The sequence below is a fragment of the Vibrio sp. D417a genome (genome assembly GCF_030248595.1).
Classification (GTDB): domain Bacteria; phylum Pseudomonadota; class Gammaproteobacteria; order Enterobacterales; family Vibrionaceae; genus Vibrio; species Vibrio alginolyticus.
Map to the genome: position 1 here is coordinate 57,672 of NZ_JAHGAM010000011.1, position 115,343 is coordinate 173,014.

General features: G+C 44.9%; 106 protein-coding genes and 1 riboswitch (2 of these 107 cut by a window edge). Of the genes, 49 read left to right on the forward strand and 57 right to left on the reverse strand.

Translation table 11 applies throughout. The annotated features are described in order from the left end of the window. Together tsf and rpsB are read right to left on the reverse strand one after the other, a co-directional pair. Positions 1 to 202 carry the beginning of a translation elongation factor Ts gene (tsf, locus tag KI742_RS12075; RefSeq protein WP_005380328.1) on the reverse strand. The gene continues 644 nt to the left of window position 1, outside the view, so only the first 202 of its 846 coding nucleotides appear in the window; it begins with the start codon at positions 200 to 202; its stop codon lies beyond the left edge, outside the window. Between the two features lie 132 nt (positions 203 to 334). Beyond that, a complete protein-coding gene (gene rpsB / locus KI742_RS12080) occupies positions 335 to 1,063 on the reverse strand; it encodes a 30S ribosomal protein S2 (protein WP_005380327.1) in 729 nt (242 codons plus the stop codon). A 384-nt stretch (positions 1,064 to 1,447) separates the two neighbouring features. Between rpsB and map the strand changes: the two genes are divergently transcribed. From map to KI742_RS12095, 3 genes are all read left to right on the forward strand, one after another. Beyond that, the gene (gene map / locus KI742_RS12085) at positions 1,448 to 2,326 is read left to right on the forward strand and encodes a type I methionyl aminopeptidase (protein ID WP_005380326.1); all 879 of its coding nucleotides are present in this window, start codon (positions 1,448 to 1,450) and stop codon (positions 2,324 to 2,326) included. Between the two features lie 108 nt (positions 2,327 to 2,434). Then, entirely contained in the window at positions 2,435 to 5,059 is a 2,625-nt protein-coding gene (gene glnD / locus KI742_RS12090) for a bifunctional uridylyltransferase/uridylyl-removing protein GlnD (RefSeq protein WP_213911180.1), read from the forward strand. A 142-nt stretch (positions 5,060 to 5,201) separates the two neighbouring features. Next, positions 5,202 to 5,585, forward strand: coding sequence for a DUF3461 family protein (locus tag KI742_RS12095; protein WP_005380322.1), 384 nt, complete (start codon positions 5,202 to 5,204; stop codon positions 5,583 to 5,585). Between the two features lie 67 nt (positions 5,586 to 5,652). On the opposite strand, the gene truC is transcribed toward KI742_RS12095, so the two are convergent. Both truC and KI742_RS12105 read right to left on the reverse strand, forming a co-directional pair. Next, positions 5,653 to 6,435 carry a tRNA pseudouridine(65) synthase TruC gene (truC, locus tag KI742_RS12100; RefSeq protein ID WP_033905516.1) on the reverse strand — a complete coding sequence of 261 codons (783 nt, stop codon included), beginning with the start codon at positions 6,433 to 6,435 and terminating at the stop codon, positions 5,653 to 5,655. Positions 6,436 to 6,439: 4 nt separating this feature from the next. Then, complete coding sequence (locus KI742_RS12105; RefSeq protein ID WP_137282312.1) at positions 6,440 to 6,754, reverse strand: YqcC family protein; 315 nt, start codon at positions 6,752 to 6,754, stop codon at positions 6,440 to 6,442. 76 nt (positions 6,755 to 6,830) lie between these two features. On the opposite strand from KI742_RS12105, the gene KI742_RS12110 reads away from it, so the two are divergent. Together KI742_RS12110 and KI742_RS12115 are read left to right on the forward strand one after the other, a co-directional pair. Further along, on the forward strand, positions 6,831 to 7,868 hold the full coding sequence (locus KI742_RS12110; protein WP_137282313.1) for a DUF3549 family protein: 1,038 nt from the start codon (positions 6,831 to 6,833) through the stop codon (positions 7,866 to 7,868). A 13-nt stretch (positions 7,869 to 7,881) separates the two neighbouring features. Beyond that, the gene (locus tag KI742_RS12115; protein ID WP_005380315.1) at positions 7,882 to 8,181 is read left to right on the forward strand and encodes a DUF3301 domain-containing protein; all 300 of its coding nucleotides are present in this window, start codon (positions 7,882 to 7,884) and stop codon (positions 8,179 to 8,181) included. Here the strand turns inward: KI742_RS12115 and KI742_RS12120 are convergent. Continuing rightward, on the reverse strand, positions 8,141 to 8,626 hold the full coding sequence (locus KI742_RS12120; protein ID WP_005380314.1) for a GNAT family N-acetyltransferase: 486 nt from the start codon (positions 8,624 to 8,626) through the stop codon (positions 8,141 to 8,143). The two genes, KI742_RS12115 and KI742_RS12120, sit on opposite strands and share 41 nt — an antisense overlap. 931 nt (positions 8,627 to 9,557) lie before the next feature. Between KI742_RS12120 and KI742_RS12125 the strand changes: the two genes are divergently transcribed. The 8 genes from KI742_RS12125 to KI742_RS12160 all read left to right on the forward strand — a co-directional run bounded on the left by KI742_RS12125 (position 9,558) and on the right by KI742_RS12160 (position 16,722). After that, complete coding sequence (locus KI742_RS12125; protein WP_151515056.1) at positions 9,558 to 9,851, forward strand: hypothetical protein; 294 nt, start codon at positions 9,558 to 9,560, stop codon at positions 9,849 to 9,851. Then, complete coding sequence (locus KI742_RS12130; protein ID WP_005380310.1) at positions 9,848 to 10,297, forward strand: YaiI/YqxD family protein; 450 nt, start codon at positions 9,848 to 9,850, stop codon at positions 10,295 to 10,297. The genes KI742_RS12125 and KI742_RS12130 overlap by 4 nt, the downstream gene beginning before the upstream one ends. A 194-nt stretch (positions 10,298 to 10,491) precedes the next feature. Then, a complete protein-coding gene (locus KI742_RS12135; protein ID WP_017636033.1) occupies positions 10,492 to 11,481 on the forward strand; it encodes a ketoacyl-ACP synthase III in 990 nt (329 codons plus the stop codon). Next, on the forward strand, positions 11,478 to 12,464 hold the full coding sequence (locus KI742_RS12140; RefSeq protein ID WP_137282314.1) for an NAD(P)-dependent oxidoreductase: 987 nt from the start codon (positions 11,478 to 11,480) through the stop codon (positions 12,462 to 12,464). Before KI742_RS12135 ends, KI742_RS12140 begins: the two co-directional genes overlap by 4 nt. Next, on the forward strand, positions 12,433 to 13,296 hold the full coding sequence (locus tag KI742_RS12145) for an MBL fold metallo-hydrolase (RefSeq protein WP_137282315.1): 864 nt from the start codon (positions 12,433 to 12,435) through the stop codon (positions 13,294 to 13,296). Before KI742_RS12140 ends, KI742_RS12145 begins: the two co-directional genes overlap by 32 nt. Beyond that, entirely contained in the window at positions 13,284 to 14,552 is a 1,269-nt protein-coding gene (locus KI742_RS12150) for a F390 synthetase-related protein (protein ID WP_285385508.1), read from the forward strand. The genes KI742_RS12145 and KI742_RS12150 overlap by 13 nt, the downstream gene beginning before the upstream one ends. Then, positions 14,540 to 15,649 carry an ATP-grasp domain-containing protein gene (locus KI742_RS12155; protein ID WP_213912252.1) on the forward strand — a complete coding sequence of 370 codons (1,110 nt, stop codon included), beginning with the start codon at positions 14,540 to 14,542 and terminating at the stop codon, positions 15,647 to 15,649. The genes KI742_RS12150 and KI742_RS12155 overlap by 13 nt, the downstream gene beginning before the upstream one ends. Next, the gene (locus KI742_RS12160) at positions 15,649 to 16,722 is read left to right on the forward strand and encodes a hypothetical protein (RefSeq protein ID WP_285385507.1); all 1,074 of its coding nucleotides are present in this window, start codon (positions 15,649 to 15,651) and stop codon (positions 16,720 to 16,722) included. The genes KI742_RS12155 and KI742_RS12160 overlap by 1 nt, the downstream gene beginning before the upstream one ends. 106 nt (positions 16,723 to 16,828) lie before the next feature. Here the strand turns inward: KI742_RS12160 and KI742_RS12165 are convergent, their stop codons facing one another. The 3 genes from KI742_RS12165 to KI742_RS12175 all read right to left on the reverse strand — a co-directional run bounded on the left by KI742_RS12165 (position 16,829) and on the right by KI742_RS12175 (position 19,034). After that, the gene (locus KI742_RS12165) at positions 16,829 to 18,415 is read right to left on the reverse strand and encodes an AbgT family transporter (protein ID WP_005380301.1); all 1,587 of its coding nucleotides are present in this window, start codon (positions 18,413 to 18,415) and stop codon (positions 16,829 to 16,831) included. A 229-nt stretch (positions 18,416 to 18,644) separates the two neighbouring features. Continuing rightward, positions 18,645 to 18,770, reverse strand: coding sequence for a type B 50S ribosomal protein L36 (gene ykgO / locus KI742_RS12170; protein ID WP_005380299.1), 126 nt, complete (start codon positions 18,768 to 18,770; stop codon positions 18,645 to 18,647). 3 nt (positions 18,771 to 18,773) lie between these two features. After that, the gene (locus tag KI742_RS12175) at positions 18,774 to 19,034 is read right to left on the reverse strand and encodes a type B 50S ribosomal protein L31 (protein ID WP_005380295.1); all 261 of its coding nucleotides are present in this window, start codon (positions 19,032 to 19,034) and stop codon (positions 18,774 to 18,776) included. A gap of 123 nt (positions 19,035 to 19,157) precedes the next feature. Between KI742_RS12175 and tsaA the strand changes: the two genes are divergently transcribed. The 5 genes from tsaA to KI742_RS12200 all read left to right on the forward strand — a co-directional run bounded on the left by tsaA (position 19,158) and on the right by KI742_RS12200 (position 23,036). After that, a complete protein-coding gene (gene tsaA / locus KI742_RS12180; protein WP_005380294.1) occupies positions 19,158 to 19,853 on the forward strand; it encodes a tRNA (N6-threonylcarbamoyladenosine(37)-N6)-methyltransferase TrmO in 696 nt (231 codons plus the stop codon). 111 nt (positions 19,854 to 19,964) lie between these two features. Beyond that, positions 19,965 to 21,680: a proline--tRNA ligase gene (locus tag KI742_RS12185; RefSeq protein WP_017820763.1), complete on the forward strand. Its 1,716-nt coding sequence runs from the start codon at positions 19,965 to 19,967 to the stop codon at positions 21,678 to 21,680. A 178-nt stretch (positions 21,681 to 21,858) separates the two neighbouring features. Beyond that, positions 21,859 to 22,527, forward strand: coding sequence for a tellurite resistance TerB family protein (locus KI742_RS12190; protein WP_053306724.1), 669 nt, complete (start codon positions 21,859 to 21,861; stop codon positions 22,525 to 22,527). Between the two features lie 111 nt (positions 22,528 to 22,638). Then, positions 22,639 to 22,845, forward strand: a complete 207-nt coding sequence (locus KI742_RS12195; protein WP_005391765.1) for a YaeP family protein — start codon at positions 22,639 to 22,641, stop codon at positions 22,843 to 22,845. Further along, complete coding sequence (locus KI742_RS12200; RefSeq protein ID WP_005380289.1) at positions 22,845 to 23,036, forward strand: DUF4250 domain-containing protein; 192 nt, start codon at positions 22,845 to 22,847, stop codon at positions 23,034 to 23,036. Before KI742_RS12195 ends, KI742_RS12200 begins: the two co-directional genes overlap by 1 nt. A 104-nt stretch (positions 23,037 to 23,140) precedes the next feature. Here the strand turns inward: KI742_RS12200 and KI742_RS12205 are convergent, their stop codons facing one another. Beyond that, positions 23,141 to 24,505: a sodium-dependent transporter gene (locus KI742_RS12205; RefSeq protein WP_005391763.1), complete on the reverse strand. Its 1,365-nt coding sequence runs from the start codon at positions 24,503 to 24,505 to the stop codon at positions 23,141 to 23,143. Between the two features lie 378 nt (positions 24,506 to 24,883). On the opposite strand from KI742_RS12205, the gene KI742_RS12210 reads away from it, so the two are divergent. Continuing rightward, positions 24,884 to 27,430, forward strand: a complete 2,547-nt coding sequence (locus KI742_RS12210) for an Ig-like domain-containing protein (protein WP_285385506.1) — start codon at positions 24,884 to 24,886, stop codon at positions 27,428 to 27,430. Positions 27,431 to 27,520: 90 nt separating this feature from the next. Here the strand turns inward: KI742_RS12210 and KI742_RS12215 are convergent, their stop codons facing one another. Beyond that, entirely contained in the window at positions 27,521 to 28,264 is a 744-nt protein-coding gene (locus KI742_RS12215; protein ID WP_172563512.1) for a YggN family protein, read from the reverse strand. Between the two features lie 61 nt (positions 28,265 to 28,325). Further along, on the reverse strand, positions 28,326 to 28,805 hold the full coding sequence (locus KI742_RS12220; protein WP_005391761.1) for a GreA/GreB family elongation factor: 480 nt from the start codon (positions 28,803 to 28,805) through the stop codon (positions 28,326 to 28,328). Between the two features lie 76 nt (positions 28,806 to 28,881). Here KI742_RS12220 and KI742_RS12225 point away from each other — a divergent pair, with 76 nt between their 5' ends. After that, positions 28,882 to 30,807, forward strand: a complete 1,926-nt coding sequence (locus KI742_RS12225) for an ATP-dependent DNA helicase RecQ (protein ID WP_213868628.1) — start codon at positions 28,882 to 28,884, stop codon at positions 30,805 to 30,807. On the opposite strand, the gene dinB is transcribed toward KI742_RS12225, so the two are convergent. Further along, positions 30,804 to 31,868 (reverse strand): DNA polymerase IV, encoded by a 1,065-nt coding sequence (gene dinB / locus KI742_RS12230; protein ID WP_025768236.1) that lies wholly within the window; start codon positions 31,866 to 31,868, stop codon positions 30,804 to 30,806. The two genes, KI742_RS12225 and dinB, sit on opposite strands and share 4 nt — an antisense overlap. A gap of 76 nt (positions 31,869 to 31,944) precedes the next feature. Next, positions 31,945 to 32,178: a DUF2789 domain-containing protein gene (locus KI742_RS12235; RefSeq protein WP_005380277.1), complete on the reverse strand. Its 234-nt coding sequence runs from the start codon at positions 32,176 to 32,178 to the stop codon at positions 31,945 to 31,947. A 187-nt stretch (positions 32,179 to 32,365) separates the two neighbouring features. Here KI742_RS12235 and KI742_RS12240 point away from each other — a divergent pair, with 187 nt between their 5' ends. Beyond that, entirely contained in the window at positions 32,366 to 33,583 is a 1,218-nt protein-coding gene (locus tag KI742_RS12240; RefSeq protein ID WP_005380276.1) for a response regulator, read from the forward strand. 158 nt (positions 33,584 to 33,741) lie between these two features. Here KI742_RS12240 and nqrM read toward each other — a convergent pair whose 3' ends face one another. The 9 genes from nqrM to bolA all read right to left on the reverse strand — a co-directional run bounded on the left by nqrM (position 33,742) and on the right by bolA (position 41,785). Beyond that, the gene (gene nqrM / locus KI742_RS12245; protein ID WP_005380273.1) at positions 33,742 to 33,975 is read right to left on the reverse strand and encodes a (Na+)-NQR maturation NqrM; all 234 of its coding nucleotides are present in this window, start codon (positions 33,973 to 33,975) and stop codon (positions 33,742 to 33,744) included. A gap of 22 nt (positions 33,976 to 33,997) precedes the next feature. Beyond that, positions 33,998 to 35,002, reverse strand: a complete 1,005-nt coding sequence (locus tag KI742_RS12250) for an FAD:protein FMN transferase (protein WP_005391755.1) — start codon at positions 35,000 to 35,002, stop codon at positions 33,998 to 34,000. Positions 35,003 to 35,159: 157 nt separating this feature from the next. Next, on the reverse strand, positions 35,160 to 36,383 hold the full coding sequence (gene nqrF, locus KI742_RS12255) for an NADH:ubiquinone reductase (Na(+)-transporting) subunit F (protein ID WP_005380271.1): 1,224 nt from the start codon (positions 36,381 to 36,383) through the stop codon (positions 35,160 to 35,162). A gap of 33 nt (positions 36,384 to 36,416) precedes the next feature. Next, complete coding sequence (nqrE, locus tag KI742_RS12260) at positions 36,417 to 37,013, reverse strand: NADH:ubiquinone reductase (Na(+)-transporting) subunit E (RefSeq protein WP_005380270.1); 597 nt, start codon at positions 37,011 to 37,013, stop codon at positions 36,417 to 36,419. Between the two features lie 7 nt (positions 37,014 to 37,020). Further along, positions 37,021 to 37,653 (reverse strand): NADH:ubiquinone reductase (Na(+)-transporting) subunit D, encoded by a 633-nt coding sequence (locus KI742_RS12265; protein WP_005380269.1) that lies wholly within the window; start codon positions 37,651 to 37,653, stop codon positions 37,021 to 37,023. Beyond that, positions 37,653 to 38,423 (reverse strand): Na(+)-translocating NADH-quinone reductase subunit C, encoded by a 771-nt coding sequence (locus KI742_RS12270; RefSeq protein WP_005380267.1) that lies wholly within the window; start codon positions 38,421 to 38,423, stop codon positions 37,653 to 37,655. Before KI742_RS12270 ends, KI742_RS12265 begins: the two co-directional genes overlap by 1 nt. Continuing rightward, complete coding sequence (locus tag KI742_RS12275) at positions 38,413 to 39,657, reverse strand: NADH:ubiquinone reductase (Na(+)-transporting) subunit B (protein WP_005380265.1); 1,245 nt, start codon at positions 39,655 to 39,657, stop codon at positions 38,413 to 38,415. The genes KI742_RS12270 and KI742_RS12275 overlap by 11 nt, the downstream gene beginning before the upstream one ends. Positions 39,658 to 39,662: 5 nt before the next feature. Next, positions 39,663 to 41,003, reverse strand: a complete 1,341-nt coding sequence (locus tag KI742_RS12280) for a Na(+)-translocating NADH-quinone reductase subunit A (protein ID WP_005380264.1) — start codon at positions 41,001 to 41,003, stop codon at positions 39,663 to 39,665. Positions 41,004 to 41,476: 473 nt separating this feature from the next. Then, positions 41,477 to 41,785 carry a transcriptional regulator BolA gene (gene bolA / locus KI742_RS12285; protein WP_025768234.1) on the reverse strand — a complete coding sequence of 103 codons (309 nt, stop codon included), beginning with the start codon at positions 41,783 to 41,785 and terminating at the stop codon, positions 41,477 to 41,479. A 243-nt stretch (positions 41,786 to 42,028) separates the two neighbouring features. Here bolA and KI742_RS12290 point away from each other — a divergent pair, with 243 nt between their 5' ends. From KI742_RS12290 to KI742_RS12305, 4 genes are all read left to right on the forward strand, one after another. After that, complete coding sequence (locus tag KI742_RS12290) at positions 42,029 to 43,183, forward strand: class I SAM-dependent methyltransferase (RefSeq protein ID WP_213969794.1); 1,155 nt, start codon at positions 42,029 to 42,031, stop codon at positions 43,181 to 43,183. A 32-nt stretch (positions 43,184 to 43,215) separates the two neighbouring features. After that, positions 43,216 to 43,785 carry a YajG family lipoprotein gene (locus tag KI742_RS12295; RefSeq protein WP_005380259.1) on the forward strand — a complete coding sequence of 190 codons (570 nt, stop codon included), beginning with the start codon at positions 43,216 to 43,218 and terminating at the stop codon, positions 43,783 to 43,785. Further along, entirely contained in the window at positions 43,785 to 44,330 is a 546-nt protein-coding gene (locus tag KI742_RS12300; RefSeq protein WP_238970073.1) for a peptidylprolyl isomerase, read from the forward strand. Before KI742_RS12295 ends, KI742_RS12300 begins: the two co-directional genes overlap by 1 nt. A 71-nt stretch (positions 44,331 to 44,401) precedes the next feature. Next, the gene (locus KI742_RS12305; protein WP_238970074.1) at positions 44,402 to 45,754 is read left to right on the forward strand and encodes an MFS transporter; all 1,353 of its coding nucleotides are present in this window, start codon (positions 44,402 to 44,404) and stop codon (positions 45,752 to 45,754) included. Between the two features lie 63 nt (positions 45,755 to 45,817). Here KI742_RS12305 and KI742_RS12310 read toward each other — a convergent pair whose 3' ends face one another. Genes KI742_RS12310 through KI742_RS12325 form a run of 4 tightly spaced genes read right to left on the reverse strand, consistent with a single transcriptional unit; the run spans position 45,818 to position 49,054 of the window. Continuing rightward, the gene (locus tag KI742_RS12310) at positions 45,818 to 46,477 is read right to left on the reverse strand and encodes a ChrR family anti-sigma-E factor (protein ID WP_005380256.1); all 660 of its coding nucleotides are present in this window, start codon (positions 46,475 to 46,477) and stop codon (positions 45,818 to 45,820) included. Further along, positions 46,474 to 47,058 (reverse strand): RNA polymerase sigma factor, encoded by a 585-nt coding sequence (locus tag KI742_RS12315; RefSeq protein WP_017636022.1) that lies wholly within the window; start codon positions 47,056 to 47,058, stop codon positions 46,474 to 46,476. Before KI742_RS12315 ends, KI742_RS12310 begins: the two co-directional genes overlap by 4 nt. A 44-nt stretch (positions 47,059 to 47,102) precedes the next feature. After that, the gene (locus KI742_RS12320) at positions 47,103 to 48,461 is read right to left on the reverse strand and encodes a DUF4397 domain-containing protein (protein WP_285385504.1); all 1,359 of its coding nucleotides are present in this window, start codon (positions 48,459 to 48,461) and stop codon (positions 47,103 to 47,105) included. Beyond that, complete coding sequence (locus KI742_RS12325) at positions 48,458 to 49,054, reverse strand: LON peptidase substrate-binding domain-containing protein (protein ID WP_025768231.1); 597 nt, start codon at positions 49,052 to 49,054, stop codon at positions 48,458 to 48,460. Before KI742_RS12325 ends, KI742_RS12320 begins: the two co-directional genes overlap by 4 nt. A gap of 323 nt (positions 49,055 to 49,377) precedes the next feature. Here KI742_RS12325 and KI742_RS12330 point away from each other — a divergent pair, with 323 nt between their 5' ends. The 4 genes from KI742_RS12330 (at position 49,378) to csdA (ending at position 53,030) form a co-directional block, all read left to right on the forward strand. Beyond that, complete coding sequence (locus KI742_RS12330) at positions 49,378 to 50,223, forward strand: outer membrane protein OmpK (protein WP_005391741.1); 846 nt, start codon at positions 49,378 to 49,380, stop codon at positions 50,221 to 50,223. Between the two features lie 109 nt (positions 50,224 to 50,332). Then, positions 50,333 to 51,223 (forward strand): 2-dehydropantoate 2-reductase, encoded by an 891-nt coding sequence (gene panE, locus KI742_RS12335; protein WP_285385502.1) that lies wholly within the window; start codon positions 50,333 to 50,335, stop codon positions 51,221 to 51,223. Further along, positions 51,220 to 51,819 carry a DJ-1 family glyoxalase III gene (locus KI742_RS12340; RefSeq protein ID WP_213962822.1) on the forward strand — a complete coding sequence of 200 codons (600 nt, stop codon included), beginning with the start codon at positions 51,220 to 51,222 and terminating at the stop codon, positions 51,817 to 51,819. Before panE ends, KI742_RS12340 begins: the two co-directional genes overlap by 4 nt. Continuing rightward, the gene (csdA, locus tag KI742_RS12345) at positions 51,819 to 53,030 is read left to right on the forward strand and encodes a cysteine desulfurase CsdA (protein ID WP_213962823.1); all 1,212 of its coding nucleotides are present in this window, start codon (positions 51,819 to 51,821) and stop codon (positions 53,028 to 53,030) included. Before KI742_RS12340 ends, csdA begins: the two co-directional genes overlap by 1 nt. Positions 53,031 to 53,063: 33 nt before the next feature. On the opposite strand, the gene KI742_RS12350 is transcribed toward csdA, so the two are convergent. The 5 genes from KI742_RS12350 to KI742_RS12370 all read right to left on the reverse strand — a co-directional run bounded on the left by KI742_RS12350 (position 53,064) and on the right by KI742_RS12370 (position 57,483). Continuing rightward, positions 53,064 to 53,984 carry a GGDEF domain-containing protein gene (locus tag KI742_RS12350; RefSeq protein ID WP_285385500.1) on the reverse strand — a complete coding sequence of 307 codons (921 nt, stop codon included), beginning with the start codon at positions 53,982 to 53,984 and terminating at the stop codon, positions 53,064 to 53,066. A 309-nt stretch (positions 53,985 to 54,293) separates the two neighbouring features. Then, complete coding sequence (gene csdE / locus KI742_RS12355) at positions 54,294 to 54,722, reverse strand: cysteine desulfurase sulfur acceptor subunit CsdE (RefSeq protein ID WP_005391725.1); 429 nt, start codon at positions 54,720 to 54,722, stop codon at positions 54,294 to 54,296. A 19-nt stretch (positions 54,723 to 54,741) separates the two neighbouring features. Beyond that, positions 54,742 to 55,551: a tRNA cyclic N6-threonylcarbamoyladenosine(37) synthase TcdA gene (gene tcdA, locus KI742_RS12360; protein ID WP_005391724.1), complete on the reverse strand. Its 810-nt coding sequence runs from the start codon at positions 55,549 to 55,551 to the stop codon at positions 54,742 to 54,744. A gap of 99 nt (positions 55,552 to 55,650) precedes the next feature. Continuing rightward, positions 55,651 to 56,754 carry a murein transglycosylase A gene (mltA, locus tag KI742_RS12365; RefSeq protein ID WP_238966867.1) on the reverse strand — a complete coding sequence of 368 codons (1,104 nt, stop codon included), beginning with the start codon at positions 56,752 to 56,754 and terminating at the stop codon, positions 55,651 to 55,653. A gap of 273 nt (positions 56,755 to 57,027) precedes the next feature. Further along, the gene (locus KI742_RS12370; protein WP_005380234.1) at positions 57,028 to 57,483 is read right to left on the reverse strand and encodes a DUF2850 domain-containing protein; all 456 of its coding nucleotides are present in this window, start codon (positions 57,481 to 57,483) and stop codon (positions 57,028 to 57,030) included. Positions 57,484 to 57,645: 162 nt separating this feature from the next. Here KI742_RS12370 and argA point away from each other — a divergent pair, with 162 nt between their 5' ends. Together argA and KI742_RS12380 are read left to right on the forward strand one after the other, a co-directional pair. Then, positions 57,646 to 58,983 (forward strand): amino-acid N-acetyltransferase, encoded by a 1,338-nt coding sequence (gene argA / locus KI742_RS12375; RefSeq protein WP_012841478.1) that lies wholly within the window; start codon positions 57,646 to 57,648, stop codon positions 58,981 to 58,983. Between the two features lie 400 nt (positions 58,984 to 59,383). Continuing rightward, positions 59,384 to 59,572, forward strand: a complete 189-nt coding sequence (locus KI742_RS12380) for a hypothetical protein (RefSeq protein ID WP_005380230.1) — start codon at positions 59,384 to 59,386, stop codon at positions 59,570 to 59,572. A gap of 34 nt (positions 59,573 to 59,606) precedes the next feature. Here the strand turns inward: KI742_RS12380 and recD are convergent, their stop codons facing one another. The 3 genes from recD to recC all read right to left on the reverse strand — a co-directional run bounded on the left by recD (position 59,607) and on the right by recC (position 69,246). Then, positions 59,607 to 61,754 carry an exodeoxyribonuclease V subunit alpha gene (recD, locus tag KI742_RS12385; protein ID WP_285385498.1) on the reverse strand — a complete coding sequence of 716 codons (2,148 nt, stop codon included), beginning with the start codon at positions 61,752 to 61,754 and terminating at the stop codon, positions 59,607 to 59,609. Continuing rightward, positions 61,754 to 65,428, reverse strand: a complete 3,675-nt coding sequence (gene recB / locus KI742_RS12390) for an exodeoxyribonuclease V subunit beta (protein ID WP_285385517.1) — start codon at positions 65,426 to 65,428, stop codon at positions 61,754 to 61,756. The genes recD and recB overlap by 1 nt, the downstream gene beginning before the upstream one ends. Positions 65,429 to 65,754: 326 nt before the next feature. Beyond that, positions 65,755 to 69,246: an exodeoxyribonuclease V subunit gamma gene (recC, locus tag KI742_RS12395; RefSeq protein WP_285385497.1), complete on the reverse strand. Its 3,492-nt coding sequence runs from the start codon at positions 69,244 to 69,246 to the stop codon at positions 65,755 to 65,757. Positions 69,247 to 69,498: 252 nt separating this feature from the next. Here recC and KI742_RS12400 point away from each other — a divergent pair, with 252 nt between their 5' ends. Next, positions 69,499 to 71,322 carry a DUF3413 domain-containing protein gene (locus tag KI742_RS12400; protein ID WP_285385496.1) on the forward strand — a complete coding sequence of 608 codons (1,824 nt, stop codon included), beginning with the start codon at positions 69,499 to 69,501 and terminating at the stop codon, positions 71,320 to 71,322. A 75-nt stretch (positions 71,323 to 71,397) separates the two neighbouring features. Here KI742_RS12400 and KI742_RS12405 read toward each other — a convergent pair whose 3' ends face one another. Then, positions 71,398 to 72,372, reverse strand: a complete 975-nt coding sequence (locus tag KI742_RS12405) for a TDT family transporter (RefSeq protein ID WP_285385495.1) — start codon at positions 72,370 to 72,372, stop codon at positions 71,398 to 71,400. A 109-nt stretch (positions 72,373 to 72,481) separates the two neighbouring features. On the opposite strand from KI742_RS12405, the gene KI742_RS12410 reads away from it, so the two are divergent. From KI742_RS12410 to dapD, 5 genes are all read left to right on the forward strand, one after another. Next, positions 72,482 to 73,408, forward strand: a complete 927-nt coding sequence (locus tag KI742_RS12410) for a LysR substrate-binding domain-containing protein (RefSeq protein WP_285385494.1) — start codon at positions 72,482 to 72,484, stop codon at positions 73,406 to 73,408. Between the two features lie 128 nt (positions 73,409 to 73,536). Continuing rightward, positions 73,537 to 73,836, forward strand: coding sequence for a YebG family protein (locus tag KI742_RS12415; protein WP_005380208.1), 300 nt, complete (start codon positions 73,537 to 73,539; stop codon positions 73,834 to 73,836). A gap of 156 nt (positions 73,837 to 73,992) precedes the next feature. After that, a riboswitch (Fluoride riboswitch) is annotated at positions 73,993 to 74,068 on the forward strand. A 259-nt stretch (positions 74,069 to 74,327) separates the two neighbouring features. Next, a complete protein-coding gene (locus KI742_RS12420; protein ID WP_005386501.1) occupies positions 74,328 to 75,020 on the forward strand; it encodes an iron-sulfur cluster assembly scaffold protein in 693 nt (230 codons plus the stop codon). A gap of 23 nt (positions 75,021 to 75,043) precedes the next feature. Continuing rightward, a complete protein-coding gene (locus KI742_RS12425) occupies positions 75,044 to 76,027 on the forward strand; it encodes a GGGtGRT protein (RefSeq protein WP_009707468.1) in 984 nt (327 codons plus the stop codon). A 324-nt stretch (positions 76,028 to 76,351) separates the two neighbouring features. After that, on the forward strand, positions 76,352 to 77,383 hold the full coding sequence (gene dapD / locus KI742_RS12430) for a 2,3,4,5-tetrahydropyridine-2,6-dicarboxylate N-succinyltransferase (protein WP_042521367.1): 1,032 nt from the start codon (positions 76,352 to 76,354) through the stop codon (positions 77,381 to 77,383). Positions 77,384 to 77,464: 81 nt separating this feature from the next. On the opposite strand, the gene glpQ is transcribed toward dapD, so the two are convergent. After that, positions 77,465 to 78,520 carry a glycerophosphodiester phosphodiesterase gene (gene glpQ / locus KI742_RS12435; RefSeq protein WP_025768218.1) on the reverse strand — a complete coding sequence of 352 codons (1,056 nt, stop codon included), beginning with the start codon at positions 78,518 to 78,520 and terminating at the stop codon, positions 77,465 to 77,467. A 56-nt stretch (positions 78,521 to 78,576) separates the two neighbouring features. After that, positions 78,577 to 79,941, reverse strand: coding sequence for a glycerol-3-phosphate transporter (glpT, locus tag KI742_RS12440; protein WP_262606827.1), 1,365 nt, complete (start codon positions 79,939 to 79,941; stop codon positions 78,577 to 78,579). A gap of 896 nt (positions 79,942 to 80,837) precedes the next feature. Here glpT and KI742_RS12445 point away from each other — a divergent pair. The 5 genes from KI742_RS12445 (at position 80,838) to KI742_RS12465 (ending at position 87,184) form a co-directional block, all read left to right on the forward strand. Further along, on the forward strand, positions 80,838 to 81,692 hold the full coding sequence (locus KI742_RS12445) for an MIP/aquaporin family protein (RefSeq protein ID WP_005380195.1): 855 nt from the start codon (positions 80,838 to 80,840) through the stop codon (positions 81,690 to 81,692). Positions 81,693 to 81,751: 59 nt separating this feature from the next. Continuing rightward, on the forward strand, positions 81,752 to 83,269 hold the full coding sequence (gene glpK / locus KI742_RS12450) for a glycerol kinase GlpK (protein ID WP_005380193.1): 1,518 nt from the start codon (positions 81,752 to 81,754) through the stop codon (positions 83,267 to 83,269). Between the two features lie 158 nt (positions 83,270 to 83,427). Beyond that, the gene (locus KI742_RS12455) at positions 83,428 to 84,219 is read left to right on the forward strand and encodes a DeoR/GlpR family transcriptional regulator (protein WP_005380192.1); all 792 of its coding nucleotides are present in this window, start codon (positions 83,428 to 83,430) and stop codon (positions 84,217 to 84,219) included. 176 nt (positions 84,220 to 84,395) lie between these two features. Next, complete coding sequence (glpD, locus tag KI742_RS12460) at positions 84,396 to 85,955, forward strand: glycerol-3-phosphate dehydrogenase (protein ID WP_005391703.1); 1,560 nt, start codon at positions 84,396 to 84,398, stop codon at positions 85,953 to 85,955. A gap of 275 nt (positions 85,956 to 86,230) precedes the next feature. Continuing rightward, positions 86,231 to 87,184, forward strand: coding sequence for a CorA family divalent cation transporter (locus KI742_RS12465; RefSeq protein ID WP_005391702.1), 954 nt, complete (start codon positions 86,231 to 86,233; stop codon positions 87,182 to 87,184). Between the two features lie 73 nt (positions 87,185 to 87,257). Here the strand turns inward: KI742_RS12465 and KI742_RS12470 are convergent, their stop codons facing one another. Then, positions 87,258 to 88,442, reverse strand: coding sequence for an NnrS family protein (locus tag KI742_RS12470; protein ID WP_285385493.1), 1,185 nt, complete (start codon positions 88,440 to 88,442; stop codon positions 87,258 to 87,260). Between the two features lie 182 nt (positions 88,443 to 88,624). Between KI742_RS12470 and KI742_RS12475 the strand changes: the two genes are divergently transcribed. Further along, positions 88,625 to 89,176: a gamma-glutamylcyclotransferase family protein gene (locus tag KI742_RS12475; protein ID WP_042521366.1), complete on the forward strand. Its 552-nt coding sequence runs from the start codon at positions 88,625 to 88,627 to the stop codon at positions 89,174 to 89,176. Positions 89,177 to 89,214: 38 nt separating this feature from the next. On the opposite strand, the gene KI742_RS12480 is transcribed toward KI742_RS12475, so the two are convergent. Next, complete coding sequence (locus KI742_RS12480; RefSeq protein ID WP_285385491.1) at positions 89,215 to 89,811, reverse strand: outer membrane beta-barrel protein; 597 nt, start codon at positions 89,809 to 89,811, stop codon at positions 89,215 to 89,217. A 427-nt stretch (positions 89,812 to 90,238) separates the two neighbouring features. Between KI742_RS12480 and ebgR the strand changes: the two genes are divergently transcribed. Next, positions 90,239 to 91,225, forward strand: coding sequence for a transcriptional regulator EbgR (ebgR, locus tag KI742_RS12485; RefSeq protein ID WP_213901501.1), 987 nt, complete (start codon positions 90,239 to 90,241; stop codon positions 91,223 to 91,225). A 169-nt stretch (positions 91,226 to 91,394) separates the two neighbouring features. Here the strand turns inward: ebgR and KI742_RS12490 are convergent, their stop codons facing one another. Beyond that, positions 91,395 to 92,336, reverse strand: coding sequence for a LysR family transcriptional regulator (locus KI742_RS12490; protein WP_213894060.1), 942 nt, complete (start codon positions 92,334 to 92,336; stop codon positions 91,395 to 91,397). 93 nt (positions 92,337 to 92,429) lie between these two features. Here KI742_RS12490 and chrA point away from each other — a divergent pair, with 93 nt between their 5' ends. Next, positions 92,430 to 93,569: a chromate efflux transporter gene (gene chrA, locus KI742_RS12495; protein WP_203346969.1), complete on the forward strand. Its 1,140-nt coding sequence runs from the start codon at positions 92,430 to 92,432 to the stop codon at positions 93,567 to 93,569. Between the two features lie 113 nt (positions 93,570 to 93,682). After that, entirely contained in the window at positions 93,683 to 94,798 is a 1,116-nt protein-coding gene (locus KI742_RS12500) for a phosphatase PAP2 family protein (protein WP_137282333.1), read from the forward strand. Between the two features lie 100 nt (positions 94,799 to 94,898). Here the strand turns inward: KI742_RS12500 and KI742_RS12505 are convergent, their stop codons facing one another. The 14 genes from KI742_RS12505 to KI742_RS12570 all read right to left on the reverse strand — a co-directional run bounded on the left by KI742_RS12505 (position 94,899) and on the right by KI742_RS12570 (position 107,388). Then, on the reverse strand, positions 94,899 to 95,912 hold the full coding sequence (locus KI742_RS12505; protein WP_005386465.1) for a lipopolysaccharide assembly protein LapB: 1,014 nt from the start codon (positions 95,910 to 95,912) through the stop codon (positions 94,899 to 94,901). Positions 95,913 to 95,932: 20 nt separating this feature from the next. Next, positions 95,933 to 96,874 carry a type II secretion system F family protein gene (locus KI742_RS12510; RefSeq protein WP_213876220.1) on the reverse strand — a complete coding sequence of 314 codons (942 nt, stop codon included), beginning with the start codon at positions 96,872 to 96,874 and terminating at the stop codon, positions 95,933 to 95,935. 2 nt (positions 96,875 to 96,876) lie between these two features. After that, the gene (locus KI742_RS12515) at positions 96,877 to 97,845 is read right to left on the reverse strand and encodes a type II secretion system F family protein (protein WP_213876218.1); all 969 of its coding nucleotides are present in this window, start codon (positions 97,843 to 97,845) and stop codon (positions 96,877 to 96,879) included. A gap of 9 nt (positions 97,846 to 97,854) precedes the next feature. Beyond that, positions 97,855 to 99,300 (reverse strand): CpaF family protein, encoded by a 1,446-nt coding sequence (locus KI742_RS12520; RefSeq protein WP_046875025.1) that lies wholly within the window; start codon positions 99,298 to 99,300, stop codon positions 97,855 to 97,857. 12 nt (positions 99,301 to 99,312) lie between these two features. Continuing rightward, positions 99,313 to 100,521: an AAA family ATPase gene (locus tag KI742_RS12525; RefSeq protein WP_237306637.1), complete on the reverse strand. Its 1,209-nt coding sequence runs from the start codon at positions 100,519 to 100,521 to the stop codon at positions 99,313 to 99,315. Between the two features lie 4 nt (positions 100,522 to 100,525). Further along, on the reverse strand, positions 100,526 to 101,059 hold the full coding sequence (locus KI742_RS12530) for a TadE/TadG family type IV pilus assembly protein (protein ID WP_005386454.1): 534 nt from the start codon (positions 101,057 to 101,059) through the stop codon (positions 100,526 to 100,528). Next, positions 101,056 to 101,484 (reverse strand): TadE/TadG family type IV pilus assembly protein, encoded by a 429-nt coding sequence (locus KI742_RS12535; protein ID WP_239931999.1) that lies wholly within the window; start codon positions 101,482 to 101,484, stop codon positions 101,056 to 101,058. Before KI742_RS12535 ends, KI742_RS12530 begins: the two co-directional genes overlap by 4 nt. 37 nt (positions 101,485 to 101,521) lie before the next feature. Further along, positions 101,522 to 102,847 (reverse strand): pilus assembly protein TadG-related protein, encoded by a 1,326-nt coding sequence (locus KI742_RS12540; protein WP_285385488.1) that lies wholly within the window; start codon positions 102,845 to 102,847, stop codon positions 101,522 to 101,524. A gap of 25 nt (positions 102,848 to 102,872) precedes the next feature. After that, positions 102,873 to 103,097 (reverse strand): hypothetical protein, encoded by a 225-nt coding sequence (locus tag KI742_RS12545; RefSeq protein ID WP_031781045.1) that lies wholly within the window; start codon positions 103,095 to 103,097, stop codon positions 102,873 to 102,875. A 13-nt stretch (positions 103,098 to 103,110) separates the two neighbouring features. Then, positions 103,111 to 104,574, reverse strand: coding sequence for a type II and III secretion system protein family protein (locus KI742_RS12550; protein ID WP_285385487.1), 1,464 nt, complete (start codon positions 104,572 to 104,574; stop codon positions 103,111 to 103,113). A 7-nt stretch (positions 104,575 to 104,581) separates the two neighbouring features. Continuing rightward, positions 104,582 to 105,337: a Flp pilus assembly protein CpaB gene (cpaB, locus tag KI742_RS12555; protein WP_213876206.1), complete on the reverse strand. Its 756-nt coding sequence runs from the start codon at positions 105,335 to 105,337 to the stop codon at positions 104,582 to 104,584. Between the two features lie 13 nt (positions 105,338 to 105,350). Continuing rightward, the gene (locus KI742_RS12560) at positions 105,351 to 106,664 is read right to left on the reverse strand and encodes an AAA family ATPase (RefSeq protein WP_285385514.1); all 1,314 of its coding nucleotides are present in this window, start codon (positions 106,662 to 106,664) and stop codon (positions 105,351 to 105,353) included. A 62-nt stretch (positions 106,665 to 106,726) separates the two neighbouring features. Then, positions 106,727 to 107,215: a prepilin peptidase gene (locus KI742_RS12565; protein WP_262591508.1), complete on the reverse strand. Its 489-nt coding sequence runs from the start codon at positions 107,213 to 107,215 to the stop codon at positions 106,727 to 106,729. Beyond that, positions 107,215 to 107,388 (reverse strand): Flp family type IVb pilin, encoded by a 174-nt coding sequence (locus KI742_RS12570; RefSeq protein ID WP_213876202.1) that lies wholly within the window; start codon positions 107,386 to 107,388, stop codon positions 107,215 to 107,217. The genes KI742_RS12565 and KI742_RS12570 overlap by 1 nt, the downstream gene beginning before the upstream one ends. A gap of 336 nt (positions 107,389 to 107,724) precedes the next feature. Between KI742_RS12570 and KI742_RS12575 the strand changes: the two genes are divergently transcribed. Continuing rightward, on the forward strand, positions 107,725 to 108,450 hold the full coding sequence (locus tag KI742_RS12575; protein WP_285385485.1) for an AraC family transcriptional regulator: 726 nt from the start codon (positions 107,725 to 107,727) through the stop codon (positions 108,448 to 108,450). Positions 108,451 to 108,598: 148 nt separating this feature from the next. Further along, positions 108,599 to 110,290: an AMP-binding protein gene (locus KI742_RS12580; protein ID WP_031779037.1), complete on the forward strand. Its 1,692-nt coding sequence runs from the start codon at positions 108,599 to 108,601 to the stop codon at positions 110,288 to 110,290. A 68-nt stretch (positions 110,291 to 110,358) separates the two neighbouring features. Here KI742_RS12580 and KI742_RS12585 read toward each other — a convergent pair whose 3' ends face one another. Continuing rightward, positions 110,359 to 110,568: a DUF1127 domain-containing protein gene (locus KI742_RS12585; protein ID WP_005380156.1), complete on the reverse strand. Its 210-nt coding sequence runs from the start codon at positions 110,566 to 110,568 to the stop codon at positions 110,359 to 110,361. 97 nt (positions 110,569 to 110,665) lie between these two features. On the opposite strand from KI742_RS12585, the gene KI742_RS12590 reads away from it, so the two are divergent. Beyond that, positions 110,666 to 111,613: a LysR substrate-binding domain-containing protein gene (locus KI742_RS12590; protein ID WP_017820432.1), complete on the forward strand. Its 948-nt coding sequence runs from the start codon at positions 110,666 to 110,668 to the stop codon at positions 111,611 to 111,613. Between the two features lie 118 nt (positions 111,614 to 111,731). On the opposite strand, the gene fusA is transcribed toward KI742_RS12590, so the two are convergent. Both fusA and radA read right to left on the reverse strand, forming a co-directional pair. Next, positions 111,732 to 113,822, reverse strand: coding sequence for an elongation factor G (fusA, locus tag KI742_RS12595; RefSeq protein WP_005386444.1), 2,091 nt, complete (start codon positions 113,820 to 113,822; stop codon positions 111,732 to 111,734). A 215-nt stretch (positions 113,823 to 114,037) separates the two neighbouring features. Then, positions 114,038 to 115,343, reverse strand: partial view of a DNA repair protein RadA gene (gene radA, locus KI742_RS12600; RefSeq protein WP_005386443.1) — the 3' portion only. Its footprint extends 74 nt past the window's final position; the window shows 1,306 of its 1,380 coding nt (coding positions 75–1,380); its start codon lies beyond the right edge, outside the window — the gene reads right to left on this strand; the stop codon is at positions 114,038 to 114,040.

Genomic DNA, 115,343 nt, shown 5'->3' on the forward strand with positions numbered 1-115,343 from the left:
TTTCTTCTTTGATGATGATTGCGCCTTCAGCTGCAACGTTACCAGCTTTCTTAGCTGCTTTCGCTGCGCCAGATTTACGCATGTTTTCAATTGCTAGTTCGATGTCAGCGTTTGCTTCTACAAGCGCTTTCTTACATTCCATCATGCCAGCGCCAGTACGCTCGCGAAGTTCTTTAACTAGAGCAGCAGTTACAGTTGCCATTCTGTCTTCCTCGTTTGATTCGAAATAAGGTAAAAAACAGGGGCCTAACATTGTCGGCCCCCATTGCTAACTATAACTTAGTTTATGCTACACAAAGGTTTCACATAGACCAAGTGTGACACAGAGCCGCTATTATTCAGCTTCTACGAAACCGTCTTTTTCAGCAACTGCAGCTACGTCTTTGTTACGACCTTCAGATACTGCTGAAGCAGCAGCGTTCAGGTATAGCTGTACAGCGCGGATCGCGTCGTCGTTACCTGGGATTACGTAGTCAACGCCGTCTGGGTTAGAGTTAGTATCTACCACAGCGTATACTGGAATACCTAGGTTGTTAGCTTCTTTAATTGCAATGTGTTCGTGATCAGCGTCGATTACGAATAGAGCGTCTGGTAGGCCGCCCATGTCTTTGATACCACCAAGAGATTTCTCTAGCTTCTCCATTTCGCGAGTACGCATTAGAGCTTCTTTCTTAGTTAGTTTGTCAAAAGTACCGTCTTGAGATTGAGTCTCTAGTTCTTTTAGACGCTTGATAGACTGACGAACTGTTTTGTAGTTTGTAAGCATACCGCCTAACCAGCGGTTGTTTACGTAAAACTGGTTGCTTGCGATTGCAGCTTCTTTAACAGCTTCAGATGCAGCGCGCTTAGTACCTACGAATAGAACCTTACCTTTCTTCTCGCCAACTTTAGCTAGTTCAGCTAGAGCGTCGTTGAACATTGGTACAGTTTTTTCTAGGTTGATGATATGAACTTTGTTACGAGCGCCAAAGATGAATGGCTTCATTTTTGGGTTCCAGTAACGAGTCTGGTGACCGAAGTGAACACCAGCTTTTAGCATATCGCGCATTGATACAGTTGCCATTTTAAAATCCTCTATGGGGTTAGGCCTCCACATTCCCCATAACTCCGACCAAGCTTCTGCTCAGCACCCCGGAATATGTGACGGAATGTGTGTGATTTAAAGATAAAAGGTTATTCGGATGAAGCTTGCTTCGCCGCTTAACTTTGCTAAACGAAGAGAACAGTCCTCTATTCCGGCGCGCTTTATACCATATTTTAGCTCACTGTGGCTAGTAAAAATTATTTCTTCACCGAGCCACTTTCTCCTATTTATAAGCAAAACTTTAAACATATGATCGAATTAAGAATGATGCATATTCCTATCTAACTTGGGTTAACGCCCCGATGTCTGATAGAATGCGGCCATTCGCACGTTTACGTGCTTAGGAATAAGTAGAGAAAGCCAATGTCAATCAAGATTAAAACTGCTGAAGAAATAGAACGCATGCGCATTGCGGGCAAGCTAGCCGCAGAGATTCTAGAAATGATCGAACCACACATCAAAGTTGGTGTGACGACAGAAGAGTTAAACAAAATCTGTCATGAGTACGCTCTAGAAAAAGGCGCATACTCTGCTCCGCTTGATTACCATGGTTTCCCTAAGTCGATCTGTACTTCAATCAACCATATCGTATGCCACGGTATTCCAGCGGAAAAAGACGAAATCGGTAGCAACGGCCAAATGAAGCCGGCGGTACTAAAAGATGGTGACATCTTAAACGTTGATATTACCGTAATCGTTCCAAATGATGAGAATGCCGATCTGAGCGTGCGTCCTCAGGGTTACCATGGTGACACTTCTAAGATGTTCCTAGTCGGTGATGTTTCGCCTGCAAACAAACGTCTGTGCATGGTAGCTCAAGAAGCACTGTACGTTGGTATGCGTACCGTTAAGCCAGGTTCAACGGTTGGTGACATCGGTACAGCTATCGAGAAGTACATCAAAGAGAATAACAAGAACAATCCTCGCAACAAGTTTTCTATTGTGAAAGACTTCTGTGGCCACGGTATCGGCGATGAGTTCCATGAAGAACCACAAGTGGTTCATTACAAGAACAAAGACCGCCGCGTATTAAAAGAAGGCATGTGCTTTACTATTGAGCCGATGATTAACGCAGGTAAATTTGGTTGCTCTGTTGATGCACAAGATGACTGGACTGTTTACACGGGCGACGGCAAGAACTCTGCGCAATGGGAACATACCATTGTTGTAACAAAAGAAGGTTGTGAAGTACTGACGCTTCGTAGCGACGATACGATTCCTCGCCTAATGAAAAACGCGTAAAGCTGACGACCACTCGTTGTTTACTATATCCCTGCTTCGGCGGGGATATTTTTTATCTGCCGCAAATTTGTTAGATTGTTATTAGATTAGCTTGCACGGATGGCAAATATGACACTTCAGTCCCCTCTTACCTTTTCCGATGAACAAATCAATATCGGTGAACTCAAACAAGAATTAGAGAAGTTTAGCTCTAATCAAAACCAAGAGTTTCTCAATCATCATCCGGTAACAAGCTTGGTTTTAGCCAGAGCTGAATATATGGATCTGCTTCTCAATCGTTTGTGGCAACATTTTGGTTTCAAGGATATTTACAACATTTCCCTAGTTGCCGTTGGTGGCTACGGACGAGGCGAGCTGCATCCGCTCTCCGATATCGATATTTTGATTCTGTCGAACAATAAACTGCCAACCGCGTTAGAAGCAAAAATCAGCGAATTCATTACGCTGTTGTGGGATTTAAAACTCGAGGTCGGACACGCTGTTCGCACCGTTACTGAATGTGCTGAAATTGGTAAAGCCGATCTAACGGTCGCGACAAACCTGCAAGAAGCGCGACTGCTGTGTGGAAGCGAGGACACCTTTCAGGCACTGAAGAAAGTCGTGTTATCAGACTCCTTCTGGCCAAGTGAGACGTTTTACCGCGCTAAAATTCAAGAGCAGCGCGAACGCCATGCACGTTACCACGACACGACCTACAACTTAGAACCGGACATTAAATCAACCCCTGGCGGGCTGCGCGATATTCATACATTAAGCTGGGTCGCTCGACGTCACTTTGGTGCGACTTCATTGTTGGAAATGAGCCGATACGGATTTTTAACTGACGCAGAATACCGAGAATTGGTTGAATGTCAGGACTTCCTTTGGCGAGTACGTTTCGCTCTGCACATGGAGCTTCGCCGCTATGACAACCGCTTGACCTTTGCTCATCAAGCACAAGTTGCGGAAAATCTAGGCTACGTCGGAGAAGGCAACCGAGGCGTAGAAATGATGATGAAAGAGTTCTACCGCACGCTTCGTCGTGTGGCAGAGCTCAATAAAATGCTACTCAAACTCTTTGACCAAGCGATCATTAATGGTGGGGCGACAGAAAGTGCCGAGATTCTCGATACGGACTTTCAACGTCGCGGTTCTTTAATTGAAGCGCGGAAACCCGCATTGTTCCAAGCTCGCCCAGAAACTATTCTGGATATGTTCTTACATATTGCTAACGACTCAACTATTGAAGGGGTGAGCCCACCAACGCTGCGTCAACTGCGCACCGCTCGGCGTCGGCTCAACAAGTTTTTGCACACCATTCCTGCTGCGCGTGAAAAGTTCATGGCGTTATGTCGTCACCCTAATGCTCTTCACAAAGCATTCAGCCTCATGCACCGATTAGGGGTTATGGCGGCCTATTTACCGCAATGGAGTCAGATTGTTGGTCAAATGCAGTTTGACTTATTCCATGCCTACACCGTTGATGAACACAGTATTCGCTTACTTAAACACATCAACACTTTTAGTGACCCAGAAAATCATGCGAAGCACCCTATTTGCTGTGACGTCTACCCTCGGATGCAAAAGAAAGAGCTGCTGATTATTGCCGCTATTTTCCACGATATCGGGAAAGGTCGTGGCGGCGATCACTCGATTATCGGTGAAGGAGAAGCGTACGACTTCTGCATTGATCATGGTTTATCGAAGCCCGAAGCGAAACTTGTCGCTTGGTTGGTAAGACATCATCTATTAATGTCTGTCACCGCACAGCGCCGAGATATTTATGATCCTGATGTCATTACCGAGTTTGCCAAAAAAGTCAGAGACGAAGAATCTCTCGATTATCTTGTATGCCTGACAGTTGCAGATATTTGTGCAACCAACCCAGAACTTTGGAATGCTTGGAAACGAACTTTACTTGCGGAGCTGTATTACTCCACACAACGTGCTTTACGTAGAGGCCTAGAGAACCCTGTCGATGTGCGTGAGCGAATTCGCCACAATCAACAAATGGCCTCCGCAATGCTGCGCAAAGAGGGGTTTGCCGCGCGCGAAATTGAAGTATTGTGGCAACGCTTCAAAGCTGACTACTTCCTTCGTCATACCCATACGCAAATCGCGTGGCACTGCGAACACTTACTTCGCATGGAAGATCCGACTAAGCCTTTGGTGTTGATCAGTAAAAAAGCCACTCGTGGCGGCACTGAGGTGTTTGTATATACGAAAGACCAGCCTGCTTTATTTGCGACGGTCGTGGCGGAGTTAGATAGGCGTAATTTTAATGTACACGACGCGCAAATCATGACCAGCAAAGATGGGCACGTGATTGATACCTTTATGGTACTCGATCAACATGGCGAAGCGATCGATGAGTCTCGTCACGCGGCAGTGATTAAACACCTCACTCATGTACTGGAGGCAGGCCGACCAACCAAGATTAAAACGCGCCGTACTCCGAACAAACTTCAGCACTTTAACGTGAAAACCAAAGTCGACTTCTTACCAACCAAAGGTAAAAAACACACTTTAATGGAGTTTGTCGCGCTAGACACACCAGGGCTGTTGGCCAAAGTAGGCCGTACGTTTGCTGATTTAAATATCAACCTTCACGGTGCAAAAATCACCACCATTGGTGAGCGAGCAGAAGACTTGTTTATTTTAACCAGTGATGCTGGGGGAAGGTTAAGTGAAGAACAGCAAGATGAGCTAAGAGAGAGATTGATCGAAAAGTTATCTGATGAGGTCGCAGCTTAGATCAAACCTGCCAACCTTTTCGGTTCAGGGCGAGAGCGATCTTGCCCACAAGTTAAGCATTTTGGCTAAATATCAGCTATCTAGCTCATACATAGGCTGCTACAGTTATATCAATATCAATTCGATGTAATAGAGGTAGCCTATGTATCCCCACCTCACTGGTTTGGGCATTCACGACCCTAAGCAGATTGAACGTTATTCCCTACGCCAAGAAGCACACAAAGACGTACTCAAGATCTATTTCCACAAGCAAAAAGGCGAACTATTCGCTAAAAGCGTTAAATTCAAATACCCACGCCAAATCAAAAATGTTCTTGTTGATAGTGGCAGTCACAAATATAAAGAAGTAACGGAAATCAACCGTAACCTCACATTAGTCATTGATGAGCTGAATAAAATCACTAAGCCAACGAAACAACCTGAGGTTGATGTAAAAGAGAAAATTCTTTCAGACCTTCGTCATTTAGAAAAAGTCGTTTCGAGCAAGATCGCAGAGATCGAAGCGGATCTTGAAAAACTAAAGTAAAACGTTAAGTCTTAAATATTAAAAAGGGTTAGCATTGATGCTAACCCTTTTTATTTGTACTCAATCATTATCTAGATCTAACTGCGCCGATTATCGGTTCATCCCACTCAAATCGAGTAAACAATTGCTGCCAAGTTTCATCAAGATTGGCCGTCATGACAATCTCTTGATCGGTAAATGGATGGACAAACCGTAACTCTGAAGCATGCAGTAGCAAACGATGAGAATCAAACTCTGTGCGATACAGCTTGTTGTGCTTTCCATCCCCGTGCGTTGTATCACCCACGATCGGATGGCGTAGATGTGCCATATGACGACGAAGTTGGTGCTTACGCCCCGTTTTAGGTTTCATCTCAACTAAGCAATAACGCGTTGTAGGAAATTTACCCGTCGAATAGGGAACCTCCACTTTAGCCAACGGCTTATATTCCGTCACCGCTTCTTGCGCTTCTTTTTCTTGTGAAGCGAACTTATCAGCAATCTTGTCTAACTCCACTTTGAGTGCGTAATCCAAGACGCCCTCTTCCTCAATCCAACCGCGTACTATCGCGTGGTATGTCTTTTCCATTTTATGTTCAGCAAACATCGGCATGACTTGTGATGCGACTTCACTCGACAACGCAAACACGAGCACACCAGATGTTGGACGATCCAGACGATGCAATGGGAACACATGCTGACCAATTTGGTCGCGCAAAGTTTGCATGACAAACTGAGTTTCGTGTTTATCTAACCAACTGCGATGCACTAACATGCCTGCAGGCTTGTTGACCGCTACAAAATATTCATCCTGATAAACGATCTCCAGCTCAACTGGTTCTGAAGATCGCGTTAGTTCTTGTTCTAGCATTCGTTTACTTACACAGTTCGTCAATGGTTCGGATTGTAACGAGCAGCTCGGCGAACTGCGGTTCCTGCTTCCACGCTTCTGAAAAATAGGGCTCGAGAGAAAACCCTCTTGGCAGTGGTTGGTTATTTTTCACTAGTGCGTGCATTCTGGCTATAAAAATCCACTGCAACCACTCATGAGGGTGCAACGTATCAATCGCAAATGGCTCCGCACTTTGTAAGGCTTGCTCTGAAGGCATAGTGTGTTGCCACAACTTATGTTCTTTAAGCTGCGTTTCAAGTTGGTGAAGTAAGTCGACCAATTGAGTATTTGTTACCATTAATTCTATCTCGAACCTTGAATTAGCCGAGAATGATACCATTTCTTGTGAAAAGAACGTTAGGACGTCGTATTTAATGGAAAACATTCAAACCCTCACTCAACTGTTGAACAACAGCCACTGTGATTATCAAATCTTCGATCTTGGTCGTCGTATCAAAACCATCGCTAAGAAAGAGTTTGCCGATGTAGAAAAAGGTCAAGCACCGTACCCATTCCCAATGCAGCGTAGAGCACACCTTGCCATCGCTTATTGGAATGAACAAAAGCAACCTTGGATTTGGTTTCTTAAGTTTGAATTGGACGAGCGCGGTTTGTTAAAGCAAGCGGATATCGGCAATTTCATTAAATACGTCGTGGAGGCTATGGGAACACGCCTCAATGATGATATCACTGAAGAGCAACAGCAAAAGCTGTCTAACAACCCATACACTTTCAAACCTTCCGAAGATAAAATGGCCGTGTTTCATAGCCAGGTCCGCGCAAACCTCAATCTTCCTACCAGCCAATATTACGAGCATACCCAGCATTACTTTTCTGGAGGTTTAGGCTGGGATAATTGGCAAACTGTAGGTCTGCAAGGTATCACAGACATAGCCGCTCGCCTGGACAAAGAACAAAACGGAGTAATGATACGCAAAGCGTTGAACCACCTACCAAATGAGCCACTTTATGCCCTATTAGGTGCGCTTGAGCATGTAGAGCTACAAGAGCGTTTAGCAGAACGTATCGCAGAAAAGGCACAGCAAGAAATCGCAAGTAGCGAACCTGATCTCTTCCTACTTTCAGCACTTATCCGAGCCCTTGCTGGTGCACCAACAGAAGTCGCCTCTCCAGTATTAGATGCGATATTGCATAGCCCTCGTTTAAGCCATCAGGAGGTATTGATTGGTGTGGCGGGTCGCGCTTGGCACTTACTCGCCAATGAAAAGGTAGCAGAACAGTTTTTGCTGCGTTTAGCTCAAACCGGTAATCAAGCCCTATTTAATCAGTTATTTGCCGATTTAGTGATGCTGCCAGAGTTAAGGATGGTGTTATTGCCTTTACTGCATTCAAATCCATCAGAGGAACTAGCAAATGCGCTAGTAAGCTTACAACAAACAACAAAAAGCTAAGAAAGGTTCAGGAATGATTGGTGATCTTTTAGCAATTTTAGGGCTCTGCTTTTTCTGTTACCTGTTTTGGCAACAGCGTCGCCAAGCCGAACTCGCAAAAGCGGCCATCACGCGTAAATGTGAGCAATTGGATCTCCAATTAATCAGCATCGCCTTTGGTGCCCATAAACTAAAAACGCCAGACGGAGTCTGGCGTTGGCATACGGTGTATCAATTTGAGTTTTCATCTCTTGGTGACGATTGCTACCAAGGAGAGTTAACCATGGTCGGTTTCAGGCCGCAGAACTTTCACCTACCACCGCATCGCTTGTAAATTCCATTTCAAAGTAAGGACCATATATATCCTTACTTTCTTTTGTTTCAACAAATCCCAGCTTTTTCAGTACTGCCATAGAAGCTTGATGATTGCTATTCACGTTAGCTTTCACCTTATTCAAGCCCAATTCACGGCACGCTTTGGGGAAAAATGCTTTTAGTGCTTCTGTTGCCAACCCTTTACCCCAATATGATTTATCAAAAATAAACCCTAATTCAGGTTCGGAATCGAGATTAGCAATGAACACGTGCCCCATATAGTCACGACTGGTGCTCTCTAGCACTGCCATACTATAAATGTTCTCATCATCCAGTATTTTCTCAAACATCTGTTTGGCAGACGCAACTGTATACGGACCATTCAATTCAGCACGGTTTTTCGCACAGCAATTCAGCATGACGAATTCTAGTTGCAACGACTCATTGTAGGGTAGAAGAAGCATTCTTCTGGTTACTATGGCCACATCTGTTCCTTGATTACAACAAACTTAATCTATCCGCAGATCACAAACTCGATGAGCTGAACATGCTCAATGATTGCGGGCATAACACCTTGTAGAGAAGCCGAAAGTTAAACCAACTGGTTGGAAAGGATATTGATCTGAGTTGTTTTTTATTAAGTGTTATTAGGAATTTATATATTTTGTGACATTGATATCCCCGAGTCACTCGGGGTGCTTAACTCAAGGAGAACACTGGATGTCGTTTTTATATAAGAAAGACCCCGACACATAAGTATCGGGGTCATGGTCTTACTCGCAGCAGTCCGGCTACTAAAAGTGCTCCATGCATCATCCATAATAGTGGCTGATTCCGTCAGCTTATTCCTTACGTCGCCGTCCTAGCGGTGTCCTTATCATCCTGACTGCTAACATTCCTCGTTAGCACACGTCACTTGTTCCTTGAGCGGTGTCCCTTGCATCTTCCTGATGCTGTCCATAGCCTCAATCCTAGAGGGGTCCATTGTCTATCCTTAGTCATCAACATCCTATTGATGATCGTATCCTTACAATGTCCTACGCTCCATGCTTGATTAATCATCCTGACCAACCAAATCGTCTTCCTGACGATAACCAAATCCTTGGTGCTTTCCTGTTCCATGTCTGCTTCCTGCTGACAACTCTCAATTTACGCCTTTTCCAAAAATAGACAATCTATCCAAGATAAATATTTGGCTCTCACATTGGTTAACAAGTTGTTAAATCATTATTTATCAGAAACTTAAGCTCTTCAGCTTCTCTTTTTCCGCTTACGAAATCGTTTTCTCTCACAACCTATGTAAGAGATCTCTCACACTACACTCTCCAAAATGCCATTCGCCAAATTAGCGCACTCAACGTATGATGATAGATATATCGTTGTTAAGGATTAAAAATGTTAACTCAAGACGTTACTAAAGAATTAGAAGCGGCAATGGAACAGTTGCAACAACAAGGAAAAGAGCCAACCGTAGCGTTAGTGAAAGCACGCTTGAAAACGCCAGTTCCAATGCCAGCATTAATCACCGCAATAAAAAGTTGGAAGAGTGCTCAACGCGTACCCAAGGTTGAAATCGCAGCACAACACCACACCGATAATGATCGTCTTGAAGCCCTAGAACGCACCGTAACAATGCTAGCCATTCGTATTGAAGAGTTAGAAGCGAAACTCAGTGAGAAGTCATCATGAAGTTATGGGTAGATGCAGACGCGTGTCCGAAAGTTATTCGCGAAACCATTGTGCGTGCCGCCGAGCGTACGGGGATTGAATGTACGTTTGTCGCTAACCACGTTGTCCCTGTGCCGAAAAGAGACAACATCCACTCGCTACAAGTCCCTGCGGGATTTGACATCGCAGACAACGAAATCGTCAAGCGTGTGGAAGCCAACGATTTGGTGATCACGTCAGATATTCCGCTTGCAGATGAGGTTATCTCTAAAGGCGCTCAAGCCCTCAGTTCTCGTGGCGAGCTCTATACAAAAGACACCATCAAAGCTCGCCTAAATATCCGCGACTTTATGGAAACCATGCGTTCAAGCGGAATTCAGACAGGTGGGCCCGCCGCGCTTTCTCAAACCGATCGACGCGAATTTGCAAACCATTTGGATCGTATTTTGGCGAAATTTAAGAAGTAACCCTCACTCTATTCAAATTGAGCCAGCAAATAAAAGCCTGGCTCATTCCTGAAAATTCATTCTCAGCATTGCACCCAAAGCGTGCTCTTACTCCCATTTGTTTTGTTCTGTTTATTTTTCATCTTGCTCGCCATAGCTTCAATATGCAACGTGGTTTATTTTGAACGACGTTTTTAATAAGTGTATAGAGAATAATGGGCTTTAACATCGTTTCCAGTGGAAGCTACCTGCCAACGAATCAATGGTCTGATCGAGAGATGGATCGCTTCCTAAAATTAGCGCCAGGGACCTGCCGAAATAAATTCGACGTTGAATATCGTCATGTAGCCAATACAAAAGAGACCGCTATTTACATGGCAATGCAGGCAATAGAGCAGTGTTTAGGAAACACACATACCTTAAGCTCCGTTGATCTTCTTATCTACGCTAGCGGCACACACCACCAGTCTCTACCCTACGACGCCTCAGCGGTTCTCGCCGCGTTAGACGCTCCAACATGGCTAGAAAGCTTTGATTTGAACAGCACCTGTTTATCCTTTCTCTCTGCGCTTGATCTTGCTCAGAGTCTATTCTTAGCAAAACGGTACCGTCGGATTCTTATTGTCACCAGCGAACTCGCCACTGGCATCACACTGAATCGAAATTTTACGCTCAAACCAGAAGTTGCAACCTTATTCGCGGACGGTGCCGCCGCATTTTTGCTCGAAGAACACGACGATGATGGATTGCTCACCAGTCACTTTGAAACGCATCATACCGGGTATTCATTTTGTCAAATTAAGGGCGGAGGTAGTCATATCAATCCGCATACCTCCGAGCATCAAGCCTATTTAAAAAGTTGCCAGTTTGAGATGGAGGGCAAAGCACTCTTTAAACATGTGCGTAAAGCCTTACCAGCGTTTCTAAAAAAAGGGTTTGACGCCTCTCCGGTAACACTCGGCGATATTGATTATTTTCTTCCTCATCAAGCCAGCGCGCATGGATTAAAAAAACTGCCTTCACTCACCGGGCTACCAACAGAGAAAACCGTTAATCACTTTTCGACTTTGGGAAACCAAGTCGCCGCCTCACTCCCAATTAACTTACACTGGCTGCGTAATCAGCCAGAAACCGCAGGAAAACATGTGTTATTAGCTGGCACCGCCGCAGGGTTGTCGCTAGGGATGGGAGTGCTAAAACTATGAAGATATTGGTCACTGGTGGCAGCGGGATGTTGGGTAGCGCAATTCTGAGAATGTTTCACCAGCAGCATGAACTGCATTTTATAGCACGAAATACAGTCATCGCTAAACAACTCGCCGAGCAATTCGATGTTATCCCACATATAGTCGATTTAAGAGACCACTCAGCAGTTCATGCGGTATGCCAAGGTATGGATGCAATCATCCATTGTGCCGCTCTCTCAAGCCCATGGGGAAAGTGGCAGGCGTTTTATCAAGCCAATGTAGATGCCACCAAAAACCTCGTCAATGCGGCTAATACCTATCAAATCTCGCGTTTTATCCATATTTCCTCCACCAGCGTCTACTTTGACCATCAAGACCGTTGGAATATTCGAGAAACCGACGCCATAGCTTCATACTGGTGTAATGATTACGCACACACAAAATACCTATCGGAAATTGAAGCCGTAAAAGGCCAAAGCAAAGCGATCATTTTAAGACCACGTGGCATTTTTGGACCCAATGATCGCGCGATTATCCCAAGAGTGCTTAAGGCGATAAAAAACAACACTCTGCTTCTGCCATCGGGTAGAAATCCTGTGGTTGATCTGACCTATGTCGACAACGTTGCCCATGCAGCGATGCTCGCTTGCACTCAGGCAGACCAACTTCAGCATGGTGATGTGTTCAACATTTCCAACAACGAACCAATGCCAATTGAGACTGTTCTGCAAGCTTTATGTGAGGGGTTAAACCTAAAAGTAACGTTACAATCATTACCATACGGCGTTGTATCACCATTATTAAAGCTCAGTGAGCAAATACGAAGGCACTTACCACATCAGCCAGAACCAAGGCTCACCTCATACAGCGCAGGATTGTTTAACTACCATCAAACTCTGGATATCAGCAAGGCGAAACAAACACTGAATTACCAACCGCTTTTTTCAATTCAAGAAGGAATACAGCAGTATGCAAACTGGTCTAAAAATAAAAATCTTTGAGGCTGGACACTGCGTACACCCAGGCTTTGTTGTCAAACCAGGTTCTGGTATCAAGCCTAGAGCATTTCCGGCAGCCGTTGCGTTAATTCAGCACCCAACACAAGGCAACATCCTGTTTGACACGGGATATCACGAGCATTTTTTTAGCGCGACTCGCCCCTTCCCTGAACGTTTTTATGCTTGGACAACACCTTGTCGCTATAAAAAAGAACACGGAATTGTTGCGCAGTTAGCAAAAGAAAGTCTCAAACCTCATGATATTGAACACTTAGTACTCTCCCACTTCCATGCTGATCACATTGCTGCCGTGTCTGAGTTTTCCCACTCTCAATTGCATTGCCAACAAAAAGGGGTAGATGCAATTACTAAAAGTGGTCGAATTGTAGGCGTAAGAAAAGGATACCTAAAAGCTCTACTTCCTCCACAGCTTGAACCTAACTTATTCATTCATAGTGATTTTTCTGTACCAATCAGCCAAATTCTTCCTCAGTGCCAAGGTGTTAATTTGCTCTGTAAAGACATGTTCGACGATGGATTTATTTATATGGTTAGCTTGCCAGGCCATGCAGCTGGCCAAGTGGGCTTGCTAGTTAAAAGAGACCAAAGTTGGCTGTTCTTACTCGCCGATGCATGCTGGTTAATCGAGAGCTTGAGTGAAAATATCGATCAACATTGGCTGGCGAACATGCTTTGCGATGATACAAAAGCCTATAAAAACACCCTCTCCGAGTTGAGAAGTTGCTACCAACAAACCCACCACTTTGTTCGCTTCGTGCCTTCACATTGTCAGGAAACTATCCAGCAGCTAATCAAAGAAGGATGGATGAAGTGAGAACGCTTATCTCAGAATTCTGGCGAACCCGCTACCGCCCCTTCGGCTCAAGGGAACAAGTCGAAACATGGCAGCAACAACACTTAACGCAACACTTGGATTGGGTATGCCGTCATTCACCGTATTACCGCTCACTTCAAGGCGCACCACTCAGTGATTTCCCTATCATGAATAAGCAAACCATGATGGAGAACCTCTCGGAGTTGAATACGAAAGGCTTAGATGCTGAACAGCTAATGCAACAAGCACTCGACGCAGAACAGTCACGCAACTTCGCCGCTTCGAAAGTTGGCGATGTTACTGTTGGGCTTTCTTCGGGCACATCAGGCATGCGCGGGTTGTTTCTTGCTGACAAACAGGAAACACAACTATGGGCTGGCAATATATTGGCTCGCCTGTTGCCCAACCTATGGCAAAAACACCGAATTGCTCTAGCCTTGCGCGCCAACAGCCCACTGTATAAATCCGTCGCGAAAGGGCCTGTAACATTTTTTTATGCCGATTTAACCAAACCTTACCAAGAATGGATAAAAGAGCTGGATGAGTTCCAACCCACGCTTTTGGTTGGTAGTGCGCAAGCTCTTCAGCTCTGCGCCCAGTTCAGCGGTCAATTTGGTCAACCCGCAATTCAACCACAGCGGATCATTTCTGGTGCAGAAGTCCTAACCGAGAGTGACCGTCACTTTATTTCTCAACGGTTCGACAGCGAACTCCATGAAGTCTATCAATGTACTGAAGGTTTTCTTGCATGTACGGATCAGCATGGACAAATGCGCTGGAATCAAGATGTTGTTTACATCGAAAAACATTGGCTGAATACCGAACGTACTCATTACAGCCCAATCATTACCGATTTTCGTCGTAAAACTCAGCCAATTATTCGTTATCAGCTCGACGATATTATTGAGAATAAACAGGATAATGGCGTATTTGAACCTCTTGGCGCAATTGCCGGACGATGTGGTGATCGCCTCACGCTAAACGCAAACCACGTCCCAGTGACGGTGTTACCAGATCTCGTCTACCGCGCTATAACGCTATTTGCCAAAGGTCGCGTGGATTACCGAATCACCCAAACAGGGTCACAAGCCATTCAAATTGAAGCGGATTTTCACCACCATCGGGTTATACATCAAGCCTTGATAAAGTTGTTTGACCAATTGCGGCTTGATCCTGTCAGATTTAGTTACCGCCCTGCGCCTATTTGGACGCCAATGAATAAACAACGACGTGTGGTGAACATATGCGGGTCTTAATCACCGGAGCCCGAGCACCAGTTGCACTAGAGTGGGCAACCATGTGTATGCATCATGGACATGACGTAATTCTCACCGATTCGCTAAAAAAACCTCTAGGATCGTTTTTGCGAGGCATCAAGTCTTATATCCCCACCGCTTCGCCTCGATTTGCGTTTCCCAACTATCAACAGCAGATCCTAAAAATCATTACTCAGATGCGTATTGATATGGTGATACCCACTTGTGAAGAAGTGTATTACTTGGCTCATGTTGCCAAACAATGCCCAGAAGTAGATTTTTTTCTGCCCAATGTAGGACTACTCAATGCCCTGCACAACAAGTTGACCGTCTTTGAACAGCTTCAAGATTTGCCAGAAATTACACTTCCCAAAACTCGTTTGGTCGCTGATAAAAGTGAGATTGAAATTAATAAGAGAACCGTTCTAAAGCCCGTTTACTCTCGGTTTGGCGGGCAAGTCATAAGAGATGTGACGACTCAGTCTATTTCTGCCGCCACGATATCGCCCCTTTTCCCTTGGGTTCAGCAACAAAAAATCCATGGGACTCCGGTGTGTAACTATGCCATTTTTGAACATGGTGACCTTAAAGCACACCAAGCTTATGTGCCGAAATACTGTGTAAACGGCTCGGCCGCCAGTGCTTTTCAGCCGATCTCGTGCGAACGACTAGATAGATTTATCGCAGCTTTTGGTAAACGTCATACTTATCATGGGCAAGTGTCGTTTGACTTCATCAAATCACAAGATGAACTCTACGTGATTGAATGTAACCCAAGAGCCACCAGTGGTTTGCACCTACTCTCGTCTCGATGCAACCAACTGCTTCCTAATATGGAGTTTACCAGTCCTTCCAAGCAGCGATTGCATCATTTAGGTCCAATAACACTCATCGCGGAAGGTGGATTATCCCTGTTCAAGGCTCGAACTTGGCAAGATTGGTGGTCTGGAGTGAATGTGATGCAACAGCATAACTTACCGGCCGGGAGCCAAATCCGGAGTATGTTTGAATTACTCCGGTTAGCTAGGCAGAACAAGACGAAGTGGAGCGACGCTTCTACCGTTGATATTGAGTGGAATGGAGAGGCATTGAACTAATGACGCTTTCCTCTCAAGAATGGCATAAAACTTTTTTCACTCTTATGCAGTCGAATCCCATTGATGAATGCACAGCAAGCTTTGGTTGCTACTATATCGATGATGTTGCCATTCCCTACTCCGTAACACCAAAAATACCAAACAACTGTTATGCCGTGTCCCCTATGACACTGCTTAGTGGCTACGCCGAAGAAGAGCTTCACAAAGTCAAAAATGTGGCTGTTAGATGGGTATGTAAGTTACTTATTAATATGACTAAACCAATCTTATCACTGGCTGGATTGGATCAAGTCCAAACGCTCAACAATCAGTGCTTGTCCACCAATATGTATAGCGAACAATGGGCAGCCTTAAATCTCGATGAACTGCGTCGCGTCGCACTCGATCAATACCCCACCTTTCCCTTGGTGCTTCGCTCCCTCAACCAGCGTCAGCATTTACACTTAATTCAGCGATTGAAGCAGCCAAAATGGCAAAGCTTGGTAACACGACAAGTGTATTTACTTGATGATTGGCAAGCGTTCAGCTTCAACCGAGATTTAACGAAAGACTTCAAACTGCTTAATGATAAAGATTGGCAGTTTAGGCCACTGACCACTGATGAAGAATTTCAGCGTGCCAAAGAGTTATATGACATGCTTTACCTTGATAAATACAGCATCAATAACATCCAGTTTTCAAGCCAATATTTAAAACAGGCGAGCCAGAACAAATTAGTACATTTAGTGGGACTGTTTTATCAAGAAGAGATGCTGGCTACGTTAGGCATTGTAGAAATTGATAATGATATGACTTGCCCAATTTTTGGCTACGATACCAATAAGCCACAACGCCTCGCATTGTATCGTCGAATATCGGCCTATACCATCCGCCATGCCATGATATACCAGCGTCGCTTTAATATGAGCTCAGGTGCTCCGGCTTTTAAACGCAACAGAAAAGCCCAGCCAAAAATTGAATTTAGCTATGTGTATATTGCGCACTTACCCTGGTACAAACGCATAATTTGGAAAAGCTTGTGCTGGCTCACTCAGCACTTTTATCGCCCTTTGTTGATACGTTTTCAGCTATAAACCGACATCTATAATCAGGTAAGCCTGCGTACACAGTCTCAATCGATAAAAAAGCCTGCGACGTTCGCAGGCTTTTTATAATGGAGCTGTGTGAGGTAACCGTTTTCTACGGTGTGTAGTATGTTGCTGCGCCAGGGCCTACTGGTAAACCAAATACGAATACCCATAGGTAGAACAGCACACTCCAACCTACAATGAAGCAGATTGAGTAAGGTAGCATGGTCGCGATCAGCGTACCGATACCTAAGTTCTTCATGTAACGAGTCGCTACGGCAAGAATCAAACCAAAGTAGCTCATCATTGGAGTAATGATGTTTGTCGTCGAGTCACCAATTCGGTAAGCAGCCTGAATCGTTTCCGGTGCATAACCAACAAGCATCAACATAGGAACAAAAATCGGAGCCGTTACTGCCCACTGTGCCGATGCCGAACCAATCATTAGGTTGATAAAGCCACACATCAGGATGAAGGCAAAGAACAACATTGGGCCAGTTAAGCCAATTTCTTGCAGGAAGCTAGCGCCAGCAACCGCGAATACCTGACCGAAGTTAGTCCATTTAAAGAAAGCAACGAACTGAGCCGCAAAGAAAACTAATACAATGTACATGCCCATAGAAGACATAGATTTCGCCATTGCATCAATTACATCGCGATCCGTCTTCATCGTGCCAACAACTTTACCAAACACAAAGCCTGGAATAGCAAAGAACACAAAGATGAATGCCACGATACTTTTCAGGAATGGTGAACCTGCAATTGTACCTGCATCAGAACGTAGAATGCCGTCTTCTGGAACAACCGTCCAAGCAAGCAGCGCTGAAACAACCAGTACAGCAACACCTGCTAGTTTTAGGCCTTTCTTCTCAATGTCTGTTAAGCCACCCATTTTGTCGTTCGACAAATCTTCTGAGGCTTCTTCTTCACTGTATTTGCCAAGCTTTGGCTCAACAATTTTTTCAGTAACAAACGCACCTGTGATTGCAATGAAGAATGTCGACACAAACATGAAGTACCAGTTAACTTCTGGACCAACAGTGTAAGTTGGGTCAATCATTTGCGCCGCCGTTTCAGTAATGCCTGACAACAGCGGGTCAACCGTACCAATAAGTAGGTTTGCTGAGTAACCACCAGATACACCAGCGAACGCCGCAGCAAGACCGGCAAGTGGGTGACGACCTAAAGAATGGAACAGCATTGCAGCCAGTGGAATAAGTACCACATAGCCAAGCTCTGATGCCGTATTTGAAATGATACCCGCGAAAACGACCGTCACTGTTACCATGCGTTGTGATGCACCCATGACTAAGCCACGCATTGCTGCAGATAGCAAGCCTGAGTATTCAGCAATAGCAACACCCAACATCGCAACCAATACCGTACCCAAAGGTGCAAAGCCGACAAAGTTTTTCACTAGATTGGTAACGATTAGTTCAAGGCCATCAGCGTTAAGCAAGCTAACGACATGAATCATGCCATCCGCGGCACGACCTTTTGCACCCTCAGGACGAGGATCAACTACGGAAACTTCGAAGTATCCTGCAATACCCGACATCACCAGAATGGCTAAACAGAAAATGGCAAATAGTGTGATCGGGTGGGGTAATAAGTTCCCCAAATATTCGACAGTATCCAAAAAGCGCGTAAACAGCGGCTTCTTAGGCGAGTTTTGTTTAATTGAATCAGATGAACTCATCTGTTCCCTCCTTGTTTTTATTCCTATGCAAATGTGACAAAAATGTCAAAAAGCGTGCGAAGGGTACTTGAGTAGAAGGTCAAATAAAAGCCCTAAATGTTACAAACTGTGACGAACAGAGGCATTTATAACCAACATTGAATAAAAATGTAGATATTTCATCCATGTAAGATAATTAACTCAACATTATCAATTAAACAAAACCATAAGTTAGATATATGCAGGTTGATTACTTTTGCACAGCTTTGAATCTCGGGTTCGTTTTACAAATGACATAAAGACGCCCTCTCCGTTTTACAATCTGGCAATCCGGATGACGACTTTTTGCACTTTTTAATGATTTTACTACCTTCATGATTTATTCCTTTTCGCTCTTAAATTGACCAAAACGACGGTTGAAGTTCGCAATGCGACCTTCGGTTTGTACAACGCGCTGTTTACCGGTGTAGTACGGGTGAGAAGCTGACGACACATCTAACGTAAAGTAAGGGTAAGTTTTGCCATCTTTCCATTCGATGGTTCTCTCCGTTTTCAACGTAGAACCAACGACAAAGTACTTATCTACACTGGTGTCGTGGAACACCACAGGACGATATTCAGGGTGGATTCCTGGTTTCATAATACTTTTCCTTTCAATTAAATTGTTATGTTATAACATTTTAATTAATAATCATTATCAACAAGAAAAGCAAGAGAAATTTGTGATACTTTTCATCTCAATGAATTCTTAAAGATGTCCACCATGTATTCCATCGAACCCATCGGCGTCATTGAGACACCGTACAAAGAAAAGTTTGCAGTTCCGCGCCAACCACGCTTAGTACCAGAGGCTAAAGCACGCGTAAAACTGTTAGGTGCAGCAAATAGCCCTGAAGCAGTGCGTGGGCTAGAACAGTTCTCTCACGTTTGGTTGTTGTTTCTATTTGATCAGAACCTGGAAGCTGGTTGGAAACCAACTGTACGTCCGCCACGATTAGGCGGCAATGAACGAATTGGTGTCTTTGCCTCGCGCTCGACTTTCCGCCCAAACGGAATCGGAATGTCAGCCGTTGAAGTGAAAGGAGTCACTAAGCAAGGCGATCAAATCTATCTTGATTTAGGCAGTGTAGATCTCGTGGATGGGACACCGATTGTGGATATTAAGCCTTATATCCCCTATTCGGATTCTATTTCGGAAGCACAAGGCGGATACGCAGACCAAGAGCCAGAAAAGTCACAAGTCACCTTTTCTGCTCAAGCATTAGCAACGATAGAAAATCGATCCGATACTGACTATGTAAGATCAGTCATTGAACAAGTTCTGGCACAAGATCCTCGCCCTGCATATAAGAAAAACAAGCCGGACGACAAAGAATATGCGGTAAATTTGTTCGACTTGAACGTAAAGTTCACAGCAACAAGCAACTTAATAACGGTTACCGCTATTGAAAGCTTTTGACAAACGCAATTGGCTGATATTATAGACGGCTAACAAATTTCCCTTTCGGGAACTCCCATACTCCTGCTTATTCAAGCTTGAGTATCTAACTTAAATAAACGGATAAATTTAATGCGTACCAGTAATTATCTTCTTTCTACTCTGAAGGAGACTCCAAACGACGCAGAAGTAGTGAGCCACCAGCTCATGCTACGTGCAGGTATGATCCGTAAGCTGGCTTCAGGTTTATACACCTGGCTACCTACTGGTCTACGTGTACTGCGTAAAGTCGAAAACATCGTTCGTCAAGAAATCGACAATGCAGGCGCAGTCGAAACTTTGATGCCCGTTGTTCAGCCGTTTGAACTATGGGAAGAGACAGGCCGCAGCGAAAAGATGGGCCCTGAGCTACTTCGCTTTACTGACCGTCATGTTCGTCCGTTTGTACTTAGCCCAACCGCTGAAGAAGTGATCACTAGCCTTGTTCGCAATGAAGTGAGCTCTTACAAACAGCTTCCGCTAAACCTGTACCAAATCCAAACTAAATTTCGTGACGAACGACGCCCACGTTTTGGCGTAATGCGTTCACGTGAATTCTCAATGATGGATGCATACAGCTTTGACATTGATAAAGACGGACTACAAAAGTCATACGACGCAATGCACGATGCTTACTGTAAAGCATTCGATCGCATGGGTCTGGATTACCGTCCTGTACTTGCAGATAGCGGTGCTATCGGTGGTAGCGGCTCTCAAGAGTTCCACGTACTGGCTGAAAGCGGCGAAGATATCATCGCATTTTCTAGCGAGTCAGATTACGCGGCAAACATTGAAAAAGCAGAAGCACTAGCTCCAGCCTCTGAGGCTGCGGCACCAACACAAGAAATGACGTTGGTTGATACGCCAAACGCGAAAACAATCGCTGAATTGGTTGAGCAGTTCGAACTACCAATTGAAAAAACAGTGAAAACACTGTTTGTGAAAGCATCTGACGAAGTTGATACGCCAATCATCGCGCTTATTATTCGTGGTGATCATGAACTGAACGAAGTGAAAGCAGAAAACCTTCCTCAGGTTGCAGCTCCATTGGAAATGGCATCTGAAGAAGAAATTCGTGAGCTTATCGGTGCAGGCCCTGGTTCACTAGGCCCTGTTGGCCTTAAACTGCCGTTCATTGTTGACCGCAGCGTTGCGGTAATGAGCGACTTCGGTGCGGGCGCGAACATCGATGGCAAACACTACTTCGGTATTAACTGGGGTCGTGATGTAGAGCTTGGTCAAGTTGAAGACCTACGTAACGTTGTGGAAGGTGACCCAAGCCCATGTGGCAAGGGCATTATCCAGCTTAAGCGTGGTATCGAAGTTGGCCATATCTTCCAACTAGGTAACGCTTACTCCGCAGCGATGAACTGTGGTGTACTGGGTCCTGATGGTAAGAACGTCATCCTAGAAATGGGTTGTTACGGTATCGGTATCACTCGCGTAGTAGCGGCTGCTATTGAACAAAACCACGACAAATACGGCATCATCTGGCCAGATGCAATCGCACCATTCCAGGTAGCGATCGTTCCAATGAACATGCACAAGTCAGAAGAAGTGAAAGAAGCCGCTGAGAAATTGTACGCTGAGCTAACGGCAATGGGCATCGAAGTGCTATTTGACGACCGTAAAGAACGCCCAGGCGTAATGTTCTCTGACATGGAGCTTATTGGTGTACCGCATACCATTATTATCGGTGACCGCTCAATGAAAGAAGGCAACTTCGAATACAAGAACCGTGCTACTGGTGAGAAAACAGCAGTCGCAATGACTGACATTGTTGAGCACGTAAAAGCTCAACTAAAGTAAGCACTAGACGAGTTCGCATTTGAAGTAGTTTCAAATAGTTAAAAAGGGTTGGCTTCGGTCAGCCCTTTTTATTACAGCTCAACATCCTCCCTCCACCTTTTTCGAACTATTCACTTTGTTAATCTTTGGTTCAGCTTCTTGCTATTAAACTGATTTCATCATCTAAAGGAGGTCAGTTATGGATTTAAAAAGTCTTTTAAACCAAGCACTCAAATCAGACTTACTTAAGCAAGGTGCAGATGCATTGGGCAAACAAACCAACAACATCAAATCCTCATCAAATTCAAGTAGTCTAAAAACGCTAGGAGCAGGTGCGGTAGGCGGAGGCCTCATCGGTATGCTGATGGGCTCAAAGAAAAGTAAAAAAATGACTAAAAAAATAGGGTCAAACGCATTAAAAGTCGGTGGCGCAGCTGCGCTTGGAGCCTTGGCCTACAAAGTGTATAACGACTGGCAAGCCAAGCAATCCGGTCAAGGTGTTCAAGAAACCTTTGACCCCGATGACAGTAAACACAGTGTCTTAATTTTAAAAGCAATGATTGGAGCTGCAAAAGCTGATGGTCACGTTGATGAAGAGGAAATGGCGCGCATTGAACAAGCTCTCGCGGATATGGGCGCAGATGAGCACGTTCGTCACCTCGTTCAGCAAGAGTTAAACAAACCGCTTGATCCTGCTGAAATTGCTAATCAGGCGACCTCTCCTCAACAAGCGTCAGAAATTTACCTGGCGTCTTTGATCGTCGCTGATGAACAAAACTTTATGGAAAAAGCGTATCTGCAAGAACTAGCAAAACAACTTCAACTTTCACCAGAAGTCACCCAGCAGTTAGAAGCACAAATGCAGTGATTAAATCTCGCTCAAGCAAACCTTCAACTTGAGCCAAAACAACTCTGTACTTTGAGTTTCAAATCCGCTGTGTGTATATTGAGATAAGTTATCATTTAGTGGAAAGAAAACATGCAAGTATACGGCTGTTGTGAACTGGTTCGTGAGCTTTATGCTCAGATTGGTAGTGGCGATCAAGCTTATATTCCCCAAGCAATTTCATGTGCAGTTAAAGCACTGAACGATGTTGCAGCGGATGAGTCCCTGCCTAAAGAAGTGCGTGAAAAAGCGGCATTTGCTGCGGCAAACCTACTGATTTCAGATTTTGAGGATAAGTAATGAATCTAGCGAACTTTGAATCCATGGATCCTGTCATGCTGATGAGCATTGTGAATATGAAGCTACGCGACGACTTCGGTGGTGACTTAGATAAACTGGTGGCTTTCTTCGATATCGAACGCACAGCACTGGAGACAAAACTGGCTTCTGCTGGTTTTGACTTTCTTCCAGAAGCAGGACAATTCCGTTAATCAACACCATTCTTGGCGGATAACCGAAACGAGAATAACCAATATGAAAAAGGGCTTGATGAGTTACCATCAAGCCCTTTTCTTTTATTCGATAGGCGTCTCGGTTAGCCAAATGAAGCCCAGATGACTGTCGCCACAAGAATTGGACATACAAACTTCACATACGCTGGCCATAACTTACCAAACCAACCTTGCGTAAACTCGGGGCAACCTTGCTCAAGCTCTTTGATTTTTGAGTTGCGATTCCATACCCAACCACCAAATAAGCAGAATAAGAGCGCAGCGGTTGGTTGTAGATACTGAGTAGCAACCGTCGCGACCATACCAAATAGAGCACCAAAATTATAAACAATCACCACACTGAACAAGGCAATGAGACCACCTAAAACCCAGCTCGTTGCGCTACGCTTGGTGTTGAAACGCTCACTCACTAAAGCCACTGGACACTCTAACATTGAAATGGAGGACGTTAGCGCCGCAATCGTCAGCAATAAGAAGAACACAATAGAGAATAATTGACCAAGCAAACCTAAACTATCAAACATTAGTGGCAATACCGTAAACACTAACGTATCTGAGCTTAATAGAGAGCCATCTTCTGCATAGATTTGAACGCCCTTTTGCATTGCCACAAACATCGCTGGCATCACCACTAATCCTGCAATGAAAGCAACGGCAGTATCTACCATGGTCACGTTCATCGCCATCTTTGGTAGGTTTTCTTTCTTACTCAAGTAAGATCCATAAATCAACATTGAGCAGCCACCGATCGTAAGCGAGAAGAAGCCCTGTCCCATTGCAGCAAGAATCAACTTGCGGTCCCATACCTTTTCAAAATCCGGCACTAGGTAATGTTTCAGACCTTCCATCGCACCGTTTTGCGTCATGATGTAAGCAAATAGCAGAGCAAACAGAACAAACAATGCTGGCATCAAACGTGTGGACCACTTCTCAATACCTTGTTTTACGCCACCTTGTACGATGAGAATCGTCAGTACATAAAAAGTAATGGTTCCGAACAAGTTACGTTCAACACTAAAGCCCTTTAGCCATTGAGTTGCAGCTTCTAACCCCATTAGATCTGTGATTGCACCCAGTAAAAAGCAGATCAACCAACCACCAACAATTGAATAAAACGCTAAGACAGCGCTTGGTACGCTTAAACCAATCCAACCCACAATGCCGCCGAGCTTTTTACCGGCAGGGTTATCTGTGATTGCACGCATACTGTCTACAGGGTTGGCTTGACCATGGCGACCAATCGCCATTTCAACCACCAGCATCGGAAATGCGACGATAAGAATCATCACCAAATAAACTAACAGGAAAGCACCGCCACCATTACTGGCTGCTTGAGTTGGGAAGCCCCAAATATTGCCAAGGCCAACTGCGGCACCTGCGGCAGCTAAGATGAACCCGAGACGAGAGCCAAAATGCTCGCGAGGCTGAGAAGAGGTTTGCTGTGTCATACTACTCACACAAAAATATCATTGAACTAGCTAACTAGTACACTATAGCAATATTCACTATTCAACAAGAGCACCTCGGTTAAATCCTCGACAGTTGAAACAATTTGTAGTCATTCAGCTTGTAAATTTTAACGTACATCTCATATTCATCGCTCAAAAGCCTCGCGACTGTTGTTCGTTTTACGTGGCTGAATTTTGCCAATCCTTCTGCCGTGAAGTGAGCCGAAAAATAATGAGCTCTGGTGTAAGGGACGAACTGTTCCTCGTGATACTGTGTCGAAAAGCAGAATATTGTGCTTCGCTTTTTCCCCCTAATGTCTATTTATCAGCTAGTTATTACTCTGTTCTCATTTATACCCATGATTCAAGGAGAGGAAAATGAAGGTCACCCTACTTCACGGAGCGATGGTTGTAGCACTCAGCGCCAGCTACCAAGCTCAAGCCTATAACTGTCAAAGTCTACCCGACTGGGACAGCACTGCGACTTATACATCGGGCGCTTTAGTAAAAACGCAAGGAGCCGCTTATGAGGCTGCATATTGGACGCAAGGCAATGATCCCGTGACCAACTCAGGATCTTGGGAAGCATGGAAAGCGTTAGGGCAATGTGATGGTGGAAGCAACAATTTATCACCAACGGTGTCGTTCTCCTCTCCAATAAACAACGCACAAATTCCCGAAGGCAGTGCGATCACTTTGTTAGCCAACGCAGCTGACGAAGATGGCCAAATCACACAAATTGAGTTTGTTGCAGGCAACCAAACCGTTGCTGTGGTAACTCAAGCACCATTCGAAGCTTCTTGGACAGCTATTGAAGGGATCTCGCAAGTGACCGCAATTGCGACAGATAATGAGGGAGCTGTTAGCACCACGACGATTTCTATCCAAGTTCAACCACAAGTCGAATTACCGCCACCAAGCATTTCATTGACAAGCCCAGTAGGCACAGAAGTGCTTAATGTAGGCGATAACCTAACCGTAGCCGCTCAAGCTGACGATATTGATGGTGTGGTCACACAAGTTGAGTTCTTCGTAAACAATCAATCTGTCGCCATTGATACTAGCGCACCTTACGAATATCAATGGACCGCTAGTCCAGGTACATACTCGTTCAAAGCACAAGCGACTGATGATACAAACCTCGCAACGATGAGCCAAGAAGTAGCGCTGGTTATTAGTAATTCAGAAACCGGAACGGGCGGATGTGCAGATGCAGTACCTTATGTGGCAGGCACAAGTTATCAAGCTGGCGACCTGGTTTCTCACTTCAACCAAAAATATCGTTGTGATGTTGCTGGTTGGTGCTCCTCGGATGCGACATGGGCTTACGAGCCTGGTGAAGGGCTATACTGGCAAGATGCTTGGAGTGGCCTAGGTGCTTGTTCGACACCACCGCAAGTTACCATTACGGCACCAACGGATGGACAAGTCGTGCTCGCTGGCAGCAATAACGAAATCACGGCAAACGCAAGCGATGCTGATGGCACAGTCACGCAAGTTGAGTTTTTTGCGAACAACACCAGCTTAGGGGTCACCACTCAAGCGCCATATTCCGTTACTTGGAACGCCACACTTATTGGCGCTAACCAGCTTAAAGCCGTCGCAACCGATAATGATAACAACACGTCAGAGTCCCTGGTTGGTGTGGAAGTCAGCGATAAAGATTTGGTCGTCTCTCTGACTTCACCAAGCAGCGGTCAGACCACCGGATTAGGCAAAAGCCTCTCATTAAGCGCCGATGCAACGTCTTTAACTTCAGGCATTAAACACGTTGATTTCATGATCAACGGCTCTATTGTTGCAACCGATACCACCGCACCTTACACAGCCAACTGGACACCAACTGCAATTGGTAACTTTACAGTTAGCGCCCAAGCTGTGGATTTGTCAGGAAGCAATGCATTGTCTGACGCCGCAGCAATAACGGTGGTTGAGCAAGTAGATAAACGCCATAAACTCATCGGTTACTGGCACAATTTTGTAAATGGAGCGGGCTGTCCAATTCGTCTAGCAGATATGGCAGATGCTTGGGATGTGATTGATATTGCCTTTGCTGAAAATGATCGCAACAGTGATGGCACCGTGCACTTTAATCTATATTCAGGCGATATTTACAGCGATTGTCCAGCACTCGATCCAACACAATTCAAGCAGGACATGGCAGCGCTTCAAGCTAAAGGTAAGAAGTTTGTTCTCTCTCTTGGCGGCGCAGAAGGCACGATTACGCTGAATACCGACCAAGATGAAGCCAACTTTGTCTCTAGCCTAACAGGTCTTATCGCTGAGTGGGGCTTTGATGGTCTAGATGTGGATTTAGAGAGTGGTTCTAACTTAGTTCATGGCTCGCAAATTCAAGCTCGCCTTGGTCGTGCTTTGCTTCAAATAGAGCAAAACATGGGTGGCGATATGTACCTAACCATGGCGCCTGAGCACCCTTATGTTCAAGGTGGTTATGTGGCTTACAGCGGTATTTGGGGGGCGTACATCCCTGTGATTAACGAGACACGCAGCACGCTCGACTTGCTTCACGTCCAGTTATATAACAACGGTGGTTTGCCAAACCCATACTTGCCAAGCAGTGCACCAGAAGGCTCTGTGGATATGATGGTAGCGCAATCTAAAATGCTTATCGAAGGCTTTGAATTGGCCGACGGCACTCAGTTTGCACCACTACGTGATGATCAAGTCGCAATCGGCTTACCTTCAGGTCCTAGCTCGGCAAATTCAGGGCAGGCTCCGACACAGAATATTATCAGCGCACTAGATTGTTTAACCAAAGGCACTTCATGTGGCACCGTCAAGCCAGCGTTCAATTACCCGAATTATGCAGGAGTAATGACATGGTCTATCAACTGGGATCAGCATGATGGTTTTAACTTCTCAAAACCTGTCGGCGATAAGCTCACCGAGATGAACGCGCAATAAGCAACCAAAGAACAAGCGAGTAAAACGCAAAGAGAGCACAATAGTGCTCTCTTTCTTTATCTCATCGAGTTTTTACTTTTTAATGAGTAATTAAATCGTAAATACTCGGTAATCTTTTAGCTCAGGGATTTTCTTCAACAAATCGTCTTCTTGCCCTGCCATGTCATCCAACGAGTCACACAAGTCTTCTGCTTGTTGCTCTACCTCTTTCGAATGCTCAGCTAAACGCTCTTCTACTTTCGCGCTGAGTTCAGCCATACTCTCCGATAATGCAGTGAGGTTTATTCCCCCCTCTTCCTTCATTTTTTTCGATAAAGCATCCAACGAACTCGCTAAAAACTCTTTATTGAAGATCTCTTGTGCTTTTGCAAAGTCTTCAGTCCACCCTTGTGTCATGGACTCAAAACTTTCCGCTGGTAGAATGAAATCGCCATCTTTGTAGTAACGTGATTCAACATCAGCGAAAAAGTCCTGTACTGCGACTTTGACGTTATCAAACGCGCCAGGTGCGTCTAGGCTTTCCGCAACATCATCAATAATATCATTCGCAAGCGCTAAACCATCACTCGCCAATTGCTTTGCTTGTGGAATATACGCGTTCATTTTTTCGCGATAGTCTTCAATTGCCGCTTTCTGGTCAGAATTGAGTTCAATTAGCTCACCTTTGATGAAGAGGTTGTTATCCTCATCCACGACGGCTTTATCACCTGTCGTTTGGCGAATTTCCAAGCTTTGCCCATCCATACGGACTTCATTATTGATGTCCACACGACACTGCGCTGCATAACCAGTAGCACTGACCATCAGCAATGAGAGTGTAAAAAGCTTTTTCATGTCATTCTCTTTTATTTAACATTACTCGTGTTAAACATAACACTGAGTGATACATGAGATGTCAGCAAATCGTCACGACTTCGTAACAAGTTGTTTTATCTCCTATTTTCACGTCAACCTCATCACCTTCTTCTTTTCCGAACAACGCTCGACCCAGAGGAGATTTAGCTGTTAAGACAAAGACTTCCTGAGCCTGATATTGAACAGTCAAACCACCAGAGCAAGGGCCTACAAAGAAGTGCTTTTCAAGCAAATTCTCATCTGCGAGAACAACGTAAGCGCCAACACCAACAGGCGCATTCTTAAAGTCGCGAGTCACTAAAGAACGATATTGACGCAATTCCTCTTCACTATCTTGGATTCGCATGGCTTGTCCATGAGCAAGATACGCGGCTTCAAGTGCCAATGTATCGTACTTGTGCTCGGGAACAGTTTCTTCATCTGTCGCGGCATCGATCGCTCGCTGAGCCGATGCATGGGCAACTTGAAGTTTTTCTTCCAGATGTTGGATGATAATTTGGACTAAGTCAGCTTTGTTCATACTTTTAGGACGCGCGTTTAGTATTCGGGGTGTGTTAATGTAGCCAAGTTTACCATCAAAGAAAGGTTTCCCTATTATGCAAAGTGACTCGCTGCATCAAACACTTCAATCTGTATTTGGCTTTGACTCATTACGCCAAGGTCAGCAACCCGTTATTGAAGCCGTTATGAATGGTTACTCTGCTGCGGCAATCTTTCCTACAGGCTCGGGGAAGTCACTCTGTTATCAACTACCTGCAACCATATTACCCAACCTTACGCTGGTGATCTCTCCGTTGTTGGCGTTAATGAAGGATCAACTGAGCTTTTTACAAAGTAAAGGAATCGCGGCCGCTTCTATCGATAGCAGTCAAAGTAGAGAAGAAGCACAACAGATCATGGCTGGCGTGAAGAATGGACAAATCAAAATCTTGATGATTTCTGTTGAGCGACTAAAAAATGAGCGTTTTCGTGAATTCATTCGCCAAGTACCGATTTCTTTGATGGTCATTGATGAAGCGCACTGTATTTCCGAATGGGGGCATAACTTTCGTCCAGATTATCTCAAACTACCGCAATATCAACGTGAACTGAACATCCCACAGTCTTTACTTCTCACCGCAACGGCAACGCCTGCAGTTATTGAAGACATGCAAAAAAAGTTCGATATTGCCAGTGAACATATTACCGTTACAGGCTTCTACCGCTCTAATCTGGATATCTCGGTGATCCCGTGTGAGGAAACAAAGAAACAAGAACAGCTCAGTGAGATCATCGCCTCTTCACCTAAGCTTCCGACCATCGTATACGTGACGCAGCAGCAAACAGCAGAACGAGTAGCAAAGTCATTAATCCATATTGGCATTAACGCTCACGCATACCACGCTGGCATGAAAAGCGACGTTCGTGAACAAATCCAACAGCAGTTCATGGATGGCCAAATTGACTGTATTGTTGCAACGATTGCATTTGGTATGGGGGTCGATAAATCTGATATTCGACGCGTCATTCACTTCGACTTACCCAAATCAATCGAGAACTACGCACAAGAGATTGGACGTGCAGGCAGGGACGGGCAACGCTCTGAGTGCATTCTGCTAGGCAATACGTCCGGCTTAACGGTGTTGGAGAATTTTGTCTATGGTGACACACCAGAATTTACGTCAATTAACTATGTAGTCGAGCAAGCGAAAGAACATGCTCCACAATGGGAGGTAGTGCCACTGCGTTTGTCGCGTGAAAGTAATATCCGCCAATTGCCACTCAAAACCTTGTTGGTTTATTTGGAGCTACATAACGTCATTGAAGCAAAGTACAGTTACTTTGCGGAATATCGGTTTAAGTTATTGCACGATCAGCAGTTTATTGTGAATCAATTTCAAGGCGAGCGACGTCAATTTGTGGAGGCTATTTTTTCCTGCTCACAAAAAGCCAAAGTGTGGTGCCAAGTTGATCTAGAAGCGCTATGGATGAACTATCAATCGGAACGCAGCCGAGTTGTCGCAGCGCTCGACTATTTTCACCAGAACGGCTGGATAGAACTAGAGAGCAAACAACTGACGGACGTGTACTCAGTTATGCCAACCAAACAGAGCTCGGATGTTTTAATCCAACAACTGTCTGAACTGTTCCAATCCAAAGAAAGCAAAGATATCGAAAGAATCCACACCATGCTGCACTTGTTCCAGTCCGAGCACTGTTTGAGCTCACAATTGGCGAACTACTTTGCGGATCACGATGCACCAAAGCAATGTGGTCACTGCTCCGTGTGTCGTGGTCACGTCGCCACATTCACAGCACCAGAATCTGAAGATATTGAACAATCTCAAGTATCGATATGGGCGCAGGAGTTTATTCAGCTTTCCCCATCGGCCATCAGTAATGATGCCGTTGCTCGCTTCTTGTGCGGAATCAGCACTCCTTTGATTAGCCAGCTAAAAGCCTCAAAGCTAGCAGGTTATGGTGCAATGGCAAACGTAAGTTTTGAGCAGGTATTAACGCAGGTAGAAACGGGAAGGGCCTAAAAAAAGCTCAATTGACGCGCTTGGTCTTCGGGCTTGAGCATCACGTTCAAGCCTAAAAGGCGAATTTCCCGTCCATTTTGGCGTTTAAGAATATCTCTTAGCAAGATCTTGAAGTCCTCAAGCTCTAATTGCGGATGGATGTGCTCAATTGTTGTCAGTTGAAAATCGGCAAATTTGACTTTAATACCTTGTTTAATAATCGACTTATCTGGGCTTGCACGCTCTAAACGTTTCTCGAGTTCAGGATAAAGTTTCTCCTCAATCACTTGCCAACATTCATCATAGGTTGCGATGTTCTGGCTGAATGTCCTTTCCACACCGACGGACTTTCTCTCGCGCTCAACAACGACTTCTCGATTATCAATTCCATGGCTTCGCTGCCATAAGGAGGCACCCTGGCGACCAAACTGCCTCAACAACTCTCGATAGTCACTGTTTTTAATGTCCTCACATCGATAAAAACCGGCTTGGTGGAGCTTCTCAAGACTCACTTTTCCCACACCAGGAATGTTCTCTAGCGGAAGACTATCGATAACCTCTTGGACTTTCTCTGGAGGAATCACAAACTGACCGTTGGGCTTGTTCATGTCTGACGCGACCTTGGCAAGAAACTTAATCGGAGCAATGCCCGCCGATGCCGTCAACCCAAGTTCACTCCAGATATCACGGCGAATTGACTCTGCGATCAACGTTGCGGAGCCACGGCAAGCTGTCGAGTCCGTGACATCGAGGTATGCTTCATCCAATGAGAGAGGTTCAATGATAGGCGTATAACGCTCAAAAATAGCACGAATTTGCTGAGAGACTTGTTTGTATACATGCATTCTACCGGGCACAACCAACAAATGAGGACAGAGTTGCAGCGCGCGCGCCGTTGACATTGCACTGCGAACACCATATTTACGCGCATCATAATTACAGGTGCTAATCACTCCACGCTGCTTTTCATGTCCGCCAACAGCGAGTGCAATGCCACGGTAACTGGGGTTATCTCTCATCTCTACGGCAGCATAAAAACAATCCATATCGACATGAATAATTTTTCTAATTCGATCTGACATAGCCACCAAAGCACTGTTCAAAAAAACAGTATAAATCAAATCTACCTGAAGATAAATGGGCGTGTTTAAGCGAACGTCAATCTCGAAGCATTACGTCCAATTGATCGACCAATTCGGCCCAATCTGCATCTTCTTCGATGGCTTGTTTTAGAAAGTTCGCCTGTGACATAGTCCAAAAGCTAGCTTCATGTAAAGGCGCAGAATCTCTTTTGTGTCGATGTTGATTAATAAAATCTTTCATTTCTTGAGGAGAGCTACCGAGGCCCAGTTGTTGAAATAGCTCAGCCATACCATGTTGATGCATTTCCATACTACTTTCTCCCTACGTTAGCTAAACATAATTATATAACTAAGACAGGAATAATGATGTGATGTTAACGGATGCGTGTCAAACATTTGAGTAGTTGTTCTACTTTTGGTTGACATGTGTTTTTTGATGGCGATAAGTTTAATTTTAGTTATCATTGATTTTAAACAATTAATTTTGGGGACTGCGCTTGAGTAATAAGATTCTGGTTGTTGAAGATAGTCGTGCATTTAAAAACTTTCTTTGCCAAACAATAAGCCAAGCTGGTTATGAGGTCATCGCAGCGGAAAGCTACGCGGAGGCAAAGAACTTGTTATCTTCAGCACAGGACCTCTTCTGTGCGGTTTTAGACTATTGTTTACCGGATGCTCAAGATGGCGAGATTATTGACCTCGTTTTGGAACATGGTCATCGTGTCATTGTTTTAACGGCTCGATTTCAAGAAGACACTCGCGAAAAGATGCTTGCAAAAGGTGTCCTCGACTATATTTTGAAAGACAGCATGGCGTCCGTTTCCTATCTATTACCACTCCTCAAGCGACTAACCAACAATCAACAACACAAATGTTTAGTCGTTGATGATTCACACACCGTAAGAAGACACATTGCCCAACTTTTGGAGCATCAATATATTCAGACGTTGGAAGCTGACAATGGGCAAAAAGCCCTAGAGCTTGTCGAGCAAAATCCAGATATCACTCTCGTTTTAACCGACCATGATATGCCCGTTAAAGATGGCATTACTATGGTGCGTGAATTACGTCGGAAGTGGGATAAAAATCAATTAGCCATTCTCGGCTTGTCGGGTAGTAACTCTAAGACCATGACGGCTAGGTTTCTAAAAGCAGGGGCCAATGACTTTTTATACAAGCCATTTAATCAAGAAGAATTTTTTTGCCGTATTCACCAACTGTTAGATATCAAAGACGCAACATCTGAACTGTTTAAAATGGCAAATCAAGATGCGCTAACGGGCTTATGGAACCGCCGCTTTCTGTTTGAGCAACCCCATGTAGAAAACGCTCAAAGAAACATCGCGATGCTTGATATCGATTTCTTTAAGCAAGTAAATGATACACACGGACATGAGGGCGGCGATGCAGTGCTAGTCATGATAGCGAATATTCTAAAAATCTATTTTCCAAATGATATTGTCGCTAGGCTTGGTGGCGAGGAGTTTTGTATTCAAGCCAGTGGCGACTATGACGGCTTTCTAACACGCTTAGAACAAATGAGACAGCGCATAGAAAAAACGCCAATAACTTATTTGGACAAAAACATTCTTGTGACCGCGAGTATTGGTGTAAGCAACATCGAGGGGGAGCTGGAACAACAAATAAAAGTGGCGGATGAGCGACTTTACATGGCCAAAGAGAACGGACGTAACCAAATCATTTCTTCGTCCTAATGACTATCAGTGTGGTCTTGCTCTGTAACATGAGAGAAAGAAACAACAAAACACGGTATTGGGCTCTTTCTCGGACATTTGAGTTTTGGTTAGCTGCCTAAAAATAAAGCTCAGCAGAACGCTGAGCTTTATCACTTTCTTAGTACGATTAACCAATACTAAGCAATTCTATCTTTTTCCCACGCCGCCAATTTCTCAGCACGCGCAGCCTCGCGCGCTTCACGTTTTTTACGCGCATCGCAGGGTTCTGGACAATTACACACTTTTTCGATGCCAACTGCCCCTAAGCCACCACAGCTACCTTTCACGACTTTCTTTTGGAAAATGTATCCGACAGCCATTGCAGTGATTACCGCGACAAACACAGCAAAGGTAATTAGAAATGTATTCATAAAAACATGCTCACTTCTGTTGTTATTTCTTCATGAATGGCTTGTATGCTTCCGAAGCCAACTCTTTAAAACCATCTTCCGTTTTCACAATCATGAAAACAGGAATATTATTTTCGTTCGCAATTGCCATGCCTTTGTCTTCACCTAGCACCATAAGACCAGTTGCAAGACCATCAGCAGTCATCGACGATTTATCTAATACCGTTACAGACACCACTTTATGATGAATTGGTTTGCCTGTTCGTGGATTAATAATATGAGAGTATCTCACACCATTACTCTCAAAGTAATTACGATAGTCACCACTTGTTGCAATTGCCATGTCGCCTGGTTCAATAATTTCTTGAATTGAACGTTCATCAACGGTCGGTTTTTCAATTGCGATACGCCAAGGCACACCTTCACGATTGACACCTTTGAGACGCATTTCACCGCCAACTTCGACCATAAAGTTCTGTACCCCTTCAGATTGAAGGTAGTCAGCAACCACGTCAACCCCCCAACCTTTCGCAATCGTCGATAGGTCGACGTACAAATTAGGAAGATCTTTGGACAGTTTATTACCATCAACAGATAGGTGGTGAATACCGGTATTTGCTTTGCGAGCAGCGAGTTCTTCATCGGTTGGAACTACATCTGGACGAGCTTCTGGACCAAACCCCCACAGATTAACTAGAGGGCCGACCGTCACATCCAACGCACCTAAAGTAAGACCGTTAAGGCGAATTGCTTCTTTCACTACCGTTGCTGTTTGTGTCGAAACTATAAATGGCTCGCTCGTTTGATGCTGGTTAAAACGACTTAACTCTGAGTCGTCACGATAGGTCGACATTTGGTCATTAACCTCTTCCAATAAGCGATCAATTTCTGTCTGCATCGCTTTTGGCGTTGGAATACCATCTTGCTCGATATACTTGATGTTGTAAGAAGTCCCCATGGTAGGGCCACTTAAATGAATTTGATCTGCAGGCTGCTCACAGCCAGCCAAAATCAATAGAGAAGCGAATGCAACAAGCCACTTTTTCACTTGTTAACTCCCAATGTTGTTGAATTGATATGGGAAATAGGACCAATCCTTTCAATCCGATTACCTATATCAACTGTTGAGTATCAGTTTTATGTCTATAAAAAACAATGGCTAGCTCTCTTGGAGAGCTAGCCATAGATTCAATCACTTGGAGGAATTAACCACCGAAGTCATCTAGTAGGATGTTTTCATCCTCTACACCTAGATCTTTTAGCATGCCGATTACAGCTGCGTTCATCATAGGTGGACCACACATGTAGTATTCACAGTCTTCTGGCGCTTCGTGATCACGTAGGTAGTTCTCGTAAAGAACGTTGTGAATAAAGCCAGTGTAACCATCCCAGTTATCTTCTGGAAGTGGATCAGACAGTGCACAGTGCCATACGAAGTTGTCATTCTCAGCTTGTAGCATATCGAAGTCTTCTACGTAGAACATTTCACGCTTAGAACGTGCGCCGTACCAGAAAGACATCTTACGCTTAGAGTGCAGACGCTTAAGTTGGTCGAAGATGTGTGAGCGCATTGGAGCCATACCAGCACCACCACCAACGAATACCATTTCTGCATCTGTATCTTTCGCAAAGAACTCACCAAATGGACCAGAAATAGTACACTTGTCGCCTTCTTTTAGAGACCAGATGTACGAAGACATGATGCCTGGTGGTACGTCTGGGTTGTTCGGCGGCGGAGTTGCGATACGAACGTTAAGCATGATGATACCGTGCTCTTCTGGGTAGTTAGCCATAGAGTATGCACGAATGGTCTCTTCATTAACTTTAGACTCGTAACGGAAAAGGTTGAACTTCTCCCAGTCTTCACGGTATTCCTCAGGAATATCGTAGTCTGCGTATTTCACGTGGTGAGCAGGAGCTTCAATCTGGATGTAACCACCAGCACGGAAAGGTACTGATTCGCCATCTGGAATTTGCAGCTTAAGCTCTTTGATGAATGTCGCTTTGTTATCGTTAGAGATAACAGTACATTCCCACTTCTTAACGCCGAAGATTTCTTCAGGAAGCTCGATATCCATGTCAGTTTTCATTGCAACCTGACACGCTAGACGCTCACCTTCACGCGCTTCACCTTTAGTAATATGGTCAAGCTCGGTTGGTAGGATGTCGCCACCACCTGATTTAACTTTTACGCGACACTGACCACATGAGCCACCGCCACCACAAGCAGAAGATACGAATACGCCAGCACCTGCTAGAGCACTCAGTAGCTTACCACCTGGTTGTGTAACGATCGCCAGAGAAGGGTCATCGTTCACAGAAATTGTAATGTCACCTGTTGGTACAAGCTTAGACTTAGCGAAAAGAATCACTAGTACTAGTGCAAGTACGATCAGAGTAAACATCACTACACCAAGAATAATGTCCATTGACTATTCCTTAATTGTTGCGGTTTACCCGACTTACAGTTGAACACCAGAGAAAGACATAAAGCCTAACGCCATAAGACCTACAGTGATAAATGTGATACCAAGACCACGTAGACCTGGAGGTACGTCAGAGTACTTCATCTTCTCACGGATACCTGCAAGAGCAACGATTGCTAGCATCCAGCCCACACCAGAGCCGAAACCGTAAACGATCGATTCAGCAAAGTTGTAGTCACGTTGTACCATGAAAGATACACCACCGAAGATTGCACAGTTTACTGTGATCAGCGGTAGGAAGATGCCTAGCGCGTTGTACAAAGGTGGGAAGAAACGGTCTAGGACCATCTCTAGAATCTGTACAAGTGCTGCAATTACACCGATAAAGGTGATGAAGTTTAGGAAGCTAAGGTCCACGCCCTCAACTAACGCGTTCTCTCTCAGAACTAGGTTGTATACCAGGTTGTTCACAGGAACAGCGATAGTCAGAACTACCACAACTGCAACACCTAGGCCGAAAGAGGTCTTAACCTTCTTAGATACGGCAAGGAAAGTACACATACCTAGGAAGAAAGACAGAGCCATGTTTTCGATGAAAATCGATTTAACTAACAGACTAATGTAATGTTCCATGACGTCCTTACTCCTTCGCTTCTACTTGTTCTGGTTTCAGAATACGGATTACCCAGATAAGGAAGCCGATTAGGAAGAATGCTGATGGTGCTAGTAGCATTAGGCCGTTAGGCTGGTACCAACCACCGTTGCTCACTAGAGGTAGAACTTCTAGACCAAATAGTTTGCCTGAGCCAAATAGCTCACGGAAGAAACCTACAGTGATAAGAACGAAGCCGTAACCTAGACCGTTACCAATACCGTCAATAAGAGATGGTACCGGCGCAGACTTCATTGCGAATGCTTCAGCACGACCCATTACGATACAGTTAGTGATAATCAGACCAACGAATACAGATAGCTGTTTAGAGATATCGTATAGGTAAGCTTTTAGCACTTGGTCTACCACGATTACTAACGATGCGATGATTGCCATCTGAACGATGATACGCACACTGTTAGGAATGTGGTTACGGATCAATGAAACAGAGAAGTTAGACAACGCAGTTACAAATGTTACCGCTAGTGTCATTACAAAAGCTGTTTCTAGTTTAGTTGTTACTGCAAGAGCAGAACATACACCAAGAACTTGTAGCGCGATTGGGTTGTTATCCAATACTGGCGCTAGAATGCTCTTTTTAACGTTTTGTGCACTAGACATTAGTTAAGTTCTCCGTCACGAACTTTTGCTAGGAAAGGACCAAAGCCCATATCACCTAACCAGAAGTCAAATGTGTGTTGAACACCATTACTAGTGAGCGTAGCTCCTGATAGGCCATCAACACCGTGCTCAGAACCTTGCGGTGCGCCGCCTTTCACGACCTTAATCGCTGGCTGGTGATCTTCATTGTACAATTTCTTGCCAATGAATTGATCGCGCCATGAAGGGTTCTCTACTTCACCACCAAGTCCAGGAGTTTCACCTTGCTCGTAGTAAGTAATAGCAGACACAGTGTTACCATCAGTTTCAACGGCTACAAAGGCATACATCATCGACCATAGTCCTTTACCGTGCATAGGCAGGATAACTTTTTGGACTTCATCTTGATCTTTTACAAGGTACACCACTGCTGTATTCGCGCGACGACGGATATCAGCGACGTCTTCTTCTGGTGTCAATGCGATTGAACGTTCTGCATCTTTTGATGCTTCACGTTGATCGTACGTAGATGCATTACCCTCAGTAAAGTTACCTGTTTCAAGGTCTACTAGACGAGGTTCGATGTACTCAGCAAATAGCTCTGGTACTTTCTTACCGTTTGCGTCAATGCCTGCAACTTCAACGATCTTTGATTGCTTATCTAGGACAGCGTTAGCTTTTTGCTTATCACGCAGACCTACTGCTGCTGTTGATACGATGATTGAACAAACAAGGCTCAACCCGATAACAACACCCAGCGTCTTTTTAATGCTGTCGTTATTACTTGCCATAGCGTGCTAGTCTCCGCTTGATGTTCTTCTCAATCACTACATGGTCGAACAGAGGTGCGAATAGGTTCGCGAATAGAATCGCCAGCATCATACCTTCTGGGTACGCTGGGTTAACTACACGGATCATCACACACATTGCACCAATCAGGATGCCGTACCACCATTTACCTTTGCTAGTAAATGACGCTGATACTGGGTCCGTTGCCATGAAGAACATACCGAATGCAAAACCACCTAGAACTAGGTGCCAGTGCCATGGCATATTAAACATTGGATTAGTGTCAGAACCGATCACGTTAAACAGAGTCGATACTGCGATCATACCGATCATCACACCCGCAATGATGCGCCATGAAGCGATTCGCATGTAAACGATCATCGCTGCACCGATCATTAGAGCTAGAGTCGATACTTCACCAATAGAGCCAGGGATGTTACCGATGAACGCGTCCATCCAAGTGATAGGAGCGCCAGTTACTGTGTTAACTAGAGCACCGTTACCACCTTGAGCCCATTGGCTAAGAGCAGTTGCACCAGAGAAGCCGTCAGCTGCAGTCCATACTACGTCACCCGAAATTTGTGCTGGGTAAGCGAAGAATAGAAATGCACGACCTGCAAGTGCAGGGTTAAGGAAGTTACGACCTGTACCACCGAAGATCTCTTTTGCTACAACAACACCAAATGTGATACCTAGTGCCGCTTGCCATAGAGGTAGCGTTGGTGGAACGATAAGTGCGAATAAGATAGAAGTTACAAAGAAACCTTCGTTAACTTCGTGTTTACGCACCATACAGAACAACACTTCCCAGAAGCCACCAACAATAAATACTGTTGCGTAGATTGGCAGGAAGTAAGTCGCACCTAGTAGCATCTTACTGCCAACACCCGCTTCCGCACCGATAGTGCCGCCAAGCATTTCTGTTAGCCAGTAGTGCCAGTTACCTGCGATAACTGTCGCTAGTTGGTCACCAGCGTACATGTGGTTAAGTGCTGCAATAGCTTGGCCACCTGCGTTGTACATACCCCAGAACATTGCTGGGAATACCGCAAACCAAACCATGATCATGATACGTTTTAGGTCAACGCTATCACGAACGTGCGAGCTTTTATTTGTTACGATACCTGGGGTGTAAAAAACTGTTGCTACAGCTTCGTACAGGGCAAACCATTTTTCGTGTTTGCCACCAGGCTCAAAATGATGCTCGATGTCTTCAAGAAACTTTTTAAGAGCCATGAAAATTACCCTTCCTTCTCGATAGTATCTAGGCATTCACGAAGTAACGTACCGTACTCGTACTTACCTGGACATACAAAGGTACACAATGCTAGATCTTCTTCATCCAGTTCAAGCGCACCCAGTGCTTGAGCACTGTCTGTGTCGCCGGCACATAGATCACGAAGCAGCAAAGTAGGCTCCATATCTAGAGGCATTACGCGTTCGTAGTTGCCAATTGGAACCATTGAACGATCACTACCATTGGTCGTCGTTGTCATATTGAACAACTGACCTTTGAATACGTGACCAAGGAAAGAGCGAGTTACCGAGAACTTATTCTTACCAGGCATTGCCCAGCCAAATAGTTCTTTTTCACGGCCTTCACGTAATACAGAAACCTGTTGATGGTAACGGCCAAGGTATGCGTGTGGACCAGTTGCATGTGTACCTGTTAGTACTGAACCAGAGATCACACGAACTTCGCCAGGCATCAGCTCGTTATCTGTTAGGTCATCTAAGCTTGCACCCATTACGGTACGAACTAGACGAGGGTTATTCACAACTGGGCCAGCTAGAGACACAACACGATCTGTGCATAGCTCACCAGTTAGGAACAGCTTACCGAACGCGATAACGTCTTGGTAGTTGATGCTCCATGCCACATTCTCTGCATTTACTGGGTATAGGAAATGCATGTGGGTGCCAGCAAGACCTGCTGGGTGAGGGCCATCGAAGACGTGTTCTTCTACGTTAGACTGTGAAGAGCGTGGCAAGCTAGTGCCAGATTTACATACGTAAACCTTGCCTTCTGTCAGGGCTGAAAGAATGTCTAGACCAGCAATGAATGCTTCTTGTTGCTCATTAATGATCAACTCAGGCTTAGCTGCTAGTGGATTAGTATCCATTGCAGTTACGAAAATAGCCTTAGTAGAAGACTCGATTGCAGGAACCTTGCTAAACGGACGAGTACGTAAAGCGGTCCATAAGCCAGAGTCAACCAACTGAGTCTTGATCACTTCACGATCTAGACCTGAAAGTTGAGCGGCTTCGAACTTATCAAATGTCACCTGCTCTTCACCTGCCACTTCAATCACTACAGATTGAAGGACACGTTTAGCGCCACGGTTAACTTCGATCACTTTACCGGCTGCTGGTGCAGTAAATTTCACGCCTGGGTTCTTTTTATCTTCAAAAAGAACTTGCGCTTTTTTCACTTCATCACCAACGCGGACATGCATGGTAGGTCGCATGCCAACGTACTCTTCGCCAAGCAAGGCGACTTTTTTGATGGTCTTACCATCATTAATCACCTGGGATGGAGTTCCTGCGATAGGAAGATCCAAGCCCTTCTTTATTGTAATCATACGCACTTGCACTACTTTTATCGGGAAAAAGATTCTTTTGATTGCGTAACTTTTAGACACGACATCAGTGTCCGGTTTTGATGTTGTTTTAAACATCAAAATCGCAACATCCTATTAAAAATCTCGTCACAAGGAATACGCGAGATTTATCAGGTGCCGTAGTCTAGCATTTTTTAGGAACTTGATGCCATGATCAATCATTAGAATAGAGGGGTTATTTCGGTAGAATCAGGTCTAAAAGGTCAAAGAATAGTCATAACTTTGACCCATCGCACAAATGCCATATTCCATACATATCTTATGGAAAAGTGATATTCATCGCCTGAAATATTCTGCAATTTCCATTCATTTGTTGAAACACTGTTAACACATTTTTTAACCAGAATTTGTGCCACGTTAACGTCCCTAAAGAATGTAAAACGAAAAAAGATGGCCTTAAGCCACCTTTCTCTGCACCTTTATATCTTGCGTTTTTAGTGACCGCCACCCATACACATCGGGCTATCAGGGGCGCCATCTTGTTCACGCTTCCACTCTTCATCAGTGTATGTATGAATAGCTAATGCATGAATCTGGTTATCCAGTTCATCTGCCAAAATTTGATGAACTTGACGATGGCGCCCAATCAAACGCTGTCCCGCGAACGAATCACTCACAACAATCACTTTGAAGTGACTCTCTGAGCCTGGTGGCACATTATGCATGTAGCTCTCATTAATGACTTTGAGATAGCTGGGTTGCAGCTCACTGTGTAGTTTCTTCTCTATGATTTCTTGGATCATATTCGTTCCTCATTGATGCGAATTCCATAAGTATATACCTAAGTAAAGCAGACATGCATCACTCAAACGTCACTCTCATTATTGACGCACTTTGTAGACATATTGTCTCAAGGCGCTCGACTCCATGAACATGCCTAGAGAGCAGCCATCACTGAACTCGTAAAATTTGACAGCTTTTTGTATCTCGACACGTCATCATTTGCGACAATAACACTTAATTTCTAAATCAACTTACATTTAGCTATGAAAACCGAACTGAACCTTCACGAGCGAATCTTAACACTTCATCGTTTCCCAAAACGTAGTAACGAAACGCTACAAGCGTGGGATGCCGGTGATGAGTATCTTATTAATCATGTTGAAGAGCTTGCTTTGCCAGACAATCAAAACATCCTCGTGATTAATGACAGCTTTGGTGCCCTCTCCTGCTGGTTTTCGGAAAAGCACCATGTAACGCTAATGAGTGATTCATTCATCTCACATAAAGGTGCACAGCAAAATCTCGAGCAAAACCAGTGCAATAAAGTAGCGTTTGCCACCACGATGGACCTCGTTCCTGCCAATATTGATCTCGTCTTGCTGCAACTGCCCAAAAGTAACCGCCATCTAGTGTGGATACTAAGCCAATTAAGAAAGGCGCTACCGGCTTCCTGCCCCGTCATTGCAGTCAATAAAGCGAAAGACATTCATACTTCGACGCTAAAACTGTTTGAAAAATACTTAGGCGAAACAAAAACATCTTTGGCCTGGAAAAAGCACAGATTGGTGTTTTCTCAAGCAACAGTTGAGCCTCCGATTGAAGTAATGCCTTTCACGACTTGGCGCGTTGATGGCGAAGATATCGAACTCAAGAACATGCCAAATGTCTATTCAGGAGAAAGTTTAGATTTAGGTGCACGCTTTATGCTGCAGCACCTGCCTCAAGACCCTTCGATAGACAATGTCATCGACCTCGGCTGCGGCAATGGTGTTTTGTCTGTTAAATTTGGTCAGTTGAATCCAAATACTCGGCTAACATGTGTTGATGAAAGCTTTATGGCGCTTGAGTCGGCAAAACAGAACCTACTCGACAACCTTGGTGAAAATAGAGACATACAGTGCATAGCGAACAATTGCTTGGACGGTTTTAAACACAGCAGCAGCTCTATGGTTATGTGTAATCCACCGTTTCATCAACAACAGGCAATCACCGATCATATTGCTTGGCAAATGTTCTGCGATGCTAAACAAGTATTAAGTGAAAATGGCCGTTTACTGGTTATCGGAAATCGTCACCTCGGGTACGACGCAAAACTCAAACGTCTGTTTGGCGATAAAAATGTGAAACTTATCGCTTCCAACAATAAGTTTGTGATTTTACAGGCTACAAAAAATCCTGCTAAATTAAGCGCAAAATAAGCTTTAGCAAAATAGTTAAAAGGAATAATAAAATGAGAAAATTGGTACTTGCGGCTTCGGTTGCGTTGCTTGCTGCGTGTTCAGCCCCTCAACAACCTCAGCTGAACCTGATGCCAGAAAGCACATTGAGCACCAATCCAATTGTTCAAGGCAAGACTTACAGTTTGACCAGCAAAGATGTACGTGCAGCGCAGTACGTGGCGTTGGTGGATAACGGCCGTTCGAACATTCTTCCTCTTCATGCTAAACAGAATTTACGTATTGCGTTAGAAGAAGCATTAGAGAAGCAATTCTCATCTCAAGGTTTCCATGCGGATCTAAACAGCAATAACGCGATTGAATTGAGCGTTCAAGAAGCGTTGGTCAACGTGAAGCATTCGGTGATGGAAAATGAGATGGATGCTAAAGTTGTGCTGGAAATCACAGCAGAGACACCTGAGGGCAAGCTAGTCAAAACTTATACAGGTACAGCAAAGCGATCTGGCACATTGAGTGCTTCTGATGCCGATATTGAAGAAACATTGAATGATGTGGTGACATTAACGCTTAAAGAGATTGCCAATGACCCTGAGCTTCGTCAATACATGCAGGAGCGTTTCTAATGTTACGCAAAGCGATTCTGTCTTTAGCATTACTCAGCTGCAGCGTTTGGGCTGGACCAAAAGTAGCGTTTGAAACGACACTTGGCTCATTTACGGTTGAGTTAAACGAAGAGAAAGCACCTATCACTGTCGCTAATTTTCTGAAATATGTAGAAGATGGGAGCTACGAAGGTACTATTTTTCATCGTATTATCCCAGGCTTCATGGCACAAGGTGGCGGCTTTAACCAAGATATGCAGATGGTGAAAACATACGCGCCAATCAAAAACGAAGGAAATAATGGTCTAAACAATGACCGTGCTACCATCGCCATGGCACGAACTAATGCACCAAACTCTGCAACTCGTCAGTTTTTCGTCAACTTAGTCGACAATGACTTTCTCAACTATGGCGCTCGACCACCAGGTTATGCTGTATTTGGTGAGGTTACTGAGGGGTTCGACGTTATCCAGAAAATGGCTCAGCAGCCGACCACAACAGTAGGCCGAATGCGTGATGTACCAGAGACGCAAATCGTCATCACCAAAGCTATACTACTTAAATAGCCAAAACGATAAGCCCTTTGAATAATCGAAGGGCTTTCTCTTTCAACGGCTTCATTTTATTGGATTGATTTATGTCTTCATTACCTTCCATCACTTGGTTGGAAACGGTAAAAAGTTACCTCGATAAACGACTCATGTGGGTTTTCATTCTGGGCTGCTCTAGCGGCTTTCCGTGGGTTCTTATCGGTTCAAACATGTCAGGCTGGCTAAAAGATGCCGGCTTGACCCTCTCCGCAATTGGCTATTTTGGTAGCGTTTTTGCGGTCTATGCGATCAACTTTCTGTGGGCACCTCTGGTTGACCGCGTGAAGCTGCCAGTCCTCTTTAGACTGCTGGGGCAAAGACGTAGCTGGATTTTCTTTTGCCAAAGTATCGTACTCGTCGCTACCCTATTTATTGCCGGCGTTAATCCAGCGGAAAACTTGGTGTTTGCGTCACTACTCGCCTTGTGCATTGCAACGGCTTCAGCGACACAAGACATCGCAATTGATGCTTTTCGTATTGATACTTTCCCAAAGTCAGAAGAGTCTAAACTGCCTCAAGCTTCTGCAATGGCGGTCATTGGCTGGTGGACAGGTTATTCACTACCGGGTTATTTAGCGTTTGTTAATGCTGACAGTGTCGGTTGGAATGGTGTGTACTACGGGATGGCGGTGATAGTCGGCATTCTAATGGTCTTTACGATTTTAGTCGGTGAACCGAAGACTCAACGCGAACAACTTCAGTCTGCCGCTGAACAACGCCACAAAGAAGTGGTTGGTTCAAAAGTCGTAGCTTGGTTTACCGTGACTGTTGTAGAACCTTTCCTTGATTTCTTTAATCGCAATGGCGTCCGTGTCGCGATTACTCTGTTGCTGTTCGTTTTCCTATTTAAAATTGGCGAAGCGTTTTTGGGCAGGATGTCGATCGCGTTCTATAAAGATATTGGTTTTAGCAATGAACAAATTGGCTATTACTCCAAACTGATTGGTTGGGGAGCCACCATCTTCTTTACTTTTGTCGGAAGCATGTTCAACGTTAGGTTTGGTATTGTACGTGGATTAATGATCGGCGGTATTGCGATGTCTGCCAGTAACTTGATGTTTGCTTGGATTGCTTCGGTAGGCCCAAACGAGCACTTGTACTTAGCCACGATTATTGTCGATAACTTTACGACTGCTTTCTCAACTGTCGCTTTTGTTTCATTTTTGACGATTCTAACCGGGCAAGCATTTTCGGCAACTCAGTATGCGTTGCTTGCCTCTCTAGGAAACTTCGGACGGACGACTCTTGCTTCTTTCAGTGGCGAGCTAGTGGATTATCTCAATGATTGGAGCACATTCTTCGTGCTTACCGCTGTCATGGTCGTGCCAAGCTTGATTATGTTGTACTCGCTACGACATTACTTTGATGCTCTATTGGAAAAAGCACGTCACAAGCATTAACGAAACATATAAAAAACCACCGAATTCGGTGGTTTTTGTTTTGCGAGATATAAGATAAGAGGTCTATGGGTATAACCCTTTACCAAACATATTAAATATACGTGCCACGCCTTGAGTAAAGATCATCGGCTCAGTCAATACGGTTAAACACAAGCAGTCTTCTCCGGCCTTAGTGTAAGGGCTGTGCTTCACTGATGCGTCTCTAATCATCAAATCGCCCTCTTCATATTGGCCATCCTCGTCACTAAATCCACCATGTAGGATCAATGTAGACTCCAGGCCTTTGTGCGTATGTTGAGGGATTTGCACATCTTCCCCGATGTACATTAAGCTGACACGAGCGTCTTCCCCTAGGTCAATCTGAGCACTGAAAACCTTGCCTCCGTAACTTCTCCATGACCCTACGAGGTCAGAGAAACGCGCTAAGGTTTTAGGAAGAGCGAAGCTTTTTCCTGCCACATTAACAGCAGCAGAGTCGCGGATCACGATGTTATCAGTCGCTGGCTCCGCGTTGATGATGTCATTGAACATGTCGTCAAATTCAGAAACATACTCAGAAGGTATGTCACTTACGATGTTCGCTTGACTTGCTTCGACTTGGTTCACATAAGCTCGGCACTTGGTGCATGTTTCTAAATGGGTTGCGACCACAAGACCAGAAACTGCATCAATGCTTCCCGAAGCGTATGCTTCTAACAAGCTGTTATCTGGGTGTTTGTTCATAGTTGCTCCGTATGCATTGAATGCCTTAGCTTTTCTACTGCAAGCCTCAGCCTGGATTTTACGGTACCGAGGGGTATATCAAATAATTCCGCGACCTGTTGATGAGGTAACTCTTCAAGATATACCGCTTGTAAAACATCTCTCTGGTTTTTCGGTAATATATCTAAAAACTTAACCACCTGTTCTTTCAACATATCTTGTTCTGGTGAATAGTGATCAACAAGATCAGGTGGATAATACTCTGACGGCCAAATGTCATCAGAATGAATGTGTAATTCCTTACCTTTCTGTTTTCTCAGCAGATCAAAACAAAGGTTTCGGATTATGGTATATATCCAAGTCGATAACGCGCTCTTTTCACCATCATAGAGGTGCGCTTTCTGCCAAACTGTCGCCATGGTCTCTTGCACCATCTCCATAGCAACTTGCTCATTACCAACATGTTTGTAAGCGAATTGCTTCAGCTTGGGTGCGTAAAAACGGAATACAAAAGCGAACGCATCTTTGTCTCGATCCTTCACTTTATCCATGTAATCGTTCCAATCACTGCGCCCCAGTTTTTTCGGGCTATCACTCATCATAATCGGCCTTAATTTGTGGGAGGAGTCTCCTCCTCCCATTCGTCCTAATCGGTCACGTCATCGACCAACAAGTTGAAACCACCGTTGTTCCCATCATCAATGGCAACGACTTGGTACACAACACCGTTCATTACATTGACTGGTGCTGAGTCAACCGCAACAATACTTGGGTTACCAGCCACTGTTACCGTTACATAATATGTACCTTCAGCGACATATAATCCTTGTACGCTATTTTTATACGCAAAATTAGCAATAGTTGGATCACTTCCATCTATTCCTGTACTCGTAGTGAGGTAAATATCCACCATTTCCGCTATAGGATTAGCCGCCGCGTGTGTCACATTCAACGTCGCGCTAGTCGCCACAGCGCGTCTCATATCTTCAACAACCAGAGCTTCGATATCAATCGCTGGGCTAACAACACCGACTGCGTAAACACTGTAATCCATTCCACCCGCAACCATTAAACCGTCAACATCTATGATCGGATTAGTTGTTGTGCCATCCACGTAAACGTCAATATCGTAAGCGCCAGCAGCAAGATCCAAATAACCACGAATCTCTTTGAACGCTAAGTCGGCAAGAGGAGCGAAGGCCGCCCCGTTAACGTTAACATCGACGACTGGCGCTCCATCGACAAGGTGTCCGACTCTTACTTCAGCTTGGCTGCCCATATCTTCAATTATAGAAGAGCCCGAACCGTCCAACACCAAGAGTTTGACAGGTGACGTGCTATTCGAATCTCCTGTGCCGATAGCGGCAATCGTCAAGTTGGAATTAGCCGCAAGAGATACTGTGCCCGAGTCAAAAGCAACGCTGTCTCCTACGGCAAGTCGAACTTGATACTCACCAGCTGGGATGTTCAATACGTCGGTAGAAGCTTTGTAAGCAAGGTTAGTTATTGGAGTCGCGCTAGCAAGAGCAGCACCTGGCTCAGTGACATAAAGATCAACAGCAGGAACGCCTGAAGCTGCATGAACAACTTGAACATCTAGACTATTGGCATCAGCCATTGAATCGGAGCTGCGAGTCACAACTAAAGGCTCAACTGGGTTTGGCGAACCATCGGCATCGCCAACAACGAACACGTTATAATTGAGGTCGGAATCAAGATCTAGTTCTGTTTTAGGTATTACGGTCGCGGTTTCATTACCTGGGAGCTGAACATCGACCTGAATCGAATTCATCCCCTCTCGCAATTTAACGTAGCCAGATCCCACACCATAATCAACATTCGTTAATGATGGTTTATCGTTGATCCACACATTTGCAAGCGGCGCATCAGAAGACGCGTGCACTGCTTGTAAATTGGAATACTCGATAGTGTCACTGTCGGAGCCACACGCCGCCAGTCCTAATGTCGCAACAATAGTTAGCGCAGCTTTATTAAATCCTTTCATATCCTTGCCTCTTTGTTAGTCGGGGCTTCTATGGCTTCTGTCAGAAATTGCAACGCAGGAATACAGTCCTCTGCGCCGACTAGCTGTTCGAACAGATTGCAGTCTAAGGGTAGTAACTCAAGCCAACGCTGAGTAACCCAAGCAGAGTCATCGTAAAAACGATGCTGGTAGAGGCTTCCAAGTTGAGGAAACTCTTCATAAACATGGGATAACTGCTGGCTTAAATAGAAGAAATCTGGTGAGTTGTCTGGATGTTGCCAATTGTCTAACCATTCAACCTCTGCATGGCGTAAGCCATCCGCATCTGCACGAACACGTTTAACAACAAAGCGTTTCTCACCAGCAACTGTAATACCAAGAAGGCCATCACTGAGTGTTTCAAAATCAACGATCCTGACCAAAGTTCCGATAGATGAAACGTTACCCACGTCTTTAGGGTCACCTTCACTTCCTACTAGGCAAACTCCAAAACCCACATTTTGTAGGCTGCATTCCTTTACCATTCGCTTATATCGTGGCTCAAAAATGCGCAGATTCATTTTACCTTCAGGGAGTACAACTGAAGTGAGTGGGAATAACATGACTTCTTTCATTCAAACGTCCTCTTTGATTCACGGATACATACGAATCCCTTATCACTCCGATCACTAACGATTTATGTTGGTTAATCGACTGGCTTAAAAAGTCATAAAATCGCTCACGCAAACGATCTAAATCACATATTTATTGCAATCAAATGCAACAAACAAAAAGTTCCGTAAATAAAGATAATTTCGTGACACAACTCACCAAAAACGTTCAATTTTGCACCCTTTATCACTTTCATTTGGGATTTTTATCGCTATTATTCCCGCCAATTGGAAAGCGCAGCATAGATTGCGTGTTCTGAATCATTACAAACATAGAGAGTCCCCTTATGCGTAAATCACTTTTAGCTCTTAGCCTTCTAGCGGCTACTTCAGCTCCAGTTATGGCGGCAGATTACTCTGACGGCGATATCCACAAAAACGATTACAAGTGGATGCAGTTCAACTACATGTACTCAATTGATGAAATGCCACGAGTTAAAGGCGCTGACGACAACGCTCACGATTACCTAGAAATGGAATTTGGCGGTCGCTCTGGTATTTTCGACCTATACGGTTACGTAGACGTATTTAACCTAGCGACTAAAGATAACCAAGATAAGTCAATTGAGAACGGCGCTCCTGACAAGATGTTCATGAAATTTGCACCACGTATGTCTCTAGATGCCGTAACTGGTAAAGACCTATCTTTCGGTCCAGTTCAAGAGCTATACATTGCATCTCTAATGGAATGGGGCGGTAACAACGGTGGTGTAAACAACCAGAAAATCGGTTTAGGTTCTGATGTAATGGTTCCTTGGTTAGGTAAAATCGGCCTAAACCTGTACAGCACTTACGATGGCAACAACAAAGGTTGGAACGGTTTCCAAATCTCGACTAACTGGTTCAAACCATTCTACTTCTTCGACAATGGTTCATTCATCTCTTACCAAGGTTACATTGATTACCAATTCGGTATGGATGATGATGCTGGTAACAAATTTGGTACTACCGCGTCAAACGGTGGTGCAATGTTCAACGGCATTTACTGGCACTCAGATCGCTTCGCGGTTGGTTACGGCCTGAAAGCATACAAAGAAGTATATGGCGTAAAAGACGGTCTACAAGTTGCTCCAGGTGTTGAGCTAGAATCGACTGGTGTAAGCCACTACCTAGCTGTAACTTACAAGTTCTAATTGAAACCACTAAGTTTGCTCAAAAATGGCGCCTTTCGGCGCCATTTTTATTTGCTTTCCTTTTTTCCCTCATTATCCTTGCAGCAAACCTTTTTAATGAGAGCGTTTGGTGAATATCCTTATCCTCGGTCCAGGTGCGGTGGGCTCACTCTGGGCAACAAAATTTAAGCTTGCCGGGCACAATGTTTCATTGTGGGGAAGAAGTTCTGAAAGCCAACAATCACTTCAGTTGGATGACACACCCGCAAACGTATTCAGTAATCAAGATATTTCCTCAGTAAATCAAGCAGATCTCATTTTGATCACGGTAAAAGCTTGGCAAGTGGAAGACGCCATTCAGCCTTTACTGCCTCATATCAATACAGACACGATTATCATGCTGATGCACAATGGTATGGGTACTGCCTCTGCCTTGGAGAAGGTTGTGCCAAACAATCCGATAGTGCTCGCAACAACGACGCACGGCGCATACAAACCAGATAACCAACACGTACTGCATACCGGTCACGGAACAACGCAAGTGGGTGGTTATAATGACAAAGGAATGCAGTGCGCTTTTCTGCAAGATGTTATGCTTCATGCCCTTCCAGAGGCCATTTGGAATCCACACATCCAATCTGCGTTATGGACTAAGTTAGCAATTAACTGCGCGATTAACCCACTGACTGCGATTCACCAGTGTAAGAATGGTGAGCTTGCGCAGCCCGAGTTTAAGATACAACTTGAAAGCATCACTCAAGAACTGGTTGAAGTAATGAGTAAAGAAGGTATTGCTATCGAGTTTCGCTCTCTTTTCGATACGGTAATGCAAGTGGTGAACGCCACAGCTGAGAACTATTCTTCAATGAGACAAGACGTATTCCATCAGCGTCGAACGGAAATTGATTTTATAACCGGATACTTGTTAAAGACTGCCGAGAAACATCGCATCAATACGCCTGAGAATTTAAAACTTTACCAACGCATCAAACAAATAGAACAAAGCTGGACAGAACAATGAGTAAGAAAATCTTAGTGCCAATCGCTCCGGGCACCGAAGAAATGGAAGCCGTCACCGTTATCGACATGATGGTTCGCGCGGGTTATGACGTTACAGTAGCGAGTGCTGCTTTTGATGGCTCATTGACGATGAAAGCTTCTCGCGGAGTCACATTAACGGCAGATTGTAAGCTGGTCGATATCGCTGATGATGAGTTTGATGCCATAGCGCTTTCTGGTGGTGTTGGTGGTGCAGAAATTTTCCGTGATAGTACGGTGATGATAGAAATCCTTAAGCAGCACATCTATGAGGGAAAATTGGTCGCTGCTATCTGCGCAGCGCCAGCGTTGGTATTGCAACACCATGATCTTTTCCCACAATCACTGATGACCTGTCACCCGAGCTTTCAGTCGCATATCCCGGTAGAGAAGTGGCGCAGTAAACGTGTGACCTTTGATATCAACCACAACCTGATCACTAGTCAAGGTCCGGGTACAGCTTTAGAGTTCGCGATGGAAGTAATCATTCAACTCTCAGGTAAAAAACACGCATGGTCAGTTGCTGAACCAATGATCCCTCTGCCTACTCTGCACTACCACAAGCTTGGTGAAGAATAATGTTTGACGTAAATGCTGTACGCGAGCAATTTCCTGCTCTAAACCAATCCGTCAACGATACGCCCTTAGTGTATCTAGATAGCGCAGCGACAACGCAAAAACCGCAATGTGTGATTAATGTCATCAGTCATTACTACAGTGCGCAAAATGCCAATGTTCACCGTGGCAGCCATAGTTTAACGGCTAATGCCACCAGCCAATTTGAAGCGGCACGAGAACGAGTGGCAAGCTTTATTGGTGCAAACAGCTCTAAAGAGATCATTTGGACACGGGGCGCAACCGAAGCACTGAACTTAATTGCTCAAACCTACGCCCGTAGCACGTTACAACCAGGTGATGAGATCTTGATTAGCGAGATGGAGCACCACGCCAACATCGTGCCCTGGCAAATCGTGGCAGAGCAAACGGGTGCTAAAGTCATTAAAGTTCCGATGACATCAGATTGCCAGTTCGACATCAGTGCATTTGAGGCGCTTCTGTCTGACCGCTGTAAAATTGTTGCTTGCGCACAAATAACCAACGTAACAGGCACACGCCAACCTATCGAAAAAATCACTGAACTGGCGCACAACGTTGGCGCGGTTGTTGTAGTTGATGGCGCGCAAGGCATCGTACATGAGCAACTTGATTTATCGACATCAGATATCGATTTCTACGTTTTCTCAGGTCACAAACTTTATGCACCAGCAGGCATTGGGGTTTTATACGGCAAGCTTAAACTTTTGGAAGCCATGCCACCATGGCACGGCGGCGGTAAAATGGTTGAACGTGTTTCTTTCGAGAAAACGACGTTTTCTGCACTTCCTGGTAAATTTGAAGCGGGCACACCAAACGTTGCGGGCGCGATTGCTCTAGCGAAAGCCATTGAGTGGTACCAAGGTTTTAACCATCACGAAGTAGAGGATCATCTCCATGTGCTTCAGGATAAGGCCTACCAAGCACTAAGCGCTTTGGATGACATCCATATTCTAGGCTATCAACCGAATGCCTCTGTACTGACGTTCGTCATGGACGGCGTTCATCACCAAGACATGGCGACGCTGCTTGATCAACAAGGCATTGCGGTACGAGCAGGACACCACTGCGCTCACCCATTGATGGATGCGCTAAACGTTAAAGGCACGGTACGCGTTTCTTTTGGTATTTATAACACGGCTGAAGATGTGGATAGACTCATCGCCGCCGTAGAAAAAGCCGTCGACATGCTATAACGTCAACGGTTTGATTTGGAGTAACCAACAAGGTTACTCCATCTGCCTATCCAGAGTCGCCACGCAATTTCTGCCATTTCTTTTCGCAGCATAAAGCGCTTTATCTGCATGCGCATACAAACGTTTGGTGGTTTCGTTTCTGCCTATTTCCACCACGCCTACACTCACCGTGACCGGAATTTCAATCTTTTCAAATTCGAACTGACAATTTTGAATGTGGGAACGTACTTCCTCTCCTACCTCTTTCGCCGCCGACATAGAAGTTTCAGGCAAAATAATCGCAAACTCCTCCCCTCCGACTCTTGCAAAAATTTCGTCTTTGACGAGTAAGTGAGAAACCAAATCAGCTAACGTCTCTAAGACATAATCCCCCGCATCATGACCACGTTTATCATTAATGACTTTAAAAAAGTCCAAATCAAACAATAACAACGCGGAGCGATAATCTGGAGCTTGGGATTTAATAACTTCTTCTGTGAGCTTTTCGAAAAAGACACGTCGATTGTAGATGTTGGTAAGAGCATCAATTTGGCTTTGATGGCGAAGAAGGGTTTCAACTCGGTGGCGATTGGAGATGTTGCGTGTAAGAATAAGGACAACGCGACGACCTCGGTATTTTATAGCGAGTGGGCAGATCTTGCCTTCGTAGTATAGGTCGCCTCTTGGCCCACTGTTAGCATCTATTCCCTGAATGCTGTCGGCGCACATCTTGTACTCGATAGTCACAATACTGTCTTGTTTCAGTGATCGACTGATCTGCTCGATAAACCAGTCAGCTTTATCTTTTTCAAGTACACCGTGAAGTGTCTTACCTATCAAATTGCTTCCATCGTGATAGGCTTTTTTATCTGTTCCTCCAAAAACATCAATATAGATACCATCTTCACTCAGAATAAAAGTGGGGTCTGGCATTCCGGATAACACGTCTTGCGCATGTTCCAAGGTGAATTGCATATAGGGAGGTTCCTAGCATTTGTATCTAAGTAACCCAATCGCTTCCAAGTGTGTTTCCACATTGGGGAATAGGAGCGAATGGGGCATATGTCTATTATCTAATATAGACAAATTTTAAATACAATTGAGTTTATAAAAACCAAGTGGGCAATATAATGAACCAGGATCAATAGAATGGTTAATTAACGCTAAAATAGTCGTCCATTTGCATATTTTTTATCCATTTGCAAAAAATATCTCAACTCAGATACAAAAAACGCCAAACAGCTAGGCTATTCGGCGTTTTTTAAGAATTGGGAAAATGACTCGTTACACGGCGGTTTGCTTAATCTGCTCTACAATAGCTTTCAAGCCATTACCACGTGACGGGCTTAAATGGGAGACAAGCCCCAGTTGTTCAAAATAAGCATCAATATCAAATGCTTGAATTTGATCGGCCGTTTTACCGTCATAAGCAGCCATAACCAAGGCAATCAATCCACGGACGATACGCGCATCGGAGTCCGCACAAAAATGCCAAACGCCATCTTGCTCTTTGCTCACTAACCACACCAAGCTTTCACAACCCGAAACGGTAACTTGTTCTGATTTCAGCTCTTCTGGCATTTGTGGCAGCTTTTTACCCCACTGAATAACCTGACGGTAACGATCTTCCCAGCCTTTAAATTGCTGCATAGTCGCTACAATGTCTTCGCTGGTGATATCTGTACCAAATGGAGAAACGGGAAAATCTGTCATGATGCGCTCTTCTTCTAGTTTACTGCTTATATTTTGAAATCAACTTCTCAACGATTCGCGATACCGCGACAAAGCCAAACGTTGCAGTTACGACAGTCGCCGCACCAAAACCGCTAGCGCAATCCATACGTTTTGGGCCTTCCGCTGTCGACTTCACACCACACACTGAACCGTCTGCTTGAGGATACTTCAGCTGCTCGGTTGAAAACACGCAATCAATACCAAACTTACGAGCCGGATTCTTAGGGAAGTTATGATGACGACGCAAGGTATCTTTGATTTTCTTCGCTAGAGGATCTTGGATCGTTTTCGTTAAATCAGCGACCATGATCTGCGTTGGGTCAACCTGACCACCAGCGCCCCCCGTGGTGATCACTTTGATCTTGTTGCTGCGGCAATACGCCAACAAAGACGCCTTCGCCTTTACGCTGTCAATCGCATCTAGCACGTAATCAAACTCTTTGCTTAAGTACTCATGTTGATTGTCTGGCGTGATGAAATCATCAATCAGATTGACTTTACACTCTGGGTTGATCAATTTGACACGCTCGGCCATCACTTCAATCTTGCTTTGGCCAACGGTGCCCGTCATCGCATGAATTTGGCGGTTAATGTTCGTGACACAAACATCATCCATATCAATCAGAGTCAACTCACCGATCCCAGTACGGGCCAGCGCTTCGACCGCCCATGAACCCACGCCACCAATACCAATAACACAAACGTGTGCAGCGCGAAGAATGTCCACTTCACTGTTGCCATAAAGACGACGAGTGCCGCCAAAGCGTTGATTGTAGCTGTCAGATGCTGGGGTATCGAGTTCACGCATATTGAAGTCCAGATGATCGATAGAAAAACAAAGAGTGCGATTTATACGCACTCTTTGATGAAATGTCTAGATAAGAGGCGGTTCCTCTTTCTTGGGTCGCTATTGTAGCTTTTCTGGCGGCAAAGCCCAAGGCGCTTGAGTTGGTGAGTTTTCCAGCCCAAGTTTCCAAACTCGACCAAAATGCTTGTAGTGCCCTGCTTCCGTTCCTGCTCTCGCACCAATGCCATGATACAGATCCAAATGGTTCTGTTTTACCGCACCACCAGTGTCTAAAACGATCAGCATTCGCAGTTGATGCGCACCGCTCCACGTACCATCCGCATTCAGCAATGGTACTTCCGCCAAGATTGGTGTGCCCATTGGTAAGATAGAACGGTCACCCGCGACCGCGGCCATTGGCAACAAAGGAATACCAGCCGACCCCGTTACTGGCGCTTCCGCTTTTGGCGCAAAGAAAACGTAAGAAGGGTTTTGCTCCAACAACTCGCGCACTGTCGCATCGTCGTTGTCCATCACCCACTCTTTGATTGCTTTGAGGGACATTTTTTCACGCGGGACTTCACCACGTTCAATCAAAATGCGGCCAATACTAACGTAAGCTTTATTATTTTTCCCTGCGTACGCGAAGTACTCCAACGTATCATCATCTTCAAAATGCACATAGCCACTGCCCTGCACTTCCATCATAAACGGGTCAATACGATTAGGCGCATAACCTAGCACTAAACCTTGGCCATCTAATGCCCCGTTGTAGATCTCCGCGCGAGTCGGACAATCTGATGAGCAGTTTGGCTTGCCATAAACTGGGTACTTAAAAATGTCGTTTGGTGTATGACGCAGCTCCATCACGGGAGAAAAGTATCCGGTAAACAGCACATTACCTTTTTTATCACCACCACCCAGTTGCGCGGCTTGAATGCCAAACGCACTCAACGCACTGGTATCTCCGCTCTGTTGCGCCCACTCACTTAATCGTTGATATAGCGGTTGGTACATCTTTGCCATGGATGGTGACTTTATCACCACTTGCTCAGCTTGCTTGTTAAATTCAGTAAAATCGCGTGGTTTGTTAGACTCAACTACGTCCACTTTATTGAGGATCTGAGGAAACTCACCATCAAGATATTGCTGAGCACGATCATTTTGTTGAGCACAGCCAAAGAGTAGGCTCAAAGATATAATAGGAAGGAGTTTTTTTAACACGTGTCTTTTCCGTAAAAGAGAATAGCAAAAGGATGGCAAACAAATGCATACGGTGCAATTGAAAAGCAACGACAAAATGTTTCAACGCTAAGCCAATCCGTTTACTCGTTGTGAATTCATTCAGTTAATGCAACATGATAGCAGCGGAAGAATTACGGAATTGTCCGGATTATGTTTGAAAGTAAGATTTACTGATTGAGAGATGAAATTGTGATCATCCATGTGACTCACAGACGCAAGAGATCTCTGCTTAACAGACAATGATAAAAACGACTATCTTACCGCAATCCTTGCACGCCCCTCTAAACGGAATACAGGTAGATAATGCGCATTGGCATCCAGCTTCATTTCTGCATGCTGCTTACCCACAAAATTGAAGTGCCGCTCATTTGAACCCACTCGATACGAAAACGAATCCCCATCGAATTCAAAACTGGTCGCCACTGTAGAACCATTTACGGTAACACCGCGCTCACTCAACACAAATTCTTCACGAGCATAAGGCGCAACATCTTGCTCAACCCAGCGACCATAAATAGTCGATTTGGGAATGGGCGGATTAATGGTTCGAGTAATCAAATCACTATACAGCATGCACACGACAACGGTTCCAACTATCGCTATAAGCATGAGAGAACGCTCTAGCCACTTACGAAGCATTGATTTAGATGACGTTTTTGACAGATTGGAAGCAGTGATCGCAGCATTCTTATTAACAGCAGAAGACATGAGGTTCACGTATTGAGGAAAGACGCACCCATTGTAACCTTCCCTTTTAACGGGACCAAGAACCTACCTCAATATGTTTGTGCTTTATTCCAAAATTTCACCTTGCCACCAAATGAATAAAAAGGCATTATTTTAACATAATTAAACAAGGGAATGGCTGTAGTGAAAATTCGTAGTACTGCTCTCGTAAAAGGATTCCGTCAATCAACACCTTATGTCAATGCTCACCGCGGAAAAACCATGGTGATCATGCTGGGCGGAGAAGCCGTCGCACACAAAAATTTTGGCAACATTATTAATGATATCGCACTCATGCACAGCCTCGGAATCAAAGTCGTGGTGGTGTATGGTGCACGTCCTCAAATTAATCAGCTGCTAGAAAAACAAGACCTCACTACGCCTTACCACAAAAATATCCGCATTACGGATGAATCGGCTTTATCTGTTGTTATGCAAGCTGCCGGACAACTTCAGCTTGCGATTACTGCGCGCCTATCAATGAGCCTCAACAATACTCCGATGGCAGGTACCCAGCTCAATGTCGTTAGCGGAAACTACATCATTGCCCAACCACTCGGCGTTGATGATGGTGTGGACTATTGCCATAGTGGACGTATTCGCCGCATTGACACCGACGCGATTAATCGCACGCTCGACCAAGGCTCTATTGTGCTACTTGGCCCCATTGCGAGCTCTGTGACTGGCGAGTGCTTCAATTTATTATCGGAAGAAGTCGCCACCCAACTAGCGATAAAGCTGGGTGCGGATAAGCTGATTGGTTTTTGCTCCGAACAAGGTGTCATTGATGACAACGGCAATGCTGTCGCCGAGTTACTACCAATTGAGGCGGAGCATGTCATCAAAACGCTTTCTGAAAATACGTCTCCTGACCTAGATTACAACACTGGGACACTGCGCTTTCTTAAAGGCTCTATTGCCGCTTGCCGTGCCGGAGTGCCTCGTAGCCACTTGATCAGTTATAAAGTAGATGGCGCCTTAATTCAGGAGTTGTTCTCTTTCGACGGTATCGGTACCCAAGTTGTTATGGCGAGTGCTGAACAAGTGAGGCAAGCTAATATTGACGATATTGGCGGTATCTTAGACCTCATTCGCCCGTTAGAAGAACAAGGTGTACTGGTTAGGCGCTCTCGAGAACAGCTAGAGCAAGAGATTGGAAAATTTACCATCATCGAAAAAGACGGCTTGATTATTGGCTGTGCTGCCCTTTATCCATACCCAGAAGAGCGCAAAGCTGAGATGGCTTGCGTAGCGATTCACCCTGACTATCGTGATGGGAACCGAGGTTTGTTACTGCTCAACTACATGAAACATCGTTCTAAATCCGAAACCATTGATCAGATTTTTGTCCTCACGACACACAGTCTGCATTGGTTCAGAGAGCAAGGTTTTTACGAAGTCAGTGTCGACTATTTGCCCGGAGCCAAACAAGGGCTATATAACTTCCAGCGTAAGTCAAAAATCTTAGCGCTAGATTTGTAGCTTAACCTTAAATCACGAAGCAAAATTTAACGCTCCGCTATACCAAAACCTCAAGGTGCGGGATTCAGCTCATTAACGCTCAACCCTGCACATCGAGTTTGTTTAGGAGTAAGGCCACACATAAACCCTACTCCGGACTAGCGAGTCATCATATAAACACCAACTTAGAAATACGCAAACCATTGCTTGATTTTCGTTCCAATTTTATCTTTTAAATATACATTTGGTTGGCTATACTCTGCTCGCTAGTGATTGGTTTTTAACCAATACGAATGGATCTAGGTGATGTAATGTAGCCTTCACCCTAAAATACTGGGCAATTGAAAAACTAGTTAGCTCCGTATTGCACACCAAGGACAGTTGTTAATCTGACTTTAAATAAGCCGAGACGAGCACTGTTATGAGAACAATCATTTGTAATTCGCTTCAAAGCTTCTGGGATATGGCTGACAATCAGTTTTTAGAAGGCCTAGACGTCCACTGTGTTTTCCCCGTAAATGACGCTATCCGAGATTTTATTCTTGCTTATCAACAGCAATACAAAATACGCAGCGTGTCTTTTACCAATGCGTTTGCAAAACATGCATAAAAGAAGACCGAGCCATAAGCTCGGTCTTCTTGTTTTAGTTGGTAAGCCGCTTTACTAACCCACTCGCACGAGTCGTTTTCACCTTAATGCCTCGCTTCAGAACATTGAGCTCGGCATAGAGAGCTAAACGCTTTTTCGCGCGGGTAATGCCTGTGTAAATCAACTCACGGGTTAATATCGGGCTAAAGTCTGGAGGCAAAATCATCAGGGTGTAATCAAATTCACTGCCTTGCGATTTATGGATGGTCATGGCGTAAGCCGTTTCATGTTCAGGTACTCGGCTTGGCAAGACCGATTTCACACTGCCGTCAGGTAACTCAAAAAAGACTTTCAAACGCGGTTCTTCTTCACTGTCATCCCGCATACAAATACCAATATCACCGTTATACAAACCTAAACCATGATCATTACGCGTAACCATGACAGGTCTGCCGTGATACCAAATTTCATCCTGAACTTGAATTAACTTGCGCGCCGCGAGCGCTTTCTCGATACGTTGGTTTAGCCCAGCCACACCAAAGTCACCTTCACGGATCGCGCACAGCAGTCGACATTGGTTGAAGGTATCTAACACCGCTTTGGCTTTGTGCGTTAGCGACTCTGGCTCTCCGGTTTTAGGATCGATTTCTTGTTGTCCAATGCGTTTGAGGTAACGACCGTATTCCTGCACCAATGTCTGCATCATTTGGTTGTAATGTTGACTACTTAGTGCGAAATGTTCGATATCAGAAAAGTCACGCGCCCAGACGTTGTCTACGCTCGCAGCAGAACCTGAGTTAACCGCTTTTGCCAACTGACCAATGCCTGAGCGAGCGTCAAATCGGTAGCTCTTTTGCAACATACATAAACTATCAGCAATGCTAGATGCACTGTTACCTGTATGGGCTAAAGTATCGAAACCCGTCAGTTTTGCGATGGCTGACGCCTGCTCTTTGCCATAACCCAATGCATGGAATGAACAGATATCACCCAACACTGCCCCTGCTTCAACTGAGGCAAGTTGGTCTTTATCACCTAGCAAAATCAGCCGCGCATGTTTCGGTAAGGCATCGACCACTTTGTACATCATTGGCAAATCGACCATCGACGCTTCGTCGATAACCAAAATATCCAAATGCAGTGGATTTTGCTTGTTGTGACGAAATTCTGCGCTATTAGGAATCGCGCCCAGCAACCTATGTAAGGTACTCGATTCAGTCGGAATTTTGGCTTTTAGCTCCGGAGAAACTGGCAGTTCTTGCACTGCTTTACCAATGGACTCGGTTAATCGCGCCGCCGCTTTCCCCGTCGGGGCCACCAGCTTGATGGTTAGATTTTTCTCGTGTGTCGCCTGTTCAATCAAAGCAGCAAGCAATTTGGTTACTGTCGTCGTTTTACCCGTACCAGGGCCACCAGAAATCACAGCAAATCGACGAGTTAACGCAACCGCCGCCGCGACTTTTTGCCAGTTCACACAAGCTGAAAGTGGCACCAGCTCATCCAGTTGATGCAAATCCTGAACCTTGCGCGCATTGCTAAGCACGGAATCAATGGCGTGCCAATCCAACGATTCGCTTGCGACCACATCAAGGTGATCACACACCAATTGTTGACGCAACACTTGGTTGCTGCTTCCCGCTTCTACTGCTTTGCCCAACGCGTTAAACAGAAAATGGTATTGGCGTGCGAACAGATGGTTGAGCAACTCGGATAATCGCACAAACTCTTGTGGTTGCAAGTTAACTGCGGCGCCCAACTGATTGAGCTTTTCCGCCAGTGTCACTTCATAATGCCAATAGCGGTGCAGATACAGACGCTCGCCATCGAACATCAGCGGCAAGGCTTCTCCTTGCGCGCCGACCACGGTGGAATTTTTTAATACTTGAATCCAGTCTATGTCTTGCAACTGTGTGTTGAGCGCCAATGCCGACTCACCAAACAGCCCTAGCTTACTGGCTAAATCCGTAGATTGCCCTTGTGCATCGAACAGAGACAGACAGATATGTCCTTTGCCAAGCTCACTACTGACAACACCCGCGATAAACGCCAATGCTTGACTGTCCGACTGTTCATCATGCGTTTGAGAATCAATAAAACAGGCGAATTGGTAGTCGAGCTGACGAATAGCACCTTTGTGCGCCAAGCGTTCCAGCACTACCAATAAACTATCTTGGCCAGAATGAAGATTGTGATTTGTCGTCATTAAAGTAGCTCCATCTGCCCGGCTTGAGTTGAGCGCGTTTCAAGTACTTGACCATCAATCAAACGATCCATCTCTTGTAAGAAGTCTAAGGTTGGTTTCGCAGCAAAAATGCCGTGGTCACTCTGCCCATCCATGCCGCGTAAGAACAAGTAATACACGCCACCGAAGTGATGATCATATTGATAATTCGCCAATCGGCTGCGTAGGAAACGATGCAGTGCTAACGCATAAATCTGGTACTGCAAATCGTAGCGGTGATCCGCCATCGCCGATTTCAGAGCCTCACCATGGTAGTGCGTCACATCGTCGCCAAGATGATTCGATTTCCAGTCAAGCACGTAGTATTTACCTTGATGTTCAAACACCAAGTCGATAAAACCTTTGAGCATGCCTTGCACGGTTTGGAAACCTAAATCCCCCGCTTTCGCCGACAACGGATCGTGACGTTGAATGACTCGGTTTAACGCCGGTGCAGACAAAACTTCAATCGGCAACAAAAATTCCATCTCCACCAAACGTTGCGACGGTGCTTTTTGATTCAGCAGCAAAGACTTACCATCCAACGGCGTAGCGAGTACGGTATCAATCAGTTGCTGTAAAATGGGCAACCACTCTTCATCGAGCTGTTCGCTTTCCATCAAGCCAAGGATGATTTGTGTATTCTCTTCCGTCGTGGCTGGCTGAGTAAATTCAATTTCCTCAAACAGGCTGTGCAGGAACGTACCCGGACGCGCACCACGAGGGAAGGTAAAAATAGAATGCTCTGGCTCCACCAAATCCGCTTCGTCTTGTTCTTCAGATGAGTCAATATCAAAACCCGTAATCTCAATCGTGGCATCATGCTCGGCGTGATGAGAGCCTTGCTTGACCAAGCCAGAATAACTGGTGATGCGCCAGTTTCTGTCGATAGGGTTTTGCAGTTCTTTCGCACTAAGATCGTGTATTTCTTCTTGTGGCGCTACGTACTTATCTTCGAGTTGCTGCGGCGGATCGGCCACAACGACACAATCAAGCTCGTCTTGTTGCTTTGTTAAACCTTGGTGCAAATCGTTAATGCCACCTTCTTGACCATTTTGAATCAAATAGCCAATCGCACTGCGGTGTACACCAGTTGGCTCTTTGGTCGAACGGCCATTGCGCAACGGTGAGGCACCGATAAAACACGCATAAACAGCACGCGTTAGTGCCACGTATATCAAGCGTAAGTCTTCCGCCAAACGCTCTTTATCCGCTTGCTTCATGGACGCATCGTTGCCAGTGATATCCAGTACCGTGCGGTCATTGGCTGCATCGTAATATTTGGCTTCACTGGCTTCTCGATAGCTGAACACAAACGGCAGAAATACGAGGTCATACTCCAAGCCTTTTGATTTGTGAATAGTTACGATCTGCACTAAGTTACGTTCCGATTCTAAACGTTGGATTTGGTCATCACTGCCACCCAAACCGTTTTCCGCATCACTGATAGACTGAGCGAGCCAACGCAGCAGACCGTGATCGCTATCCAGTTCATTACTGGCTTGTTGAAGCAGTTCACCGATGTGCATTAAATCGGTAAGTACTCGCTCACCATTTTCACCCTGTGAACTCGCACCTTCTTCTAGTAATCGCTCGGCAATATGGCGTTTGCTGATCACCGCGCGTAACATCGGCAGCACACCACGTTGAACCCAAAGTTTGCGATATTCTTTGAATTCGTTTACGGCGTTTTCCCACACAATTTCATCGTTATTAAGTGCATCCAAACTTGCTGCATCAAGGGCAAACAGCTCAGAGGCAAGACTTGCACGCAGCGCACGGTCATTTTCTGGCGTCAGCACCGCTTGCAGCAAACGCTGTAAATCCTGCGCCACTGAACTGGTAAACACACTGTCTCGGTTAGACAGGTACACGCTGGCAATGCCTTGATCAGCCAACGCTTGTTTGATCATGCGACCTTCGCTACCTGTTCGAACCAACACCGCAATATCGCCCGCTTGAACCGCTTTCTGTTTTTCGCCATTCACCAGACACGCTTGCCCCTGTTGAGCCTGCGTCAAAATGGTTTGGATTTGGCTTGCGGTCGCCTCCGCCATCCGAGTCAAATACTCGCCTTTTGGTAGCGGTTTATCGTCCGCTTCTTGCAACCAATAAGTCAGCGCGGGTTGCTTTTGGCCACCCATAGTCCAAATGCGTTTTTCGGCATTGGGACTGTACTTAACGGGTAAGAACGGGATGTCCGAATCATAGATAAATGGACTGTCTGGCAAAGCAAATACTTGGTTTACCGCCTGCACCATATCTGCGCTAGAACGCCAGTTGGTTCCTAACGTGTAGTGGGCACTTACTTGGTTACGCGCTTTGATGTAAGTGAAAATGTCTGCGCCACGAAAGCCATAAATCGCCTGCTTGGGGTCACCGATCATAAACAAACCACATTCTGGGTTGTTCAGATAAATACGGCTGAAAATACTGTATTGAAGCGGGTCAGTATCTTGGAACTCGTCAATCATTGCGACAGGATACAAAGTACGAATACGCGCCGCTAAAAGCTCGCTTTCGTCCGTATCGATAGAAGCAGAAAGTTGCGTCAGCAAATCATCAAAAGAGAGCCACTGTTTTTGATTTTTCGCGTTAGCCAGCATCACACGACAATGTTCAATTGCATGAGCAAGCAGTGGCGCTTTTAAGCTGATTGGGTTGGTAAGAAATGTTTCAATGGCTTCAAATACCGCATGCTGCGGCGCACTGCCTTTCGGTGTTTTTTCCAACAAGACGTTTTGCGCGAATTTCTCCAGCTTGTCTGGATAATCGTAACCTGTAGTTTCCGTTGCCGCCCAAGCGTTTACCGCCTCCAACCACGTCGGCAGAGACTTTTTGGTGTAGCTGCGTTTGCTAATATCTGAATCTGAAATCAGCGTCAAGAAGTCATCTTGGCTTTCTCGCCACTGTGCTTTTAATTCATCAATTTTTTTCAAATTTTCAGTATGAAGATCAGCCAAACTGCCTTTCATTGCCGGAACAGAAAGGCTTAACGGCGCACCAGTTAAGTAATTGCTGATGTCAGACAACAACGCAGATGGAGAGCCCCATAGCTGGCGAATTTCTCCAGCCAAAGTAAATGGCAACGGGTAGAAATTGCGGCGCCAGTAATCGGCTACAACTTGCGCTTTTAGGTGGCTTTCATCGGTCACAAACTCGTTATTAAATCGGCTGCCAGATTCAAACGCATTTTGCGTTAGCATACGTTGGCAAAAACCGTGAATGGTGTAGACTGCCGCCTCGTCCATCTGACGCTCTGCCTGCAATAAAATTTCTGCGGCTTGCTTGTGATCGTCAAACTCATTAAGCAAAGGTTGGATCACCGGATCGGAACTCTGTCCACGCGCAAACGCGATTCGCGCATCATGGATTCTTGCCCTGATACGATCGCGTAATTCCGCAGTTGCCGCTTCGGTAAAGGTTACGACCAGAATTTGGTCGACCGTAAGCGGTACGCGATGTCGAGTTTCCGCGCTGCCGTGACCAAGCAAAAGGCGCAGATATAAACCTGCAATAGTGAAGGTTTTACCTGTACCTGCTGATGCCTCGATTAACCTCGCACCATGCAGAGGAAACGTCATCGGTTCTAGTGGCGTTGGTTGAGGTTGCTCTGTGCGGTCTAATGTATGTAGAGGACACTCTGCACCTGACATTTGATCCATAACGCTGAATCTCTCCGGATTATTTACTAGGACGTATCACCTAATAAATGTGATCTATAGTTAAAAATTCTATTAATATGTTTAACAAGTTGGATAATTTAGAGCTTTGTGAGATCTTTCTCACGGTTATCCATAAGACGTACCGTTAGTATGCGCCCCACGAGATAAGCCAAACCTTTTGGCGGCACAACTCAAATGAATTAAACAAAAGTATCATGGTCCCTCTGACCTTGTGGCCGTACAGCGAACGCCCTACAAAAAATAATGATTTTCTGGCGGCCACCCTACTCTTCCTTCTCTTTATCCAACTGTCTTTATTACGCTTTTACGTCATCAGCGTCTTGAACCGCTAAGCGCGCACCTTGCAAAACTAATGCTGTCAGCAAACGAACTTCTGAGGCCAACTCATCATTCCAAGCAGGCCAAATTCGAGAGATGTACGCATTATTGCCTTCGCCCGGGCTCATGAAGCCATCATTGAATGCGTCAGCCATTTTCTTCAAAGATTTCTCTTCGTCATCTACCCACTGACCGCGACTAAAGCCCGCTTCAACACAAGCCAACGCCGTTTTCGGGAAATAAGGCAAAGGCTTAGTCATGCCTTCGAAGAATAAGCGAACTAATTCAGTCAGTAGCTGTTTGGCATACTGAGCATCGGCAATTTCTGGGTAGATCAAATGCAGCGCGCCTTCTTTACGATCGTAACCAATGATGTGGGTTTTCTTAGCATGACCCGATGCCGACATGGCAAGGTGATCGATCCACGCAGCAAGGTAATCCTGCGAGCGAATCTTACCGCTTCGGTAACGAATCAAACCGGATTGGTAGCATTGAGTTAGCCAACCTGTTAGGCGAACGTTTTTCTCTTCGCCTTCATTTCGCTCAAATAAGGAATCAAACGTCAGGTCGATTTCCAAATCGTCTTGAGGCGCACCAGATAAAAACGCCAGTTTATCCACCAGCTCTTCCGCCTGAACTCGGTTGGTTTCAAACTCGATATCACCAAACGCCCCCACCGGCAGTTTGCCTTGCGCGCGCTGTTGACTCATAAAGTGTTTAAGCACCTCTGTTTTTTTCTCTGGCTGCATCAATGTCGTTTCAAGCAAGGTTTCTAACAGCTCATCACGCATTTGATAGCTTTCCAAACCACCTAAAACAAAGGGTTCGTCGTCTTCCATCACCGGTAGCGGCGGTTCAAAGATTACTTTTAAACGACGATTGAAAAAATACTGCACAGGTAAGCGCCAGAAACGTTGCAACTCTACTAAGTCGAGCTCAAGTGGGAACGTCGCTCCTAACAGATAGTCGTCTAATGCCCGATTAAAATCACGACGAACATAGCCTTGCGATTGACTACTTTGAGTCAATGCCGCTGGAATCCACTCTTTCGCGTAGCTGGCGTGCATGCCTTGGAACGCCCTTGGGCTAAACGGCACCATGGCGTGGGTATTCACCAACGCATTTAATAAGTTGTCGCCAGACTCATCAACGGGCAACGCTTCATCACCACTTAAACAATAGTTTTGGTGACAGTATTCCATCAGCTCAGAAATCAGAACCGAAGGCACTCGCTCGGTGTTGTCTTGGATTGAACGGCCAACATAACTGATGTAGAGCGTTTGCTGTGCAGACAACATCGCTTCGAGGAATAGGTAACGGTCATCATCTCGGCGCGAACGGTCGCCCGGCTTGGTTCTTCCCGTCATCAAGTCAAAGCCTTCTGGCGGCATGGAGCGTGGGTACACGCCGTCATTCATCCCCAGTAGACAAACGGTTCTAAACGGAATAGAGCGCATCGGCATCAGAGTACAAAAGTTCACTTGACCAGCAAGGAAGCGCTGGCTGACTCGTGTGCCAGATAATTTGTTTTGAAGGTATTGGCTGATGATCGACGGCGATAACGCATCATCAAATGCGGCATCAGCTAATTGCTCTTTGAGTTGGCTGAGCGTATCGCGAATGGATTTGAGCGCCATTTCGCCTTCTAACTCAACAGAGAAGAAGTCATCCAGCAGTGAAACCAAAGTCTCTCGCCAACCATCGATAGTTTGAACATGAGAAAGTTTGCTTCGATAAGTGCTAATTTGTTGGATAAAGTGTGCCAACTTGCCCGCAAGCTCTGCGCCCATGCCTTGCACTTCGTTGTACGGAGATAAACTGCCTTGCTCGGTTTCAAACAAACCTGCGGATTCTGGCATCGCGTAGCCAAGCAACATGCGTTGAATACCAAATTGCCATGTGTTTTGACGGGTTTCCGGCAGTTCAAATTCGCGTCCGGTATTGGCGTCCAATCCCCAGCGAATCCCCGACTCCTCAACCCATTGTTTAGCTTGTAAGAAATCATCTTCGCTGAGTTCAAAGCGCTTTAATATCGCTGGCGTTTCCAGAAGTTCGAGTAGTTCTGATGCCAAACAGCGCGTATTGGGTAAGTTCACCAACTGCATAAATGCGGCCAGAATTGGGCTCTCTTGATCGGCGGTTCGGTCAGAAATCGAATATGGAATAAAACGCTCACCCGGCGCGTTACCAAAGACCGCCTGAATCGCAGGGCTGTAAGCGTTGATGTCCGCGACCATCACGATAACATCGCGCGGTTTTAACGTTGGGTCAGCATCGAACATCGCCAACAGTTGATCATGCAGCACTTCCACTTCGCGCATCGGGCTGTGACAAGCGTGTAGGCTCAGTGATTTATCACCCAAGCTAACCACTTGTTTGTGATGACTGTTTTCAATCTGTTGGTCATCTTGATGTTCTTCAAGATTGAGAATATCCGCTTGCAATTGATGGAGCAGACTGTCGCGCTCAACATCAACAAAGGCTTCAATTTCATGAGATTCCAGCTGAGACAACAGATACATATTGTCACGCCCGAGTTTACCCATGGATGCCAACAGACTGTTTCCGACCACATCGGTGTGCAGCTCATCGATCACATTATCTTCCAGTGATCCTTTCAGTTGCTCAGTTTCACCTTGCACTTCCGAGTGATCGTCCTGCCACACAACGTGCTGACGATGTTTCGCCGCCAAACGAGCCAGATATTTGCGATCTCGAACTTCACCCCAGTAATAACGACACGGGTTGGTGAACATCAGATGCACGTCGATGTGTTCACCAATTGCTTTTAGCGCATCCATATAGCGAGGCGGCAACGAAGAAATGCCAAAAACAAACAAACGCTTGGGTAAATGGTCAAAATTGCCGTTAAAACTCTCTAACGTGTCGATAAAGTGCTCATAAAGGTTGGCACGGTGATATGGAGACTGTCCTAATGACACAGTGTGATCATACAACGCTTGCCATAAGATCGGCTGCCACGGATGCTCATCTTCCAGCTCTGGCACACTCTGCCCAGCTTCCCAACTTGCGATCCATTCCGGACGATACACCAAGTAACCATCGAAAATATCGGCAATTTTCTCAGCCAGCTGATACAGCTTAGAGTGGTCACTGTCATCTTTGAGGTACTGCGCTAACGGCGAAAACACCTCTTGGTTGAGAAGCCCCGGCAGCAGATGCATCAGCTTCCACGTCATCGCTTCTTTGTTAAACGCACTGCGCTTGGGCACGTCTGGCAACACCTGCGTAAACATTTCCCAAATGAAGGTAGCTGGAAGCGGAAAATCAATGTTCGCGGCAACACCAAACTCTTTGGCCAATTCCATTTTTAGCCACTGGGACATGCCCGGACTTTGAACCAGAATTTGTTCTTTTTCGAACGGGTTTTCCAGCGGACTGATTCGAATCAGTTCGACAAGGAGTGATTTAAGAACGTCAACTTGGTTGGAGTGATAAACAGTAAACAAATTGGGAATACCGAGCGCCGATTGAAACTGTTAGCTAGCTTAGCACAGCCCCATTTAAACCCGCAGTGATCTCGCGTTCGGAAAAAACAAAAGGTTATATATCACTCAAATAGAGTATGAATCTTCTTAATTTTCACATGTCAATCAAGTCTGACACTTCCATACAAAATGTGACATTCGTCGCAACTATTCCATAATAAAAAACACTGTTTTATACTCCCCCTACCCATAATTTATAAACAAACAAAAAGTATGTTTCGCAAACTGTCTTCCAACAGCGCTTGGCTGATTGCTTTTTTTGCTTGCTTTGCAGTGTACCTGTCGATCGCTTGTTATCCTTTTGTGTTGCCTAACAATCAAAATGAACCGCTAACCTTGTTGCAAGGTTACTATTTAATTTCAACTCAATATGGCTGGCTGGGCTTGATCGCTCTTCCATTTATGTTGTTGAGTTTATTGCTCTCTTTTCTACCGACTCGAGCATTCAAAGGTATCGTGATCGCTATCGCGATCTGTCTATTGATCATGTTTAAAGTCGATATCCTCGTTTTTCAGCAATACAAACTTCACATCAACGCCCTATTAATCCGTATGTTTTTCGAAGGTGGCGGTGATGTCTTCGATATTTCGTGGATGAGTTGGCTAATCTTCATCAGTGAAATTGCCATTCTGGTGATCGGGCTCGCTTGTACCGTTTGGGTAAGTAATCAACTGTCAGAAAGCCGAGCTAAGTTCGTTTTGATCAGCGTTTGGTTTGCTGTATTGCTTAGCACGCAGATGATTCATGCGTACAAAAACGCACTTTACGACGATGAAGTCAGTCAGTTTTCGAATAACTGGCCACTTTACTACCCGCTGACGGCTCGTAAATTTATTTACAAACACGACCTAGTGGATGAGAACATTGCATCTAAGAACCGCGTAGAGTTAACCAACATTGAACGTAGCTCACTCAACTACCCGCTTGCGCCGATTCAAGTGCAAAGCAAAGAGAAACAGCCCAATGTCTTGTTTATCTTGGTTGATGCGTGGCGCTACAGTGATGCGACGCCGGAAGTCATGCCAAATGTCATTAAGTTCGCTGAAAAGACAGTGAATTTCACACAACATATGAGCGGCGGCAACTCAACTCAAGCGGGTATTTTCAGCCTGTTTTACAGCTTGCCCGCAACCTACTGGGAAAGCTTTTACGCAAGCCAACGCTCTCCTGTGTTTATGGATACGCTGCAAGCAGAAGGCTACCGCATGGGCATTTTTGGCTCGGCACCGCTCACCAGCCCGCCACTTTCTCGCACGGTATTCAAAAAAGTGTCGGACTTGACCCTGAAACAAACTGGGGAAACAGCTGTCGAGCGCGATCAGCAGATAACAGACAAGTTCATCGAGTTCCAAAAGCAGGATAGCGACAAGCCGTACTTTAGTTTTCTGTTCTACGATGCCGCCCACGGCACAGTATTTCCCGAACCTGAATTTGCGAAATTCAAACCATACTGGGAACGCGTTGACCACATTTTGCTCAACAACGATTTTGACGCTTCGCTTTACCACAATCGATACAAGAACTCGTTGTACTACATCGACAGCTTGATTGGTGATGTGCTGAAAAACGTCGACTTAGACAACACCATTGTGGTGATTTCATCAGATCATGGTGAAGAGTTTAATGACCATAAGATGAACTATTGGGGCCACACGGGTAACTACAGTGACGTTCAAGTACATGTGCCTCTTTACGTGTACATGCCAAATCGTCAGCCAGAGCAAGTTGATTACCGCACGACCCATTTTGACGTCGTGCCAACCATGATGAATACGCTGTTTGACGTTCAAGGCACAACGAGTTCATACAGCGTTGGTCATAACTTGTTTGATAGCTCAGCCTCTCGCGATTGGTATATTGCAGGCAGCTACTACAACTATGCATTGGTCGGCAAAGAACTGATGCTTGTGGTCAACCCTGGCGGGCACTCTCAGCAACTGAATCGCCAGTTAAAAGTCGAGAAAGAACAGAAAGTTCCTGTCGATATCATTCGTCATTCTCTGGATGAGATGTCGCGATTTTACAAAAAAGGCTAGCGTCCAACATCGACGCCGATTGAAATAAAAAAGCCTCTTGGTTGTAAGACCAAGAGGCTTTTTCCTATCAGCTATTTAAGCGTGATGAGCGTGCATCAAGCGTGGCTGAATCAATAAGTTGTTGATGTATTGTAAAGCCACATAAGAGACAACAAATGTTGCCACAATCAACTCAAGACCAGCTAAGCCGCGCACTTGTTGAACATAGTGCGCAGCCAATCCTTGCAACTCCATCCAATTCGCCATTTTAAACAGCGCCGTCGCACCGATCACCATCGGGAAAGTGAACGCCGCATAGCCTGGGCTAAATGGCAGTCTAAGCAATTTAAAGAATGCGAGGTAAATGATGGCTGTCATCAATACCGCGATACCAAATAGCATAGCGATGATCACTGGTGATGGTGTCGCAGTGACCGTTAAGTACCCTGCCAATGATAGACTTGCTGGCGCTGCCATGATTGCCATTGTTGGTTTCGCTGCATCCGGAATTTCATGGGTAAACATGAAACGGTAAATCATCATCGGCAACATGATCGCGTACGCCACCATACCAAACATCAATGCACCTTGTGCCACTGGTGCTAACACCGGGTTGCCAGAGAAAGACACATCCGCAACGATGATACCCACTGGCGGCACAAACCAACTAGGAACCATGTGGTGCAATTCAAAATCTTTGGCGCGATGGTAAACAAAGCTCACCAAGAACACGATGTGCAGAGCCACTGCAATCAGCCAAAGTACATCACCAGCGAATGGGTAAAAATAGCCGAGAGAGTTCGATACCACCATAGTGCCCATCGCAAATGTCGGAACCACGCTGCCCACAACCGGATGAGCAAGATCTTGTCTCAATAGATGGTTATGTAGCAAAAACTTGGTTGCCAATATAGCCAACAATACGCTCGCGATACCCGCACTAATCCACTGTCCGTAGCCATGTAATTCGGCGAAGTTTTCCCAACTCCAGCCTAAGCTTGCAATACCAAGAGCCAAACCCGCCATCGGAGTTGGTGCTCCCATTACTTTTGCTTTTGTTCTTTGAATCATGATGACCTCAACCAGACTCACTCTTTATGGAGCGTATAATACGCTTGCACTTCGTTCCGATATATCTAATTATTTAAAACAAACGTTCAAAATTACTTAACGGTGGGGTATGGCAAGTCACATTTCTCTTAAACAACTGAAAGTGTTTACGACGATCACGCAGCACAAAACGCTCACAGCAGCTTCTGATAGTCTCTTTTTATCAAAAGCCGCTGTGAGCATGGCACTCTCAGAATTAGAAAAGCAGATCGGCCATCACTTATTTGATCGTGTTAATAACCGACTGATTTTGAACCAAGAAGGTCAAAAACTACTGCCACTGGCGGATGAGTTACTCAACCGAGCCAAAGACATCGAGAGCATTTTCGATGGTGACCAAGCGCTATCGGGCCAACTTCGCATTGGTGCCAGCGACACCATTGGCAACCAAGTCGCGCCCTATTTGCTTAGCGAATTTCGTCAGCAAACGAACCATCGTTCTCAAAGCCTGTTCATTTCTAACTCCGCACAAATCTGCGACATGCTGACCGATTACGAGTTAGACATAGCCCTCATTGAAGGCAAAACACTTCACCCTGAATTGCAGTCCACCCAGTTTAGCGAAGATGAAATGTGCGTGATTTGCGCGCCCGATTCCCCAGCCGCGCACGAAGGGTCAGTAAACTTAACCGAGCTAGAAAACAGTGAATGGATATTGCGAGAGGCAGGATCTGGTTCACGCGAATTTTTTATGCGCGTTGTCGCGCCGCGCTTGGAACATTGGCATGAAGCTTTTCAGCTCAATACCACCGAAGCGTTGATCAACTCAGTATCGGCAGGGTTAGGCTTGGGCTGCTTGTCACGTTTGTCTGCAGAACCTGCTATTCGTGACGGCCGCGTAAAACTGCTCGACATGCCTTTAGATATGAAGCGCCGCTTCTGGTTACTGGTTCATAAAGAGAAATATCAAAGCCCATTGCTCAGAACGTTTATCGAATTTTGCCAAGATTGGGAGCGACCAACAAACCTTCCTTTGGGGAATAAATCCGCAAAGTGAAACCAAGATAGTTTAAATGCTAGTCAGTTAGTTGTACGTGTCTCTCATTCTGAGGCTTGTCGCTAGACTTGATTGGTCAAAAACTGTATAAAAAGCCAGTATCAATACACCAAATTAGGGGACCAACCATGGCTGTAATCGTCAAGTACGTGGTAGAACGCAATGGAGAAGAGAAAATGACTTTTACCTCTAAAGCGGAAGCTGACGCATACGACAAAATGCTGGATATGGCAGACGAGTTATTCTCACTGCTGGGTAAAAGTGAACTTCTAGAAGACGAAGGTAAGCAAGAAGATCTTGCAATGTTCCTTGCGCAAAACAAAGAAGAAGTGCTTTACGCTCTTGGTGCAAAACGTAAACCTGCACCAAAAAAAGCAAAGAAGCTTGAAGCTGTTGAAGAAGATAGCGAGCAAGAAGACGCTGCATAAGCCTCTCATTTGTTTAGAAAAAACGTCGCATTATGCGGCGTTTTTTTATTCCTTCCGTTTATCTCCATATATCTCTGAGAATATAAAGAACCGATTTAATATCCCAAATTACTCTAAATTTCATGTTGCAGATTAGTGTGACTTAGATCTAGTCTAAATGGGTTCGGTGATGGGGTACCACCGGAATCGAAAGATTCGAACCGCTGTTAAAGCTAATGACTCCTACAGAAACGAAAACAGGTCAGCCCTGTTGGAAGTGCTTTCGCTTATGTTGTGAAAGCGAGAGTTCTGTAGTGAGCAATTCAACTCTTCTCCAACCCCGCTCCTGTTTTCTCAAAAATTAAAAAGATATCCAAAATAGTTGTTAACTCAACAAGGCGACAAACGCATGAACCTCCTGAACATAGTTTTCTATTTGATGGAGCGAATAAGAGCAGTCAACGCCGTTGAGTCTGACAAATAGGCTGGATATCGTACACTGGGAAAACACTATGCAATACTCACACGAAATCCAATCAATGTGCCCGATTCAACGCGGCGATCTTCATGCATCTGCACCGATCCCTGTTGAAGGCGCAATGATCAATCCAAAAGACGTTATCGCGATTTCTGGTCTTAGCCACGGCGTTGGTGCTTGTGCTCCTCAACAAGGTGCAGCAAAACTGACTCTTAACGTCAAAAACGGCATCATCGAAGAAGCTTTGATCGAAACGATCGGCTGTTCAGGCATGACTCAATCAGCCGCGATGGCCGCAGAAATCCTAACAGGCAAAACTATTCTGGAAGCACTGAATACCGACTTGGTATGTGATGCTATCAACGTCGCGATGCGCGAAATCTTCCTTCAATTTGTTTACGGTCGTACTCAATCTGCTTTCTCTGAAGGCGGCTTGGAAATTGGTGCGGCACTGGAAGACCTTGGTCAAACTCAACGCAGCCAAGTGGGTACTAGCTACTCAACTAAAGCAAAAGGCGTGCGTTACATGGAGTTAGCTGAAGGCTACGTAACAAAACTCGCGCTAGACGAAAACAAAGAAGTGATTGGTTACCAATATCTCAACCTCGGCAAGATGATGAAAGCCATCAACGAAGGCGTATCTGCTGCAGAAGCCGCAGACAAAGCAACGGGGACTTACGGTCGTTTTGACGAAGCCGTAACGACCATCAACCCACGCCAACAATAATTGCCACCAAGAGGGAAGAGATTATGAACACTCCGATTACTGAATCTGTACGTCGCACATTAGACGAAATGCAACTATCTTCTCTGGAAGAGGCTTACCAATACTGTATGGATCGTGGTATCGACCCAAAAGCATTGGTGATGGACACTCAACCTATCGCGTTTGAAAGCGCTGCCGATGCCTACACACTGGGCACTGCTTTGGCGATTTTCCGCGGAGCAAAAACAGCAGAAGAAGCGGCAAACATCATCGGTGAAGGTCTTCAAGCCTGCACAAAACCGGGCAGCGTAGCAGAACAACGCCGAGTGGGTATCGGTCACGGTGCATTGGCGGCTCGTCTACTGAATGAAGAAAGTGGCTGTTTCGCTTTCCTTGCCGGTCATGAGTCATTCGCAGCGGCAGAAGGCGCAATCAAAATCGCATTGAACGTCAACAAATCACGCAAAAATCCGTTGAAAGTGATCCTGAACGGTTTGGGTAAAGACGCCGCTTACCTCATCTCACGCATCAATGGTTTCACTTACGTACGCACTCAATACAACTACCAAACTGGTGAGTTAGTGGAAGTAGAACGTCGCCGTTTCTCACAAGGTCCACGTGGTGAGATCCTTTGCTACGGTGCAGACGATGTGCGTGAAGGCGTAGCTATCATGCATAAAGAACAAGTGGATGTGAGCATCACAGGTAACTCAACCAACCCGACTCGCTTCCAACACCCTGTAGCAGGTATCTACAAAGCGGAACGTAACCGTGAAGGCATGCCTTACTTCTCTGTGGCATCAGGTGGTGGTACTGGTCGTACTCTACACCCAGATAACGTGGCGGCAGGTCCTGCATCCTACGGTATGACCGATACCATGGGTCGCATGCACGCCGATGCACAATTCGCGGGTAGCTCTTCAGTACCTGCACACGTAGCGATGATGGGCTTCATCGGTATGGGCAATAATCCAATGGTAGGTGCAACGGTTGCACTTGCGGTAGAGGTCGGTGAGCTAAGCCTCTAAGTCGATTTATCGCTTTACTATTCAAAGCCAGTAAATCCAACAAACCCAGTGTAGGGGGAGTGACTTCGGCCCTCCCCTTATTTTTTGCTAAGCCCCCTTCTTCAACTTCACTTTGTCTTTACCCCAAATCGGTCTGATAAGGCTTTTGCGACACATTTCTCATCAGACAAACATATCTCTAAAAAGACAAAAGGTATCCATCTACAGACTTTCTCCATTTCCCCTCTTTAAACTCCCCAATACTCTCTTTATGATGACTGACAACTTAATTATTTCTTGTCAGTGAACAGACGAGACACAAGACTCAACACATGGAGATCAACTATGGCTTTCTTCTCTCTAGCCTTTGGTACGGCAACTAAAAACCGCGACGGCAAAATCATCGAAGCGTTTTTCCCAAACCCGGTTCTTAACCCAAGCGAAGCGCTTGTTAACGCACTAGCAGCAGTAGCAGGTTATGAGCAAGGCAACCAAGCTATCGAGATCTCTGCAGCACAAAGCGCAGAACTAGCAGCAGCATTTGAAGCAAACGGCGATGCAGCAAACGCATCTTTCGCAGCAAAAGCAGCAGAATCAGCACAACCACTTGTACTGGTTATCCTTGCCACTGACGAGCAGCCACAAAGTGTTGCTGAAGGCTTCCTAAAACTTCAACTTATCTCTAACCGTCTAGTTAAGCCACACGGCACAGTACTAGACGGTATCTTCGGTCTACTGCACAACATCGCATGGACTAACGAAGGTCCAATCGATCTACCTGAACTAGCAGAGCGTCAAATTGAAGCTCGCCTAGCGGGTCGTGCACTAAGCGTAGATTGCGTAGACAAGTTCCCTAAAATGGTGGACTACGTGGTACCAACTGGCGTTCGTATCGCTGATACTTCTCGCGTACGTCTTGGCGCACACGTTGGCGAAGGCACAACAGTAATGCACGAAGGCTTCATCAACTTCAACGCGGGTACAACAGGCGTGAGCATGGTTGAAGGTCGTATCTCTGCTGGCGTAGTGGTTGGTAACGGCTCTGACATCGGCGGCGGCGCATCTATCATGGGCACACTATCTGGCGGCGGTAAAGTTGTAGTTTCTATCGGTGAAAACTCTCTACTAGGCGCGAACGCAGGTCTTGGCTTCCCAATGGGTGACCGTTGTACTATCGAATCAGGTCTGTACGTAACTGCTGGTTCTAAAGTACGCATGCTAGATTCTGCTGGCCAAGAAGTAGAAGTAGTGAAAGCACGCGATCTTGCAGGTGTTTCTGACCTACTGTTCCGTCGTAACTCTGTAACAGGTCAAATCGAGTGTCTTGCTAACAAGAGCGCGGTTGAACTGAACAGCGAACTGCATAAAAACAACTAATTCATTCGTGAATTAACCCTACGAAAAATCCCCCAGCAGGAAACTGTTGGGGGATTTTTTAGCTTACAGCAAAATGCGTGATTACTGATTTAAAAAGCTGACCGCTTTATCTGGGAAATCAGTAAACAAACCATCCACTTTTACTTGGTTGTAGTACACATCCATCATGCCTTCAAAGCTGTCAGTGTACGCTGGAATGCGTCCTGGATCGGCGCGGAACGTGTATGGATGCACTTGCAAGCCAGCGTCTTTTGCAGCCTTCATCAACGGCTTGATGATGATATTGTCTTTGGTTGACTTATCATCCACCAGCATCGGCTTCCAAGGTCCAATTCCTTCCGCGTAACTCGCTACTTTCTTCATTCCGTCGGCTTCGAACATCCAGTCATAACTGTATGGTGTTGCCTTGTCGCCTTTGTACACCATAGTTTCGTTCCAGTCCGTGTAAGCCATAAGCTGAACGAGCTTTAAGTCCATGTCCATTGCAGGCATGAGTTCACTGTTGATGCGTTGAAGTTCATTCGCATCAAAACACTGAAGGTAGACTTTGTCGTCTTGAGAGCCGTAACCGTACTGCTTCAAGACTTTAAGTACTGCTTTAGAAATGTCCTTACCTTCATGACGATGGAACCAAGGCGCTTTAATTTCTGGGTAAATACCGATGTCATAACCCAGCGTTTTGTTTAAGCCTTGGATCAGCTCAATCTCTTCAGCAAACGTCGGCACGGTGAAATCAGATTTCCACATAGGGAATCGGGTTGGATAGCCCGCTACTTTGTTGCCTTTGTCATCGATATTAAAGCCTTCAGTTACTCGCAAGGATTTGATTTCCGCCAGAGTGAAATCAATCGCGTAATAACGACCATCTTTACGTGCACGATCAGGAAAACGCTCCGCAACATCCGTTACGCGATCGAGATAATGGTCATGCAACACGACCAACTGGTCATCTTTCGTCATTACCACATCTTGCTCTATGTAGTCAGGTTTCATTGCGTAAGCAAGTGCTTTGGCTTCTAGCGTGTGCTCAGGCAAGTAGCCCGATGCGCCACGATGCGCAATGACAAGCGGCTTCGCAATCGCACCAGCAGAGAGGCTAAGTGCTAAAAAAGTAAGACATACTGACTTTGTTTTCATTGTTATTTCCTTGATAAAGCGAAGAGGCAGTATTCCACAGCCTCTTTAAATAAATATTACGCTAGCGCTTCCTTCTCGCGCTCTTTTTGCTCGTGGTGCGCACGCTCACCTAAGAAGGCGTACATCAAACACACGATAGAAGTAATACAAGAACCCACTAAGATGATAAAGCCACCATCCCAGCCAAAGTGGTCTACGGTGTAGCCCAAAATCGCGTTTGCGGCAACTGCCCCACCCAGGTATCCAAACAGACCAGTAAGACCAGCGGCAGTACCTGCGGCTTTCTTCGGAGCGAGCTCAAGTGCGTACAAACCGATCAGCATAACCGGACCATAGATTAGGAAGCCAATTGCAATAAGCGCCACCATATCTACTGTTGGGTTGCCCGCAGGGTTAAACCAATAAACCATCACTGCAACTGTCACTAGCACCATAAATAAGATACCAGCAGGTGCACGACGACCTTTGAACAATTTGTCAGAGATCCAACCACACAATAGTGTTCCTGGAATGCCAGCCCATTCGTATAAGAAATAAGCCCATGACGATTTATCTACCGAGAAATCCTTCGCTTCTTTTAGGTAAACAGGTGCCCAGTCCAGTACGCCGTAACGAATTAGGTAAACAAATGCGTTTGCAATTGCAATCGACCAAAGAAGTTTGTTGTTGAAGACGTATTTGAAGAAGATTTCCTTCGCTGTCATTTCTTGTTCATGGGACTTGTCATAGTCATCTGGGTAATCGTCTTTGTACTCTTCAATCGGAGGCAGACCACAAGACTGAGGGGTATCGCGAACCGTCATCCAAACAAACACAGCAACCAACGTGGCGAAAAATGCAGGAACATAAAATGCAGTGCGCCAATCATCATTAAATGCCCACAGGCCAAGAATAAATAGTGGACCAATCAAGCCGCCACCCACGTTGTGCGCCACGTTCCAAACCGAAACGATCTCACCACGCTCTTTACGTGACCACCAGTGCACCATGGTTCGGCCACAAGCAGGCCACCCCATCCCTTGGAACCAACCGTTTAAGAAAAGCAAAATGAACATCGCAGTGACGCTACCAGTCGCCCATGGCATAAAGCCAAAGCAAAACATCACTAATGCAGACATCAATAGGCCGCCACTAAGGAAATAGCGAGGGTTGGAGCGGTCTGAAACGCTGCCCATTAGAAACTTAGAGAGACCATATGCAATGGAAACAGCTGCCAAGGCGACACCTAAGTCTCCGCGGCTAAAGCCTTGCTCGATAAGATAAGGCATCGCCAAACTGAAGTTTTTACGAACTAGATAGTAACCGGCGTAGCCAACAAAGATACCGATAAAGAGTTGCCAACGGAGGCGAGAGTAGGTGCTATCGATGCTGCCAGGGGACAGACGATCAATGTGCGCCTTAGGTTTGAATATTCCAAACATAGGAACCTCATTATTTTGTATGCGATGGTAAAAACACAAAAGGAGCGAACGAAACAAAATAAATCTTCGTTCGAAAGCTCATGAATTGTATGGAGTTAGGATTTTATTTCTGTGACAAATGTTGCACATGGATTAAATATAAGTAAATACAGTAAATTATATGAGCATTAATTAGATCATCGTTCAACTTTACTCAAGATTCGTTAATATGAAACTGATGTTCAAACCTCTCACTTGAGCATTCCAATTCGAAACCTTTGAAACAAAGGCTCGAATTAGAACATAAACTAACCGTAAAAAGGGCGATTTACGCCTGCCCTACTCGCTCCGAACCAACTAATAACTAAAAAGCTGAAAAACGATCACGTTTAGCATCAAACGAAATAAAAAAAACAATTTTTATTTGAATACAAGCCGAAGCAATGATTCACAAACACAAGACATTAACAGCGTTTATTCTCTTATCAACTCATCCTATTGGTACCAATGGGATGACGATTGTTTCTAAAAGTCCAAACATGACAGCGTATTTTTTATATCACTGCTATCCCTTGATACATTTGACATTCCGCTACTCCTTTAGGGTTAATTGCTACACAAGTTCTGTGCAATAAATCTCCAAGCACGTAGCAGCTTCACAAAACTCCTCTTACCAGTTGTGCATTCTTTTTCACATCGGTAATTTGAGCGCTCTCAACACTGGCCTCGTGACAAATAAATTATTTTCGTTGTGTTCTTTTCCGGTTAAAAGATGCGCCATTTAACAAAAACGAAGACTTTGATTAACAAATTTATGCTCAAACGCTCATTTTTAACGCTCGTTTGTTTTCGCAAACGTTTATGTATGCACAATAGTATCGTGCTAGACAGGCAAAAATGATCAAAGGACTTTTAACATGACAACGAACAAACACCCCTCTCTGCTCGGAGAATGTTTGGCCGAGTTTATCGGTACAGGACTACTTATTTTCTTCGGCGTAGGCTGTGTTGCAGCCTTAGTTCTAACAGGCGCATCATTTGGACAATGGGAAATCAGTATTGTATGGGGCTTCGGTGTCGCCATCGCTATTTACTGTACGGCTGGCGTCTCTGGTGCACACATCAACCCTGCCGTTACCATCGCACTTGCTATGTTCCATGGTTTTGATAAGGCGAAAGTGGTGCCATACATTATCGCTCAAATGCTTGGGGCATTCTGTTCTGCTGCATTGGTATACAGCTTATACAGCAACCTTTTCACCGACTACGAAATCGCTCATAACTTCGTTCGCAGCAGCCAAGATGCACTAGCAACTGCTGGTATCTTCTCAACCTATCCGCATGCCTCCCTCTCTTTCTTTGGTGCTTTTGCTGTGGAATTCGTTATCACTGCTGTGCTGATGTTTGCGATTCTGGCTCTGGGCGATGAAAATAACGGCGCAGCACGTGGCGCAATGAACCCTCTATTGATCGGTATTTTGATTGCCGTCATCGGTGGTTCACTTGGCCCACTAACAGGCTTTGCGATGAACCCAGCTCGTGACTTTGGACCGAAGCTGTTCGCTTACTTCGCAGGTTGGGATTACGCTCTGACAGGTGCTAAAGACATTCCTTACTTTATCGTGCCTTTACTTGCTCCGATTGCAGGTGCGTGTTTTGGTGGTTGGTTGTATCCAAAAGCGATTGCAGCTTACCTTCCACAACAAGGCCACGGTTGTACGATTCCAAACCAATGTGAGACGGAAGAAGAAACAGAAGAAGCTAGAGCTTAAAACTGACGTAACTCGAACATTTACTAAAATATAAATAACGAAACAAAAGGATTCTTACCATGACTGAGCAAAAATACATTGTTGCCCTGGACCAAGGTACAACAAGCTCTCGCGCAGTGATTCTTGATCACGATGCGAACATCGTAAGCGTCGCGCAACGCGAATTTACTCAGATTTATCCAGAAGCTGGTTGGGTTGAACATGATCCAATGGAGATCTGGGCAACACAAAGCTCTACTTTAGTAGAAGCTCTAGCTAAGTCTGGCATCCGTAGCGACCAATTAGCGGCTATCGGTATTACTAACCAGCGTGAAACGACCATCGTCTGGAACAAAGAAACAGGTAAACCCGTTTACAATGCGATCGTATGGCAATGTCGCCGTACTGCTGATATCTGTGAAGATTTAAAAGCACGCGGTCTCGAAAACTATGTACGTGACAACACTGGTTTGGTGCTTGACCCTTACTTCTCAGGTACCAAAGTTAAATGGATTCTGGACAATGTTGAAGGCGCACGAGAAGACGCAGAAGCAGGCAAGCTGTTGTTTGGTACTGTCGATACTTGGTTAGTTTGGAAGATGACTCAAGGTCGCGTTCACGTAACCGACTACACTAATGCATCGCGTACCATGCTGTTTAACATCAACGATCTATGTTGGGATCAAAAAATGTTAGATGAGCTTGGCATTCCAGCATCTATGATGCCAGAAGTGAAGCGCTCATCGGAAATTTACGGTAAAACCAACATCGGTGGTAAAGGCGGTACTCGTATTCCTATTTCTGGAATCGCAGGTGACCAACAAGCGGCGCTTTACGGCCAAATGTGTGTTGAAGCGGGTCAAGCGAAAAACACTTACGGTACGGGTTGTTTCTTGCTAATGAATACGGGCCAAGAAAAAGTCACTTCGACACATGGTCTTCTAACAACTTTGGCTTGTGGTCCTGCAGGCGAACCAGCTTATGCACTTGAAGGCGCCGTATTCATGGGTGGAGCTTCTATCCAATGGCTACGCGATGAATTGAAAATCCTAAACGGTGCAGAAGACTCTGAATACTTCGCGACAAAAGTGGATACATCAAACGGCGTTTATGTCGTGCCTGCATTTACTGGTTTAGGCGCACCATACTGGGATGCCTACGCACGTGGCACGATTGTCGGCCTTACTCGCGGTGTGAATTCAAACCATATCATCCGTGCAACATTGGAAGGCATCGCTTATCAAACTCGTGACGTACTGGATGCGATGCAAGCTGACTCAGGCATTAAGCTTGCGAACCTTCGCGTCGATGGTGGTGCAGTAGCGAACAACTTCCTAATGCAATTCCAATCCGATGTATTGAACACAGAAGTACACCGCCCTCAAGTAACTGAGGTTACCGCTCTTGGTGCAGCCTACCTTGCCGGCCTTGCCGTTGGTTACTGGGATAGCATTGATGAGTTGCAGAATAAAGCGGTACTTGATCGCACCTTTGAGCCACACGATGATGAAGAAAAACGCAATCGTCGTTACAAGGGTTGGAAGCGTGCAGTGAAATGTGCACAAACCTGGTCTGAACTTCACGACGAAGAAGATTAATCTCATCTCCATAAGAAAAAAGAGCGCCATTTGTGCGCTCTTTTTGCGCTTTATCCCCGATTCCTGAACTCGCTTACTTCTCACAACGAGCAAATTCGAGCACAATAGAGCTTCGAATTTGAAGCATTGGCCGTTACCAATGCACAAGGGAGTGGTAAGTGAAGCAAATACCTCGACACCAGCAGATTGTTGAGCTGGTGAAAAAACAAGGCTATGTCAGCACGGATGAGTTGGTAGAAAGATTCAATGTCAGCCCACAAACCATCCGACGCGATCTCAATGAACTCGCCGATGACAACAAAATTCGTCGTTATCACGGTGGAGCCACTATTCCTCTCAGTTCTGAAAACACATCTTACAACACGCGTAAAGCGCTCAACTTCAATGAAAAAGATGTCATTGCAGACGAGGTAGTCAAACACATTCCAGATGGTGCCACACTATTCATCGATATTGGCACCACACCAGAAGCAGTTGCGCGAGCGCTCAATAAAAACCATAAACAGTTGCGTGTTGTCACCAACAACATCAATGTTGCGACCATTCTTTTCCCTAACCCTGAAATCAAAGTCATCTTAGCGGGTGGAGAAGTCCGCAGCAGAGACGGCGGTATTGTTGGCGAGGCTACCCTCGATTTCGTTAAACAGTTCCGTCTCGACTTTGGTATTCTCGGCATTAGCGGTATCGACTTCGATGGCTCGCTATTAGACTTTGATTACCACGAAGTCCGGGTAAAACAAGCGATCATTGACAATAGCCGTAGTGTATTTCTTGCCGTAGACCACACCAAGTTCGGGCGCAATGCTATGGTGAAACTAGGCAATATTGCACAGCTCAACATGATCTTTACCAATAAGCAGCCACCAGAAGAAATCTTGTCAATTTTGAAGGAAGCTTCTATCCCACTTGAAGTGGTTGAAGCTAACGAATCAAACTCCGAAAACGAGTAACGTCAATCGTATAATTCCCCCTCAAATGACCTCTGTCTTAATTAGACAGAGGTTTTTTTGTGTCTAAATCACACAAAACGCTCACAAACGAAAATAATAGATGATCACAAACGAAACCTGAGCTAGGATTACATTATGTTCTAAAATGCTCGTTCGCTCACCAAGAGGTCAAATTTATGAGTATACAAAATAATGCTTCCACTACTAGCTCATCCACTACCTTAGACTTGATCGTAATCGGTGGCGGCATTAACGGAGCTGGTATTGCGGCAGACGCAGCAGGCCGAGGTTTGAGTGTTGGCTTATATGAAGCACATGACTTCGCATCTGCGACTTCTTCAGCAAGTTCTAAACTGATACACGGCGGTTTACGCTACCTTGAACACTACGAGTTTCGTTTAGTTTCGGAAGCGCTCGCAGAGCGTGAGGTTATTCTTCGTAAAGCACCACACGTCGCATTACCAATGCGTTTCCGTTTACCGCATCGCCCATTCCTACGCCCAGCTTGGATGATTCGTTGTGGCCTTTTCCTTTACGATAACTTGGGTAAACGTACGACGCTGCAAGGCAGTAAAACCGTCAACCTTGCGAAATCTGGCTTGCTAAAACCAGAGATGAAAACGGGTTTCGAATACTCTGACTGTTGGGTTGATGATGCACGTTTAGTATTACTGAACGTTCTTGCGGCTCGCGAAAACCATGCTGAAGTGCGTAACTACTGCCGCGTGGAAAAAGCACACCGTGAAGGTGGTATCTGGCACGTTACTATTCACGATGTGATGACAGACCAACGTTTCGAACGTAAAGCGAAAGCGTTAGTCAATGCTGCGGGGCCTTGGGTAAAACAGTTCTTTGATGATGGATTAGAGCAAGCCTCTCCTCGTAACATTCGCTTAATCAAAGGCTCGCACATCGTTGTTCCTCGTATCCACAACGAACCGCAAGCCTACATCCTTCAAAACAAAGACAATCGCATCGTATTTATGATTCCTTACTTAGATAAGTTCTCAATCATTGGTACAACAGATGTGGAATACAAAGGTGACCCTCGTGAAGTGTCGATCTCAGATGACGAAGTCGATTACCTCATTGATATCGTAAACCAACACTTTGTCCACCAGTTGACTCGCGAAGATGTAGTTTGGACATACAGTGGTGTTCGTCCTTTATGTGACGATGAATCTGACTCTCCGCAAGCAATCACACGAGACTACACGCTAGAGCTCGATGCGGAATACGACCATGCACCTCTGCTTTCTGTTTTTGGTGGTAAGTTAACGACCTACCGTAAGTTAGGTGAAGCAGCAATGAAGAAACTTGCTCCGTTCCTACCTGAAATGGGTAAAGACTGGACGGCCAACCAAACCCTTCCTGGTGGTAACTTCAGCTGTAGTCGTGAACAATTAGCTAAACAAATTCACGCTAAATACACTTGGGCGCCAGAAGCATTGATTCTTCGTTATGTCACACAGTTTGGTACCCAAACGTGGAACTTAATGGAAGGTACAACAAGTGAAGCTGACTTAGGACAAACGTTCTCGACACAAGCCGGTGGTGTTTACCAACGTGAGATCGATTACTTAATGAACCATGAAATGGCAATGACCGATGAAGACATTTTATGGCGCCGTACTAAGCTTGGTCTTTACATGAACGAGGAAGAAAAACAGGCCTTAACGGACTATTTAAAGAAAAAGCTACAACAGAAAGTGGTTAATCTTTCTCAAGTTGGCTAACAGCTCCCCTCCCTCCCCCACAATAAAGCCTGCTTAGTTGCAGGCTTTTTGTTTTGTTGTTTAAGCACAACACCTTGGTGCGCTCCACTCGATTGCAAATAAGAACAACTATTCATAGACATTTGGCGTTAAATACAATCATACTCATTTGAAAAATAATGCATCAATGACTTCAGAGTACCGTACTCAGAGTATTGCCTCTGTATGGCAAGGCAATTCTCGCGAAAGAAGTATCTTGAGGTTATTTTGGTATCGGCTCAAACAAGGAAAAGAAAATGGGTTTTATGATTGAACATTGGGACTTCTCAACCCCAGAAGCAACTCAACAATCCACCACGGCAGAGCAAATTCAAGCTAAGCATTGGTACCATTGCGAACGGCTGCATCCTGATATTCGTGGTTGGCTGGAGCAGAACCAAGTGCCTCGTGCAACGGTTGATCATCTATTAGCCGACGAAAGCCGACCATCTTTCCATCCTTTAGATGACGAGAACTTCATGTTGATTTTACGAGGCGTCAATATGAACGGCAATGCATCACCAGAAGATATGCTTAGTATTCGAATTCTCTACTTTCAAGGCGCACTCATTTCAACTCGTAAAATTCCATCACGCGCGATCATGGAGATTCGCCAAGCATTAGCGGAACACAAAGGCCCAAAAAGTCTTGCCAGTTTACTTCATCAGATCATTGAAGGATTAAACAGTAAAATAGACATTTACCTTGATACAATTGAAGAAACACTAAACCAGTTCGATGTGAATGATGAATCGACGTACAAACATATGGCGACTCAAAAAGCGCTGATTTCTATCAAGCGTTTTATTCGCCCTCAGCAGTACGCTATCCGTGATCTTGTGGAGTCAGAATCAGAATTGATTGCTTTGAGACCTCATCAATATCGCTTCGCACACAATAATATTACGCGCATAAATGAAACACTTGAGTTTTATCTTGGAGAAGTGGCGCTTTTCCAAGAAGAGATCAAACATCATCGTGATGAGAAAACCAATAAAAACAGTTACCTGTTTACTTTGGTAGCAACGATTTTTCTACCAACCAGCTTCTTAACAGGTTTACTCGGCATCAATGTTGGTGGAATGCCAGGTGTGGAATCCACCATGGCATTCACCTGGTTCTGCATCGCCTTAATTGTCATTTTTGGTCTAGAGTGGTGGCTATTTAAACGCTTGGGGCTCACGAATAAAGCAGACGACGAAGACGAATAAACACTAAACCTATAAAGAACAAAAACCAAAAGAGGAGCACGCGGCTCCTCTTTTCTCTACTCACATTAGAATCTTATCCGGGGTGACCATCCACACGAGGGGTCACAAGCATCACACCAAAGCGCCACACAAATAGCCCAAACGCAACAATCCATAATCCGCCGCTGATATCAATCCACAGCATCATGTTCGCTGGGTCAAAGATCACGGCGAAACTGCGAACCAAAGCTGCCGCGGTAATCGCTGCAAACGCAAGGCTCATGTTTGGTCCTTTGTAGATCATGCGACCAGTATGTCCCATCGTCACCCGTGCAATCATCGCTAAAATCAAACCGCCTAACGCACCTATCGCAAACAGGTGAATGAGGTTATGGCTGGCAAATGCATCTCCCCAGACGCCTCGCAAAATTAAGCTTAGTGGTAAACACAAATACGCAGCATGCAGCGACCACACTAAAGGCTCGCTCAGGGTTAACCAAGGTTTCCAGCGAACAAAACGCACCAACTGAGCAACACCTGCAAACAACATCAAAGGACTACCTAGTTCTGCAAACGTCACAGGGAAAAAGCTCAGCACAAATAGCATTACCAACGGCAAATTCGCGAGCCACTCTAACCAAGCCAATGGTTGCGCTTTTTCGAAATTAAATCGACGCGCAGTAAAAAATGGAATCACACGTCCACCCATCACTGACAACAGCAAGGTAAACCACCACAGCATTGCTTGCCACACCGCTGAAGAGCTAAAGGGCGGCATACCTTTTATCGTTGCGTAGCTTGCAAAGTTCGCAAAGATGGCCAAAAGAAACAGTGGAACGAAAAACAAATTACGCCAACCTTTGGCTCGATACACACGAATGCCCACCTCATAGGCGACAAACAGTAAAAATACCGCTTCGATACTGCTGGTTAACCATAACGGTGCTGGTGTCCAAAGCAATACGCGGGGCACTAACCACAAGCCAAATAAAGCCAGAAGCATGTAATGCTTGGTACCATTAATGCCAGTCCAGTTTTGTACCGCGGTCAGTACAAAGCCAACTACAATGGCCATCGAAAAACCGAACAACATTTCATGTACATGCCACCACAATGCAGGCACAGCTAATGCGTTTGGCTGTCCGCCTTGGAACATCCACACCCACAACGCAATCGCAACAATGGCGTAAATCGACCCAAACAGAAAAAACGGCCGAAAGCCTAATCGCAGCCATGCGGGGATTTTTTCTTCTACTTTTTTATCGGTGATATTCAGCATTATCTTGCCCTCAAGCGTCTCTCGATGCTGGTTAACTCAACTACATATTGATGCTACCATAAACATGTATAAAAAATACATGTTTATAATTAAGATTATACTTAAGAGGTAAAGTTGTGCTTCAGATGCGGGTTAGGTATAAACATGAGAGGCACAACTATCAGTTAAGGGATGCAACGACAATGTACATATTTGGCTATGGCAGTTTGATTAATTCTGCGTCACGTAAATTAACCGGACAAACGGGAGAAGCCATTCCCGTCATAGCACATGGGTTGGTTCGCTACTGGGGGAAGATTGACGACAGTTACAGCCTCTCTCCATTAGTGGTGAACCAAGGCGATGGACAGGTTAATGGCGTTTTACTCGAAGTGAATAAAGAAGCGCTCGCAGAATTCGATCGCCGTGAACGCGGCTACCATCGTATTCAACTTCAGCCAGATCAAATCGAAACAGATGCGAGTTTTAACCAAGAACATGACATTTGGGTTTACGTAAAAGACGAGCCACTACCACCATGCGCAAAGAGCCCAATCATGCAAAGTTATGTTGATACCGTGCTGGCAGGTTGCTTAGAAGTATCTCATGCGTTTGCAGAGCATTTTGTGCGTCACACCATTGGCTGGCAACACGCGAAAGAAAATGACCGCCACCAACCCAAATATGGCAACCTTGCAGGCGTACAAGATCACCATTATGAGTTGATTGATAATCTGATCAAAAAAGGAGCCTAACGGCTCCTTTTTAGTATCTATGTTTTGCTTACGCGAGCTTAAAACTTGTAATCAACGCCAACGTATAGGCTGTCAAAATCAAATTCAAGATCGCCACCACCTTCAACATCGATGGTTACTGTAGAAGCACGGTAGCCACCAGAAACAACCAGACCTGAAGCAAATTCATAACCCACTTCAGCACCATAGTTAAAGCCAGCATCGCTACCATCAGTCTTACCAGTGAAACCAGAAAGGTTTGATTTTGCCTCTAAATCAACCCCAGTTACACCTAGACCAACAACAGCACCAACATAAAAACCAGTGCCAGAGAATTGGTACTTAGGTTTAGCATTAAGGTTGAATGAATAACCTTCAACAGTAGCTTCTAACCAATTACCCGCGCCCGATGCTTTTTCTTCGAAGCTACCGTAGTAAATGTACTCACCTTCTAAAGCCAATTTGAAGTTTTCTGAATATTGCAGCTCTTTACCTACCGCAATACCCAAACCTGTAGCTGAAGAGCTGTAAGAGTGACCTTCAACTTCAAGATCAGAGTTAAGAATATCTGCGCCAACATACCAGTTACCTTTTGCTTGAACTGACGTTGAAGCAACCACTGCACCTAAAGCCAATAATGGCAATACTTTTTTCATTATAATTTCCTAATTTTTCATACTGTTAGACAGCTTTTAAAAGCGCGGAGATTATAAAAGGAGTTGAATACTTTCCTATTGATTTGTTTATAAAATGAGACACAAAACATAAACATGAACAATAAAACGTTTGCTTGATTAAACTCTAAACAGCTCGAGTCCTATTAAGTACTAGAGTTACCACAAGTAGCAAGTTTCCAAACCAGTCGCGTTTTTCAGTATTTTTACAGCAATATAATCCTTACGTTTACGGCTTTATTTATTACTCAATAGAGTGTATTTCATGAAAACAAGTTGGCTTGATATGCTGATTTAAAGTGTTTAGGACTGTCTTACTAAAGGTTTGTGCATCTCTAAGTAGCTGTTTAAAATAGTCAGATTATTGAGCTCACACTTGGGCAGTGAGCAGTGCCGACGGGAAATTTACATGGCAAAGCTAAAAGATATCGCCATTGAAGCGGGCGTCTCACTTGCAACCGTATCGCGGGTTTTGAACAACGACCCAACGTTGAGCGTTAAAGAAGAAACCAAATACCGCATTTTGGAAATTGCAGAAAAACTGGAGTACCGCACCAGTAGCTCGAAGAAAGGCATCAAAGAAGCTAAGCAAAAACATCACTTTTTAGCCTTATATAACTACAAACAAGAAACAGAGGTGAATGACCCTTACTACTTATCAATTCGTCATGGGATTGAAACGCAATGCGACAAATTAGGTATTACGCTAACCAATTGCTATAACAGTGAAATTGATGTTGAAACGAAAAAGATAACAGGTGTCCTTTTAGTCGGAAATGTCGACCAAAAGGTAGTAGATAAATTACCTAAACGTCTAGCCGATAGCATCTGCTACATAAACTTTTCAGATCCAACCTGCCCTTATGATTGCGTTGATGTCGACCTTATTCGAATCAGTAAGCAAGTAGTTGATTTCTTTGTACAACGAGGCTACCGCCGCATCGGTTATATTGGCGGTCAAGACAAGCCCGACGCAGCTGACACTCGTGAAAATGTGTTTTTGGACTATGGCTATCTAAAAGGCGTGGTCGCAGAACAAGATATACACTATTGTGCCTGCTCTAGTTTGTCCGGTTATAACTTAGCGAAAGAGATGCTAGCCAAAGGTGACTTCCCGAAAGCAGTATTCATTGATTCAGACTCCATCGCGATTGGCATAGTACGTGCAATCCATGAATTTGGCTTAAAGATACCAGAGGATATTACGTTGATTAGTATGAATGATATTCCTACTGCTCGCTTTACCTTTCCGCCGTTGTCTACAATTCGTATTCACTCTGAGTTGATGGGAACTCAGGGAGTGAACTTACTGGTGGAAAAATACCGAGATGGACGCTTACTCCCTCTTCATGTATACGTGCAAACAGAGCTTAAACTACGTGGTACAACTCAATGATACCTTTTCCATTAATCTCTTTTACGAATTAAACCTGGAACCCCCCCCCTAACCCAAGACATTCATTTTGCACAATCAGTACTGTTTCGGTGTAACGCCGATAACTCAGCGGGTAGTAAGAAGTTCAACAACAAATCACTCTAAGCACCATGAGTGCCCCAAATGTTTATCATTTAGAGGTGATGGTCGAAGAAACCAGCTCGCGTAGCCAAATGCCTTTGTCTTCATTGTTTCGGCTGGAATGCCACAGCATAGCAATATCAAAATCCGCAACGGCGATCGGCGGCTTAACGGTAACGAGATCGTCCGAAAAGCCCTCCGCCAATGCCATTTTTTCTGGCACGATGGCAATGAGATCGCGTTTTTTCAATAGATGCCGAATAGTGAGAAAGTTGCGCGACGCCACGGTGACTTTGCGGCTCAAGCCATGTTCTGCAAGCTTTTGGTCTACTTGTGTCTTTAAGCTCCCATCGGGACTTACCAGAGCTTGCTCGATGTTCGCGAACGCTTCCAGAGACAGCTGTGTTTCCCCTTTCAACACCTGTTTATCACACATGCACACGTGTTTTTCGGTGTACAAGTACAAGCTCTCAAAGTTGTCATCCAACACTGGCATGCTGCCAATAATGACATCGATCTTTTCGTGCTCAGTTAATGCCACGTAGTTGCTACGATTGACGTTAATAAAACTGATCTGGGCCTCTGGTGCGCGCTGGCGTATTTCGTCATAAAGCCGAGGAGCAAAAATAAACTCGGCATAATCCGTTAATCCAATGCGACATACACCCGCATAATTTTTAGGTTGGAAGGCAGACTTAGTGAGCAAGTCTTTGGCGATAGAATCCAACAAGTGATGCACAGTTGGCGCGATGTGGTGAGCGTGCTCGGTGGGCTCCATCTTGTGCCCTTTTCGCTCAAAAAGCGGGTCGTCAAACAACAACCTTAAACGAGACAAACTATGACTCATCGCCGACTGACTAACGTAACTTTTCTCTGCCGCGACGCTAACGCTTCGATAGCGATACAAGTAGGAAAACGTCACCAATAAGTTCAAGTCAATGTTGCGCCACTGAATGTCCTCTTTCACTCCAACATCCTCATCCCATTTCATTTCATTCATAGATGAAATTAAAATCATCAATTTGAGTCATTTTAGAGCATTCGATAAATTAGCAACAATGCTTTTTAGATAAACAGGCTCGACATGTTCACCATCTTCAAAACTTTTTTCTGGCTGGGTTGGTTCAGCTTCGGCGGCCCTGCGGCTCATATTGGTTATTTTCGCCAAACATTTGTTGAGAAACTGAAATGGCTTGATGACAGCGAGTACGCGCAAATTGTCGCGCTCAGTCAGTTTTTGCCGGGACCGGGCTCAAGCCAAGTTGGCTTTGCATTGGGTTATAAACGTGGCGGTTTAGGTGGCGCATGCGCAGCATTTGTCGGATTCACGCTTCCTTCAGTGGTCATCATGTTGGCGCTGGCGATGGTGAGCAGCCAAATCACCGACACCGCAGTGTTCCAAAACATCGTTCACGGCCTAAAACTGCTCGCAGTCGTCGTCGTGGCGGATGCGACTTGGGGCATGTACAAAAACTTCTGCCAAAGTAAACTGACCGCGGGTTTGTGCGTTGCGACTGCGATTGCGTTGCTGGTGGCACCAAGCATCATGACGCAAATGTTCGTGTTGATCGCAGCAGGTTTTGTCGGTACGCGATATCTGAAGAAAGACTCCGCGCCATCAGCAGAGCCGTTTAAACCATCTATCGTGCCATTGGCTCTATTTGCGGTGCTTTTACTCGGCTTACCATTAGTGGCTCATGCGTTACCTTTGCTTGGGCTGTTTAGTGATTTTTTCCAAGCTGGTAGCTTAGTGTTTGGTGGCGGTCATGTGGTTCTGCCGCTTCTGCAAAACATTGTTGGCGACCAGCTCAGCCAAGATGCATTTTTAACAGGCTACGCCGCTGCACAAGCTGTACCAGGGCCAATGTTCACCTTTGCGACTTTTATCGGTTATGAGCTTTCGGATACGCCAATTTTAGGCGCTCTGATCGCAACGCTTGGCGTATTCCTCCCAGGTTTTCTTTTACTGCTTGGCGTTCTTAAAAACTGGCAAGCACTGGCAGGCAAACCGCTGGTCTCCGGCGCCATCAACGGTGTAAATGCCTCGGTAGTAGGGTTACTACTCGCGGCACTTTACCAGCCAGTATTTAGCAGCGCAGTTGTTGCTCCCATCGACATGGCGTTAGTGGTTGCAGGTTTTTATCTACACAAAAAGCTCAACCTATCGGTTCTGTGGATGATCGTGTTTTTTGTGGCGGCAGGCCTTGTCACGGGCATGATTTAGCCTGCTGATACGCCAACTATTGAATCCAGATAAACCACGGGCACTCAAATACGAGTGCCCGTTTTCTCAACTAAGCTTAATGATATTGGAAGGATAGAGATGACGGATCATCAATGGAACAAGACAACAATTACGAGCTCAACCTTAGCTGGCAGCAAAAAGCGTCGGCTTTACTCACATCAGTAAAGAATGAGTTATTGAACGATAAGATTTTCTACACCTATTGCTTTATCTCGACTGCTGTCATTTATCTTTGTTCTTTGTATCTCGATTTCCCTATCGATTACTCTTTTACCACTTACCTTGAAACGCTCATACAAGCTTTGTATGTCACAGGTTTAAGCTGGTGTATCTACTATTATTTCTATCTCATACTGCGCAAAGAAAAGCAGCCGGCAAAAAGATTCATACAAAAACTGAAGCATCTTATTTTTCCGCTGTACCGACCTGTATCAGTGTTTGTTTCGATGATGGCACTCAACCTGATTTTCTCTAACCACACGTTTTTGAAATCGCTGATTCCAATCATCAATCCGTTCAAGTGGGATCTGACCTTTGCGAATATTGATTCGTTGCTACACTTCGGCGTTGCTCCGTGGGAGTTGACCCATGCATTATTCTCCAATGCTTGGGCCTCATTAGGGCTAAATGTAGCCTACAACGCATGGTTTTTTTGTATGTGGGGTATACTCATCTTTTTCCTTATCTACAAAAAATACCCGTTGGTAAGGCAACAGTTTTTACTCACGTTCGCATTGTCTTGGATGATTCTTGGTGTCTTCTTCGCCACGCTGCTTTCTTCAGCAGGCCCTTGCTATGTGGAGCTTATCACTGGAGATGAACAGTTTGTTCCTCTGATGAAAACGCTCGAAGCCCAAAGCCAATATCTTACCAATGTGGACGCTGGGCAATTGTGGGCATTGCCTACACAGCAATATCTTTGGGATGAGTACATCGCGAATGCCAATGGTATTGGCTCTGGCATTTCGGCAATGCCTAGTTTGCACGTTTCCATTGCGGTTTTGATGGCGCTATCAATTTATAGACTCAACAAAACCATCGGCTACTTTGCCTACGCTTTCGCAGTCATCATTCAAATCGGTTCGGTACATTTAGCTTGGCATTATGCGATTGATGGCTACCTCGCAACACTCTTGACGGTGATGTTATGGAAGATAGTTGGTTGGGCTTTACGGCGCTATGCTTCTTACCCTGAAAGAAGAGAATGAACGGCTAATTGAACAAACACCTTTGCAACGGACTACTCCCGGTAAATGAAAAAGCCACTCTATCTTGCAGAGTGGCTTTCTTTTAAAAGGGTCTTCAAATTTATTGGAGAAGCGCGGTAGAGGTATCCCCTCGCTCTCTCACCATTGCCAATGCTCGTTCTAGGTTTTTATTTGCCAGTTCATAGTAGGCAGGGTTCTTATCAATAGCCTGTTGTAGATAAGGAATCGCCTCGCCTGGTTTGCCTTGAAGGATCAAGAAGTAACCAACATTATTGAGTGCTTCCGGCTCTGTCATGTGTCGACTAAAAATACTCAGAGCTTGTCGTGGCTGATCTTTAGCTAAAGCAATGAGACCTAAATTATTGATTCCTCTCTCATCTCCTGGCTTGATACTTAGTGCGGCTTGAGTAAAGTGCGCCGCTTTTGAGTAAGCTTTTTCCATGTAGTAGGAGTAGCCAAGGCTGACCAAAGCGTTTACGTTTCTTGAGTCAATATCCAACGCTTTTCGAATTAACGCCTGCGCAATATCGTGGTCGCCACGAATGTCGTAAAGCACACCTAGACCGGAGTAAGCAGAGACTGGTGATTTATCATCATAGCGATATGTTGCAACGCTCTCTGCAGTAATGTTGTCTTTAGTGATGGTAGGATCGCCATCCATGCGAATTTGGTCAGCATTCAAAGCGCGTATGTAGTAGCTTTTCCCAACGTCCTTTTCTCCACGCTTCGTGTATAAAGTACCAAGCTCAGTCAGGGAGCCAATATGATCGGGGTTCTCAGCCAAAGATGCTCGAAATGATTTATCGGCGAGTTCTGAATTCTCCCTAGCTAAATGGATGCGCCCCACGGTGTACAAGGTTTTATCTTTATGGACCGCATTCGGGAAAGAGAGCGAGCGAATATATTCATACAAGGCTAAGTCGACATTTTTGTTGCTTAATGCAATATCCCCTCGTGAGATTGCCTCTTCCTCTGTTTTGGGTGGTTCATCATTAGTGAGAGACTCAACGGGCTTACCTGAGTACAGCGTTGAATCGAAATCTGATGACTGTTCAGTTGTTGAACATGCGGTAAGCACCAACAACGAGATGATGACGTATTTCTTAATCCACATAACGATCCCTATTTTGCTTTTTAATTAGAAAATGCCTCAGCCAATGAAATTAACGCAGGTCCGATAGCCACTATAAAAAAGCAAGGCCAAATAAATAGCACCATTGGAAACATCATTTTGACTGGGATTTTTGCAGCAATTTCTTCTGCTGCTTGTTGACGCTTATCCCTGTAGTCTTCGGTATATTCACGCAAGGAGTTGACTAAACTCCCCCCTATTCGAGAGGCATGGCTAAGCATACTTACCAGCCCCATTAATTCTTCTAACCCTGTCCTTAATACTAGCTCCCTCAGCGCTTCTGGCATTGGTTTGCCCGCTTTAATTTTGTTGCACACCGTATCGATTTCATCGGCAAGCTCTGGGTGAGAGATAACCAGTTCATCTGCAACCCGACGCAACGCTGCATTAAAGCCAAGCCCTGATTCGGTACAAACCACCAGCAAATCAAGCATGTCGGGCACACCTGCGCGAATCGCTTGCTGACGCTTGTTCACCATTCGACGCAAAATAAAATCAGGAAATAAAAGCCCAATAAATACGGATAACGCCATATACGTGTACAGGTATTTAGATTCCGGAACCGAGAAATACACCAGTGCCGCCACCATCACACCTAAGATTGTCGTGACCGATTTAATGGCATAAAACATCGATAATGCATTGCTTTCATGAAACCCAGCATGCATCAGTTTATTGCGTGTCGTTTGGCGCTCTTTTTCACTGGTTGGGGAAGTTAGAGGCGCTAACGACTCCAATGTGTCTGCCATTTTTTTGTTGTGATGAGAGACTTCTTTCTTATCACCAGACAATTCGGCTAACTTTCGTTTAATTGGCGAGTTAAACCCAATAATTATCGAGCCTAGCGTCATCACAACCAACACTGTAGTGATGAGGATCAACCCCATAAGCAGTGTTTCTTGGCCGACAGCAAAATCGTTTAACCATCCTTGAATACTGTCCATTGCTACACCTCAATATTGACGATTTTACGAATCCAAAGCGTGGCGATAAACAACGCTACCATCCCACCAATGACCATTTTGATCCCCATTGGATGTGTGTGGAGTAACTCAATATACTCAGGTCGAACAAGGGAAATGATGACGTACAAACCAAAAGGCGCTAATACCAGTACCCATGCCGACATTCGAGATTCCGCCGAAATGGTTTTTATTTTTCGAGCGAGTTTGAAACGAGCACGTAGGATATGGGAGAGCTTTTCAATGTTTTCGACTAAGTTACCACCCGTTTCCTTTTGCAGTAACACCGCACTGGAGAAAGCAAGCATAGATACGGTAGGAGTTCTCTCCGACATTTGCATAATCGCCAAGCGGAGGTCATAACCATAGTTGAGTAAGTTAAAGGTATTCATGAACTCAGGACCAAGCGGTGCACTAACCTCTCTGCCTACTTCTCCAAAACCCTGTGTAATTGGCTGCCCTGCCTGCAAAACTCGCTTGATGATATCGAGAGCCTCTGGCAGTTGCTCTTCAAATTTCATTAAACGATCAGCAATCCTTTTCTGTATGTAGAAGTAAACAGACACCCAGCAAGCAAACGCAACACCAGCACAGAGGTACCAAACTTGCCCGAACAAGAACAGAAATAGACCAACCGCAGTCCCTCCGAGGAATGTGAGGAAAATAAACCGACTGAACCCCATGTGTATCCCAGCCAGTTCCAACTTCTTCTTAAAGTTATCGAACAGGCTAAACCTCACAAGCCATCGCTCTAATGGCGATAGATTCTTGAGCGAGTTTTCCCTTAATAAAGAAATACTCTCTTGATCAATATGTTTATGGCTTTCGTGTATCCGCTTGATTAATTGCTTATGCTTAACCTTTTTACCCGCAGAAGGCAGAATTAACGCTTGGCTAATAAAGAATACGGACAAAAACAGCAGTACAAGAAAAAGGGGGAATTGACTATCCATAGCAATCTCCTAACGGGCTTTTTCATTGAATATTTCAAATGGTACGTCTAAGCCTCGTTTTACTAATTGGTCATGGCAGCTTGGTACAATCCCTGTAGCCATGTAATCACCTAACACATTGCCTTCTTGATCGACCCCTCTTCTTTGGAAGGTGAAGATCTCCGACATGGTAATAACGTCACCTTCCATGCCATTAATTTCTTGTACGCTAACCATGCGACGTTTACCGTCTTCCTGACGATCCATTTGCACAACAATATTGATGGCAGACGCGATCTGCGCTCTCAAGTTTTTTGTCGACACATTCCACCCTGCCATCGAGAACATATTCTCAATCCGGCTCAACGCATCTCTTGGTGTATTCGCGTGGATAGTAGCCAAAGACCCATCATGGCCCGTGTTCATTGCGGATAACATATCCACCGCTTCTGAGCCACGAACCTCACCAACAACTATGCGATCGGGACGCATACGTAGTGAGTTTTTTACTAAATCACGCTGAGAAATTTCACCCTTACCCTCGATATTGGAAGGACGTGTTTCCAAACGGATAATATGTGGCTGTTGGAGTTGTAACTCTGCCGAGTCCTCAATGGTTACAATGCGTTGGTCGCTAGGAATAAAGCTCGACAAAATATTTAGCGTGGTTGTTTTACCAGAACCTGTACCTCCAGAAATCAGGATATTCATTTCCCCCACAACCGCCGCATTAAGAAACTTCGCCATTTCAGGAGACAACGATCCAAGTTCTAATAAGTTATCCATGTTCAAACGTTCAACCGCAAAACGTCGAATAGAAACTGAAGGCCCATCAATAGCAAGAGGAGGTATAATCGCATTAAAACGTGAGCCATCTTTGAGTCGAGCATCCACCATGGGTGAAGCCTCATCGATCCTTCGACCCACTTGGCTTACAATACGGTCGATAATGTTGCGCAAATGGCGTTCGTCTAAAAAGGTGTGCGGTGTTTTCTCCAACTTACCAAAACGTTCGACGAAAATATTTTTCGGGCCATTTACTAAGATATCTGAGATTGTTTGATCTTCAAGAAGTGGCTCAAGAGGCCCTAGGCCGAACACTTCATCTTCAATTTGATGTATTACGCGGTTTCGCGCTTCTGAACTCAATGGGTGTGTTTGATCTTCCGCAATGAGCTGAACAACCGCTTCGCGCAACTCCTCTTTCGCGCGATCTTCTTGCAAGTGCGATAGAAGCCCGAGATCCAAGGTATCCAGTAGTTTCTTGTGGTAGTAGTGTTTTATCGAGAGATCTTGTTCTAATTGCTTTTTCTGCTCCTCGATCGCTTTCATCTTGGCTTCTACCGGCGACAAAGACTTTTGCTCATCTGACGTGTCTTCATCAGATTTTGCCAACTCGACATTCACAACTTTGGATTCTTTTGTTTCATCTACGGAATTGAAAGAACTCCCGACGCCTTTCCGTTTGAAAAACATAACTCCCCCTTACTAAGAAAATAGTTTTTTTATCCAACTTTGATTCTCTTTGGTCGGACTTTCTAATAAGTGCGATATTTCAGCCAAAGACGCTTTCAGCGCACTATTTTTCTTAGATTGAACAATTGGGTTGCCCAAATTAGCGCTCTCGATAGCAATAGCAAAGTTATTAGGTACTAAGTGTATTGCATGTCCACTAACCGCATTTTCAATGTCTTTCAACGATATTGTCGATTTCTTTTCAAAACGATTAACAATTAGTTCAACCTGATGACTACTTAAACCATAGTCTAATTCTAAAGAACGTATATAACTAACAGCATGCTTAACCGAGGTAACATTCTGTTGCAGAATCAAAAAAACATGTGTTGCCGGAGAAACAATTTGTTGATAAACGTGCTCAACGCCATGAGATAAATCCACAATAATATGTGAGTAAAACTGCCTCAAAATAGGTAATAATTTACTAACTTGAACCGCATGCTTGTAATTACCTTTTGGATCATTTTGGTTAAAACACAAATAATTCAAACCTGAAGGATGCTGGTAGACTAGTCCTTCTAGTGATAATTCATCCAAATCATTAACAGAATCAATCACATCATTAATATTGTATTTGGGCTTACAGTTTAAATAATCAGCGGCATCACTAAACTGCATATCCAAGTCAACGAGCAACACTTTACTCTTAGCATAGCTTGATAATTCTATTGCTGTATTAATAGCCAAAGTGGTTGCTCCAGAGCCACCTTTTGTATTAATAAACAATGTTAGATCGCCCATTTTCTTATTGGCAATCTTTTCATCCGCGGTAGATTTCAATAAAGGATATAGCTCGCCAAAATCAACCGAACGAGACAAATAATCTGTTGCCCCAAGCCTTAATGCCATTTTAAGGGATGCAGTATCGTTCTCGTCGCCAAATACAATCAAAGCGGTATGATTATGCTGTAAACTGCTGTCACTAGAATAAACATGAGCCACTTTTTGAGCCCAGCTTTCACCGGTTTCAATATAAATGAGATCAGGAACTTGCTTATTTTTCACAAAGTCCAAGTTAAAGGTATCTAGCTCTATCCAATCAATATTTAGATTTACACACCTTGATAGTTCATCAGCAATGTGAATTTTAAAATTTGATGTAGAATAAACTATCCAAATAATCAAGTTAGTTTTTAAACTTTTATGTGTTTCATTATCTATTTTGACTGGTTTCAACATAAAGCTACTCCGCGGAACAATCCGAATAAACAGCTGGGTTATCAGCTTCAGGCTTTAATACACCTAAGCTTTCTGCCGGCAATACAGTTTCAAAAGCAGGCGTTTTTCCTACTGCACTAATAAGCGCAGCTAACACAAAAAACTTAAATTCATAATCAACTGCTCTTGCTTGAACATATTTTATTTTTGAAAACTGAGCATCTAACACTGTAGATGCTGCAGGTGGAGTACTCAAAAAATCCGACACATCAACAGTTGCACCTGTATCGTCTAAATATTCGATTTGTAAATTATTAGCGGTAAAACCTGAAGGATATAGACTCTCCAAAGCTTGATGATTAGGTATTTCATCACGTTCAGAAATAAAACAAACCGTGGCAAGTCGTGCCGCTCGCCTGGTAATTTCGTTGACCATTTGCACTGAATAAAAGTAGATTGCAAACTCAATAATCATGAACAGTACTAACATTACCGCAAGTGCAATTAACGAAAACTCAACTTGGGTCAGTCCTTTCTGTTTCCTTATCCATTGTTTCATGGGCTAGTCCTCATTGACGCAGAAGAGCCAATACTGAAAGCCAAAGAGGTTCCGGTAAAAGGTAAGGTTGAGAAAATAGGCTCATAATTATAAGTAGCTGATATGGTGACAACCTTATTGGTGTCCGTTGGTTGAGTCACAATAATGTCAGCAGCTTCAATATAGTCGATTACCGGCGTACCAACGCCACTCGGCGTGCCATAGATCACCACATTTTTAATATCAGATTCTTCAGCTATGCCTTCAAAGTCTAACGTGCCATAAGTATCAACCACGGCATACCGTGCGCCATTTTGCAACGCTTTGTTGACCTCTGTGTATTGAATAAAAGCTCGGCTCACGTCGATAACTAATACGGTCAGCATCAGTAGCACTGGCAATGCAAGAATAAACTCTATAATTGCCAGTCCTTTCTGATTGAGCATCTTTTTCATCTGATGCATTCTATTGGAGTACATCATATTAAGACCCTCCACTTGACGGGTCTTTGTATAGAACGATTTTGTATGGCCCAACTCCATCTTCATCCGGATCTACCCCAGACGACGCATTTTTTACCGTACAATCCTCTAGAAACTGACCGAATATTTCCGATTCATTCCCCTTGTTTTGCACTTCCTGAGTAACAAAAAAGCATCCTAGGCCCAGTACTTCTAAATCCATCTTGCCGCCTTGTTTTGGAGCTTCATCACAACGAACGATCGGCACTCGTAATACCCTTCTATCGGTTTTCCCATCCGCTCGGTAATATTGCGACTTGCACGCGCCAGGCCCACCCGTACAAGCGGCTAACCCTTCGACATAATCAGCATAATAAAACGCATCGTTATCAACGGCCGGGTCTTCCGCATCCTGATATTGTTGTTGGTAATTGTCGTATGTTACGTTGGACTCTTCGATGTACTTATCTGAAGTAATGCCTTCATCTGGCTTACCTCCATCAAATCTCGTATTTAGACCTTGAGCTACTGGTCCCGTACCTTTACCAGTCTCTGTTGTGACTAAATCACCGACTGTTATGCACTCCTCAGTATCCCCTGCCAGCATTTCTCTCACTGTATTTTTACCGGAACCAAAGTCTAAAAGGTGGTAGTTACCCGAACCAATGCCACCATCCGTGTGCCCTGATGGTTTCAATACATGAATAGTGTCAGCATCTCGATCTTGTGCGCCATTGTAGTCTGGGTTTGAAGAAGGAATGTATCCCCACGCCAGATCAGCTGAGCTTACATCGCCACACATAGCAATAGGCGACACGTTACATGTAGTAATGCTTGGCGCACTTGGTCCTGCAACAGCACTCGCTGACACCCCTTTCCCTTTGTCGAGCCCAAACATGCCACTTAAATACTGTGTCAAAAGAACATTACTAACGGCAACACGAACATAGATGTCGCTGTCACTGCCCAAAGAGAACTCTCCAGCTTCAACAAATGAGCCTTTAGCGTTCGAATTTGAGAAAGTTACATCTATGTTTTCCCCCGTGTAAACTAATTCTTGGTTTCCATCAGACGCAGCAGAATGAGTCAGAGCATCATTCGCCGCCTGCGTCGCTAAACTAAGCCGCTCAGCCAAATCTGCCGCGTCGGTCCTTTCATCGACGACAACCGCAGCCGCTAATGCAGCGGAGTCGACCGCGTTTTGTAGTCTTGTTTTATTGAGTACTTGGTGATTCAAATCAATACCAAAGGCTGCAACACCAAGTAAAAATAATAAAACTAAACTAATTAATACCAAGGTAATCCCTTTCTGAGCTCTCCTTGGTGCTATATGCATATTCCTTCGCATAGCCCCTCCTAAGTGAACGTATCACTTAATCATCTTTGGCTACCCCATTGTTGTTATATACCTCTAAGCTAACTTGTGTGCGCTCACCACTACCTTCCGGTAAGTAGCCCAAATTCTCATACCAGGCTTCTGGATTCAGAGTTTGTTCAGCGCGCAGCTGGCTAACCGAGATACCAAGCTCGGGGTCATTCGCACAGCCAAACAAGCCGAATGATGTGAAACAAATGGTCATTATCATTATGCTTTTCATCTTGTTCTCCCACTTATAGACTGTGCCCAAACTTGCCCTCAGAGCCACCTTCTGACGAACCGTATTGAATAAAATTGTTGTTAGTATTTTCTTCACTGATGTCGTTTATCTGGTACCTATCGAAATCCAACTCAGCACCTTTACCAAGCAAATAGAACTCCACATCGTTTGGAGCAACAAAACCATCTGTTGGTAGCGTGATTCGACGTCGGTCAATTGGGGTTGCTAATCGAGGAGTAACCAGAATGACTAGTTCTGTTTCCCCAGAGGTAAATTCTTCACTCTTAAACAAGCGGCCTAACACAGGTAGATCACTCGCACCAGGTATACCATTCGCAACGTTACGCGCGTTTTCACTCAATAGCCCCGCAATACCAATGGTTTGACCATCTGCTAGCTCAATCGTGGTACCAGCACTTCGTTTTGTGATTGGTGGAATAAAGAAAGTGGCATTCACTTCGTTTGGATTAAACGTCAACACACCAGAATTGGAAATTTCACTCACATTGACGTTCAGTTTGAGATTGATTCTCTTATCACTCAAAATAAACGGAACAAAGTCGAGTTGAACACCATACTCTTTGTAGTCGATGGTAATACCATCTTCATTTGGTACTGGAATTGGGAATTCACCACCAGCGACAAACTCGGCTTGCGTACCACTTAATGCGGTAAGGCTAGGCTCTGCCAGTACTTTCGCTACGCCATTTTGCTTCGCCACATCAAGCGCAAAGGTAAACAAGGTATTACTGTCGATAAACGATCCGAGAAAACCGAAATCTTCGACTGTTGGGACGTTCAAAATCGGTCCAATGCCATCAATACCGCCACCAGCAGTCGTACCACCCCAAGTAAAGTCCCCACTTCTTTGGAAAAAGTGGAAGTTTGAGTCGAAGCGTCTTACAAGTGTGCGCTGTACTTCGGCAACGGTAACTTCTAGCGTCACCTGTTGAGCACCACCAATAGAAAGTAGATTGATGACCATACTTTCATCATCTTTAGAGCTATCATCTTCTTCATCTGCCGCTTCACCCAAAGCAAAGGTTTCAGCAATTTTGACCGCAGTGTCCATGTTTTGCTGACTGCTGACCAAGCCTCTAAGTACTACTTTTTCTTGCGCACTGTGCACTTCGATATTTTCATCCGGCAAGAACTGATAAAGCTTCGACTTAAGCGTATTTAGATCATGCGTGACTTCCACGTTAAACTGCTCAATTAACCGGCCTCTGCGATCCCACACCGACACATTCGTGGTACCTAACTTCTTACCAATAAGAAACAGCTCGTTCGATCTGAGCACTAAAATATCCAAGACTTCTGGATCCCCTAACGTCACTTTCTTTGCTTGGCCTGATATCATCAATTGAGTTGATTGGTGATGTGCAACGGTTACGACTTTTCCTGACAGCGCCGTAGCTGCGTTAACAGACAAGCTGACGAAAAGTAACTGGCTAACAAGTAATATTATTGTTTTCATAATTCACCTAATTGCTGACTCGGACACTGGATGCCTGAGATCCCTTAATAATGGTCACACTAGGTCGTGGCGTGTATTTTCTTGCTACAACAGGTTTATCCACTTCATGAGGGTTGCGCAGAGCAAGCTGTATATCGCCTTTGCTGTTCGCCGATAAGAGCTTTTCTGCCTCTTTCGGTGTTACTTCTAAAGTCACAGCGCGTACAATCACGGGTTTGTTATCATTCGTTTTGGCTGTTTGGTCCACCGCAAGAACATTGATATTTTTAAGCACTGTTTTTGTTGTGGCGTTTTTACCTTGTCCATAACTCACTGTATTCAGGACATCGACCTTGTTGCCTGGTAACAAAAAACCTGCCACACCGATAACGTCATTTACGCGAATAGTGATTGCTCGCTTGTTTTCTGGAATTAATGCAGCAAGTGTTGCGCCTTCACCAGGTAGGGCAAGGCGATGAGGGTTAACAAGTTCACCCGCGTAAATAGTATTGGCAACGATTCTTCCCAATGCCTGTTCTTTTACTTTCAATGTTTCATCATCTATCCACTCCACTTCCATGAGCTTAGTAGACAAATGTTTCTCAGAGAGAATAGTTCCTGGTTCTAGCTCCATGGCGGCAACTAAAACGGGATGCCTTTCGACCTCTTCTAACTCGACTGTTGGTTGGTTTCTGCCATCCATCCATTGTTTAGCTATCAACACGGCAGCAAGGCCGAAAACAATGGAGAGCAGCAATAGCATGATGACTTGAGTCCGACTCATAATTTAGATCTCCCTATTCATCCACTGTGAAATACAGTCCCCAGGCACGAGTTAAAATGTCTGATGAGACGACTTTTCGTTTTCCTTCAAAAACGAGAACGTCTCTGCTAATGCCCAAAAGATCTTTAGGTAAGCATGGATAATTAGGCATGTTATTTTCACGGTGCAATTGATTTAATGTGTCAAAGAATTCAGGCGACAACGCAAGTTGCAAGTCTTTGGACAGCGATAACCAAAGCGCTTTATAGTCATCATCACCAAGTGGATTAAACTCAATTTTGTACCCCAGACGGCGTAAAAAAGCAGGGTCAGCAATTTTGCTTGGTGCAAAATTGGATGAGAATGCCAAAGTAAGCATAAATGGCACCGTTACTTGTTGACCATTTGGCAGCGCCAGATGGTCAAATAAGTATTCCATTGGAACGATCCATCTATTTAGCAAGGCATCAACAGGCATTGACTGACGACCGAGATCATCAATCACTAAGATTCCGTTGTTAGCCATCATTTGAAGTGGCGCAATCCATACACGATTATGCTCGCTGTGGTTTACCTCAAGCATCTCCAATGTCAGCTCACCGCCCACTTGAATGTTTGGTCTTTCACAAAGAACCCAGCGTTTGTCGTAATGGGTTTCCAACTTAACGAAAACCTGAGAATGGGAGTTGTCTAAACGACGGTGATGATGCTCTGAGAACACTTTGATGATGTTGCCATCGGCATATACGGCGTAAGGAATAAACACCGAAGTGTTCATTGCATTGAGCACTCTTGATGCGACGTAACTTTTACCAGTACCCGCGTGGCCATAAAGCAACAAAGCTCGTCCAGAGTTGATAGCAGGTCCGAGAACAGGAACTAAGTGATCCGAGCCAAAAACATCAGATAATGCACGCTCTACATCGATACGGGTAACAGGGTTTTTGCGTAGATCTTGTCCTTCAACAACGGTCCAATACTCTTCCAAAGAAACAGGAACAGGACCGATGTACGGATCTTTTCTATATGCAATGTCTGCTTCCGCAAGTCCTAACTCCGTTAGACTATAACGAATGTTCGAGTACGAATGGTTTAGCTTCTCAGATGTAGGCTGATATACCTCAACCCAGCTTCGTTTCCTCAACTGCGCCAAAGCAAGTTCAACAATATTTGAAACCACACATAACCGCTGTGTTAACTCGATCAAATCACATTTCGGATAAGCTGCCAGATGTTTCAACACTAAGTTTTCAACGACCGAAGCCGGTATGCCAAGACCTTCTACCGATGAAGGTACTTTTGGTGGATTTATTTGTGGCACGAGTTTTTCCCAATACACAGAGCCCATCACACTTCCCCTCCTTGAAGTTGCTTAGCCAACTGATGCTGCATGCCATTTATTATTTTTATTTAGTGGGTATAGGAAAAATAAGCTAATCCAATTACGATTATCGGCGCGAATGGAATGACTAACGGCTTACTGGACCTAAAGCCTGGTGTTACTTTTTCTAAGCAATACCCTTTAATCTGATGTGATAGAGCAACACTAGTCGATGACACATGTAGCACTAGATAAAAAATGCCGACAATGCCTCCAGCGAGTATTATCCCGGTAGACGCTTCCCCAAGGTTACTCAATCCCAACCATGCCCCTATGACGGCGAGTAACTTAACGTCTCCTCCAGCCATTACTTTGAAAAGATACAGCGCGAAACACACCGCAAACGCAACCAACCCACCATATAAATGATCCAAACCAGTTGTGGCTGGGTTGTAAATTACGTTTGCAGTTACTGCAACCAAAAGCATAAGCACCGCTTTATTCGGTATTCTGTGTTTCTGTGCGTCTGAAACTCCAATCGCAATAAGTAATGACCAAATAATTAACTCGCTAACCATTACGAAGAGCTAATACGACCAGCTACTGAAGTGAACTTAGTAGACAACGTTGTCCAGAAGCCTGAGCCCAAGAATGCAGTGACAATTAGTGCCGCACCTAGGATATACTCCAAAAGTGTTAGCCCCTCTTCGTCTTCCATGAAGTCCTTGATTAGATTGCGAAAGTTATCCATAAGATTATCCCCTTTATTTAACCAAATCTCGCTTGTCCATGACGCAGGTATCATATACACCCGAATCATGCTTAAACATTAGTCATCAAGAATTAGGGGGGTTAGGACTTTTTTGCCAAAGGTTAGTACTTTCTTGCCTGTCTGCGCTTCAGAGGCGAAATGTATCATAAATAAGACACATCACTGTAAGCTATGTGACACATTTCACACTTGCAGTATGACTATATAAGCCTAAGCTTAATAAACGAAAGGGTGAGGTCTGAAGCTCAAGGAATGAGGCTCGACTGACCTCAATGCATACTAACATTGGTGTAGTACGTACTGAGCAGGATTCATATGGATAAACAGACCAAAGCTTACTGGATAGGAGAGACTCTTTGCTCGCTGCCGGAACAATTTCGTTGTGAGTTTGATGGGAGCTTTGACATTATGGACTGCAGTAAAGATATCTCAGTCCTCAGTGATAAAGAACATAGCTATTTCTTTTACTACATAACCTGTGATCATCAAGAGCACTTGAAAGGTGTTATAACGCTCTGTAAAAACCTCGACAAAAAACTGATCGTCGTATCTCCAAAAGATACGGTTCTCCACTTGCCGCCCAAGCATATTTGTGCGGAATATTATAAGTTGAACGAGCTCACTCTTCCTATCTGGCTTTCACAAGTAAAATTGAAATACTTTTTGCATAGCAAAGTAGACGAAGAACAAATCTCGGTAGATAAACTTTTCTCTCGAAGCGGCAAGTCAAACTTTTCAGACGTAGTCCATTACATCGCCAATAACGTTCATAAGGACCTAAGAGAAGAGGAAGCAGCCGCTCTTTGTCATTACTCGCCGAACTACTTTTCCAAAGTTTTCCACCGTAAAGTGGGTATGTGCTTTCGTGATTATGTCACGGCGAAACGCATTTCATTAGCTAAGAAAATGCTAATTGAAAATGAATCGATGAAAATTGCTTACATTGCTTATCAGTGCGGGTATCGAGACGTTTCTTACTTTTCTCGAATTTTTAAGAAAAAAACCGGTCTGTCTCCAGCAAATTATCGACAGCAGTTTTAGGCTTTATTTGTAGCAACTGTCAGGACAACTAACGCTATCTTCCCCACATATTTCATCAAAATGCATTCCCGTGTCGCGATTTAACATGCTAAAGTTAACAATGCGTTAACAATTATAAATACAATGAGAAGACATGGAGTCACTTAAAATGAATCAGCCGAATCTAAATAGCGCTGCTGGTTGCGCTCTCCCACCACCAAATGAAATGATCCTCAAATGGGCTCAAGAGCGTCCAAATGAGGTCTACCTAAAACAAATTATTAACCGACAGTTTGTTGAGTACACATTCTCTGATGTTGCAGATCAAGCCTTAAAACTTGTCAGCGCACTACGCTCGCTTGGTGTAAAGCCTGGCGACAAAGTTGCGTTAGTATCTAAAAACTGTGCAGAATGGTTTATTTGCGATCTTGCTATGATGCTTGGTGACTATGTCAGTGTGCCAATCTTTCCTACCGCCGGTGCAGACACCATCGAATACTGTGTGACTCATAGTGAAAGTAAAGCGATCATTGGCGGAAAACTCGATGATCCCAAAGCAACTCAGCAAGTCATTGATGCTATGCCTGAACTCATTAGCATCGCTCTACCTTATGACACGGCACCTAAGTGTAAGCACGAATACCAAGCGCTCATTGCTGATGCAGTGCCAAGTGAAGAGCGTCCGCAGCATTACGATGACAAGCTAATGTCGTTGGTGTATACCTCAGGCACATCAGGGTTACCGAAAGGCGCGATGCTAACTTACGGCGCATTCAGTTGGTCTGTTCAGCAACTGATCAATCATATTGGTATCCAAGAAAACGACCGACTGTTCTCTTATTTACCGCTCGCTCATATTACAGAGCGTGTTTATATCTTCGGTTCATCGATTATGGGTGGCGTGCCAACAGCATTTCCAGAGTCACTGGACACTTTTATCGAAGATGTGAAGATGCACCGACCAACTCTGTTTATCTCCGTCCCACGATTATGGACGCTATTCCAGCAACGTATTCAAGACAAACTTCCACAGAAGAAGCTCAATATTCTGTTGAAAATCCCATTCGTCAATTCTTTGATCAAGAAAAAGCTAGCAGATGGTCTAGGTTTAGATCAGGCTCGAGTATTAGGCTGTGGCTCTGCACCTGTCTCGCCAGCGCTGTTGGAATGGTACCACTCAGTGGGCCTTGATATCACAGAGGCTTGGGGGATGACCGAATCATTTGCCTACAGCACGCTCAACTACCCATTTAGAGCTGACAAAATCGGTAGTGTCGGTAATGCAGGGCCAGGCATTGAGTTAAAAATCGCAGCTGATGATGAAATCATGGTGCGTGGCAAAGGGCTATTTTCTGGCTACTACAAAAATGACATTGCCACCCAAGAGTCTTTTGATTCAGAGGGCTGGCTACACACAGGCGATATCGGCGCTATCGACTCAGATGGTTATCTAACGATTCAAGGCCGTAAAAAAGATAACTTCAAAACCGCCAAAGGTAAATTTGTCTCTCCGGTTCCTATCGAGAAAAAGCTTTTCGAGTACAGTCGCGTAGAGATGATGTGTCTCATCGGTTTAGGGCTACCCGCTCCGATTCTTTTGGTTGTGCCACATGACTTCCCTAACTTTGATCGAGAGCGATACGCACGTACCACACGTAAAGTTATTGCCAGGATGAATCAAGAACTCGCCTCTCATGAGCAAATCAAAGGTGTGTTAATGATTAAAGAACCTTGGAGTATAGAAAATGGCGTACTGACTCCAACGCTTAAAATTAAACGTCATGTGCTCGAACAAAAGTATCATGAGATAGGCCACAATTGGCCAAAAGATGAATTGGTCGTGTGGGAAGAAGACTTGTAATTTTGCTTGCACTCCTCAACACCATTGGGGAGTGCAACTTAACTTTGAGCTTGAATCAAACTCATAGACTACTCTCTCCAGAATGGCTTACTCACTTCACAACTAATCTCCCTTTCACCTAATCCAATATCGTCCCAAAGGTGCTTTGGTAACTCTCTCAAGTGACGACGTGTCTTATAGTTCCTTCTCCAAGCCGCCAGTTTAGAATAAATTAACTGTAACCCGCTCTGATGGGCAGTAGGTATAGTACGCTCACAAGTGTGTGTCATGTTTTCCATTTCAAAGATCCCTATACAATGTTGACCACTTAATAATCAGCGACTACGCTGATATCCTCAAACGATAGAATCTGCCATAGAGTTAAGGAAAACTAATGTGAAAGATCGAATGCCTCCCTTACAGGGCTTGTATTACTTTTTCGTTGCAGCAAAGGAAGGAAGCTTTAAAACGGCAGCAAAAGAACTGTTTGTTACGCCAGCGGCCATTAGTCAGCAAATTCGTCATTTAGAAGAGTTCTTAGGCACGGACCTATTTGTTCGTCAGCACAGAAAAATCGTGCTCACACCAGAGGGAGAGCTACTGTTTAGTCAGGCAGAAAGAGGGTTTGCTCATTTGCAGCAAGGGGTTAGATTAGTCAATCAAGATCCAAACCCGAACCACCTTTCGATATCAACACTCCCCTCTTTCGCTCATCATTGGTTAGTCCCGAAAATTACGGCTTTTCGCCAGCGTCACCCTGATATCGCCTTACTATTAGAACCAACCAATGATTTGGTGTCTTTTCAAGATAGTCAGATAGATTTATGTGTTCGTTACGGTTTAGGAAAATATCCCAATTTAGAATCACAATGGCTGATGGACGAAGCTTTTTATCCTGCTTGTCATCCGGTGTACCAGAAAGAGCACGGGATCTATAACATCGAGGATTTAAGCAAAGCTGAGCTGATTGAAGATGTTTGGCCTGATCTTGATTGGAATATGTGGTTAGCAACCTTGGGTCACTGCGCAGCAAAGCCTACCTTAAAATACAGTGGATCACATCTCGTGCTTGAGGCTGCACTATCACTTCAAGGCGTGGCATTAGTAAAACACAGTTTAGCCCATCAATATTTTCGTTCTGGCAAATTGGTCCGAATTGGAGATATCGCTATCAAGCCCAACTTTGCGTATTACTTGTGTGCGCCAAAAGGCTACTTAAAAAGACCTAAAGCTCAATTGTTTGCGCAATGGTTGAAGGAAGAAATAGAAATATTTGAAAAGTCAGTGGTACCAGACTTTAAGACCATTGACCTAAAAGGCAACAGTACTAGAACGGCATCATAACAATCGTCAAAACAAACGCTAAATAGGAATAAAACAAACACGCTCTGCGTATAAGACTGCTAAATACAAAAAGCCCCGCACTAAGCGGGGCTTTCAAGTTATAGAGTTAACTTAAGAATTACTTCTTAGCGTTACGCTCTTTAACGTCAGCAATTACTTGCTCTGCAACGTTTGTTGGACATGGTGCGTAGTGGGAGAACTCCATAGAGAACTGACCACGACCAGAAGTCATAGTACGTAGAGTACCGATGTAACCAAACATTTCTGATAGAGGTACATCACCCTTGATACGTACGCCAGTAGAAGCTGCTTGTTGGTCTTTGATCATACCACGACGACGGTTAAGGTCACCGATTACGTCACCAACGTGATCTTCTGGAGTGAACACGTCAACTTTCATGATTGGCTCAAGAAGTTGCGCGCCAGCTTTAGGCATAGACTGACGGAATGCACCTTTCGCTGCGATTTCGTAAGCGATAGCTGAAGAGTCAACTGCGTGGAAACCACCGTCGAATAGTTCAACTTCAACGTCTAGAGTAGGGAAGCCAGCTAGAACACCGTGCTCCATCATTGACGCAAAGCCTTTCTCAACTGCAGGCCAGAATTCTTTAGGTACGTTACCACCAACAACTGTTGATTTGAACGTGAAGCCAGAGTTTGGCTCACCTGGTTTGATGCGGTAGTCGATCTTACCGAACTGACCAGAACCACCAGACTGTTTCTTGTGCGTGTAGCTATCTTCGATTGCTTGAGTGATAGTTTCACGGTAAGCAACCTGTGGAGCACCAACTTCTAGCTCAACGCCGTAAGTACGCTTAAGGATATCTACCTTGATGTCTAGGTGAAGTTCACCCATACCTTTCAGGATAGTTTCGCCTGAATCTTCATCAGTCTCAACTTGGAATGATGGATCTTCTGCAACCATTTTACCGATCGCGATACCCATCTTCTCAGAACCGCCTTTATCTTTAGGCTTAACTGCGATAGAGATTACTGGATCTGGGAAGATCATTGGCTCAAGAGTACATTCGTGCTTAGGATCACATAGAGTGTGACCAGTTTGAACGTTCTTCATACCAACTACAGCGATGATGTCACCAGCTTGTGCTGAATCGATCTCGTTACGCTCGTCCGCGTGCATCTCAACCATACGGCCGATACGCTCTGTTTTACCAGTTGCAGAGTTAAGGATTGTATCACCTTTCTTCATCTTACCAGAGTAGATGCGGATAAAGGTTAGAGCACCGAAGCGGTCATCCATAATCTTAAATGCAAGAGCACGTAGTGGCTCGTCTGCAGATACAGTCGCAACTTCACCAGTTGGCTCACCAGTCTCTGAATCAGTTAGAGGCTGTGGATCAACTTCTGTTGGAGATGGTAGGTAATCAATTACCGCGTCAAGAATAAGTTGGATACCTTTGTTCTTGTACGCTGAACCACAGTAAGTTGGGAAGAATGCTAGATCACGAGTACCTTTACGGATACAACGTTTGATGTCTTCTAGAGATGGCTCTTCGCCTTCTTCTAGGTAAGCCATCATTAGATCTTCGTCTTGCTCTAGAGCAGTTTCGATTAGCATTTCACGGTATTCAGCAGCTTTCTCTACCATGTCTGCTGGAATATCTTGAACTTCGTAGTTCTCTGGTTGGCCAGACTCATCCCATACGTAAGCTTGTTGGCTTAGTACGTCTACAACACCTACGAAATCTTCTTCGATACCGATAGGTAGAGTCATAACTAGAGGTGTAGCACCTAGTACGTTCTGTACTTGATCTACAACTTTGTAGAAATCTGCGCCCATACGGTCTAGTTTGTTAACGAAGATCAGACGTGATACGTGTGATTCGTCAGCGTAACGCCAGTTAGTTTCTGACTGAGGCTCAACACCACCAGAACCACAGAATACACCGATACCACCGTCAAGTACTTTTAGAGAACGGTAAACTTCGATAGTGAAGTCAACGTGTCCAGGAGTATCGATGATGTTTAGACGGTGATCGTTCCAGAAACAAGTTGTTGCTGCAGACTGGATTGTGATACCACGCTCAGCTTCCTGCTCCATGAAGTCAGTAGTAGTTGAACCGTCGTGAGTGTCACCGATCTTATGGATCTTACCAGTTAGCTTTAGGATACGCTCTGTAGAGGTAGTTTTACCCGCGTCTACGTGAGCAAAAATACCAATGTTTCTGTATTTTGATAAATCAGTCATTGTCTTACTCTGTTAATAAGGTATAAAGTGCGCGCAGAGTATATCACATTCTGTCAATACTGATACCCTTGCGTGCGGATGGAAGAAAAAAAATTTTAACGTGAAATTTCCGTCCCCAAAGCATAGTCAAACACAGCAATTTATGTACTTTATTCGCATTTTATTGAGGACGAATAGAACTGTTTGTGATTGCACAAATACCATTCTTATGAGCATTACAGCTCGTCAAAAGCCTCTATAGCTTCCGACAATTTCTTAACGCCGTGAATTTGCATGCCAGGGATGCCACCTTTCGGCATGTTGGCTGCTGGCACGATGGCTTTCTTGAAACCATGTTTGAACGCTTCATTCAAACGCTCTTGCCCACTTGGCACTGGACGGATTTCGCCCGCAAGCCCTACCTCACCAAAAATCACCACATCTTTAGGGAGTGGACGGTCACGAAAACTCGATAAAAGCGCCATAACTAAAGCAAGATCAGCGCTCGTCTCCGTCACCTTAACACCGCCAACCACATTAACAAAGACATCTTGGTCTGCCATTTGTAAGCCACCATGCTTATGCAACACAGCGAGCAAAAGTGATAGGCGGTTCTGCTCCAAGCCGACCGCAACACGACGAGGGTTGGCTAACTGCGAGTAATCCACCAGCGCTTGAATCTCTACTAGCAGAGGGCGCGTGCCTTCCCAAACCACCATGACGGAAGAGCCTGATGTTTCTTCTTCACCACGAGAAAGGAAGATCGCTGATGGGTTACTCACTTCTTTCAATCCTTGGCCTGTCATTGCAAAGACACCAAGCTCATTCACAGCGCCAAAACGGTTTTTATGACTACGCAAAGTGCGGAATCGGCTATCCGTTCCACCATCGAGTAGTACCGAACAGTCGATAATGTGTTCAAGAACTTTGGGGCCCGCAAGGGTACCATCTTTTGTTACGTGACCAACAATAAATACCGCAACATTATTCTGTTTTGCGTATCGTGTCAGAGCCGTCGCAGATTCACGTACCTGAGCAACACTGCCAGGCGACGATTGAACATCAGAAACGTGCATCACCTGAATCGAGTCTATTACCATTATACGAGGCTGCTCTTTTTCGGCGATTTGGCAAATTTTGTCGACGTTCGTTTCCGATAGCATTTTTAAATGATCTTTCGGCAAGCCCAATCGGGAAGCACGCATTGCCACCTGCTGTAATGACTCTTCACCGGTTACGTAAAGCGTTGGCATTTGCGCAGATAAACTACACATGGTTTGCAACAGAAGGGTTGATTTACCTGCACCAGGGTTACCACCAATCAAAATTGCGGCACCTGGCACAACACCACCACCCAACACGCGGTCAAGCTCTTTAAACCCACTGGTGAAGCGAGGTACTTCTTGCAGATCAATTTCGGATAGCGTTTGAACCGTAGCTTCTGTTGCGGAACCAGCGTAGCCGCTTAAGCGTTCATTGCGAGCAACGGTTGGCGATGCTGCGATACGTACTTCTGTTATCGTATTCCATGCACCACATGCG

Coding starts and splice junctions, on each gene's coding strand:
- rpsB (WP_005380327.1), bottom strand. CDS start 1,063: ATGGCAACTGTATCAATGCGCGATATGCTAAAAGCTGGTGTTCACTTC.
- map (WP_005380326.1), top strand. CDS start 1,448: ATGTCAATCAAGATTAAAACTGCTGAAGAAATAGAACGCATGCGCATT.
- glnD (WP_213911180.1), top strand. CDS start 2,435: ATGACACTTCAGTCCCCTCTTACCTTTTCCGATGAACAAATCAATATC.
- KI742_RS12095 (WP_005380322.1), top strand. CDS start 5,202: ATGTATCCCCACCTCACTGGTTTGGGCATTCACGACCCTAAGCAGATT.
- truC (WP_033905516.1), bottom strand. CDS start 6,435: ATGCTAGAACAAGAACTAACGCGATCTTCAGAACCAGTTGAGCTGGAG.
- KI742_RS12105 (WP_137282312.1), bottom strand. CDS start 6,754: ATGGTAACAAATACTCAATTGGTCGACTTACTTCACCAACTTGAAACG.
- KI742_RS12110 (WP_137282313.1), top strand. CDS start 6,831: ATGGAAAACATTCAAACCCTCACTCAACTGTTGAACAACAGCCACTGT.
- KI742_RS12115 (WP_005380315.1), top strand. CDS start 7,882: ATGATTGGTGATCTTTTAGCAATTTTAGGGCTCTGCTTTTTCTGTTAC.
- KI742_RS12120 (WP_005380314.1), bottom strand. CDS start 8,626: ATGCTTCTTCTACCCTACAATGAGTCGTTGCAACTAGAATTCGTCATG.
- KI742_RS12125 (WP_151515056.1), top strand. CDS start 9,558: ATGTTAACTCAAGACGTTACTAAAGAATTAGAAGCGGCAATGGAACAG.
- KI742_RS12130 (WP_005380310.1), top strand. CDS start 9,848: ATGAAGTTATGGGTAGATGCAGACGCGTGTCCGAAAGTTATTCGCGAA.
- KI742_RS12135 (WP_017636033.1), top strand. CDS start 10,492: ATGGGCTTTAACATCGTTTCCAGTGGAAGCTACCTGCCAACGAATCAA.
- KI742_RS12140 (WP_137282314.1), top strand. CDS start 11,478: ATGAAGATATTGGTCACTGGTGGCAGCGGGATGTTGGGTAGCGCAATT.
- KI742_RS12145 (WP_137282315.1), top strand. CDS start 12,433: ATGCAAACTGGTCTAAAAATAAAAATCTTTGAGGCTGGACACTGCGTA.
- KI742_RS12150 (WP_285385508.1), top strand. CDS start 13,284: ATGGATGAAGTGAGAACGCTTATCTCAGAATTCTGGCGAACCCGCTAC.
- KI742_RS12155 (WP_213912252.1), top strand. CDS start 14,540: ATGCGGGTCTTAATCACCGGAGCCCGAGCACCAGTTGCACTAGAGTGG.
- KI742_RS12160 (WP_285385507.1), top strand. CDS start 15,649: ATGACGCTTTCCTCTCAAGAATGGCATAAAACTTTTTTCACTCTTATG.
- KI742_RS12165 (WP_005380301.1), bottom strand. CDS start 18,415: ATGAGTTCATCTGATTCAATTAAACAAAACTCGCCTAAGAAGCCGCTG.
- ykgO (WP_005380299.1), bottom strand. CDS start 18,770: ATGAAGGTAGTAAAATCATTAAAAAGTGCAAAAAGTCGTCATCCGGAT.
- KI742_RS12175 (WP_005380295.1), bottom strand. CDS start 19,034: ATGAAACCAGGAATCCACCCTGAATATCGTCCTGTGGTGTTCCACGAC.
- tsaA (WP_005380294.1), top strand. CDS start 19,158: ATGTATTCCATCGAACCCATCGGCGTCATTGAGACACCGTACAAAGAA.
- KI742_RS12185 (WP_017820763.1), top strand. CDS start 19,965: ATGCGTACCAGTAATTATCTTCTTTCTACTCTGAAGGAGACTCCAAAC.
- KI742_RS12190 (WP_053306724.1), top strand. CDS start 21,859: ATGGATTTAAAAAGTCTTTTAAACCAAGCACTCAAATCAGACTTACTT.
- KI742_RS12195 (WP_005391765.1), top strand. CDS start 22,639: ATGCAAGTATACGGCTGTTGTGAACTGGTTCGTGAGCTTTATGCTCAG.
- KI742_RS12200 (WP_005380289.1), top strand. CDS start 22,845: ATGAATCTAGCGAACTTTGAATCCATGGATCCTGTCATGCTGATGAGC.
- KI742_RS12205 (WP_005391763.1), bottom strand. CDS start 24,505: ATGACACAGCAAACCTCTTCTCAGCCTCGCGAGCATTTTGGCTCTCGT.
- KI742_RS12210 (WP_285385506.1), top strand. CDS start 24,884: ATGAAGGTCACCCTACTTCACGGAGCGATGGTTGTAGCACTCAGCGCC.
- KI742_RS12215 (WP_172563512.1), bottom strand. CDS start 28,264: ATGAAAAAGCTTTTTACACTCTCATTGCTGATGGTCAGTGCTACTGGT.
- KI742_RS12220 (WP_005391761.1), bottom strand. CDS start 28,805: ATGAACAAAGCTGACTTAGTCCAAATTATCATCCAACATCTGGAAGAA.
- KI742_RS12225 (WP_213868628.1), top strand. CDS start 28,882: ATGCAAAGTGACTCGCTGCATCAAACACTTCAATCTGTATTTGGCTTT.
- dinB (WP_025768236.1), bottom strand. CDS start 31,868: ATGTCAGATCGAATTAGAAAAATTATTCATGTCGATATGGATTGTTTT.
- KI742_RS12235 (WP_005380277.1), bottom strand. CDS start 32,178: ATGGAAATGCATCAACATGGTATGGCTGAGCTATTTCAACAACTGGGC.
- nqrM (WP_005380273.1), bottom strand. CDS start 33,975: ATGAATACATTTCTAATTACCTTTGCTGTGTTTGTCGCGGTAATCACT.
- nqrF (WP_005380271.1), bottom strand. CDS start 36,383: ATGGACATTATTCTTGGTGTAGTGATGTTTACTCTGATCGTACTTGCA.
- nqrE (WP_005380270.1), bottom strand. CDS start 37,013: ATGGAACATTACATTAGTCTGTTAGTTAAATCGATTTTCATCGAAAAC.
- KI742_RS12265 (WP_005380269.1), bottom strand. CDS start 37,653: ATGTCTAGTGCACAAAACGTTAAAAAGAGCATTCTAGCGCCAGTATTG.
- KI742_RS12270 (WP_005380267.1), bottom strand. CDS start 38,423: ATGGCAAGTAATAACGACAGCATTAAAAAGACGCTGGGTGTTGTTATC.
- KI742_RS12275 (WP_005380265.1), bottom strand. CDS start 39,657: ATGGCTCTTAAAAAGTTTCTTGAAGACATCGAGCATCATTTTGAGCCT.
- KI742_RS12280 (WP_005380264.1), bottom strand. CDS start 41,003: ATGATTACAATAAAGAAGGGCTTGGATCTTCCTATCGCAGGAACTCCA.
- bolA (WP_025768234.1), bottom strand. CDS start 41,785: ATGATCCAAGAAATCATAGAGAAGAAACTACACAGTGAGCTGCAACCC.
- KI742_RS12290 (WP_213969794.1), top strand. CDS start 42,029: ATGAAAACCGAACTGAACCTTCACGAGCGAATCTTAACACTTCATCGT.
- KI742_RS12295 (WP_005380259.1), top strand. CDS start 43,216: ATGAGAAAATTGGTACTTGCGGCTTCGGTTGCGTTGCTTGCTGCGTGT.
- KI742_RS12300 (WP_238970073.1), top strand. CDS start 43,785: ATGTTACGCAAAGCGATTCTGTCTTTAGCATTACTCAGCTGCAGCGTT.
- KI742_RS12305 (WP_238970074.1), top strand. CDS start 44,402: ATGTCTTCATTACCTTCCATCACTTGGTTGGAAACGGTAAAAAGTTAC.
- KI742_RS12310 (WP_005380256.1), bottom strand. CDS start 46,477: ATGAACAAACACCCAGATAACAGCTTGTTAGAAGCATACGCTTCGGGA.
- KI742_RS12315 (WP_017636022.1), bottom strand. CDS start 47,058: ATGATGAGTGATAGCCCGAAAAAACTGGGGCGCAGTGATTGGAACGAT.
- KI742_RS12320 (WP_285385504.1), bottom strand. CDS start 48,461: ATGAAAGGATTTAATAAAGCTGCGCTAACTATTGTTGCGACATTAGGA.
- KI742_RS12325 (WP_025768231.1), bottom strand. CDS start 49,054: ATGAAAGAAGTCATGTTATTCCCACTCACTTCAGTTGTACTCCCTGAA.
- KI742_RS12330 (WP_005391741.1), top strand. CDS start 49,378: ATGCGTAAATCACTTTTAGCTCTTAGCCTTCTAGCGGCTACTTCAGCT.
- KI742_RS12340 (WP_213962822.1), top strand. CDS start 51,220: ATGAGTAAGAAAATCTTAGTGCCAATCGCTCCGGGCACCGAAGAAATG.
- csdA (WP_213962823.1), top strand. CDS start 51,819: ATGTTTGACGTAAATGCTGTACGCGAGCAATTTCCTGCTCTAAACCAA.
- KI742_RS12350 (WP_285385500.1), bottom strand. CDS start 53,984: ATGCAATTCACCTTGGAACATGCGCAAGACGTGTTATCCGGAATGCCA.
- csdE (WP_005391725.1), bottom strand. CDS start 54,722: ATGACAGATTTTCCCGTTTCTCCATTTGGTACAGATATCACCAGCGAA.
- tcdA (WP_005391724.1), bottom strand. CDS start 55,551: ATGCGTGAACTCGATACCCCAGCATCTGACAGCTACAATCAACGCTTT.
- KI742_RS12370 (WP_005380234.1), bottom strand. CDS start 57,483: ATGTCTTCTGCTGTTAATAAGAATGCTGCGATCACTGCTTCCAATCTG.
- KI742_RS12380 (WP_005380230.1), top strand. CDS start 59,384: ATGAGAACAATCATTTGTAATTCGCTTCAAAGCTTCTGGGATATGGCT.
- recD (WP_285385498.1), bottom strand. CDS start 61,754: ATGACGACAAATCACAATCTTCATTCTGGCCAAGATAGTTTATTGGTA.
- recB (WP_285385517.1), bottom strand. CDS start 65,428: ATGTCAGGTGCAGAGTGTCCTCTACATACATTAGACCGCACAGAGCAA.
- KI742_RS12400 (WP_285385496.1), top strand. CDS start 69,499: ATGTTTCGCAAACTGTCTTCCAACAGCGCTTGGCTGATTGCTTTTTTT.
- KI742_RS12405 (WP_285385495.1), bottom strand. CDS start 72,372: ATGATTCAAAGAACAAAAGCAAAAGTAATGGGAGCACCAACTCCGATG.
- KI742_RS12410 (WP_285385494.1), top strand. CDS start 72,482: ATGGCAAGTCACATTTCTCTTAAACAACTGAAAGTGTTTACGACGATC.
- KI742_RS12415 (WP_005380208.1), top strand. CDS start 73,537: ATGGCTGTAATCGTCAAGTACGTGGTAGAACGCAATGGAGAAGAGAAA.
- KI742_RS12420 (WP_005386501.1), top strand. CDS start 74,328: ATGCAATACTCACACGAAATCCAATCAATGTGCCCGATTCAACGCGGC.
- KI742_RS12425 (WP_009707468.1), top strand. CDS start 75,044: ATGAACACTCCGATTACTGAATCTGTACGTCGCACATTAGACGAAATG.
- dapD (WP_042521367.1), top strand. CDS start 76,352: ATGGCTTTCTTCTCTCTAGCCTTTGGTACGGCAACTAAAAACCGCGAC.
- glpQ (WP_025768218.1), bottom strand. CDS start 78,520: ATGAAAACAAAGTCAGTATGTCTTACTTTTTTAGCACTTAGCCTCTCT.
- glpT (WP_262606827.1), bottom strand. CDS start 79,941: ATGTTTGGAATATTCAAACCTAAGGCGCACATTGATCGTCTGTCCCCT.
- KI742_RS12445 (WP_005380195.1), top strand. CDS start 80,838: ATGACAACGAACAAACACCCCTCTCTGCTCGGAGAATGTTTGGCCGAG.
- glpK (WP_005380193.1), top strand. CDS start 81,752: ATGACTGAGCAAAAATACATTGTTGCCCTGGACCAAGGTACAACAAGC.
- glpD (WP_005391703.1), top strand. CDS start 84,396: ATGAGTATACAAAATAATGCTTCCACTACTAGCTCATCCACTACCTTA.
- KI742_RS12465 (WP_005391702.1), top strand. CDS start 86,231: ATGGGTTTTATGATTGAACATTGGGACTTCTCAACCCCAGAAGCAACT.
- KI742_RS12470 (WP_285385493.1), bottom strand. CDS start 88,442: ATGCTGAATATCACCGATAAAAAAGTAGAAGAAAAAATCCCCGCATGG.
- KI742_RS12475 (WP_042521366.1), top strand. CDS start 88,625: ATGTACATATTTGGCTATGGCAGTTTGATTAATTCTGCGTCACGTAAA.
- KI742_RS12480 (WP_285385491.1), bottom strand. CDS start 89,811: ATGAAAAAAGTATTGCCATTATTGGCTTTAGGTGCAGTGGTTGCTTCA.
- ebgR (WP_213901501.1), top strand. CDS start 90,239: ATGGCAAAGCTAAAAGATATCGCCATTGAAGCGGGCGTCTCACTTGCA.
- KI742_RS12490 (WP_213894060.1), bottom strand. CDS start 92,336: ATGAAATGGGATGAGGATGTTGGAGTGAAAGAGGACATTCAGTGGCGC.
- chrA (WP_203346969.1), top strand. CDS start 92,430: ATGTTCACCATCTTCAAAACTTTTTTCTGGCTGGGTTGGTTCAGCTTC.
- KI742_RS12500 (WP_137282333.1), top strand. CDS start 93,683: ATGGAACAAGACAACAATTACGAGCTCAACCTTAGCTGGCAGCAAAAA.
- KI742_RS12505 (WP_005386465.1), bottom strand. CDS start 95,912: ATGTGGATTAAGAAATACGTCATCATCTCGTTGTTGGTGCTTACCGCA.
- KI742_RS12510 (WP_213876220.1), bottom strand. CDS start 96,874: ATGGACAGTATTCAAGGATGGTTAAACGATTTTGCTGTCGGCCAAGAA.
- KI742_RS12515 (WP_213876218.1), bottom strand. CDS start 97,845: ATGGATAGTCAATTCCCCCTTTTTCTTGTACTGCTGTTTTTGTCCGTA.
- KI742_RS12520 (WP_046875025.1), bottom strand. CDS start 99,300: ATGTTTTTCAAACGGAAAGGCGTCGGGAGTTCTTTCAATTCCGTAGAT.
- KI742_RS12525 (WP_237306637.1), bottom strand. CDS start 100,521: ATGTTGAAACCAGTCAAAATAGATAATGAAACACATAAAAGTTTAAAA.
- KI742_RS12530 (WP_005386454.1), bottom strand. CDS start 101,059: ATGAAACAATGGATAAGGAAACAGAAAGGACTGACCCAAGTTGAGTTT.
- KI742_RS12535 (WP_239931999.1), bottom strand. CDS start 101,484: ATGCTCAATCAGAAAGGACTGGCAATTATAGAGTTTATTCTTGCATTG.
- KI742_RS12540 (WP_285385488.1), bottom strand. CDS start 102,847: ATGCGAAGGAATATGCATATAGCACCAAGGAGAGCTCAGAAAGGGATT.
- KI742_RS12545 (WP_031781045.1), bottom strand. CDS start 103,097: ATGAAAAGCATAATGATAATGACCATTTGTTTCACATCATTCGGCTTG.
- KI742_RS12550 (WP_285385487.1), bottom strand. CDS start 104,574: ATGAAAACAATAATATTACTTGTTAGCCAGTTACTTTTCGTCAGCTTG.
- cpaB (WP_213876206.1), bottom strand. CDS start 105,337: ATGAGTCGGACTCAAGTCATCATGCTATTGCTGCTCTCCATTGTTTTC.
- KI742_RS12560 (WP_285385514.1), bottom strand. CDS start 106,664: ATGGGCTCTGTGTATTGGGAAAAACTCGTGCCACAAATAAATCCACCA.
- KI742_RS12565 (WP_262591508.1), bottom strand. CDS start 107,215: ATGGTTAGCGAGTTAATTATTTGGTCATTACTTATTGCGATTGGAGTT.
- KI742_RS12570 (WP_213876202.1), bottom strand. CDS start 107,388: ATGGATAACTTTCGCAATCTAATCAAGGACTTCATGGAAGACGAAGAG.
- KI742_RS12575 (WP_285385485.1), top strand. CDS start 107,725: ATGGATAAACAGACCAAAGCTTACTGGATAGGAGAGACTCTTTGCTCG.
- KI742_RS12580 (WP_031779037.1), top strand. CDS start 108,599: ATGAATCAGCCGAATCTAAATAGCGCTGCTGGTTGCGCTCTCCCACCA.
- KI742_RS12585 (WP_005380156.1), bottom strand. CDS start 110,568: ATGGAAAACATGACACACACTTGTGAGCGTACTATACCTACTGCCCAT.
- fusA (WP_005386444.1), bottom strand. CDS start 113,822: ATGACTGATTTATCAAAATACAGAAACATTGGTATTTTTGCTCACGTA.